The organism is Paraburkholderia sp. BR10923 (assembly GCF_040948765.1).
Lineage (GTDB): Bacteria > Pseudomonadota > Gammaproteobacteria > Burkholderiales > Burkholderiaceae > Paraburkholderia > Paraburkholderia youngii.
Map to the genome: position 1 here is coordinate 112,735 of NZ_JBFPKO010000001.1, position 115,343 is coordinate 228,077.

Sequence of the window (115,343 nt, forward strand, 5' to 3'; positions counted from 1 at the left end):
CAGCCAGCGGATGCCGGAATGCGCGCGGGAACGCGCGAAAAAATACGGCGGCAAACAACGGCAACGGAACAACGGACTGTCTGGAGTGAACGCGGCCCGCCTGTCGAGGCGGCTGCGCATCTGCTGCGACGCTGCGGCGTTTAAGGTCGCAGCGGTCGTGGCGGACGGGCTGACGGTCGTGGGACCATGCGAGGGAGCGCGCGATGCACTGCGAACATGTGGCGCCTCCCTGAGATGGTTCAAGATGGAGAAACCGGACAGAGCCGGACCGGGCGAATGCCCGTCTGCCGAATATAGCAACAGTGCGGGGTGCTCGCCAACCTACGGAACGACGTGGTTCTGCAGCCAGTGAAATCTCGTGCTGCGCACGAGCCGGCAAATAGAAAAAGGGCTTACGCATTGCTGCGTAAGCCCTTTTGTCTTCGGTGATCGACACACCAAGAATCTGGTGGGTAGTACTGGGATCGAACCAGTGACCCCTGCCGTGTGAAGGCAGTGCTCTACCGCTGAGCTAACCACCCGAAGAGATTGAGATTATGTCAGGGAACTTGGGGTTCGTCTAGTCTTTTTTAAGCAGTTTGCTCATCAGTTGCTGGCGCGGGTTCAAGGCGCCATACGCTCGCACCCTTGATCGCCTTGTCGAGATCGTCGAGCACGGCTTCGTGCGCGGCGCGTTCGTCGTCGCTCGCGGCGATCACGACCAGTTCCAGCGATTCGAGCGCTACACGCGGCGTATCTGTAGCGTCGCCGGTCTGCGCTTCGCCGAGCATGTCGATGACGAGGCTTTCCTGGCCCCGCGTCATCGCCAGATAGACCTCGGCGAGCAATTCCGAGTCGAGCAGCGCGCCGTGCAGCGTACGGTGCGCATTGCTGATGCCGAAGCGGTCGCACAGCGCATCGAGCGAATTACGCTTGCCGGGGAACATCTGCTTGGCTTGCGCGAGCGTGTCGATGATCTCGCCGCAGTGCGTGCTCACCGGCGGCAGACCGAGCAGCGCGAACTCGGCGTCGAGAAAGCCGATGTCGAATGGCGCGTTGTGGATGATCAGGTCCGCACCCTGGATGAAGTCGCGGAACTGGTCGATGATCTCCGCGAACTTCGGCTTGTCGCTCAGAAATTCCGTCGTGAGGCCGTGCACCGCGAGCGCGCCCGGATCGCTGTCGCGCTCTGGGTTGATATAGAAGTGCAGGTTGTTGCCGGTCAGTCGGCGGTTCACTAGCTCGACGCAACCGAGTTCGAGAATCCGGTCGCCGCCGCGGGCGTTCAGGCCGGTAGTTTCGGTGTCGAGGATCAGTTGACGCATGTCGGATTAGCCTGCTTCGAAAAAAGTGCAGTAAAAAAGCGAAGAGGGCGGCGCGCGTCGTTGGCCGCTGCGCGCACGCTCCTTACATCTCGGCGAGCGACGCCACGCCGCGATTGGCCAACTGATCGGCGCGCTCGTTCTCCGGGTGGCCGTTGTGGCCGCGCACCCAGCGCCATTCGACTTCGTGCTGCGCGACGAGCGCATCGAGCCGCTTCCATAGATCGGCGTTCTTGACCGGCTGCTTCGCCGCGGTGACCCAGCCTTTCTTCTTCCAGCCGTGAATCCACTCGCTGATGCCTTTCTGCACGTACTGCGAGTCGGTGTGCACGATCGCCTTGCAAGGGCGCTTCAACGCCTCGAGCGCGGAAATCACGCCCATCAGCTCCATGCGATTGTTGGTCGTGTTGGCCTCGCCGCCGAACAGTTCTTTTTCCTGGTTGCCGAAGCGCAGCAACGCGCCCCAGCCGCCAGGGCCGGGATTGCCCTTGCAGGCGCCGTCGGTATAGATGTCGATGTGGTCCGGTGTCATTCGGTGTGGTTACGTGTGTTCGGGGTGGCGGCGGGCGCGAGGCCTGCCGCGAGCACGGGCTTTTTCACTTTGAGCGGCCCGACGAGACGCATGCCGCGCACGCGCTTGATCGCCTTGATCATGTAGGTTGCGCCGAAAATCGGCCACCAGCGGTCGCCAGCGGCTTCCATGAAGCCGTAGCGCGCGAGCCATTGATCACTCGCGAGCGGCGGACGATAGCAGCCGAAGCGCCCGCGTTCAAGATCGAAGCCGAGCAGCTTGATCCAGTCCTTCAGACGCGTGAACGCGATCAGGTCGACGGCCGAAGGCACGAACGGGCGGCCTGTCATCTTGCCGATCGATTGCCGTACGCCCCACAGCGACAACGAGTTGAAGCCGAGGATGATCAGTTGGCCTTCGGGCACCAGCACGCGTTCGGCTTCGCGCAGCAGCCGATGCGGGTCGCTGGTGAATTCGAGCGTGTGCGGCATTACGAGCAGGTCGACGCTTTGCGCTTCGAACGGCAGATCGAGCAGGTCGCACCAGACCGCGCTGCGGCCGGCCGGCGCGTGCAGCCCCGACGCGCCTGGCGCGGCGTTGACGGGATTGTCGCCGCCAGGGTTGCCCGCGCCGCCGATGCCGCCGGCGCTGCCACGACGTGCCGCCGGCGGATACGTGTACGGCGCGCTCGCGCCGCTCGCCGCGTCGAGCACGAGGCCGCGGCACGGCATCCGGTTTTCGCGCAGCGCGTCGAGCTGCGGCAGGCCGAGTTGCAGCGCATGATAGCCGAACACGTCCGACACCACGCGATCGAGCTGGGTTTGCTCCCAGTCGAGCACGTAGCGGCCTGGCGGCGAATCGGTCCAGGCGGGCCAGTCTATAATCGCTCGGTCAGTCATATTAAAAATGCGTCGCCTATGAATGCGCTCGAGTACGTGCCGGTCCCGGCGTTTGAAGACAATTACATTTGGGTCATTGCCGACGGACACCATGCGGTCGTCGTCGATCCGGGCGAAGCCGCCCCTGTGCGCGCCTGTCTGGCCCAACGAGGCTGGCGGCTGAGCGCTATTTTACTCACGCACCATCATCAAGACCACGTCGGCGGGGTGGCCGACCTGCTGAACGGCCAGGACGTGCCTGTCTACGGCCCCGCCGGCGAAGCGATCGCGCACCTTACGCATCGTCTCAAAAGCGGTGATCCCGTGACGATCGCGGCACCCGCACTCGAATTCAGCGTGCTCGACGTGCCCGGTCACACCAGCGGACACATTGCCTATTTCCAGGCGGCCGATACGCGCGGCACGCCGCACGTGTTTTGCGGCGACACACTGTTCGCGTGCGGTTGCGGGCGCCTTTTCGAAGGCACGCCGCAGCAGATGCTGAATTCGCTCGATGCGCTCGCCGCGCTGCCCGGCGCAACCGAAGTGCATTGCGCGCACGAATATACGCTGTCGAACATCCGCTTCGCGCTCGCTTGCGAGCCGCACAACGCGGAACTGCAGGCGTGGCGCGACAAGGCGAACGAACTGCGCTCCCGCCACCAGCCGACGCTGCCGACCACGATCGCGCACGAGCGCGCGGTCAATCCGTTCCTGCGCGCAGACGAGCCGGCGATCCAGTCGAACCTCGAAGCACAATTGCACGAAACGGTCTCTGACAGGCTGAAGGCCTTCACCTTGATGCGCGAATGGAAGAACCGCTTCCGTTGATCCGGAGCGCATTCGGCAGTTCTTCACGCGATGAATCGGAAAAATTCGCCAAGCCCCAGATTTGGTTGATTTTTTTCTTGATTTTCCAATTGACGGAAACGTTGACGTTTCGTACTATCGGCTGCAAATTCCAGCCCTTGTGGAAACCGAGACGTTCATGCGATTTATCTTAAGCGCGTTATTGGTCCTGACACTCGCCGCGTGCGCGAGTCAGGGACCGACGACGAATACCGCCAATAACCCCGCCAGCCAGCAAGCCGTAGCCGACGCACTTCGCAAGAACGCCACCGCTAAAGAAACCATCAATGTCGACCAGGGCTCGGTCAATCAGTTGACGAGCCAGGACGCCGATCTGTGGGGCCGCATTCGCCGTGGCTTCCAGATGCCCGATCTGCAGAGCGACCTCGTCGACATGCAGCTCAACTGGTATCTGCAACGCCCCGATTACGTGCAGCGCATGACCGAGCGCTCGCAGAAATATCTCTATCACATCGTTGAGGAACTCGAGTCGCGCCATATGCCGACCGAGCTCGCGCTGCTGCCATTCATCGAGTCCGCGTATAGCCCGCAGGCTTTGTCGGTCGCCAAGGCGGCGGGCATGTGGCAATTCATGCCGGGCACGGGCCGTACCTACAACCTGAAGCAGAACATGTGGCAGGACGAGCGCCGCGACGTGCTCGCGTCGACCAGTGCCGCGCTCGACTACCTGTCGAAGCTGCACGATATGTTCGGCGACTGGCAGCTCGCGCTCGCCGCGTACAACTGGGGTGAGGGCAACGTGCAGCGCGCGATCGCGCGCAACGAGGCGGCGGGTCTGCCGACCGACTACCTGAGCCTGCGTATGCCGAACGAAACGCGCAACTACGTGCCGAAGCTGCAGGCGGTCAAGAACCTCGTGATGAACCCGCAGGTGTACGGGCTGGCGCTGCCGGCGATTCCGAACCACCCGTACTTCGTGACGGTCACGACCTCGCACGATATCGACGTCGACGTCGCCGCGCGGCTTGCCAACATGTCGACCGACGAGTTCCGCTCGCTGAACCCGTCGTTCAGGAAGCCGGTGATTCTCGGCGCGACGCAGCCGCAGATTCTGTTGCCTTTCGACAACGCGTCCGCGTTCGAGCGCAATCTGAAAACGTACTCGGGCTCGCTGTCGTCCTGGACCACCTACACCGTCGACGCACGGGCGACACCTGCGGCGATCGCACAGAAGATCGGCGTCGACGCAGACACGCTGATGGAAGTGAACAAGATTCCGGTCGGCATGCGCCTGAAGCCAGGCTCGACGATCGTCGTGCCGCGCGGCTCGGACGACGACGAGGACATCAGCGCCGACATCGCCGAAAGCGCGGTGCTCGCGATGGAACCCGACGTGCCCGACACGCGGAAGATGCTGATCCGCGTGCGCCGCAATCAGTCGATGGCCGCCATCGCGCTGCGCTACGGCGTGTCGGTCGGTCAGCTGAAGGCATGGAACAAGACACATCGCGATCAGGTTTCGCGCGGCCAGGTGGTCGTGCTGCATGTGCCGGTCGGCAAGCCGGTACCGAGCGAGCCGGGGCCGGAAAAGATCGCCGCCGATGTGCAAGGCGGCAGTGTGCAGAAGATTGGCGTCCATGCCGCAGACGCACGCGGCGATTCGCGCTACGATAAGAAGAAAGGGCGCGGCCACTCTGCCATCGTCAAGGTCTCCCAGCCGGGCGGCAAGGGTGACAAACCGGCGGCGCCTGCCAGCAAGGGCAAGGTCGAGAAGGTGTCGGCCTCGGTGCCCGGCAATGCGTCGAAGGCCGCGGCTGAGAGCCGCCCGAAGACCGTGGCCAACGCGAAGAAGAAGGGTAAATAGACCAATAGCGGCTCTCACGGTAGTGACCACATGCGTTGCGGGGGCAGCGCATGGATTGCGCTCCGATCACGCACCGTGTTCATCCAACGCCGTCACCTCAGGGTGACGGCGTTTTTCATTGCGCGGACGGTTCCTGCGGGTTTGCCGTATTTACTTTATTGTTCGTGCTTCGGCCGCGTTGGCCGCGGGACGCCGTTCTGTCCCGATCCGTCGGAACCTCGGGCAAGGTTCTTGAGGTCCATTTCCAGGTTTTCTTCCGGATTTATGTCGTCGACCCAACTGCGCGTCTTTCTGCTTTTTTCCGCCGGCTACTTCGTCTCTTACGTGTTTCGAGGCGTCAATCTTGGTTTCGCGCCGTTCATCACGCGCGATCTCGGTCTGTCAGCCGCCGATCTGGGTGTGCTGACGAGTCTGTATTTCCTCGGCTTCGCGGGCGCGCAGATCCCCGCTGGCGTGCTGCTCGACCACTTCGGCGCGCGTCGCGTGACGGCCGTCACGCTGCTCTTCGCCGCGCTCGGCATCTGGGTGTTCGGCGCGGCGCACAGTCTCGGCATGATGATGGTCGGGCGGCTGCTGATCGGCGTCGGCGTCTCGGTATGCCTCGGCGCCGCGTTCAAGGCGCTCGCGCAGCATTTTCCGGTCTCGCGTTTGCCATTGATGAACGGGCTCGTGATGGCGATCGGCGGTTTCGGCGGCGTGATGGTCGGTTCGCCGCTCACGTGGGTGCTCGGCTTCTCCAGTTGGCGCTCGGTCTGCGTCGGGCTCGGGGTGCTGACGGTGGTGGTCGCGCTCGCGCAATGGACGCTCGCGCCGGACGCGCGCGACACGCATCGCCAGACGAGCCTCGTTGCGCAGTTCAAGGGCACGTGGCATATCCTGCGCAGCGCGGCATTCTGGAAAATCGCGTCGTTCTCGGTCGTTACGCAGGGCGTTTTCTACGCGATGCAGTCGTTGTGGGTCGGAGCATGGCTGCGCGACGTACAAGGCTTCGAACCGCACGAGGCGGCGGCGCTCGTGTCGATTCTCGGCTTCGCGATGATGGCGGGGTGCGTCGGTTTCGGCGCGGCGGCGCGTAGTCTCGAGCGGCGCGGTCTCTCGTTGTACGCGTTCTGCGGCATCGGCATGGCGTTATACGTGCTGACGCAGATGCTGATCATGTTCAATGCGCCATTGCCGGCGAGCCTGTTGTGGGCCGCGTACGGAATCTTCGGTGGCACTGGCATTCTGAGCTACGCGGTGATGGCGCGACATTTCCCGCCGCAGATGATCGGCCGGGTCAACACGACGCTGACGCTGATTATTTTTCTGCTGATCTTCGGTTTTCAGATCGGCGTTGGCGCGGTGCTTTCTCACTGGCCGGCGAGCGGCGGGCACTATCCGGCGGTCGCGCATCTGAGCGCGTGGGAAATCCTTGTCGCGCTGCAGGTGCTGAGCGCAATCTGGTACGCATTGCCGGGACGGCAGCTTGCCGGGTCCGGCGAAATGCGCGCGGAGCAGGAAGCCTGAACGGCCGCGCGGCACGCCGCCCCAAGTCCGCGTCCTATCTCAGATTTGGAAGGAAGGGCGGTTTCAGGCTATAATTTCAAGGTTTGAGCTTATCAACCCGCACCCTAGCGCCTACCTCCCCCATACCGTTCATCCGCCGCGCGCCATTGGCGTAGCAAGAAGGGCCCCGCACCCAGCCGAAGTCGTCCACACAATGGGACTCATCGCGCCCCTTGCATCGTTACCGGCAGCTCGCGAGCGAGTCTGCGCGCGCATCCAGAATGTGTTCCGCTGCGGCTCGAAATCGGATAGACAGGTGGCAACAGGGTGTTCCCCCAAGGAGTCTCCCGTGTTGCCGTCATTTTCTCCCGCTCTTCTCGCGCTCGCCGACGGCACGGTCTTTCGTGGTTATTCGATCGGGGCCCCCGGGCACACCATCGGTGAAGTCGTGTTCAACACCGCCATCACCGGCTATCAGGAAATCCTGACTGACCCGAGCTACGCGCGCCAGATCGTGACCCTCACGTACCCGCATATCGGCAACGTCGGCGTGAACGCCGAAGACGTCGAAGCGACGAAAGTCCATGCCGCCGGCCTGATCATCCGTGATCTGCCGGTTCTCGCGTCGAACTTCCGCATGGAGCGTACGCTCCCGCAATATCTGCAGGACGAAGGCGTGGTCGCCATCGCCGGCATCGACACCCGCAAGCTGACCCGCCTGCTGCGCGACAAGGGCGCGCAAAACGGTGCGATCCTCGCTGGGTCCGACGACGAAGCCAAGGCCATCGAACTCGCGCGCTCGTTCCCGGGCCTCGCCGGCATGGACCTCGCGAAGGTCGTGTCGACCGGGCAAACCTACGAGTGGACCAAAACCGAATGGCGCTTGGGCACGGGCTACGGCGAGCAGAAGGCGCCGAAGTACCGCGTGGTCGCATTCGATTACGGCGTCAAGCAGAACATCCTGCGTATGCTGGCCGAGCGCGGCTGCCATGTCACCGTGCTGCCGGCGCAAGCGAGCGCCGCCGACGCGCTCGCGCTCAACCCGGACGGCGTGTTCCTGTCGAACGGCCCCGGCGACCCGGAGCCGTGCGACTACGCGATCGCGGCGACGAAGGAGTTCATCGAGCGCGGCATTCCGACCTTTGGCATTTGCCTTGGCCACCAGATCATGGGCCTCGCGGTCGGCGCAAAGACGATGAAGATGAAGACTGGCCACCACGGCGCGAATCACCCAGTCAAGGATCTCGAAGACGGCCGCGTGGTGATCACGTCGCAGAACCACGGCTTCGCGGTCGATGCCGACACACTGCCCGCCAACGCGCGCGTGACCCACGTATCGTTGTTCGACGGCACGCTGCAGGGCTTTGCGCTGACCGACAAGCCGGCGTTTTGCTTCCAGGGCCACCCGGAAGCGTCGCCCGGTCCGAACGACATCGCGTATCTGTTCGATCGCTTCACCGCGTTGATGGACGCGCAGAAGAGCGGCAAGAGCGCAGCGGCTTGAAGCACTAAAGGCCGGCCGCAAAGCCAGCCCGAGACGGAAACGAAAGCGGCTCGCGGCGGCCGCGGCGCCCCGCGGCACGATGCGGCGGGCGCGCCGCAAACAGCGCGCGCAACGTGAAAACGGCGCGCGCCGACGGAAAGAATTCAGGAATACATTAGCGAGAGCGTTATGCCCAAGCGGACAGACATCAAGAGCATCCTCATCATCGGCGCGGGTCCGATCATCATCGGCCAGGCGTGCGAGTTCGATTACTCGGGCGCGCAGGCATGCAAGGCGCTGCGTGAGGAAGGCTACAAGGTCATTCTCGTCAACAGCAATCCGGCGACGATCATGACCGACCCGAACACGGCCGACGTGACCTACATCGAGCCGATCACGTGGGAAGTGGTCGAGCGCATCATCGCGAAGGAGCGCCCGGACGCGATCCTGCCGACGATGGGCGGCCAGACCGCGCTGAACTGCGCGCTCGATCTGCACGCGCACGGCGTGCTGGCGAAGTACGACGTCGAGCTGATCGGCGCGTCGCCGGAAGCGATCGACAAGGCGGAAGACCGCCAGAAGTTCAAGGACGCGATGACCAAAATCGGCCTCGGTTCGGCCAAGTCGGGCACCGCGCACTCGATGGAAGAAGCACTCGCAGTGCAGGCGAAGATCGCCGCGGAAACCGGCAGCGGCGGCTACCCGGTCGTGATCCGTCCGTCGTTCACGCTGGGCGGTTCGGGCGGCGGCATCGCGTACAACCGCGACGAGTTCGAAGAGATCTGCAAGCGCGGTCTCGACCTGTCGCCGACGCGCGAGCTGCTGATCGAAGAGTCGTTGCTCGGCTGGAAAGAGTATGAGATGGAAGTGGTCCGCGACAAGGCGGATAACTGCATCATCGTCTGCTCGATCGAAAACCTCGACCCGATGGGCATCCATACCGGCGACTCGATCACGGTCGCGCCGGCGCAGACGCTGACGGACAAGGAATATCAGATCCTGCGTAACGCGTCGCTCGCGGTGCTGCGCGAAATCGGCGTCGACACGGGCGGCTCGAACGTGCAGTTCTCGATCAATCCGAAAGACGGCCGGATGATCGTGATCGAAATGAATCCGCGCGTGTCGCGTTCGTCGGCACTGGCGTCGAAGGCAACCGGCTTCCCGATCGCGAAGGTCGCGGCCAAGCTCGCGGTCGGCTACACGCTCGATGAACTGAAGAACGAAATCACCGGCGGGCAGACCCCGGCGTCGTTCGAACCGACGATCGACTACGTCGTCACGAAGATCCCGCGTTTCGCGTTCGAAAAATTCCGCGAAGCCGATTCGCGCCTGACCACGCAGATGAAGTCGGTCGGCGAAGTGATGGCGATCGGCCGCACATTCCAGGAGTCGTTCCAGAAAGCGCTTCGCGGCCTCGAAGTCGGCGTCGACGGTCTCGACGAAAAGACCGCCGATCGCGACGAGATCATCCGCCAGATCGGCGAAGCCGGTCCGGATCGCATCTGGTATGTCGGCGATGCATTCCGCGTCGGCATGAGCGCGCAAGAGATCTTCGAAGAGACCGCGATCGATCCGTGGTTCCTCGCGCAGATCGAACAGATCGTGCTGAAGGAAAAGGCGCTGGCGGGCCGTACGCTCGCGAGCCTCACGAAGGAAGAGTTGAAGTATCTGAAGCAGAGCGGCTTCTCGGATCGGCGTCTCGCCAAGCTGCTCGGCGCGAAGCCGGCGGACGTGCGCGCGCGTCGTATCGAGTTGAACGTGCGTCCGGTGTACAAGCGCGTCGACACGTGCGCCGCCGAGTTCGCAACGAAAACCGCGTATATGTACTCGACCTACGAGGAAGAGTGCGAAGCGAATCCGACGAACAACAAGAAGATCATGGTGCTGGGCGGCGGCCCGAACCGGATCGGCCAGGGCATCGAGTTCGACTACTGCTGCGTGCATGCCGCGCTCGCGATGCGCGAGGACGGCTATGAAACGATCATGGTCAACTGCAACCCGGAAACCGTGTCGACCGACTACGACACGTCCGACCGTCTGTACTTCGAATCGCTGACGCTCGAAGACGTGCTCGAAATCGTCGACAAGGAAAAGCCGGTCGGCGTGATCGTGCAGTACGGTGGCCAGACGCCGTTGAAGCTCGCGCTCGATCTCGAAGCGAACGGCGTGCCGATCATCGGTACGTCGCCGGACATGATCGACGCGGCCGAAGACCGCGAGCGTTTCCAGAAGCTGCTGCAAGACCTCGGCCTGCGTCAGCCGCCGAACCGTACCGCGCGCACCGAAGACGAAGCGCTGAAGCTCGCTGACGAAATCGGCTATCCGCTCGTCGTGCGTCCGTCGTACGTGCTGGGCGGCCGCGCGATGGAAATCGTCCACGAGCCGCGCGACCTCGAACGCTATATGCGTGAGGCCGTCAAGGTATCGAACGATTCGCCGGTGCTGCTCGACCGCTTCCTGAACGACGCGATCGAATGCGACGTGGATTGCATTTCCGATGGCGACGCCGTGTTCATCGGCGGCGTGATGGAGCACATCGAACAGGCGGGCGTGCACTCGGGCGACTCGGCCTGCTCGCTGCCGCCGTATTCGCTGTCGAAGGAGACGGTTGCCGAATTGAAGCGCCAAACGGCCGCGATGGCGAAGGCGCTGAATGTGGTCGGCCTGATGAACGTGCAGTTCGCGATCCAGCAGGTGCCTTCCAAAACAAATGCGGCTGATGGCGCGAAGGACGACATCATCTACGTGCTCGAAGTGAACCCGCGCGCGTCGCGCACGGTCCCGTACGTGTCGAAGGCGACCAGCCTGCCGCTCGCGAAGATCGCGGCGCGCGCGATGGTCGGCCAGAAGCTCGCCGCGCAAGGCGTGACGAAGGAAGTCGAGCCGCCGTACTTCAGCGTGAAGGAAGCGGTGTTCCCGTTCGTCAAGTTCCCGACGGTCGACCCGGTGCTCGGACCTGAAATGCGTTCGACCGGCGAAGTGATGGGTGTCGGACAGACGTTCGGCGAGGCGCTGTTCAAGTCGCAGCTCGCGGCGGGTTCGCGTCTGCCGGAGTCGGGCACGGTGCTGCTGACCGTGATGGACGCCGACAAGCCGAAGGCGGTCGAAGTCGCGCGCATGCTGCACGAGCTCGGCTACCCGATCGTCGCGACCAAGGGCACGGCTGCCGCGATCGAAGCGGCCGGCGTGCCGGTCAAGGTCGTCAACAAGGTAAAAGACGGCCGTCCGCACATCGTCGATATGATCAAGAACGGCGAGATCGCTCTCGTCTTCACGACCGTCGACGAAACGCGCGCGGCGATCGCCGATTCGCGTTCGATTCGCATGAGCGCGCAGGCGAACAAGGTCACCTACTACACGACGATGTCGGGCGCACGCGCGGCGGTGGAGGGTCTTCGTTATCTGAAGAACCTGGAAGTCTATGATTTACAAGGACTCCACGCTCGCCTAAACTAAGGCTTCGATACCTGTCCAAGATGTAAGTGCCGCGGTTAAGCGGCGTTCCGCAGGTGCTGTGGCCCGGGTCTGTCCATGGGCGGCGGCTTTCGCGGAATGCACTTAACCGCGGTGATTTTTTTTATGGCCGTTTTTTGCCTCCAGAGTTGTTTATGAGCACTATTCCATTGACGAAGCGCGGAGCAGACATGCTGCGCGATGAATTGCAGCGCTTGAAATCGGTCGAGCGTCCGGCCGTGATCAACTCGATCGCGGAAGCGCGCGCCCAGGGCGACCTGTCGGAAAACGCGGAATACGACGCTGCGAAGGAAAAGCAGGGCTTCATCGAAGGCCGCATCGCCGAAATCGAGTCGAAGCTCGCGGGCGCGCAGGTGATCGATCCGGCGCAAGTGGAAGCGGACGGCCGCGTGGTGTTCGGCGCGACGCTCGAGCTCGAAGACCTCGAGTCGGGCGCGTCGGTCAAATATCAGATCGTCGGTGACGACGAAGCGGACATCGACCACGGCCTGATCTCGATCAGCTCGCCGATCGCGCGTGCGCTGATCGGCAAATCGGAAGGCGACGTCGCGTCGGTGCAGGCACCGGGCGGCATTCGCGAATACGAAATCATCGCGGTCAGCTACATCTGAGGATGGCGCCGCTGTCTCTGATGCCGCATCGTTTATTCCGCCTGTTGACGGTGGTGTGGGTCGGTAGCCTGTTGACTATCGGCTACGCGGTTGCGCCCGTGCTGTTCACGTCGCTCGACCGCATGACGGCGGGTGCCATTGCCGCGCAGCTGTTTCGGATTCAGGGAGTGATTGGCGTCGTGTGCGGTATTTTGCTGCTCGGTCTTGCCAATCTGCTCGTGCGGCGCGGTAGTGGCGTGTATCGCCGCCTGCGCTGGCTGCTCGCCGGTATGCTCGTATGCGTGCTAGTTGGCTATTTCGCGTTGCAGCCGTTCATGAACGCGATGCGCGTCGCGGCGCTCGAGGCGGGCGCAGACGTCGGACATTCCGTTTATGCGACGCGCTTCGGCATCCTGCATGGCGTGTCGAGTCTGTTCTATCTGATCGAGAGCCTGCTAGGTGCTGCGCTCGTGTGGCTGCTGCCGGTGCATGTCGGTAGCGCGGCCGACGAAAAGGGCGCGCGCGGAGTCGCGGGAAAGGTGGCGGGCTGAGGCTCGCGGGTGGCTGGTGGTGTGACGCGGCGCTATGTTCCCCGGTCGATGCCGAACCGATGCCCGCGATGAACTTCATGTTGCGACGAATCGTCGCTATTCCGGCGGCCAGCTACGGTTCATTGGCGCCGTTTCGGGCCTTGCGCCCAAGCCCGCCAACGCGCGGTGCGGACCCGGTCCGCACCTTCGCCGCGTGTGCTCTTACTTCGACTGATGCGAACGCTTCGCGCTGGTTTGACGCTTCTTCGCGCGCTTGATGTTGCCGCCCTGCGTCACGCGTTCATTGCCGCGCACCAGCACCGCTTTCGCTCGCGGCTTGCGCATCGGCACGTCGGTCGGCTTCACCACTTTGACGATGCGCGGTGCGCGGCCCTTGGCCGGCCGGGCTTCTTCAGCTGCCGCTTCACGGGCGCTCGGCAACGCGCCGCGCTTCGCTTTTGCCGCCGGTTGTGCCGATTCTGGCTTCCAGATCACGAGCAACTTGCCGATATGCTGAATCGGTGCCGCGTTCAGCGTGTCGCAGATCTCTTCGTAGATGGCGATGCGCTCCTCGCGCTCATCACCGAACACGCGGATTTTGATCAGTTGATGCGCTGCGAGGTGCACCCTGATTTCGGCGAGTACAGCATCGGTCAAGCCTTCGGCCCCGACGAGCACGACCGGTTTGAGCGCATGTGCCTGGGAGCGCAACTCGGCGCGTTGGTCGGAAGAGACTTTGAGGGCTGGCATGGAAAGTGGAAGACTCGACTAAAATGGCGGCTCCTGCACTTTCGTCCGATCGCCGAGCGATTCGGGCGGGTTGATTCAGCAGGATGCGCGTCAGAACAACAGAATCGCGGATGGCCGCCAGTCTGGCGGTGGCCGCGCGAATTAACCGCGTATTATCCCCTAAAGCGCGACTTGACGCAGCAATAGTTCAATCTTTAATGGCAAAAAACAAGTTCAATACCGCGTGGCTGCACGACCACATCAACGATCCGTACGTCAAAATGGCGCAGCGGGAAGGTTATCGTGCCCGCGCGGCCTACAAGCTCAAGGAAATCGACGAACAGGACAAGCTGATCCGCCCCGGACAGGTGATCGTCGATCTCGGTTCCTCGCCGGGCAGCTGGAGTCAGTACGCGCGTAACAAGCTGGCCGGCGGCTCGCAGCGCAACGCGGAACGCGAAGGTGGCATCGACGGCACGATCATCGCTTTGGACATTCTGCCGATGGAGCCGGTAGCCGACGTGCACTTCATCCAGGGGGATTTCCGCGAAGACTCGGTGCTGGTCCAGCTGGAAGAGTTGGTCGGCGCGCGCCAGGTAGACCTTGTAATTTCGGATATGGCACCCAACCTGTCCGGTGTGGCGATCGCGGACGCGGCGCGGATCGAGCATTTATGCGATCTCGCGCTCGAATTCGCACAAAATCACCTGAAGCCCGATGGTGCCCTTTTAGTCAAATGCTTTCACGGCAGCGGATATAGTCAGATTGTCGAAAAGTTCAAGCGCCAATTCAAGGTGGTGGCAGCCCGCAAGCCGAAGGCGTCGCGGGATAAATCGTCAGAAACATTTATTTTGGGTAAGCATTTGAAGCGTCTCGCGTAGGGATGCGGCGAGCCGGTTCCATTTCTGCCAATAACTAGCCCGATGCGTCGGAGACCGGCGTCAAGCTGGCCCGCTACCCTATTTCCGTGGTAGTGAAACGCTATGGCAGGGGTCTGCGGACTGGATTAGAATGCTTTCGTGGTGCCGCAAGGCAAATGTAGGCGCCCGTCTAAGTGAAGGAGTGGTGCTTTGAACAACAATATGTTTTCGAAAGCAGCAGTGTGGCTGGTGATCGCACTGGTGCTGTTTACGGTGTTCAAGCAGTTCGACAAGCCCCGTGTCCAGGAAGGCGTTTCCTATTCGCAGTTCATGGACGACGCGAAGAACGGCAAAGTCAAGAACGTCATTGTCCAGGGGCGGAACCTCACGGTCACTCCAGCAGACGGCCAGAAGTACCAGATCGTGTCGCCCGGCGACATCTGGATGGTCGGCGATCTGATGAAGTATGGTGTACAGGTGAGCGGCAAGGCTGACGACGAACCCAATGCACTGATGTCCGTGTTGTATTACCTCGGGCCGACGATCCTGATCATCGGTTTCTGGTTCTACATGATGCGACAGATGCAGGGGGGCGGCAAAGGCGGGGCCTTCTCGTTTGGCAAGTCGCGCGCGCGGCTGATCGACGAGAACAACAACGCAATCAATTTCACCGACGTTGCCGGTTGCGACGAAGCCAAGGAAGAAGTGTCGGAGCTCGTCGACTTTTTGCGCGATCCGCAGAAATTCCAGAAGCTCGGTGGTCGTATTCCGCGCGGCGTGCTGCTCGTTGGCCCGCCGGGAACCGGTAAGACGCTGCTCGCACGCGCGATCGCCGGCGAGGCGAAGGTGCCGTTCTTCAGCATTTCGGGTTCGGATTTCGTGGAAATGTTCGTCGGCGTCGGCGCGGCTCGCGTGCGCGACATGTTCGAGCAGGCCAAGAAGCACGCGCCGTGTATCGTGTTCATCGACGAAATCGACGCGGTCGGCCGTCATCGCGGCGCCGGCATGGGCGGCGGTAACGACGAGCGCGAACAGACGCTGAACCAGATGCTCGTCGAAATGGACGGCTTCGAGGCGAACTCGGGTGTCATCGTGATCGCTGCGACGAACCGTTCGGATGTACTCGACAAGGCGCTGTTGCGTCCGGGCCGTTTCGACCGCCAGGTGTACGTCGGTCTGCCCGATATCCGCGGCCGCGAGCACATCATGAAGGTGCACCTGCGCAAGGTACCGATTTCGAACGACGTCGATGCGGCAGTGATCGCGCGCGGCACGCCGGGTTTCTCGGGCGCCGATCTCGCGAACCTCGTCAACGAAGCAGCGCTGTTCGCGGCGCGCCGTGGCAAGCGCATCGTCGAAATGACCGATTTCGAGGACGCGAAGGACAAGATCTTCATGGGTCCGGAGCGCAAGTCGGCCGTGATCCGCGAAGAATCGAAGCGTGCGACCGCGTATCACGAATCGGGTCACGCGGTGATCGCGAAGCTGTTGCCGAAGGCCGATCCGGTGCACAAGGTCACGATCATTCCGCGCGGCCGTGCGCTGGGCGTCACGTGGCAGTTGCCGGAGCATGATAACGAAACGTACTCGAAGGACTATCTGCTCGACCGTCTTGCCATTCTGTTCGGTGGTCGCGTCGCGGAAGAGCTGTTCCTGAACCTCATCAGCACCGGCGCCTCGGACGACTTCAACAAGGCGACCCAGACGGCTCGCGCAATGGTTGCCCGCTTCGGTATGACAGATGCGCTCGGACCGATGGTCTATGTCGACGACGAAAACGACGCTTCGCCGTTCGGCCGCGGCTTCACGCGGACCATTTCGGAGGCGACGCAGCAGAAGGTCGATGCGGAAATCCGTCGTGTGCTGGACGAGCAGTACAATCTCGCGCGGCGCCTGCTGGAAGAGAACCGCGACAAGGTCGAAGCGATGACCGCCGCATTGATGGAGTGGGAGACGATCGACGCCGATCAGATCAACGACATCATGGCCGGCCGTCCGCCGCGTTCGCCGAAGAGTTCGCCGCCGTCGGCAAGCGACGCCTCGTCGGGCGGTAGCGCGGGCACCGAAGTCAAGCCGGGCAGCGCAACCGCGCCGGCCTGATAGGTAGCCAGTAGAAAGTGCGGGCCGGTGTGCTACACACCGGCCCGTTTTGCATTGATCCGTTCAAAGTGAAGCATTGTTACGTGTCGAAAGTCGATTGTTCTTCCGTACCCCTTCCAGAGCCGCTGCAGTGCGGCCGCTTCAAGCTGACGTTTGAACGCCCGTTGGTCATGGGCATTCTGAACGTCACTCCCGATTCCTTCTCCGATGGCGGCTTGTACGCGATGCGCGGCGATGCGCTGCGCCATGCCGAGCGCATGATGCTCGAGGGCGCGGACATTATCGATATCGGCGGGGAATCGACGCGTCCTGGCGCGCCGCCGGTGCCGCTCGACGAAGAACTGGAGCGCGTGATACCCCTCGTCGAGCAGCTGCGTGGCGCGAATGTGCCGTTGTCGGTCGATACATACAAGCCGGAAGTGATGCGCGACGCGTTGAACGCGGGCGCCGACCTGATCAACGACGTCTGGGGCTTCCGCATGCCCGGCGCGATCGACGCGGTGCGCGACAGCGACTGCGGCCTTTGTGTAATGCATATGTTAGGTGAGCCGCAGACCATGCAGCGCGGCGAGCCGCACTATGCCGACGTTGTCAGCGAAGTGCGCCAGTTCCTCGAGGAGCGTGTCGCGACTTTGCAGCAGGCGGGGATTGCGCGCGAGCGAATCAGCGTCGATCCGGGTTTCGGCTTCGGCAAGATCGTCGTCGAGCACAACTACGCGTTGCTTGCGCATCTGCGCGACACGGCGCCGCGCGCCGCGTCGCCATATCCGATCCTTGCGGGCATGTCGCGCAAATCGATGGTTGGCGCGGTGACAGGGCGGCCGGCGCCGGAGCGCGTGGCCGGCAGCATCGCCGCAGCGGTGTGCGCGGCCGAGCGGGGCGCCGCGATTCTGCGCGTACACGACGTCGCGCAAACAGTCGATGCATTGAAAGTATGGGCAACCCTGCGCGACGCTGCCAAGCAGAGCCGCGCGCACGGTTGAGCCCGCAGCCAGATACAGGGAGAACAAATATGGCACGTCGTTACTTCGGAACGGACGGCATTCGAGGCAAGGTCGGGGAAGGCCCGATCACGCCGGAATTCGTGTTGCGGCTCGGCTACGCGGCCGGCAAGGTGCTCGCGGGCGCCGATCAATGGGCGAAGACAGGCGCTCGCCCGACCGTGCTGATCGGCAAGGACACGCGCGTCTCGGGCTACATGCTCGAAGCCGCGCTCGAATCGGGCTTTTCGGCGGCCGGCGTCGACGTGATGCTGGCCGGCCCGATGCCGACTCCCGGCATCGCCTATCTGACGCGCGCGCTGCGGCTTGCCGCGGGCGTCGTGATCAGCGCGTCGCATAACCCGTACTACGACAACGGTATCAAGTTCTTCTCGGCCGACGGCAACAAGTTGCCGGACGACGTCGAGGCGCAGATCGAGGAGCAGCTCGAGCTGCCGCTCGCTTGCGCGGCTTCCGAGCAGTTGGGCAAGGCGCGTCGTCTCGACGACGCGGCCGGCCGCTACATCGAGTTCTGCAAGAGCACCTTCCCGGCCGCGTACGACCTGCGCGGCATGAAGCTCGTCGTCGATTGCGCGCATGGCGCCGCGTACGACGTCGCGCCGCACGTGTTCCATGAGCTCGGCGCGGAAGTGATCCCGATCGGCGTCTCGCCGAACGGCTTCAATATCAACGACGGCGTCGGCGCGACCGCGCCGGATGCGCTGGTGCGCGCGGTGCGCGCGAACCACGCGGACCTCGGTATCGCGCTCGATGGCGACGCCGACCGTTTGCAGGTAGTCGACGAGTCCGGCCGCCTGTTCAACGGCGACGAGCTGCTGTACGTGCTGGTCAAAGACCGTATCGCGACCGCCGGCCACGTGGAAGGCGCGGTCGGCACACTGATGACCAACATGGCCGTGGAGGTCGCGCTGCAGAGAGCCGGCGTCAAGTTCGTGCGCGCCGCGGTCGGCGACCGCTATGTGCTCGAACAGCTTCGCGAACACGGCTGGCAGCTCGGCGCCGAAGGTTCGGGCCACATTCTGTCGCTCGATCGCCATTCGACCGGCGACGGCATCGTGTCCGCTCTGCTCGTGCTGGCGGCGATGCAGCGCAGCGGCAAGTCGCTCGCGGATCTGCTCGACGGCGTCACGCTGTTCCCGCAGAAGCTGATCAACGTGCGCATGAAGCCCGGCGCGGACTGGAAGGGCAGCGATACGATTCGTAGCGCGATCAAGGTGGCCGAAGGCGCGCTCGACGGGCGCGGTCGCGTCCTGATCCGCGCGTCGGGCACCGAGCCGGTACTGCGCGTGATGGTAGAGGCGCAGAACGTCGCGGACGCGCTCGAGCATTCGGAAGCGATTGCGCAAGCCGTGCGGGTAGCAACGGCCTGATCTGTTCCCCAACAGGCGGCGGGCGGCGGCGACCGCTTGCGGCCTGACGGTCGCTCTGAGAGCTTCGGCGACCCGCGTGCCATGACCTTCGTCGCCGGCTTCACCCCAATAAATCCCCACGCTCCAGCCGCCAAAAGGTCGGTGCATCCCGCACCAAAATGTCTCTCCGCACCGAGCGCAAACGTTCGCGCCCCGTCTTTTTCGTCTAACTTGAAAAATGCAATGCAACGAGCATCGCAATCGCGGCAATTCGCCGGCTCCCGAACCTTTCATTGGGTAATGTGACTGTCACATCTGATTCACGATCAGTCACGTTTTTGTCATAAAGAGACCCTAAGCTTCGCGGTGTTCGAGTTTCCCGCTCACACCACACGCTCACACTCCATTGGAGGTCTCATGAAATTGATGCATACCGTGTTCGCTGGCGTCGCTGGCGCGCTTTTCGCAATCGCAGCGCAAGCCGCAGACATCACCGGCGCGGGCAGCACGTTCGCGGCACCGATTTACACGAAGTGGGCCGACGCTTATCAGAAGACCGGCGGCGGCAAGGTTAACTACCAGGGCATCGGGTCGTCGGGCGGCATCAAGCAGATCGAGGCGAAGACCGTCGATTTCGCTGGTTCGGACGCTCCGCTGAAGGACGACGAACTCGCGAAGCAAGGCCTGTTCCAATTCCCGACGGTGGTCGGCGGCGTGGTGCCGGCAGTCAACGTGCCGGGCGTGAAGCCGGGCGAACTGGTGCTGTCGGGTGAAGTGCTCGGCGACATCTATCTCGGCAAGATCAAAAAGTGGAATGACCCGGCAATCGTCGCGCTGAACGCGAAGGTCAAGCTGCCGGATCTGGACATCGCCGTGGTGCGCCGCGCCGACGGTTCGGGCACCAGCTTCATCTGGACGAACTACCTGTCGAAGGTCAACCCGGAATGGAAGACGAAGGTCGGTGAAGGTGCGACGGTCAACTGGCCGACCGGCACGGGCGGCAAGGGTAACGACGGCGTCGCGGCATTCGTGCAGCGTCTGCCGGGTTCGATCGGCTACGTCGAATGGGCCTACGCCAAGCAGAACCACATGAACTACGTCGCGATGAAGAACGAAGCTGGCGCAGTGGTTCAGCCGCAGACGGACACGTTCAAGGCAGCGGCTGCTGGCGCTGACTGGTCGAAGTCGTTCTACCAGATCCTGACGAACGAGCCGGGCAAGAACGCATGGCCGATCGTCGGCGCGACGTTCGTGCTGCTGCACACGACGCAGGAAAAGGCACCGCAAGGCGCGGAAACGCTGAAGTTCTTCGACTGGGCGTTCAAGAACGGCGGTCAGGCTGCGAACGATCTGGACTACATCTCGCTGCCGGAATCGGTCGTGTCGGAAATCCGCACGCAGTGGAAGCAGAAGGTCAAGGATTCGGCAGGCAAGACGCTCGCCGAGTAACAGGCGTAAGCTGGCGCGGTATGTCTGAATCGCGCCTCGTAGCACCCCGGCCGTCCTCGTACGAGGACGGCCTGTGACTTTCACGCGGCACGCGCCGCATGCATCACCGCCCGCCCGACAAGTGTCGTCCGGCAACTGGAAACAGGTCCCTCAGGCTCTCATGTCCGATATTCATTTAGCGTCCGGCACGAGCCGGGCCACTCCGCCTGGCAGCGCGTCGCAGCAAAAAGCGCCTGGCCGCTCCGGCGATGTGATCTTCGGCGGCCTCGCACGCCTTTCCGCGATCGTCACGCTGCTGCTGCTCGGCGGCATCATCGTGTCGCTGATCATCGCCTCGATGCCGTCGATTCGCGAGTTCGGTCTCGCGTTCCTGTGGACGGCGGTGTGGGATCCACCCAGCAAGCAATTCGGCGCGCTCGTGCCGATCTACGGCACTCTCGCGACGTCGATCATCGCTCTCATCATCGCGGTGCCCGTCAGCTTCGGCATCGCGCTGTTTCTGACCGAACTGTCGCCCGCGTGGCTGCGTCGGCCGCTCGGCATCGCGATCGAACTGCTCGCCGCGATTCCGTCGATCGTGTACGGCATGTGGGGCCTGCTCGTGTTCGCGCCGATCTTCGCGGTGTGGTTCCAGAAGCCTCTCGGCGCGGTGCTCGGCGGCATTCCGATCGTCGGTGCGCTGTTCTCGGGTCCGCCGATCGGCATCGGCATTCTGTGCGCGGGCGTGATCCTTGCGATCATGATCATCCCGTACATCGCGGCGGTCATGCGCGACGTGTTCGAAGTGACGCCGGTGCTGCTGAAGGAATCGGCCTACGGTATCGGCTGCACGACGTGGGAAGTGATCTGGAAGATCGTACTGCCGTACACCAAGACCGGTGTGATCGGCGGCATCATGCTGGGCCTCGGCCGCGCGCTGGGTGAGACGATGGCGGTCACCTTCGTGATCGGCAACACCAATCTGCTCGACAATATTTCGCTGTTTTCGCCGGGCAACAGCATCACGTCGGCGCTCGCCAACGAGTTCGCGGAAGCGGACCCGGGCCTGCACACGTCGGCGCTGATGGAACTCGGCCTGATCCTGTTCGTGATTACATTCATCGTGCTGGCGATTTCGAAAATCATGCTGCTGCGTCTCGAGAAAGGGGAGGGCGCGAAATGAGCGGGCCGTCCCTGAATATGCCGGGTCTGAAGGACCCCGCGACGCTCGAAGCGATGCGCGTGCGTCTGCAAGGGCGCCGTCGGATGACCAACGCGATCGCGCTGACGCTGTCGCTCGCGGCGATGGCGTTCGGCCTGCTGTGGCTCGTGTGGATTCTCTATACGACGCTGCATCTCGGGATCGGCGGTTTGTCGGTCGAGCTCTTCACGCAGTCGACGCCGCCGCCGAACACCGATGGCGGCGGTCTTGCGAATGCGATCGTCGGCAGCCTGTTGCTGGTCGCGCTCGCGACCTTCGTCGGCACGCCGATCGGCATCATGGCGGGCGTCTATCTCGCCGAATACGGCCAGAAGGGCTGGCTTGCGAACCTCACGCGCTTCATCAACGACATCCTGCTGTCGGCGCCGTCGATCGTCATCGGTCTGTTCGTCTACGCGCTCGTCGTCGCGAAGATGGGCCACTTCAGCGGCTGGGCCGGCGTGCTCGCGCTGGCGCTTCTGCAGATTCCGATCGTGATCCGCACGACCGAAAACATGCTGAAGCTCGTGCCGAATGCGATGCGGGAAGCCGCGTTCGCGCTCGGCACTCCGAAGTGGAAGATGGTGCTGTCGATCACGCTGAAGGCGTCGATCGCGGGCATCGTTACCGGTGTGCTGCTCGCCATCGCGCGGATTGCCGGCGAAACCGCGCCGCTGCTTTTTACCGCGCTGTCGAACCAGTTCTTCTCGGTCGATATGGGCCAGCCGGTCGCGAACCTGCCGGTCACGATCTACAAGTTTGCGATGAGCCCGTTCGCGCAATGGCAATCGCTCGCGTGGGCCGGCGTCTTCCTGATCACGCTCGCGGTGCTGGGACTGAATATCCTCGCGCGCACGATCTTCTCGAACAAGTAAGGGCGGAGTGAATCCGATGAACATGGCAGAAACCCAACTCAATCCGGTCGGGCACGCAACCGCGCCCGCGGGCTCCGACCCCGAACACAGCGCTCACGCGCAAACGCCGTCGCGTCCGAAGATCGAAGTCAAGGATCTCAACTTCTTCTACGGCAAGTACCACGCGCTGAAGAACATCAATCTGCAGATTCCCGAAGGCAAGGTGACCGCGTTCATCGGCCCGTCGGGCTGCGGCAAGTCCACGCTGCTGCGAACCTTCAACAAGATGTACGCGCTGTATCCGGAGCAGCGCGCGGAAGGCGAGATCGTGATGGACGGTGAAAACCTGCTGACTACGCGCCAGGATATTTCGCTGCTGCGCGCGCGCATCGGCATGGTGTTCCAGAAGCCGACGCCGTTCCCGATGTCGATCTACGACAACATCGCTTTCGGTGTGAAGATGTTCGAGAAGCTGTCGCGCTCGGAAATGGACGACCGCGTCGAATGGGCGCTGACCAAGGCGGCGCTGTGGAACGAAGTGAAGGACAAGCTCGGCCAGAGCGGCTACGGTCTGTCGGGCGGCCAGCAGCAGCGTCTGTGTATCGCGCGCGGTATCGCGATCCGCCCCGAAGTGCTGCTGCTCGACGAGCCGTGCTCGGCGCTCGACCCGATTTCGACGGGCCGTATCGAAGAACTGATCGCCGAACTGAAGAGCGACTACACGGTCGTGATCGTCACGCACAACATGCAGCAGGCGGCCCGCTGTTCGGACTACACTGCCTATATGTACCTCGGTGAACTGATCGAATTCGGCGACACAGAAAAAATCTTCATCAAGCCGGTCCGCAAGGAAACCGAGGACTACATCACCGGCCGCTTCGGCTGATCCGCCGGGCAATACAACGGAGTACGACATGTCCGATAAACATCTGTCCAGCCAGTTCGACGCCGACCTGAACCTCGTTTCGTCGAAAGTGCTCGAAATGGGCGGCCTCGTCGAATCGCAGATCGTCAACGCGATGCAGGCGCTCAACGAATTCGACCTCGGTATGTGCGAGCAGGTCATCGCCGCCGAAGACCGTCTGAACAAGATGGAAGTCGAGATCGACGAGGAGTGCAGCAACATCATCGCGCGCCGTCAGCCGGCCGCGCGCGATCTGCGCCTGCTGATCGCGATCTCGAAGACCATCACGAACCTCGAGCGCGCCGGCGACGAGGCCGAGAAGATCGCGAAACGCACCAGGCGTCTGATGGAAGACGGCGCCTCGCGCACCATCAACATCGCCGAGATCAAGCTGTCCGGCGAGATGGCCGTGTCGATCCTGCGCCGCGCGCTCGACGCGTTCGCGCGTCTGGACACGGTCGCGGCCGCGCAGATCGTGCGCGACGACAAGGCGATCGATGAGGAATTCCGCGCGTTCGTGCGCAAGCTGATTTCGTATATGACCGAAGATCCGCGTTCGATCTCGGTGGGCCTCGACTTCCTGTTCATCGCCAAGGCGATCGAGCGGATCGGCGACCACGCGAAGAACATCGCCGAATTCATCATCTACATCGTCAAGGGCACCGACGTGCGGCACCAGTCGCGCGACGCGCTCGAACGCGAAGCGCTCAGCTAATCCAGAGATAAGGAACAGAGGTGCCGATGCCCAGCAGCATTCTCGTCATTGAAGATGAGCCCGCCATTTCCGAATTGATTTCGGTCAATCTTCAACACGCCGGACACTGCCCGATTCGCGCGTACAACGCGGAGCAGGCGCACAACCTGATCAGCGACGTGCTGCCCGATCTCGTGCTGCTCGACTGGATGTTGCCGGGCAAATCGGGCATTTCGTTCGCGCGCGATCTGCGCAACAACGAGCGCACGAAGCATATCCCGATCATCATGCTGACCGCGCGCGGCGACGAGCAGGACAAGGTGCTCGGTCTCGAGATCGGCGCCGACGACTACGTGACGAAGCCGTTCTCGCCGAAGGAACTGATGGCGCGCATCAAGGCGGTGCTGCGCCGCCGCGCGCCGCAGCTAACCGAAGACGTGGTCGCGATCAACGGCCTGAAGCTCGATCCGGCCACGCACCGCGTCGCGGCGCATGCGGAAGGCAGCGAGATCAAGCTCGATCTCGGCCCGACCGAATTCCGTCTGCTGCACTTCTTCATGACTCACCCGGAGCGCGTGCACAGCCGCACGCAACTGCTCGACCAGGTGTGGGGCGATCACGTGTTCGTCGAAGAGCGTACCGTCGACGTGCATATCAAGCGTCTGCGTGCGGCACTCAAGCCGGCCGGGTGCGATGCTATGATTGAAACGGTACGCGGCAGCGGCTACCGGCTGGCGAAGAGCGCCTGACAGCCGTCGTCGGCGGCGCACTGCACTGCGTAGCTGTTGAGCCGCCGCACCTCCTTCCTGCGCTGTATTTTCTCTTCGATCGCTAGACCATGAACATCATCTGGGCGCGCTCCATCGTGTCCGTCGTGCTGCTTGCTGTTCTGTGCGCGGTGGTCGGCGCACTGGTGAACGTCAAGGCAGGGCTCGCTCTCGCCATCGTCATGCTGCTCGCACAGAGCGTCTTCAGTACCTTCCATAAGCAGCGTCTGTGGCGTCTGCTCGATGCGCCGGTGTACGGCGAAGTGCCGAGCGCCCCCGGCATCTGGGGCGAAATCTACTACCGTCTGCACAAGCTCGCGAAGCGCTGGCACGCCCAGGTGCGCCAGGTCGAGCAGCAGCATTCGCGTTTCATCCAGGCGATCCAGGCGTCGCCGAATGGCGTCGCGATGCTCGACGATCACGATCAGATCGAATGGTGCAACGCGATTTCCGAAAGCCACTTCGGGCTCGATGCGAAGCGCGATCTGCGCCAGCACATCACGCATCTGGTGCGCCATCCGGATTTCGTGCGCTATCTGAATTCGCATCGGTACGAGGAAATGCTGATCATGCGCGGCATGGGCGACAAGCGCCAGAACGTGCTGTCGGTGCAGGTGTTTCCGTATGGCGACAATCGCAAACTGGTGCTGTCGCAGGACATCACCGAACTCGAGCGCACCGATGCGATGCGGCGTGACTTCGTCGCCAACGTGTCGCACGAACTGAAAACGCCGCTTACCGTGCTGTCCGGTTTTCTCGAGACGATGCGCGAGCTGCCGTTGGGCGAGGCCGAGCGCGCGCGCTATCTCGACCTGATGGAGCAGCAGGCGTCGCGCATGCGTCATATCGTCAGCGATCTGCTGGTGCTCGCGACGCTCGAAGGTGACAACAAGCCGCCGAGCGATCAGATGATCGACATGCAGGCAGTATTGCGGCATCTGCGCGACGACGCGCAGAGCCTGTCCGGCGATCATCACAAGATCGTCTTCGAAGCCGACGAAGCGTTGACGGTAACCGGCGTCGAAACCGAGATTCTCAGCGCGTTCGGCAACCTGGTGACGAACGCGATCCGCTATACGCCGGACGGCGGCTCGATCAAAGTCACCTGGCGTGCGCAGGGTGGCCATGCGGTGTTCTCGGTCATCGATAGCGGCCTCGGCATTCCGGCCGCCGATATTCCACGACTCACCGAGCGCTTCTATCGCGTCGATCGCAGCCGTTCGCGCGACACGGGCGGCACCGGGCTCGGTCTCGCGATCGTCAAGCACGTATTGCAACGGCACGATGCGCAACTCGAAGTGAAGAGCGAAGAAGGGCGCGGCAGCACGTTCACGGTGCGTTTTCCGGTGTATCGGACCGCGCGCTGCCAAACCGCGCAGGTTTGAGTGCGGCAGCCGTCCGACTGGTCGATCCAGCAAAAAACCGCCTGAAACAGGCGGTTTTTTTATGCGCGCGGATTGTCAGGTGCCCGCCGTCGCGGCGAGCACCCGCGACGCGGGCGACTACGAACAGAACTTGCCGAGCAGGCTCATCTGCGCATTGCGCGACGCCTTGCCCGGCCGGCGCCGGCGATAGTGACCATCGCTTTGCATCAACCAGGCCGACTGGTTGTCGCCGAGAAACGCCGATAGCCCTTCCGCGATCACGCGCCGTTTCAGCCGCCGGTTGCTGACCGGGAATGCGACTTCGACGCGCCGGAACAGATTGCGATCCATCCAGTCGGCGCTCGACAGATAGACCTGCTCCTTGCCGCCGTCGTAGAAGTAGTAGATGCGATGATGTTCGAGAAAGCGCCCGACGATCGAGCGCACCGTGATGTTCTCGGAGAGTCCTTGCACGCCCGGCTGCAGCGAGCACACGCCGCGCACGATCAGATCGATCTTCACGCCGGCCTGCGCTGCTTCATACAGCTCGGCGATCACCGTCGGCTCGAGCAGTGCGTTCATCTTCGCGACGATGCGCGCCTTCCTGCCCGCCCGTGCGTGCTCGGCTTCCTTGCGGATCGCTTCGACGAGCTTCGGGTGCAGCGTGAACGGCGACTGCCACAATTCGTGCAGCTTCAGCTCGCCGCCGATGCCGGTCAGCTGTTGGAATACATGGTGCACGTCCTCGCAGATCTTCTGATCGGCGGTCATCAGACCGAAGTCGGTATAGAGGCGCGCGGTGCGCGGGTGATAGTTGCCGGTGCCGAGGTGCGCGTAGCGCTTCAGGGTCGACTTGCCGCCCGCCAATACGCGTCGCACGATCAGCATCATTTTCGCGTGGCACTTGTGGCCGACCACGCCGTAGACCACGTGCGCGCCGACCGCTTCGAGCTGCGAGGCCCAGTTGATGTTGGTTTCTTCGTCGAAGCGCGCGAGCAGCTCGACGACCACCGTGACTTCCTTGCCGTTGCGCGCGGCCTGCATCAGCGCGTCCATCAGCGGCGAGTCGGTGCCGGTGCGATAGATGGTCTGCTTGATCGCGACCACGTTCGGGTCCTTGGCCGCCTGCAGCAGCAGCTCGAGCACCGGCTGGAAGCTCTCGTACGGATGATGCAGCAGCACGTCGCCCTGATCGATCACGTCGAACATGCTCGTGCTGTTGGCGATCTGCGTCGGCGTCGACGGAATATGCGGTACGAACTTCAGATCCGGCCGGTCGACCATCTCGGGCAGCTGCATCAGCCGCACCAGATTGACGGGGCCGTTCACGTAGTAGCAGTCCTTGTTCGACAGACCGCTTTCGTCGAGCAGGCGCCGCACCACGTGCGCGGGCGTGTCCGCCGACACTTCGAGCCGCACCGCATTGCCCAGATGCCGCGCCGGCAGTTCGCCCTGCAACGCGACGCGCAGATTGGTGATTTCGTCTTCGTCGACGAACAGTTCGCTATTGCGGGTGATGCGAAACTGATTGCAGCTGCGCACGACGAGGTTTGGAAACAGTTCGCCGACGAAGCGTTGCAACAGCGAGCTCAGCAGCACGAAGCCGTGCGGATAGCCCGACAGTTCCTGCGGCATGCGCACGAGCCGCGGCAGCGCCCGCGGCGCCTGCACGATGCCCATCATCGCCTGGCGGCCGAATGCATCCTTGCCTTCGAGTTCGACGACGAAGTTCAGGCTCTTGTTCAGCACGCGCGGAAACGGATGGGCGGGATCGAGACCGATCGGCGTCAACACCGGCAGCAGTTCGTCGACGAAGTAGTTGCGCGCCCATTCGGTCTGCGCGTCGCTCCATGCTTCGGTGCCGTGGAAATAAATACCTTCCTCCTCGAGCGCGGTGAGCACCGTGTCGTGCAGCATCGTGTACTGGCGATGCACGAGCTTCTGCGCACGCTCGACCACGAGGTCGTACACGTGTTGCAGCGACATGCCGTCCGGCGACAATGCGCCGGGATTGTCGCGCATCTGTTCCTGAAGGCCGGCCATGCGGACTTCGAAGAATTCGTCGAGATTGCTACTGGTGATGCAGATAAACCGGAGACGTTCGAGCAGGGGGACGGCGGGATCGGCGGCTTGCGCCAACACGCGCTCGTTGAAACCCAGAATGCCCAGCTCGCGATTCAATAAGGGATAGCGGACGGACATCGGTGGCGAGATTGGAATGTCTGAAATGGCGACGGAAAGACGCTCGGAAATTCTCACGATTTGGTGACGTCCTGATGACATCGGCGATGTTTTAAACATTTTATGCCGCAATCGTCGGCTGTCGTCAATATGACGCGTTACCTATGCGACGATACCGAACTCCCTGCGCCGCGAGGTGACACCGTGAAGGCTGCTACGCTTAGAATGGCGTCTTTGAACAGTGCGGCCGGCCGCGACGCGCACCATGCGTCGAAGGGGCCGGGCAGGCGCGTGGCGCTGCCAGCGTCCGCCGCCACGCCCGCGGCCGCAGCCGCCGCGCTCGCGCGCATGGAGTACGCTTACCCGATGGTCACTATCCCTCATCTCCTCGCCGCCGTGGATCTCGGTTCGAACAGCTTCCGGCTCATCGTGGGCCGGGTCGAGGAAACCGACGCGGGCAGCCAGATCTATCAGGTCGACGCCTTGCGCGAGCCGGTGCGGCTCGCGGCCGGGCTATCGAGCGACAAAATGCTCGATCGCGCCTCGCAGGTGCGTGGCTGGGATGCGCTGAAGCGCTTCGGCGAGCGTCTGCGCGATTTTCACCCCGACCACGTGCGCGCGGTCGCGACCAATACGCTGCGCATCGCGAAGAATGCGGGCGAGTTTCTCGGCGAAGCGCAGGCGGCGCTCGGTTTTCCGATCGAAGTGATCGCGGGGCGGGAGGAAGCGCGCCTGATTTATGCAGGCGCCGCGCACTCGGTGCCGGCGAGCGCGGGCAAGCGGCTCGTCGTCGATATCGGCGGCGGTTCGACGGAATTCATCATCGGCTCGCACTACACGCCGATCAAGATGGAGAGCCTGTATATCGGCTGCGTGAGCCATAGCCGTACGTTTTTTCCGGCCGGCAACGTCGACGAATACACGATGCGTCAGGCCGAGCTCGCCGCGCGCCGCGAAATCCAGATCATTTCCGCCGAATACAAGAAGACCGGCTGGGAGCAGGCGATCGGCTCGTCGGGCACCGCCCGCGCGCTCGCCGAGCTGGTCGAGGCGAACAATTTCAACGATGCCGGCGTCACGCACGGCATTTCGCGCGGCGGCCTCGAGCGGCTCAAGCGCGCGCTGATCAAGGCCGAAAACGTCAACCGGCTGAAACTGATCGCACTGAAGAGCGACCGCGTGCCGGTGCTCGCGGGCGGCCTGTCGATCATGATCGCGGTGTTCGACGAACTGGGCGTCGACTATGTCGACACCACCGACGGCGCGCTGCGTCTCGGCGTCATGTACGACCTGCTCGGCCGTTCGCAGCACGAGGACATGCGTACGGTGACGGTCGGGGGCTTCATGCGCCGCTATGGCGTCGATCGTGCGCAGGCCGGGCGTATCAGCGATCTGTCGACGAGCCTCTACGACCAGTTCATCGAACCGGACGAAGAACGCCGCGCGGAAAACCGCATGTTCATCGGCTGGGCGGCGTCGCTGCACGAAATCGGGCTGTCGATCTCGCATAGCGCTTATCACAAGCATTCGGCGTATATCGCAAGCAACGCCGACATGCCGGGCTTTTCGCGCACCGATCAGGCGCGGCTCGCCGCGCTCGTGCTCGGCCACGCGGGCAAGCTCGGCAAGCTGTCGCAGACGCGCGACGTCGAATGGCCGCTGCTGTTCTGCCTGCGGCTCGCAGCGTTGCTGTGCCGTCGACGCGCGGACGTCGGCCTGCCGGGTATCACGGTTGCTCAGGCGAACGGCGGTTACGAGGTGCGTTTGCCGAACGAGTGGGTCGCCAACAATCCGTTGACGGACTACAGCCTGATCCAGGAAGCAGCGGAGTGGGAGAAAGTCGGGATTCCGTATCGCGTGGTTTATACGGACGATTGACGCGGCGCCGATCGGCGCACGCTTCGATTCGCAGCGTGCGCGTGCACAAAAAAGCCCTGCAAATGCAGGGCTTTTTCGCTTCTCAGGTGATGCAGCTTATCGCGGCAACGCATCGCCGAGGAAGTGTCGCGCGTAGCGGGCGTTGATATCGGACAGGCGGAACAGCGTCAGGAAGTCCGCGGTATTGAAGTCGGGGTCCCACGCCGGTGCGCCGCAAATCTTCGCGCCGAGTCGCAAGTAGCCCTTCACGAGCGGCGGCGGCGCGACGGCGGCGCCGGTCTGCAGGTCGTCGACCGGCAGCGGCGTATGCGGGAACGCGCGATATTCGGGCGCGGTCAGCGCGTTCTCGCGCAGCGAGCAATACAGGTTCGCCGCATAGTGGCCGCCGTCGGCCATCGCGACGCTCGCGCAGCCGAGCATCGTCTCGTAGCCGTTGTGCTTCATGTACGCGCCGAGCCCTGCCCACAGCGACATGATCACCGAGCCGCTGCGATAGTCGGGATGCACGCACGAGCGGCCGACCTCGACCATCTTCGCGCGCAGATGCGTGAGACGCGACACGTCGAACTCGCTTTCCGCATACAGACGGCCGATGCGCGCGGCCTGATGCGGCGGCAACGCGCGATACGTGCCGACTACTTTCAACGTGTCGAGATCGCGTACCAGCAAATGATCGCAGTACGAATCGAAGGCATCGACGTCGAGGCCGGCGGGGCCGCTCAAGCGCGCGCCCATTTCGTCGGCGAAGACGCGATAGCGTAGACGCTGCGCTTCACGCAGCTCTTCGTCGGTACGCGCCCACGACACTTGCAGGCGATGCTGCGCGGTAACCGTTTCCTCGGCGCGCGGCAGACGGCGCGGTTCGAAAAGCGAGGCGAAGGGCAGGGTGGGCGTCGGCAGTTCTCGCATTGGCTGTCCTGGTCGAAAAGAGGGAGGATTTCTTTTTTCGCCAATGTAGTAACGCGCGGTGACGCTCGCATGGCAAAGCTGTGACGATTGGATGACTGCCCGTAAGCCCTCGCGTGTGTGCCTGTCAAGTCGGACGCGTCGCGCGACGCGTGCGCTCAGATCAGATCGGGACTGATGGCGGCGCGCAACACTGCCTCCTCTTCGCCGTGGCGCTCGCGGCTCTCGATCCACCAGATGCCCGCTTTTTTCAGCGGCCAGCTCGCGCGGCTGTCGCCGAGCAGTTGCGCGGCGACGTGGCCGAGCGTCGGTTGATGGCCGACGATCACCACGGTCTGCGCGATGCCGCCGGGCCAGCCGGCCGCTTCGAGGACATCGTTCGCGCTCGCGTTCGGCGCGAGTTCGCGCACGACGCGATACTGGTCGCTCAACGTCTCGGCGGTCTGGATCGTGCGCACCGCGGGGCTCGCGAGGACGACCGCGTCCTCGGGTAGGCGGGCGCGCAGCCATTTCGCGGCGTTTTGCGCCTGCTTGCGGCCGCGCGTGGTGAGCGCGCGCGCGAGATCGCTCGCGGCGACATCTTCTGCTTCGGCATGACGCCAGAGGATCAGGTCCATGGGAGTCTCCTTTTGAGCGGCTTGGGATGGCGTTGCGGCGGGTCTGCGCGGCTTGGCAACGAGGTGCGTGCGCAAGCACTGTCGCATGCACGGGTGATGGTTTGCAAGGCGAGTGCCTGATGGATCGGCTGTCGGTGACCCGCACGAACAGGACGCCCGGCAAAGCGCCGCCGCCGACGCGAAGCGCGAGGCGGTACCTGAACGAAGGTTCTAAAAGGCACTTTCCAAGACCGAAATGAGCCTGAGCGAACTCGCTCTGTTTCGTCCAACTTGATGATCATCCGGTTATGATCCGTCACCCTCAGGCATTCGCTGTTAAGCGGCGCACGATTCAGATCGTATCGGGTTCGATATCGGGCGGAAACGCGTCCTTCGACACTCCGTTCAGGCTCATGTGCCGGTGGACAACGCTTTTGTCTGTCTCATCGAAAGCTGAAGAGATTTTGGGCGGTCGCCCATGTACGGACTGCCTGTCGCACGGTAATTATCTGACTGCTGTCAACTCCGGCAGCGACTTCAGATGGACCAACGACACACCTATGTCCCTGTCCGTATTTGAGATGCACTCCGTGGAGCTGTTCTGCCAGCGGCCATCGGGTGCCTGTTATGTCATCTGTGACGAGTGGCACTATAAAGCGTGCCTTGGCAAGGCAGCAGACCGTCAGAAGGCCAGGGCGGAGACCCGGGAATTTCTTGAGATTGCCGAACTCAATCACAGCAAGTGGGAGCAGGACCGGAAGCTTGTCAGGAATCTCCTTGACAGTCACTGGCTGTTTTTTCATAACGTGCGGGACCGTAACCCTGACACCGATGGCTGGTGGGTCATCCTTGCTCTTCTCGAAGAGGTTCGCCGGGGCAAACTGCTTGCCATTCGAGGTCCGCGTAATAGCCTGTTTCCGTCACCCTACAGCAGTACGCCGTTAAGGGATCCCATAGCGAGGACCGGCAGTCACCCGGACGGCGAACCCATTCTGTCCGTCCAGTATGATCCGGCCACCCGGCAAGCCCGGCTGAACGCTGCGCGCGCAGCCAGAGCGGGCAATAGAGTCGCATCAACGCTGCTTGGCGATGCGCGGCCGGTCGACTATCAGCCAGAGGCCCTCAGCGACGATACAGAAGAACTCGCGGCGAGCACGAACAATCCGAACTACGCGGCGAAAATGCTGGGATATGACCGCGACACGTTTGGCGACATGATTCATGCGATGAAATATGATCTGAAGCTGCGAGGCGATGACAATGTCATTTGGCACGATAGTGGGGACGTTGAATTTAGAAAAAACATCATCGCAATATGCACGACTATGCAAACTGATCTTCATACGATGAACGTACATCAACTCGCACATGCATCATTTTCGATAGCCGGGGATGATTTGGATCCCGATGTTTGGACCAGATATTTCGGCGTTTCGCCGGACACGGCGATAGTCAAGGGGAAGCGGTTTTTGACGCCGTCGGGGCGATTGAGTAGCGTGCCGGGGCGTACTGGCGTATGGGGGGTGAGAAGCAAAGCCGCCGTTCATAGCGACTCGCTGGAACCGCACCTCCGCTACCTTATTGATCGCCTGAATTTGCCGCGAGATGACCTGCGCCAGCTACTCGCAGACAAGGGCGCACAGATGCGTTTCTTCTGTTATTGGGACAACGAGAGGGGCGACCGCGTGCCTGATGTGCCCGACGATATTCGCACCATGATGGAAGCCATGGGCGGCACCGTTGAGATTGATGAATATCGATAGAGCCTCGCTAGCAGATTTTAGGCGAGGGATCGCGACGAAGGCCGATTCGCGTTGGTCGAATTTGCCTACACAGCGCCTGGACGGACCCAGAAAGCAAAAAGCCCAGCCGGTTAAGGCTGGGCTAAGTGCTTGATTCCAATGGTCGGAGCGAAAGGATTCGAACCTTCGACCCTCTGATCCCAAATCAGATGCGCTACCAGGCTGCGCTACGCTCCGACGAATCCGAGAGTATAGGGGGTACGGACAGGAGCGTCAATGCCTTGGCTTGCGCTTGCTCGGCGGTGAGCTATATACGCCCCATCAACAGCAGAATGATCACGACGATCAGGACGACGCCGACGAGCCCAGTCGGTCGATAGCCCCAGCCACTGCTATACGGCCAGCTTGGCAATGCGCCGATCAACAGCAGGATGAGCACGATTAGCAGGATGGTTCCGACGGTCATGGCGTTCTCCTTTTCGAAGGGCCGCGAAATCGCTGGCCGCATCGTCACGCTGGTTTGGCGCATTGCGCGCCGCGACAATCGACGCGCGTATCGCGCGCCTGTTGTTGGATCGGAACCCGCAAGGCATGTGCCAATCACCGATGAAGATCAATGCGGCGAGGCCTTGGACGAAGGTGAAAAAAGGAGGGAGCGGCGCGCGTAGCGTCACCGTTTGCTGTAGGTATGTCCAAGGAATTGACAAGGGATTGCGCACGTGCAGCGGACGACGACGCGCGCGGCGCATGCATGCGCCGCAACGCCGGTCATCGCATCACCGAGCGGACGCGCAACTGAGGCACTGCGATGTGCCGGTGCCCCGGTTAGAGGGACTCGATCCGAGTTCGAAGATCACCCGCGTCAATGCCGTGGACGCCTCCAATGCGGCATATGCAGATGCTGATGCGTCCAGTGATGCAGCATGCCCTCGCCGTCGTGTTCTCGCCGGTAGGCCCGCGATTCGAAAATCGACAACGCCACCAGCACGATCAGGCCTATGGCGAGCCCGACCAGGCCCGCGATCGATTCACCGTCCATGGCAGTCTCCCGGTAGGTTCAGCCATGAACCCATAGTAGCGCAGGTCTGGCGAAATCTCACGAAATGGAACGACCGCGGCACGAGCCGGCGTGATGGCGTCGCGGAACGCGCTTTGCGGGTAGACTCTCGGCGCGCCGGCGGACGTCCGCCATCCTATTTGTCCCGGAGAAGATTGCAAAATGACCCGCGTTCTGACTGTTGCCTTGCTGTTGTGCGCCGGCGTCGCCGGCTGTGCGGACAATCCGTCCGCGCATCGCGGCAGCCCGCCACATGATCCCGCCGACTACCACGGCGTGCCCACCGACGATCGGCCGCCCGCGATGGTGCCCGCGCCCGTCGCACAGTGAGCGCTCGTCGAAGTGAAAACGATCGGGAAAGGGCGGGGCGGGAAAAGCGAAGCGGCGGCGCGGGCACGCCGGCACTTCTGACCCGTGCCGACTGTTCGCGCGGAGAGCACGGGCTGAAAACATTCTAGGACGCGCTCGTTATGCGATACGTATGCGCTTGTTTCAAGCCGTAACGTTCCGTCGTCCGCCGAACAGCCAACGGAGCGCGGCGCACCGCGCTACTACGCCGCCGCGATCCCTCGCGACACGCCCGGCAGGTAACGCGCGAGCGTCGCGCCGCGCGTGGCCATGAAGATCAGCAGCGCGATCCACAGCCCGTGATTGCCGTGCCACGCGAGCAATGCCCACGATGCCGCCACGAACACCACGAGCGACACCACCATCGCCATCATCAGTTCGCGCGTGCGCGTCGCGCCGATGAACACGCCGTCGAGCAGGAAGCCCCACACCGAAATGACCGGCGACAGCGCCGCCCACGGCAGATAGGTTTCGGCCGCGGCGCGCACGGCGGCCTGATCGGTGAGCCGCTCGATGATCCATGCGCCCGCGCCCCAGTACACGAACGAGAAGCCGATCGCGCCGAGCGCCGACCATAGCGCGGTGACCTTGACCGCCTGCGCGAACGCGTGACGATCGCGCGCGCCGATCGCCGCGCCTACCAGCGCCTCGGCCGCATGCGCGAAACCGTCGAGCCCGTACGCCATGAAGGTCTGGAAATTGAGCAGCAATGCGTTCGCGGCGAGCGTCGCGTCGCCTTGCCGCGCACCGAGATGCGCAAACCAGCCGAACGACGACAGCAGGCACAGCGTGCGCACGAAAATGTCGCGATTCAGCACGACGAGCCGCTTCAGCGCGGCGGCGTCGAACAAGGCGGCGCGATTCAGCGCGGGCAGGCCGCGCGGCCTGCCGTGCCATAGCAGCGCGAGGCCGAGCACGAAGCCGAGCGCGTCGGCAGTCGCGGTAGCCGCGCCGATGCCAGCGACGCCCCAATGAAACGCGTACACGTACAGCAGCACCGCGACGATGTTCACGCTGTTGATGAACACCTGCGACAGCAACGCGAGCCGCACCCGCTGCGTGCCGAGCAGCCAGCCCAGCACCACGTAGTTGCCGAGCGCGAGCGGCGCGGCCCAGATCCGCGCGTGGCAATAAACCTGCGCGTGCCGCTGCACGGCGTCGCTGCCGCCGATCGCTCGCAGCGCGTAGTCGATCAGCGGTTGCTGCACGAGCAGCACCAGCCCGCCGATCGCAGCCGCCATCAGCAGCGCGCGCACGACGCTGTTGCGCAGCTCGTCGCCGTGGCCCGCGCCGTGCGCCTGCGCGACGAGGCCGGTGGTGCCCATGCGCAGGAAGCCGAAGCCCCAGAACACGAAGTTGAAGAAGAGGCCGCCGAGCGCGACGCCGCCGAGGTACGAGGCACTGTCCAGATGACCAGCGACGGCGGTATCGACCGCGCCGAGGATCGGCTGCGTCAGATTCGCGAGGACGATCGGGAACGCGAGCGCGAGCACCCGGCGATGCCAGCGCACCGGCAGCGCAGGCGCGCTGGCCGAATGCGCGGCGGTTTCGGAAGGCTGGGCGGGGGGCATGCCGGCGTCGGGGCTCCCGGCGTCGGGCGTCCCGGCATCGGACGTCCTCGCGTCGCTCAAGAGCGCTCCTGTACGCACACCCACGGCGAGACGACGACCGCCCACAGCTCGGGGTCGCGCGCGGCGAAATCGGCGGCCGTCTCCGACTGCACGCGCTCGACGAGGCCGGAAGACAACCATTGGGCGACCTGGGTGGTGTCGTCGTTGGCGATCGCTTCGGCGACGCTCACGAGATCAAGGTCGCGCGCGACGTGCAGCAGGATGCCGCGCGCAAAGAAACGTTCGAGTTCGCTCCAGCCGATCTTGGCGGTTTCGCCGAGCAGCTTCGCGTACAGGGGGCTTTGGGGGGCGTCGTTGGAAGTCATCGTAGGCGGGGTCGGACGGGGCCGTCACTATAAACCATTGGCGCAGACCGCCGGGCCGCGTGGCGGGCTTGCGCAACGCGCCGAGCGGGTCTTTTAATGCATCGCCGGACTGAGTCGGATTCTGAACCTGGATGCCGGCGGATTCAACGACGACGGCGCACGAGCCTTGCCGCCAATCAGCGTCCGATTAATCGTCCGAATATTCAAAACTTGAAACGCGAGTTTGAATGCGGTTTCAGGATTGCGGGTGGAATTGTTGATGTTAAAACTTTCGCTATTGCGAATTTGTTGTGAGGAAATATCGAGGATTATTCGAAAGTGTTGGCGCGACTAATCGATGCGTTACGTGCGTTTCCGCACCAAGTTTATATTCGCAAGCGAAAACGGTTTATTGGCGAACGAGTTAGTCTTATTCGGACAGATGTCTTTCCTCTGCCGTTTTGTCGGGATTTTCTTTGATCGGCCAGGAGCATTGACTGGTGCGAGCCTCGGGGAATCTAGTTTGAATGACCTGGCGGGTTGCGTATCCGGGCTGCGGCGCATTTAGCCGGTCGCATTTCGACATTTCCGATTCACGGATTGCGTAATCCGTACGCCGTGTAACATTGACCGCAAAATTATTGGATTGCGCTTGTAAATGCAGATTGTTAGATTTCGTTCTGGCGCATGGTGAACCGGTCCTTTGCCGATATGCGCCGAACCCCCGTTAGCCCGGCTTCGTGCCGGGCTTTTTTTTTGAACGGATTTACGCGGGTGTTTAACCACTGCGGCGATCTTCACCGCGAATACACACACACGGCCGATGATGGACGATTATTTTTTGCGGCGCGAGGCTCATCACCGGGGTGATCATCTTTGTCGGAGTATGGATGATCGCGCTCGCGTTGCTGCTGCGTTTCGCCGCTCGCATCGATCCGCGCTCGGGACACCGGCGACGCCGCTAAGCGGTGACGCTATCGCGCTGGGCGGCCGCGCGCACCGCACGGTGTGCCTCCTTTACTGCTTGCAGCGAATGACCATCGAACGGTTTTTCACATTCGCGCCGAAAATCCCGCCGATCGTGCCGCCGGACGTCGCGCCGTTGTCGACGTCTTTCGACACCACGTCGTACCCGTAGTTGCCGCAGGTTTCGCCCGCGCGCTTGTAGCACTCGGCCCAGCTCGTGCTCGCGTCGCTGCCGCTGCAGTTGATCGCGAACCCCGTGTCGCCGCTCGGCAGATAGGTCATCGTGGTCGTGGTCGAGCAGCCGCCGAGGCCGCCGAGCGTCAGGAGGCCGAGACTGATCGTTGCGGCCGTCGCGACGCGCGCCAATGGGCTTTTCATTTCAGATTCCTTGCAAATAACGGAAGGGCGTGGCGCGCAGCCACGCCGCTTCGAATTGAGCGTTTATAGCACGGCGGGTTCCCGCGCCTGCCGCCGCCTAGCGCGGCGGCAGTTCCTTGGACGGATCGATCGAGCGACCCTGGTAGCGCAGCTCGAAATGCAGCATCACGCGATCGGTATCGGTGTCACCCATTTCGGCGATTTTCTGGCCGCGCTTGACCGATTCGCCTTCCTTCACGAACAGCGCGCGGTTATGCGCGTAAGCGGTCAGGTAGTCGGCGTTGTGCTTGAGGATCAAAAGATTGCCGTAGCCGCGCAGACCGTTGCCCGCATAGACCACGGTGCCGGGCGCCGCCGCGACGATCGGTGTGCCGGCCGCCGCGGAAATATCGATGCCCTTCGAGTTGCCGCCGTCGAAACGGCGGAATACGGTGCCGTCGGCCGGCCAGACCAGCGAAATCGGCGCGGGCGCGGTGGCCGGCGCAGTGTCCGCCGGCGCGGGCCGCGGCGCGGCCGACGCGCTCGCGCTGCCGCTGTTGCTGCTACCACCACCGCCGCCGCTACGGATTGCGCCGCTCGTCGACGCCGTTCCGCTCGGTGGCGCGACACGCAGCACCTGGCCGACCTCGATGTTGTCCGGATTGGTCAGGTTGTTCCAGCGCGCGATGTTTTGCACCGACTGCCGGTTGCCGCGCGCGATTTTCGACAGCGTGTCGCCCCGTTCGACCCGGTAGTAGCCGGGCGCCACTGGCGCCGACCCGCACGCGGCGAGCAGCGCGAACAACGCCGCGCAACCGAGTCGTTTGATTCTTGTCGTTTCCAGCATTGGACCTCGCAAAGCGCTGCCGCGCGCCGATCCCGATCACGCGGCACAGACAGACAAAGCGTTCGATTCTAACGGTTTTGTGTTGCGCCCCCCGGCGAGGGGGCGAGGGGGCGGGCGGCCGCTTCGAGCGGCTCGCCGCCGCCGTCGGCGTATCAGCCGGACTTCTCGACGCTAATGCGCAGGGCCGCCGTCTCGGTTTGTCCCGGCTCGAGCCAGCGCAAACCGCGGCCGTTATGGATCGCATCCGGCAGCCCGAGCCACGGCTCCACGCAGTAGAAGTCCGACTGCGGCGTTTCAGTCCACGTCGTGACCGAGTACCAGGGCACCGAGCCAGGCCGCTGCAGATCGATCGTAATCACGCGATTGATGCCCGGCGCTTCGACCCGCACCGGTCGATCGGGCGTGCCGCTCAGGCAATGGAAGCGGTCGTAGATGCGGTCTTCGTCGAGCGTGTAGCTCGCTTCGCCAGGCTCGGCTGGGCTGATCGAGCCATCCCCGAGCTGGCGGCAGCGTTCAGTGCGCGGCAGCTCGATCGTCGTCTGCGCGCGCTGCGTGTGCGGCAGCGTGAAGTAGAAGTGATGGCCGGCGTAGTAAGGCAGGCGCGTGTGGCCGGTGTTGGCGGTGGTCAGCGTCACGTCGAGCGTGCGCGGATCGATCAGCTCGTAAGCGGCCTCGAAGCGAAAGCCGAACGGATAGACGGCGCGGGTCGCTTTGCTGTCGGTCAGAACCATGCGCAGGCCGGCGCCGTGCACGTCGGCGTGGGGCTCGAACGGCAGGTCGCGCGCGAAACCGTGCATCGGCATCTCGCGCACGGTGCCATGCGCGTCACGCCAATAGCCGATCTTGCCGTCGACGAAGTGACGGCCGAGAAACGGAAACAGCAGCGGATTGCCGCCGCGAATCCGCGCGGGCACGCTCCAGTCGGCGTGCTCGGGCCAGTGGATCACCTCTTCGCCGTCGATCGTCCACGACAGCAGGCGGCCGCCGGCTTGCGGCGAAAAGCGGAGCACGGAGGCGTCCTGGGCGATCTCGAGAATGTCCTGTTCCGGGGAGAGGGGCATGGTCAGTAGGTAGCCAGATAGAGGTTGAGGGTCGTGCAAAGCGGTCGGCCGCGTCGGCCGACGCGATCCGCATTGAAGCGGCGTTTTGCGCCACTCGCCGCGACTGCGTCACCCGTGGTGAAACCGCGATTTTGCGCTGCTTTGCGCTACGGGGAAACCCTTCCCGGGAAATTGCGGGTGTCGGAAAAGGGCGAATCCTATTGATAATCCGTCTGAGCGTCCGGTCCATCCGACTCCCGGGCGAATCGGCTCAGGAGGCATCATGGATCTCGCAATGGCAATGGCCGTTTCTCTGTTCGGCATATTCACGGCTAGCACGTACTACTTCTTCCACTCGCTCAAGCGCTGATCCCGCTCCGTTCATTCCTCTGCGTTCGCAGTACGCGCGCGACGAATCCGCTGCTCGCTTCCTTGCCCTCGCGTAACAACCGTGTCGAGTTGTGACGCGGCGCGTCAATATCTATCCGAATGTAGCCTAACCGCTTGGCGCTGACTGTGCAGCCAGGCATAATCGGTGCGCTTTTTGACGCGCCGGCTTTCCTTTTGTGCGGCGCAGTTCCCCGACATTTTCCTTACAAGGACCGCCGCGTGAACCTGTCGTTTCTGATTTTTCTGAGCGTGCTGCAAGGCGTGACCGAACTGTTTCCGGTGAGCAGCCTTGGCCACACGCTGCTCGTGCCCGCCCTGTTCGACATGCACATCGACAAGCATGCGCCGCAGTTGCTGCCGTTCCTCGTCGCCCTGCATCTGGGCACCGCGTTCGCGCTGCTGTGGTACTTCCGCGCGCGCTGGTACGCGCTGGTGCGCGGTTTCTTCGCGTCGCTCGGTGGCCGCCGCAACGACGACGGTCACATGATGTGGGCGCTGATCATCGGTACGATTCCGGCGGGTCTCGTCGGTCTCGTGCTGGAAAAGCGCCTCGAGGCGATTTTTCACGATCTGCGAATCGTCGCGTTTGCGTTGATCGTAAACGGCGTGCTGCTGTGGTTCGGCGATCGCCTGCAACGCGCGCGCGCGCATCGGGCGCCGGAAAAGCTGACGTTCCGCCAGGCGTTCTTCGTCGGCCTCGCGCAGATCGGCGCGCTGATTCCGGGCTTCTCGCGCAGCGGCCTGACGATGATCGCCGGCAATGCGGCCGGCCTCACCACCGAGAAAGCCGCCGAGTTTTCGTTTTTGCTCGGCACGCCGATCATTTTCGCGGCTGGCGTACTCGAACTGCCAAAGCTGCTCCACGCGCCCAGTCAGCTCGCCGACGCGGCGCTCGGCGGCGTGCTGACCGCGATCGCCGCGTACCTGAGCGTGCGTTTCCTGATGCGCTACTTCGAGGGCCGCGGGCGTCTCGCGTCGTTCGGTTTGTACTGCGCGATCGCGGGAATCGTGTTCCTCGGCTGGTTCATGCTGCATCCGCAGCCGGTCTGAGGGCGGCGGGCGATCGGTTATAATCCCGGCCCGGTTGCTTGCAGGTCAGTTAAAATTTTAGTTTGCGCGAAATGGGGCGGCTCGCGGCGAGTGCCGGTTTCATGCGAATAGCGATCCATACGGCAGTAGCTCAGCTGGATAGAGCATCGGCCTTCTAAGCCGAGGGTCGGGGGTTCGAGCCCCTCCTGCCGTACCAGAATCATCGAAGGGTTACAGGCCTCGCGCCTGTAACCCTTTTTGTCTTTTTGCTGTCTTTTCGCACCTCGCGCGGATCCTTGAACGCGACGCCGAGCTGCTTCGGGTGTTTCCCGACTCAGGAAATCGCGCGCGACGCCGTTAGTTCGACAGAACCGTTTGACGCGCCGCGATGGAGGAATCAGCGTGAACCGACTAAGCCTCGACACCAAACTCTGGCTCGCGCTGCTGATCACGTGGCTCGGCCTGCTCGGCCTGCTCGGCCTCGGCGGCTGGGCCGCGTGGCAGTCGCGCGCGACGATGCTCGCTGAGCGCAAGTCGGCGGTGCAGAACGTCGTCGAGAGCGCGTACGGCATCGTCGCCGACTACGCGCAGCGCGCCGACCAACACGAGCTGACGCCCGATGAGGCGCGCCAGCAGGCGCTCGTCCGCCTGTCCACGATGCGCTACCCCGGCAGCGGCTACATGATCGTGACGACCGCGACGCCGGTCGTGATCATGCATCCAGTGCTCGCCGATTTGCGCAACAAGGACGTGTCGCACTACGCGGACACCGACGGCAAGCTGCTGTTCGTCGAGATGGTCAAGGTGGCGCAGGCGCAGGGGCACGGCTTCGTCGATTACATGGGACGCCTTGCCGGCCACAACGAGCACGTGCCGAAGATCAGCTTCGTCAAGCGCTTTGCCGCGTGGGACTGGTATCTGATTTCGGGCGTCTACGTGAACGACATCGACGTGGCGTTCCGCGCCGACCTGCTGCGCTATCTGCTGCCGATCCTCATGATCGGCAGCGTCAGCACCATCGCGCTCGTACTGATCATCCGCAACGTCAAGCGCAGTCTCGGCGGCGAGCCCGCCTACGCGGCGAGCGTCGCGGAGACGATCGCCGACGGCGATCTATCGTGCCCCGTCACACTGGCCGGCAACGATCAGGAAAGCATGCTGTTCGCGATGCAGCGCATGCAAAGCCGCCTCGCCGACGCGATCAGGCGTATTCGCGGCGGCACCGAAACGATCACGGTCGCGGCGGAAGAAATCGCCGCGGGCAATCTCGATCTGTCGGCACGCACGGAACAGCAGGCGTCGTCGCTCGGCGAAACGGCCGCGAGCATGGAGCAACTGACGGCGACCGTCAAGCAGAACGCCGACAACGCGCTGCAGGCCAACCGCATGGCGCACTCCGCGTCGCAGCTCGCGGGCGAGGGCGGCGAGGCCGTGCAGCACGTCGTCGCGAATATGCAGAGCATCGCGGCGAGTTCGGCGCGCGTCGTCGATATCATCGGCGTGATCGAGAGCATCGCGTTTCAGACCAACATCCTCGCGCTGAACGCGGCCGTCGAAGCCGCGCGCGCCGGTGAGGAGGGTCGCGGCTTCGCGGTCGTCGCGGGCGAGGTGCGCAATCTCGCGCGCCGCAGCGCCGACGCGGCCAAGGAGATCAAGACGCTGATCGAGGATTCGGTCGCGCGCGTCGGCAGCGGCAAGGCGCTCGTCGAGAAAGCGGGCGGCACGATGGATTCGCTCGTCGATGCGGTGAAGCGCGTGACCGACATCATCAGCGAGATTTCCGCCGCGTCGGACGAGCAGAGCCGCGGCATCGAGCAGGTCAATCTCGCGATCGCGCAGATGGACGAGACCACGCAGCAGAACGCGGCGATGGTCGAGCAGGCGGCGGCCGCCGCGCAGTCGATGCAGGAGCAGGCGCAGATGCTGCGCGACGTCGTCAGCACGTTCCGCCTGCAGGGGGCGGCCGCCGCGCGTTGATGGCCGCGTCGATGGCGCGCTGCCTGCAGAAGTGCGCATGCTATGCTTTTGAGGTCAGGATCAAAAGCCCAAAAACCGCGTGCGCCCGTGCGCGCCGTGCGCACTTCAAGGAGAGTCCCACATGTCGACGCGAACCCGTGTGCTGTTCCGCCTTGGTGCCGCAGGCCTGCTGCTCGGCGCGGCGATCGGCGCGCAAGGGGCGAACCTGGCCTTTCTGAACGACACGCCGATCACCTACATGAAGCAGCGCGACAACGACTCGATCAAGCGCGCGGTCATGAGCGCGCTCAATGACAGAAAGGACGGCGACAGCTTTACGTGGGTCAACGACGGCACCGGCAATAGCGTGAAGATCGACGCGACCATCACGATGGATAGCACCTCGACCGACGGCGGCCGCACTTGCCGCATCCTCGGCGTCGTACTCAATGCGAAAGGGCAATCGATGAACCTGCGTCCGAACTTCTGCAAGGTAGGCGGCGCCTGGCAACTGCAGAAGCGATGAGCCCGCGAATCGTCTCATGCGGGATCGTGCTGCTCGATCCCGACGGGCGCGTGCTGCTCGCGCACGCCACCGAAACGACGCACTGGGATATTCCGAAAGGGCAGGGCGAGGACGGCGAGGCGCCGCACGTCACCGCGCTGCGCGAGATGGTCGAGGAGACCGGCATCGCGCTCGAGGCTGGCCGCCTGAAGGATCTCGGCCTGTTCGTCTATCGGCGCGACAAGGACCTGCATCTGTTCGCGGCGCGCGCGAGTGCCGGCGAACTCGATCTGAGCACGTGCACCTGCACGTCGCTATTTCCGCGCCGCTCGGACGGCACGCTGATCCCGGAAATGGACGACTACCGCTGGGCGTCGATCGAAGAGGTCCCGCACTATGCGAGCCGTAGTCTGACGCGGCTCTTCGAGACGACGCTGTCGCTCGCGGAACTGCACCGGTCGCTATAGAGGGCGCGCGCCGCGTTCAATCGAGCGCGTGGTCGTTAGGATGCGCGAACAACGCGCGATTCTGCTCCGACAGCGGGAAATTGACATTGATGCCGCGCGGCGGAATCGGCTGCGTGAACCACTGCCGGTACAGACGCTCCGCGTCGCCGGACGTCTGCGAGCGCACGATCACGCGATTCACGAGCGCGCGGAACGGCTCGTCGCCCTTGCGGAACATGCACGCATACACCTCGTAGCCGAGCGGCGTACCCGTCACGATGAAATCGTCGGGATGCGGGTCGGTCGCCTTGAAACCGTAGACGATCGGCTCGTCCATCACGAACGCCACTGCGCGGCCGTCCTTCATCGCGTTGAAGGCTTCCTGATGGTCGCGCACGCTCATGATGCGCATGTTCAGCTGCTTCTCGGTGTTGAGGCTGCGCAGCAGGCGCTCGTCGGACGTGCCCGCGGTCGTCACGACCGGCTTGCCGGCCAGATCGGGGAAGTCGGTGATGCCGCTGTTCTTGCGCGTGATCATGCGCACTGCGTACTGGAAAAAGCTGTCCGAAAACGCGGCGACGTTTTCGCGCTCGACCGTGTGCGTGGTCGAGCCGCATTCGAGATCGATCTGATTGTTCAGCAGCATCGGCGTGCGGTTCGACGAAGTCACCGTGATTTCGTGAACCCGCAACTGCGCGATGCCGAGCGTCTTCCTGATTTCATCGACGATCTGCATCGCGATCGCCTGCGAGTAGCCGACCGTGCGCTTGCCGTCGAAGTACGAGAACGGGATCGATGCCTCGCGCACGCCGAGCACGACGACGCCGTCGTCGTGGATCTTTCTCAGCGTGCCGGTCAGTTCATCCGCGCGTGCGGGGCCGGCGAACGCGAACACGCCGCAGGCGGCCAGCGCAAGCAGCACGCGGTGCATGCCGCGCACGAGATGCGGCATGCCTGAGCCGCGCCGGGCCCGTCCGCCCCGAACCATACCTTCAGACCCTTCCCCGCAGCGGCCTGCAACCTTCATCGGGCCTCCCGGACCGGCGCGCCCAGGCGAGCGCGCTGTGATATCGATCTAACATCCTGCAACCCGGATGGCCCGGCAGCGCCGGGCCGTCGCTGACGCGAGCTTAGGCCGGCTTGCCCCAACTGTCGCGCAGACTGACGATGCGGTTGAATACGGGCTTACCCGGCTTCGAATCGACGCGATCGGCAACGAAGTAGCCGTGCCGCTCGAACTGGTAGCGCTGCTCCGGCAGCGCGTGGCGCGCGCCGGTTTCGAGGTAGGCCTGGACCACGCGCTTCGAGTCCGGATTCAGCGCTTCGAGGAAATCGCGCCCGCCGGCGTCCGGTTGCGGTTCCTTGAAGAGCCGGTCGTAGATGCGCACTTCGGCCGGGCACGCGGCCGCCGCGCTGACCCAGTGGATGTTGCCCTTGACCTTGTAATTGTTCGCGCCTTCGGTGCCCGATTTGCTGTCCGGGAAGTAGTTGCAGTGCACCGCGACGATATTGCCGTTCTCGTCCTTGTCCGCGTGCGTGCATTCGATCACGTAGCCGTAGCGGAGGCGCACCTTGTTGCCCGGGAACAGGCGGAAGTAGCCCTTCGGCGGCGTTTCCGTGAAATCCTCGCGCTCGATCCACAGCTCGCGAGAAATCGGAAACTCGCGCACGCCCTGTTCCGGATGATGCGGATGCACCGGTGCGTGGCACGGCTCGGTGAGGCGTTCGGGGAAATTGTCGATGATCAGCTTGACCGGATCGAGCACGGCGGCGATGCGCGGCGCCTTCTCGTCGAGATCGTCGCGCAGCGCGCCTTCAAAGACGCTCATGTCGATCCACGAGTCGACCTTGGTCACGCCGATGCGCTCGCAGAACAGCTGGATCGATTCGGGCGTGAAACCGCGCCGGCGCACGCCGACGATGGTCGGCATGCGCGGGTCGTCCCAGCCTTCCACATGGCCTTCGTTGACGAGTTGCAGCAGCTTGCGCTTGCTGGTGATCGCATAGGTCAGGTTCAGGCGCGAAAACTCGATTTGCTGCGGCAACGGACGCTTGAAGATGCCGGCTTCGGCGAGCTCGTTCAGGATCCAGTCGTACAGCGGGCGGTGATCTTCGAATTCGAGCGTGCACAGCGAATGCGTGATGTTTTCGAGCGCGTCCGAGATGCAGTGCGTGTAGTCGTACATCGGGTACACGCACCAGGTGTCGCCGGTACGGTAGTGATGCGCGAAGCGGATGCGATAGATGACCGGGTCGCGCATGTTGAAGTTCGGCGACGACATGTCGATCTTCGCGCGCAGCACGTGCTCGCCTTCCTTGAACTCGCCCGCCTTCATGCGGCGGAACAGGTCGAGGTTTTCCTCGACCGAACGCTCGCGGAAACGCGACGGCGTGCCGACTTCGGTGGCCGAGCCGCGGTTCGCGCGCATTTCCTCGGCCGACTGACTATCCACGTACGCCTTGCCGCGCTGGATCAGCAGCTCGGCGAACTCGTACAGCTTGTCGTAGTAGTCGCTCGCGTAGTACAGATGCTCGGTGCGGTCCTTTTCCCATTCGAAGCCGAGCCAGCGCACCGAGTCGATGATCGACTCGACGTACTCGACGCTTTCCTTCTCCGGATTGGTGTCGTCGAAGCGCAGATGGCACACGCCGCCGTAGCTGCGCGCGACGCCGAAGTTCAGGCAGATGCTCTTCGCGTGACCGATGTGCAGATAGCCGTTCGGCTCCGGCGGGAAGCGCGTTTCGACGCGCTGGCTCCATTTGCCGGTGCGGTTGTCGTCGTCGATGATGTTGCGGATGAAATTGGATGCCGCGGGCGCGTCGTTGCGGTCAGCGTCTTTGCGTTCGGTATTCATGCGAGAAGGTGAGAGTCCGTGGGGGCGCGTGATGCACCCGCTTAGCCGTCAATTCTACCTGACGAGCCCGCTCGCGGCAGGCGCTTGCGGCGTGCAGCCAACGGTGGGGCGGGTCTGGCGCGGATGCCGCAGTCACCGGAGCAGGCACGCGGTGCTGTAACAGGAGGTAAAACGGGTTGGCGACGCGCGGCGCGCCGACTTAGGATGCGCTGCTGCGCGCGGCCCGCGCACCCGCGCTGGGCCTTCGCGCGGGGCAGGCTGCCTGAGCTGTCCACGCTGTTCTTCGTCGCTTGCACGAGGCTCCTCTGCTCGTGCGCCATGCTCGCCTCGTTGCCGGAGTTCTCTCGGATGTCTATCCCGATGCACGGCGCGTTTCGCGCGCCTTTCGCCCGCGCTTTGGCTAGCGCCCGATTTTCTTGCCGTACTCGTCGCGTGCTCGCTTCGGCGTGGTTTGCCGCGCTGGCCGTGAACGTGGCCGCGCCGCTGTCCGCCGCCGCGAAAACACCGCCGCCGAAGCCGGCGCTCGATGGGTCGGCCGTCGCCGCGCCGGACGGCTACAGCGCCGACACCGCGCAGCAGATCTTCGCCGAAGGCGGCAACGCGGTCGATGCCGCGGTCGCGATGGCCTTCACGCTCGCCGTCACGAGGCCCGATGCGGGCAACCTCGGCGGCGGCGGTTTCATGACGCTGCTGGTCGACGGCAAGCCGTATTTTCTCGATTATCGCGAGCGCGCGCCGCAGCAGGCGAACCGCGACATGTACCTCGACGACAAGGGCAACGTGGTGCCTGGCATGAGCACGGTCGGTCATCGCGCGGCGGCCGTGCCGGGCACTGTCGATGGTATGTGGCAAGCGCAGCGGCGCTTCGGCAAGCTCAAATGGAAGCAGGTGGTCGCGCCCGCGATCCATTACGCGACCGACGGCTTCCAGGTCGGCCCGCGCCTGCAGCAGCGACGCGACGCGGCCGCGAAAAGTTTCGCCGGCAAGACCAATTTCGACGCCTATTTCGGCAACCTGAAAGCGGGCGCGACGCTGCGCCAGCCGGAACTCGCGCAGACGCTTGGGCGAATCGCGAGCGACGGCGGCCGCGAGTTTTACGAGGGCCGCACCGCTCAAATGATCGCCGCGCAGATGTACGGCCACGGCCTGATCACGAGCCAGGATCTGAGCCAGTACAAGGCACTCTGGCGCGAGCCGCTCGCGGCCGACTGGCACGGCTACCGCGTGATCACCGCGCCACCGCCGAGCTCGGGCGGCGTCGGGCTGATCCAGTTGCTGAAAATGCGGGCCGCTCTGCAGCCGGCGTTCGACGGTCTCGCGTTGAATTCGGCGCCGTACATCCATCTGATCGCGCAGATCGAGGATCGGGTATTCGCTGACCGGCAACGCTATATCGGCGACCCGGACGCATCGCCGGTACCGGTCGCGAAGCTGATCGACGACGCCTACCTCGCGCAGCGCGCGGCCGAAGTCAAAACCGGCGAAGCGCCCGGAGCGGCCCCGGAGAAGCCCGGCGTCGACGGCGCCGCGGCGACGGAGAAGGCGCAAACCACGCATTTCTCGGTGGTCGACAAGTGGGGCAACGCTGTGTCGAACAGCTACACGCTGAACGGCGATTTCGGCTCGGGCGTCGTGGTGGACGGCGGCGGGTTCCTGCTGAACGATGCGATGGACGATTTCCTGATCAAGCCGGCCGGCGCCGGGGCGACGGGCGCGTCGGGCGCGTCGGGCGCGGCCTCGGCATCCGGCGCCGCCGATGCCGATGCCGAGCCGAACATGATCGCGCCGGGCCGCCGCCCGATTTCGTCGATGACGCCCACGCTGCTGCTGAAGGACGGCAAGATCGCGCTGGCGATCGGCACGCCCGGCGGCTCGCGCATCCTGACGACGATCTTCCAGGTGATGACGAATCTGTCCGACTTCGAGATGTCGCCGATGGACGCGCTCGCCGCAATGCGTTTCCATCATCAGCTGCTGCCGCAAAAGACCATCTACTTCGAGCCGTACCATGCCGCGCCGGATGAGCTCGCCACGCAATTGAAGGAGCTCGGCTATACGGTCGAGCAGCAGCCGTTCAACGGCGACGTGCAGATGATCCGCGTGAACGGCGCGACGCCCGAGCCAGCGAGCGATCCCCGTGGTGCCGGCGTGGCACGCGTGATACGGTAGACGCCCCGCCGCGCTATCCCGCGAGCGGGCCATAAGCCGAACACGGGGAAGCACGATGACCGAACAACAACCAACCAAACTAGTACTGCCGGGCTATCTGGACTCCGGCCCAGGCCACTGGCAAACGCGCTGGCAAGCGCTCGATCCCGCGTTCGTCCGCGTGCGGATGCCGGACTGGGACAACCCTTCGCGCGACGCCTGGTGCCGCACGCTGGCCGCCACGCTCGATTCCCTGGACGCGCCGGTCGTGATCGCCGCTCACAGTCTCGGCTGTCTGACCACGGCGTTCTGGGCCTCGCAGTACGCGAGCGCGGCGCAACTCGCGAAAGTGGCCGGCGCGCTGCTGGTCGCCGTGCCCGATCCGGCCGAAGCGCATTTCCCGCGGGACGCGACCGGCTTTGCGCCGGTGCCGCTCGAGCGTCTGCCGTTTGCGACGATCGTCGTGGCGAGCAGCGACGATCCGTATGGCGGCGTGCCGTTTTCACAAACCTGCGCGAGCGCGTGGGGCAGCCGCTGGATCGGCATCGGCGCGCGCGGCCACATCAACGCCGATAGCGGCCTCGGCGATTGGGACGAGGGGCGGAGCTGGCTGGCTTCGCTAACGCGTGTGCGCTGAGTCTCGCCGCCTCGTCGATCAGATCACCGCTTTTCGCTTCAACTCCGCAATCGTCTGCGCGTCGTATCCGAGCAGGTCGCGCAGCACGCGCTCGGTATGCTCGCCGAGCAGCGGCGGATGGCTCAGCGCCTGCGGCGGCGTGCCGGTCATGTTGATCGGATTGCGCACGAGCTTGACCGTGCCGCCCGACGGATGCGGCAGAGCCACCTGCAGACCGCGCGCGACCACCTGCTCGTTGTCGAACACTTCGTCGAGGTCATTGATCGGCCCGCACGGCACGCCGGCCGCTTCGAGCGCCGCGATCCATTGCTGCTTGCCCTGCAAGCGGACCATGTCCGCGAGCATCGGCACGAGCAGTTCGCGGTTGCGCACGCGCGCGGGGTTGGTCGCGAAACGGTCGTCGTCGGCGAGTTCAGGGCGGCCGCCCACCTCGACGAACTTGCGGAACTGTCCGTCATTGCCGACCGCGACGATGATCCAGCCATCGCTCGTCTGGAAGGTCTGGTAGGGCACGATGTTCGGATGCGCGTTGCCCCAGCGTACCGGCGGCTGGCCGCTCGCGAGGTAGTTCGAGTTCATGTTGGCGAGCATCGCGACCTGCACGTCGAGTAGCGCCATGTCGATGTACTGGCCTTCGCCCGTGCGGTCGCGGTGCGTGAGCGCGGTCAGCACGGCGATCGTCGAGTACATGCCGGTCATCAGGTCGGCGATCGCGACGCCGGCCTTCTGCGGGCCGCCGCCCGGCTGGCCGTCGCGCTCACCGGTAATGCTCATGAAGCCGCCGATGCCCTGCACAATGAAGTCATAACCGGCGCGTTGCGCATACGGCCCGGTTTGCCCGAAGCCCGTGACCGAGCAGTAGATCAGGTCGGGCTTCACCGCTTTGAGCGATTCGTAGTCGAGGCCGTATTTCTTCAACTGGCCGACCTTGTAGTTTTCGAGCACGACGTCGCTTTGCGCGGCCAGTTCGCGCACGATCCTCTGGCCCTCGGGCGACGCGATGTCGAGCGTGACCGAGCGCTTGTTGCGGTTCGCCGCGAGATAGTAGGCGGCTTCGCGCGTGTCCGCGCCGTCCGGCGTCCGCAGATACGGCGGCCCCCAGTGGCGCGTGTCGTCGCCGACCTCGGGGCGTTCGATCTTGATGACGTCGGCGCCGAAATCGGCGAGGGTCTGCGCGCACCACGGACCGGCGAGCACGCGGGTGAGATCCAGCACGCGGATGTGACTGAGAGCGCCCATGTTCCTGAATGTCTCCTGATGGTTGCCGGCCGCGCGGCGAGCCGCCATGCGCCATTTCGCGCGAAGTTTCGTGGAAGTCATCTTAAGCGATTCCCGCTCGCGGGCGCAGTCAGCCGAACGTCATAGCGCCGTTCGGACGATCGGACACGCGAGTGTCGCAGCGGGCGCATGCCGTGCTGGCCGGATGGCCAGCACGCCGGCGCGCAGTGCCGCGCACGCGTGCCGATCCCGTATAATCAGTCGTTTAAAGAAACAGACAGTTGGCGCATCCCATCGACCGCCAGTCTTCGTCAGGAACCGTCAGGACCGTCCCCCGCACGCTATGAAAGCCGCTGATATCCGCGAGAAATTCCTCAAGTTCTTCGAATCGAAGGGCCATACGATCGTCCGTTCGTCGAGCCTCGTGCCCGGCAACGACCCGACGCTGCTCTTCACCAATTCGGGGATGGTGCAGTTCAAAGATGTGTTCCTCGGCGCGGAATCGCGTCCGTATTCGCGCGCCACGACCGCGCAGCGCAGCGTGCGCGCCGGCGGCAAGCACAACGATCTCGAGAACGTCGGCTACACCGCCCGTCACCATACGTTCTTCGAGATGCTCGGCAACTTCTCGTTCGGCGACTACTTCAAGCGCGACGCGATCCACTACGCGTGGGAACTGCTGACCGAAGTCTACAAGCTGCCGAAAGACAAGCTGTGGGTCACCGTCTACCAGGAAGACGACGAAGCGCACGACATCTGGGCGAAGGAAGTGGGCGTGCCGGTCGAGCGCATCATCCGCATCGGCGACAACAAGGGCGCGCGCTACGCGTCGGATAACTTCTGGCAGATGGCCGACACCGGCCCGTGCGGCCCGTGCTCGGAAATCTTCTACGACCACGGCCCGGACGTGTGGGGTGGCCCGCCGGGATCGCCCGAGGAAGACGGCGACCGCTACATCGAAATCTGGAACCTCGTGTTCATGCAGTTCAACCGCGACGCGCAGGGCAACATGACGCCGCTGCCGAAGCAATGCGTGGACACCGGCATGGGCCTCGAGCGTATCGCCGCAGTGCTGCAGCACGTGCACAGCAACTACGAGATCGACCTGTTCCAGGCGCTCATCCAGGCCGCCGGCCGCGAAACCGGCGTGACCGATCTGACCAACAACTCGCTGAAGGTGATCGCCGATCACATCCGCGCGTGCTCGTTCCTGATCGTCGACGGCGTGATTCCGGGCAACGAAGGCCGCGGCTACGTGCTGCGCCGCATCGTGCGCCGCGCGATCCGCCACGGCTACAAGCTCGGCAAGAAGGGTTCGTTCTTCCATCGCCTCGTCGCCGACTTGGTCGCGCAGATGGGCGAAGCCTATCCGGAACTGGCGCAGGCCGAGCAGCGCGTGACCGACGTGCTGCGTCAGGAAGAAGAGCGCTTCTTCGAGACGATCGAGCACGGCATGTCGATTCTCGAAGCCGCCTTGGCCGATCTCGACGCCAAGGGTGGCAAGACGCTCGACGGCGAACTCGCGTTCAAGCTGCACGACACCTACGGCTTCCCGCTCGACCTGACCGCGGACGTGTGCCGCGAGCGCGAAGTGACGGTCGACGAAGCCGCATTCGACGATGCGATGGCGCGTCAGCGCGAGCAGGCGCGCGCGGCGGGCAAATTCAAGATGGCCCAGGGCCTCGAATACTCGGGCGCGAAGACCACGTTCCACGGCTACGAAGAAATCGTCTTCGACGACGCGAAGGTCGTCGCGCTGTATGTGGACGGCGCGTCGGTGCAGCAGGTGCAAGCCGGTCAGCCGGCGGTCGTCGTACTCGATCACACGCCGTTCTACGCGGAGTCGGGCGGCCAGGTCGGCGACCAGGGCGTGCTCGCGAATGCCAGCACGCGCTTTGCCGTTGCCGATACGCTGAAGGTGCAGGCCGACGTGGTCGGCCATCACGGCACGCTCGAGCAGGGCACGCTGAAGGTTGGCGACGTCGTCAAGGCGGAAATCGACGCGGTGCGCCGCGCTCGCACGGCGCGCAACCACTCGGCCACGCACCTGATGCACAAGGCGCTGCGCGAGGTGCTCGGTTCGCACGTGCAGCAGAAGGGCTCGCTCGTCGACGCCGACAAGACCCGCTTCGACTTCGCGCACAACGCGCCGATGACGGACGAACAGATCCGCCGCGTCGAGGAAATCGTCAACGCGGAAGTGCTGGCGAACGCGCCCGGTATCGTGCGTTTGATGTCGTACGACGATGCGGTGAAGGGCGGCGCCATGGCACTGTTCGGCGAAAAGTACGGCGACGAAGTGCGCGTGCTCGACCTCGGTTTCTCGCGTGAGCTGTGCGGCGGTACGCACGTGAATCGCTCGGGCGACATCGGCTTCTTCAAGATCGTGATGGAAGGCGGCGTCGCGGCCGGTATCCGTCGCGTCGAAGCGATCACCGGTGATAACGCGGTGCGCTACGTGCAGGAGCTCGAAGCGCGCGTCAACGCGGCAGCGGCCGTGCTGAAGGCGCAACCGGCGGAACTCACGCAGCGCATCGGCCAGGTGCAGGACCAGGTAAAGGCGCTCGAGAAGGAACTGAGCGCGCTGAAGTCGAAGATGGCGTCGAGCCAGGGCGACGAACTCGCCGGCCAGGCGATCGAAGTGGGCGGCGTGCATGTGCTCGCGGCAACGCTCGAAGGCGCGGACGTGAAGACGCTGCGCGAAACGGTCGACAAGCTCAAGGACAAGCTGAAGAGCGCGGCGATCGTGCTCGCGTCGGTCGAAGGCGGCAAGGTCAGCCTGATCGCCGGTGTGACCGCCGACGCCAGCAGGAAGGTCAAGGCGGGCGAACTGGTCAACTTCGTGGCCCAGCAGGTGGGCGGCAAGGGCGGTGGCCGTCCGGATATGGCGCAGGCTGGCGGTACGGAACCGGCCAACCTGCCGGCGGCGCTCGCAGGCGTCAAGAGCTGGGTCGAAGGACAGCTTTGAATCTGATGGTCGGTTGAGTCCGGCTCGACGTGAAGTCGAGCCGGGTTCGACAAAGGGGCCACGCGGCGCGCCAGCAGGATCGGCGCGTTGCGTGGCCCCTTTTTTGCCGAAGCCGTTCGGCTTGCGTCGAACCGGCTTGCCGGCGCGGCGGATTCAACGATCAGACCGCATTCGTATCCACGGGCGCCGTCGCATCCCCGTCGGCCGTCCCTTCCTGCGACGCGACCAGCGCGCGCCGCAACGCATTGAGCGCCGACGAAAAATGCCCGCGTCGCCACACCAGCAGCGTGTCAATGATGCCGATATCGGGCAACTCGTGCACCGCGATATTGCTCGTGTCGGGCTGCAGATCGAGCACCGAGCGCGGTGCGACCGCGACGCCCGCGCCGGCCGCCACGCACGCGACGATCGCGTGATACGAGCCGAGCTCCAGCACGCGCTCCGGCCGCACCCCGTGCTCCAGATACCACTTCTCGATATACGCGCGATAAGCGCAGCCGCGCTCGAACGCGATCAGCGTCGATAGCGCGATGTCGCGCACTTCGCGGATCGGCCGATGGCCGCGCGGCGTCAGCATCACGAGTTCCTCGCGGAAGATCGGCACGGTCTCGAACACATCGCCGAGCGTCGCGGGGTCGAGCGGCGTCGCGACCAGCGCCGCATCGACCTCGAATTCGCGCACGCGCTCGATCAGCCTGCCGGTCGTGCCGGTCTCCAGCTCCAGTTCGACGGCCGGCCATTGCTGGTGATATTGCGCGAGCAGGGCCGGCAGACGCGTCGCCGCAACGCTTTCCATCGTGCCGAGGCGCAGACGCCCGCTCGGGCGATCCTCGCGCACCGCGTGACGCGCCTCGTCGGCGAGCGCGAGCAGCCGTTCGGCGTAGGGCAGCAGGGTCTCGCCGGCCGGCGTCAGCACGAGCCGGCGGCCGTCGCGGATGAACAGCTCGGTGCCGAGCTGCTCCTCGAGTTGCTTGATGCGCGTGGTCACGTTCGATTGCACGCGATTGAGCTTTGCCGCGGCGCGCGTCACGCCGTTTTCGCGTACGACCGCGCGAAAAATGGTCAGAGCGGCCAGATCCATGATTCTCTCCCGGCGATGAATGACATCCTAATTATTCATTTTTGGTGATTGAAAGGTCAAGCTAATATGGATTCACTCCATCGCTGCTCGACCGTCCGATCATGAACGACCTTGTTTCCCACGCGTACTCGCGCTTCAACGAACCGCACGCGGGCCGGCGCGCGGCGCTCGCCTGCATGGCCGCGCTGGCCGTCGCGCTCGGGATCGGGCGCTTTGCTTTTACGCCGCTGTTGCCGCTGATGCTGCACGGCGCCGCGCTCGGCCAGCCGCACCTCGATATCCAGCATGGCGGCTGGCTCGCGTCGTTCAATTACGCCGGCTATTTCGTCGGCGCAATGACGTGCGCGGCGCTGCGGGCCGAGCCCGCGCGCATGGTACGCGTCGGACTCGCCGCGACCGTGCTGCTGACGCTCGCGATGGGCGTCACCGGCCAGTTCTGGGTGTGGGCGCTGGTGCGCTTCGTCGCCGGCGCGGTCAGCGCGTGGACCTTCGTGTTCGCGTCGCAGTGGGGCTTGCGGCGGCTCGCCGAACTCGGCGCAAATGAGTGGAGCGGGGTCATCTACACCGGGCCGGGCGTGGGCATCGTCGGGACCGGCCTGCTGGTCAGCGTCGCGGGCGGCTATGGCGCGGTGGTCGGATGGATCGGCTTTGCGTTGATCGGCGCGGTGCTGACCGTGCTGGTGTGGCCGGTGTTCGGGGAGACGCGGCGCGTGGGGGCGGCGAAGCCTGCCGTTGCGAACTCCTCCACCGCAAAATCCGCCGCCGGATCACGCGCTGGCGCAAACCCGCCGCCCCGTACGGCCGGCGTTCGGACGAGTCGCGCCGACGCGTTCTGGCTGGTGCTGCTCTACGGCATCCCGGGCTTCGGCTACATCATCACCGCGACCTTTCTGCCGGTCATCGCGCGCCACGCGTTGCCGGGCTCGGCATGGCCGGACCTGTTCTGGCCGATGTGCGGTGCCGCGCTGATCGTCGGCGCGTTGCTCGCCGCGCGTTTGCCCTTGCATTGGGACAACCGCACGCTGCTCGCGGGATCGTATGTGCTGCAGGCAATCGGCATCGCGTTGGGCATCGTGTGGCCGACGGCGGGCGGTTTTTCGCTCGGCAGCATCCTGATCGGCCTGCCGTTTACCGCGATCACGCTATTCGCGATGCGCGAGGCGCGGCGGCTGCGCGGCGACGACGCGGCCGGGCTGATGGGTTATGCGACGGCGGCCTACGGCATCGGACAGATCGCGGGTCCGTTGGTGGCCGCGCCGATTGCCGCCCACACCGGATCGTTTTCGCTGGCGCTGTGGCTCGCCGCGGGCGCGTTGCTGGCGGGGGCGGCAGGGCTGATCGCGGTGATGCGCGTGCCGCGCGGACCGCGCCGGGGTCGCATGCCGGATTGCGGTTGCAACTAGCACCGAAAACAAATCTCGCACGAGCGCACTAAAATGACCGCTTTCCGTCATTCCCTCGCGCCTGTCGCCGGGCGCGTCGCTCGACCATGCAACATTTCGCGTCCGACAACTATGCCGGCATCTGTCCCGAAGCGCTCGACGCGCTGATCGCCGCCAACAACAGCGGGCACGAACCGGCCTACGGCGACGACTCCTGGACCAACCAGGTCTGCGACCGTCTGCGCGACCTGTTTCAGACCGATTGCGAAGTCTTCTTCGTGTTCAACGGCACGGCGGCCAATTCGCTCGCGCTCGCGTCGTTGTGCCAGTCGTATCACTCGGTGATCTGCCACGACCTGGCACACATCGAGACCGACGAATGCGGCGGTCCTGAGTTCTTTTCAGGTGGCTCGAAACTGCTGACGGCGCCGGGCATCGGCGGCAAGCTCACGCCCGATGCGATCGAGTCCATCGTCACGCGGCGCGCCGATATTCACTATCCGAAGCCGAAGGTCGTCACGCTGACGCAGTCGACCGAGGTCGGCACCGTCTACACCGTCGAGGAAGTGCGCGCGATCGCGGCGATCGCGAAGCGCCGTCATCTGAAGGTGCACATGGACGGCGCGCGTTTCGCGAATGCGGTCGCCGCGCTCGACGTGCATCCGTCGGAAATCACGTGGCGCGCGGGCGTCGACGTGCTGTGCTTCGGTGGCACCAAGAACGGTCTTCCAGTTGGCGAGGCGGTGGTGTTCTTCGACCGCGCGCTCGCCGACGATTTCGCTTATCGCCTGAAGCAGGCGGGGCAGCTCGCATCGAAGATGGGCTTCATCTCCGCGCCGTGGCTCGGCCTGCTCGACAACGACGTGTGGTTGCGCAATGCGCGTCACGCGAACGCGATGGCGCGTTTGCTGGAGACGCGGTTGCAGGAAATCCCGGGCGTGAGCATCATGTTTCCGAGTGAATCGAACGCGGTGTTCGCGCAGTTGCCGCCGCATGCCGCGAAGACGATGCGCGCGCGTGGCTGGAAGTTCTACGAGTTCATCGGCGCGGGCGGTTGCCGGCTGATGTGCGCGTGGGACACGCAGCCCGAAACGGTCGAGCGTTTCGCCGCCGACGTGCGCGACTTGTGCGTCGCGTGATCGCGGACGCGTGATGTTGCCGGAACCTGAGCGAGCACCGGCGCCTCGACGCACCAGTCGGCACACACGCAAAGCCACTCCACTACGACCCGCCACAAAACACGAAACAACGAGACGTCCCCCGCCATGACCGAGTACCGATTCTGTCCCCGCTGCGCGAAGCCTCTGACCGAACGCACCGACCCCGAGCACGACGGTGGCCGCGTCCGTCAGATCTGTCCCGACACCGAGTGCGGCTACGTTCATTGGAACAATCCGCTGCCGGTCGTCGCCGCGATCGTCGAGTACGAGGGCAAGATTCTGCTTGCGCGCAATGCCGCGTGGCCCGAGGGCAGGTTCGCGCTGATCACCGGCTTCCTTGAAAACGGCGAGACACCGGAGCAGGGCATCGCGCGCGAAGTGATGGAGGAGACCTCGCTGCATACGGAGTCGGTCGAGCTGATCGGCGTGTACGAATTCATCCGCAAGAACGAGCTGATCATCGCGTATCACGTGAAGGCGCATGGGACGATCGCGCTGTCGCCCGAACTGCTCGAATACCGGCTCGTCGAGCCCGCGAAGCTGCGACCCTGGCGCGCGGGCACGGGGCAAGCGCTCGGCGAATGGATGCGGCGGCGCAATTTGCCGTTCGAATTCGTCGAGCGTCCGGGGCTGTGAAGCGCTGCGCCCACTGAGCCGCAACTTTGGCCAGCACACAGACAACGCAGAGAACATAGAGACAGCCCACAGCACAGCCATCGACGCATCACCGAATCGTTCATCCACGTCAATCAGCGGTCAACGAGCGCACGCTCAGGGAGAAGCAACGGCATGGCCTACATCTACTACCTGACCCATATTCATCTGGGCTACGACGCACTGTCGCAACTGTCGTCCGAGTGCGCGCGCATCGGCATCGAGCGGCCTCTGGTGATCAGCGACAAGGGCGTCGTCGCGGCCGGCATCGCGCGGCAGGCACTCGACGCGCTGAAGCTCGGCGATGTGCCGCTGTTCGACGACACGCCGTCGAATCCGACCGAGGAAAAGGTGCTCGCGGCCGCCCAGGTGTATCGCGACGAGCGCTGCGACGGGCTGATCGCGGTGGGCGGCGGTTCGTCGATCGATCTCGCGAAGGGCGTCGCGATCGCGGCCACGCATCCGGGGCCGCTCACGCAGTACGCGACGATCGAAGGCGGCAGCGCGAAGATCACTGACGCCGTCGCGCCGCTGATCGCGATTCCGACCACGGCCGGCACCGGCAGCGAAGTCGCGCGCGGCGCGATCGTGATCCTGAACGACGGCCGCAAGCTCGGGTTTCATTCGTGGAGTCTGCTGCCGAAATCGGCGCTGTGCGATCCGGGTCTCACGCTCGGCCTGCCGCCGGGGCTCACCGCGGCGACCGGCATGGACGCGATCGCGCATTGCATCGAGACTTTCCTCGCGCCGGCCTTCAATCCGCCCGCCGACGGCATCGCGCTCGACGGTCTCGAACGCGCGTGGCACAGCATCGAGCGCGCGTGCGCGGACGGCAGCGATCGCGAAGCGCGCCTGAACATGATGAGCGCGTCGATGCAGGGCGCGATGGCGTTCCAGAAGGGCCTCGGCTGTGTGCATTCGCTGTCGCATCCGCTGGGCGGTTTGAAGGTGAACGGCCGCACGTCGCTGCATCACGGCACGCTGAACGCGGTCGTACTGCCCGCGGTGCTGCGCTTCAACGAGCGCGCGCCGAGCGTGGTGGCCGAGCGTCGCTATGCGCGCATGCGTCGCGTGATGGGGGTGCCCGAGCATGCGGATCTCGCGCAGGCGCTGTTCGACATGACCGCGCGACTCGGCCTGCCGACCGGCCTCAGGCAGATGGGCGTCGACGAAAGCATGTTCGACAAGGTCGTGCAGGGCGCGCTGCTCGATCATTGCCATCGCACGAATCCGCGCGAGGCGAGTGCCGACGACTATCGCCGCATGCTGACCGAGTCTTTGTGACCGAGCCCTGCCTCCTCGCATCCACCAACCGCCACGTCCGATGAACAAACCCGCCCCCGCCGGCCGCGCCGCGTATCCGCACTTCCTGCCGATCACCACGCGCTGGATGGACAACGACGTCTACGGCCACGTGAACAACGTCATCTACTACAGCTATTTCGACACCGTCGTGAACGAGTATCTGATCCGCGCGGGCGTGCTCGATTTCGAGCACGGCGCGACGATCGGGCTCGTCGTCGAGACGCAGTGCAACTACTTCGCGCCGCTCGTGTTTCCCGATCGCGTCGACGCGGGCTTGCGCGTCGCGCGGCTCGGCACGTCGAGCGTGCGCTACGAGGTGGGACTGTTCCGCGACGGCGACGCCGCGCCCGCCGCGCAGGGGCATTTCGTGCACGTCTACGTGGATCGCGCGACGCGCCGGCCGGTGAACCTGCCCGCAGAACTGCGCGCGGCGCTCGAACCTTTGTGCGTCGCTGGGCCGGCGGACTAGACGCGTGCAGTCGTTCATCATCACTCTGCTCAACGGCCTGAGCTACGGGCTGTTGCTGTTCATGCTGTCGGCCGGACTCACGCTGATCTTCAGCATGCTCGGCGTGCTCAACTTCGCGCATGCGAGCTTCTACATGCTCGGCGCGTACGTCGGCTTTTCGGTGGCGGCACGCGCCGGCTTCTGGAGCGCGCTGGTAGTCGCACCGCTCGTCGTCGGTCTGCTCGGCGCGGCGCTCGAGCGCTGGCTGCTGCGGCGCGTGCGCGGGCACGGTCATCTGCCCGAGCTGCTGCTGACGTTCGGCGCCGCGTATCTGCTCGGCGAACTCGTCAAGCTCGGCTGGGGACTCAGTCCGTTGTCGGCGAGGATTCCGGCTGCGCTCGACGGTCCGCTGTTCTCGCTGTACGGCGCGGTTTTCACGCGCTATCGCGCGTTCATGATGGCGGTGTCGCTCGCGATGCTCGCGGCGCTCGTCGCCATGCTGCGGGTGTCGAAGACGGGCTTGATCGTGCGCGCGGCGCTCACGCATGCGCAGGCCGTCGAAGCGCTCGGCCACAACGTGCCGCGCGTGTTCACCGGCGTGTTCGCCGCCGGCACCGCGCTCGCCGCGCTGGCTGGCGTGATCGGCGCGCCGCTGTTCGTAATCGAGCCGGCGATGGCGGAGTCGCTCGGCTCGATCGTGTTCGTCGTGGTCGTGATCGGCGGGCTCGGGTCGCTGAGCGGGGCGCTGGTCGCGTCGCTGCTGGTGGGGTGCTTGCAGACGCTGGCGGTCGCGAGCGATCTGTCGTTGGGCGACGCGGTGTCGCTCGTCGGCGCGGTGCTGCCGCCCGCGTGGGACGCGCTGACGCTCGCGCAAGTCGCGCCGCTGCTGCCGTACCTGCTGCTCGTCGCGGTACTGGCGACGAGGCCGCGCGGGCTGTTCGGACGGCGTGACGATCATGCGTAAGCGGAGTGGGTCGTCAGATGCGGTGGAAGGGGGGGTGCCGCCTCGCAGGCCCGGCCGCGCGCTCGCGCCTTGGCTCGGGCTCGTCGCCTTTCTGGCCGTGCCACCTTTCATCTGGCCGCACAGCTGGCTGCTCGCCTACCTTGCGCAAAGCGCGACGATGATCGTGTTCGCGCTGTCGTACAACCTGCTGCTCGGCGAGACCGGGCTGCTGTCGTTCGGACATGCCGCCTATGCGGGGCTCGGCGCGCTGGTCGCCGCGCGCGTGTTCAACGCGACCGGCGTGCCGCTCGTGCTGCTGCCGTTGGTCGGCGGCATCGGCGGCGCGCTGTGCGGTGTGCTGTTCGGCTTAATCGCGACGCGCCGTGCCGGCACTGCGTTCGCGATGATCACGCTCGGTCTCGGCGAGCTCGTCGTCGCGGCCGCATGGACGCTGCCGGGCTGGTTCGGCGGCGAGGCGGGCGTCGCGATCGATCGCGCGAGCGGGCCGCTCCTCGGCGGCTGGAGCTTCGGTCCGGCGCGCGCGGCCTATGCGCTGATCGCGCTGTGGTGCGTCGTCGCGAGTGTCGCGATGTTTGCGCTCTCGCGCACGCCGTTCATGCGGCTCGCGAACGCGGTGCGCGACAACCCGGCGCGCGCGGCGGCGATCGGCTGCTATCCGCGCCGGGTTCGCTATCGCGTGGTCGTGCTGTCGGCGTTTTTCGCGGGCATCGCGGGGACGCTCGGGCTGATCAATATCGAACTCGTGTCGACCGAGAGCGTCGGCATGATGCGCTCGGGCACCGTGCTGATCGCGACTGTGATCGGCGGCACGGCGGCGTTCTTCGGGCCGGTCGCGGGAGCGATCGTGCTGACGTTTTTCAGCGTGGCGGTCGCGAGTGTCACGCGGGCGTGGTTGTTCTATCTCGGGCTGTTCTTTGTCGTCGTCGTGATGGCCGCGCCGGACGGGCTTGCTGGCTTTGCGTCGCGGCAGGTGGCGCGGATTGCGGCCTATGGCTGGCGAGGTTGCCGGGCCGCCTATCTGTGGAGTGCGGCGGCGGGGCTGCTGTGGCTCGCGGCCATCGTGATCGCGGTGCAGTGGGCCTATGCGGCGCAGTTCGGGGCGGACGAGGGCGCGGCGTTTAGCGCATTGTTCGGCGCCGGTGCGGGTACTGAGGTCACCGTCGCACCGACGCTGTCGCCGCTTCCTCTGGCGCTGACACTCGTTGCGCTCGCTGCCCTGGCTACGTTGTCCACACGCCATGCGCTGCGCGCGCATGCACGCGTCACCGCGCACGCACGCGCGGCACGATCCTCCGGAGCGGCACGATGATCCCCGCACTCGCGCTCTACGGCATCGAAAAGCGTTTCGGCGCGACACCGATCCTGCGCGGCGTCGATCTCGCCATCGAACCCGGCGAGCGGCACGCGCTGATCGGCCCGAACGGCGCGGGCAAATCGACGCTGTTCAACCTGATCGGCGGCGGCGCGCGGCCGAGCGCGGGGCGTATCCATCTGTTCGGCGCGGACATCACGCGGCTCGCGCCGGCCGCGATCGCGCGCCGCGGCCTCGCGCGCAGCTTCCAGAGCACCAGCGTGTTCGCGCGGCTGTCCGTGTTCGACAACCTGCGCTGCGCGGCGCAGCTTGCCGAGCGCGATCGTACGCGCTGGTGGCAGCGTCTGAGCGGCGCCGCCGCGATCGATGCGCGCGCTGCCGCGGTGCTCGACGCGGTCGGCCTCGGCCCGCGCCGCGACGTCGCGGCCGGCACGCTCAGCTACGCGGAGCAGCGCGCGCTCGACCTCGGCATCGCGCTCGCGGGCGGCGCGCACACGCTGCTGCTCGACGAACCGACGGCGGGCATGAACCGCGCCGAGGCGGCCCGTGCGATCGAGCTGATCCGCGACACCACCGCGGGCCGCACGCTGCTGATGGTCGAGCACGACATGGACGCGGTGTTCGCGATCGCCGATCGGATTTCGGTGCTGGTGCAGGGGCGCATCATCGCGAGCGGGTCGCCGCCCGCGATTCGCGCGGACGCGGCGGTGCGGGCCGCGTATCTGGGTGAGCGCTTCGATGCCGGCTCAGGCGCTCGGGCCGGTGATGAACCGGACGACGGGGCAGGCCGGTGAGCGCGCTGCTCGACATTCGGGACCTGAACGCGTGGTACGGCGCGAGCGAGGCGTTGCACGGCGCCACGCTGAGCATCGAGCCCGGCGAAGTGGTCGCACTGGTCGGCCGCAACGGCTCGGGCCGCTCGACGCTCGCACGCGCGATCATGGGCCTCGTGCGCTGCGAGGGCGAACTGCGCTTCGCGGGGCGCTCGCTCGCGGGTCTGCGAACGTTCGAGATCGCGCGGCTCGGGCTCGGCTACGTGGCCGAGCATCGCGATGTGTTCGCCGCGTTGAGTGTCCATGAAAACCTGCTGCTCGGCATTGCGCCAGTTGCCGCATCGCGTGCGCGCGGGCGCGCGCCGCGCTTCACGCTCGACGACGCGTATGCGCTGTTCCCGGTGCTCGCCGAGCGCAAGCGCACGCGTGCCGGCGCGCTGTCGGGCGGCGAGCAACAGATGCTCGCGCTCGCGCGGGCTCTGCTCGGAGACCCCGATCTGCTGCTGATCGACGAGCCCGGCGAAGGGCTCGCGAATCTCGTGATGCGGCAGGTCGCGGATTGTCTGCGCGCGTTGCGCGAACGGAGTGTCGCGATCCTGTTGATCGAGCAGCGGCTCGTGATCGCGCAGGACATCGCGAGCCGAGTCGCGGTGATGGGGCATGGCGAGATTGTGTTCGACGGCGCGCTTGCGTCGTTTTTGTCGCGTGACGATGTGATGCGGGAGTGGCTCGGAGTGGGCTGATGCGGGACTTTTCGAGCGCGGACTAGCTGATGGCGGAACTTGCATCCGCAGGAATGCGCCCATGTTGGGCGCACCAAATAAAAAAGGAGTCTTGCCAGGAACGGCAAGACTCCTTCCACACACTCGCTCAACAACTATTCGACTGACCGGTCTGCTGCTTTTTGCGTTACATGGCTATCAGAACTCGTAGCCAACCTGCGCACGTACACCCGCATCGCCAGCTGAAGTGACCGACATCGCAGCGTTGACGAGCCACTTATTATTTCTCGAGCGATACGTGGCGCCTACCGCTGCTGCGCTACCACCCTTATAAGTCGCGCCTCCCGCCGCGACGATCGTTTTGCCCGGACCCGACGGCGTCATGTTCGGCATTGCCATTGCCGCTGCGATGCCTGCATAAGCGTTCTTCGCGACGTCGTTGATTGCCTGGTTGGTGGCGTTGATACGCTGATCGGTGTAGTTGTTGGCCTGCTGCACGCCCTGCGCAACCGAGCTGTTCATCTGACCGACATTGACCGCGTCCGTGTCCGCCGTACCCGCTGCAACGTTGGTGATCTGACGCTGCTGCGTGGCCGAACCCACCGACACCGAGTTGTCGCGGTCCGTAACCGAACCCTGACCCAACGCCACCGAGTTCGCATTGGCGGCCTGCGAGCCCGTGCCAATCGCCGTCGAGTTGACGCCGCTTGCCGCTGCGTTGGCGCCGACTGCCGTCGCGTTGTCGCCCGAGGCTGCCGCGCCCGCTCCAGCCACCGTGCTGCCCGCACCGGTACCCGGCGCTGCTGCGTTGACCACCGCGTCGTTGCCGCCGCCCGAAGACGAACCATTCGAGGCATCAGAATTCGAACTGCCCGGCTGGACGTTGGACAGCTGGCTGCCCAGATTCCACACCTGCCCGTTAAGATCCGTCACCTGATCCTGCAACGCCGACAACTGGCCGAAGTTCACCGCGTCGTACTGGCTCGTGCCGTTGGCCACGTTGGTCAGGATCACCGGACCCGTGCTCTGGCCTCCACCCAGCGTCACGGCACCGAGGTTCACCGAGCCGTCAGCGCGACGGTCGTACTGCACCGCGGCCGACAACTGGGTGCCGACATCGCCCACCTGAGTCTGCAGCTTCGTGATGTCCTCCGTGTTCTGCGTCGTGCGACCGTCGAGGTTCGTGACGGCATCGCCCACGCTGTGCACCGTCGTGCCCCCTACGCTGTAGCTCGGTGCGCTGAGCGTACCGTCTGCGTTCACGGTCGCGCCGCCGCCCAGTGCCCGGGCCGTGCTCGATGCCGCGCCGTACAGCTGGCTGCCATTGATCGCATCCACGCTCGATGCGTTCACTGCGCCATTCGCCACGCCCGTCACCGTGCGGTTACCCGCCGCGCCCGCCACGTTCACCACCGTGCCGTCCATGTCCTTCGCTACCGTGATGTCGCGCGTGTTCGCGTCCTGCTGTACCAGACCCACCGTACCTTCGGACAACTGATTCTGCACGCTCGCGATGCTGGTCGTGTTCTGTGCGATGTCCTCCGTGTTCTGCGTCGTGCGAACGTCGAGGTTGGTGACGGCTTCGCCCACGCTGTACACCGTCGAGCCACCCACGCTGAACTTCGGCGCGCTGATCGAGCCATCCGCAAGCACGATCGAACCACCACCCAGTGCTTTGGCCGTGCTCCACGCCGTGCCGTACAGCTGGCCACCGTTCACCGCGTCCGCGCTCGATGCCCGCACTGCGCCTGCAGCCACCCCCGTCACCGTACGGTTGCCCGCGGTGCCCGCCACGTTCATCACCGTGCCGTCCATGTCCTTCGCCACCGTGATGGCACGGGTGCTCGCATCCTGCTGCACCAGACCGGCCGAGCCATTCAACAGGCTCGTGATCTGCGACGTGTTCTGCGTGGTGCGGCCATCGAGGTTGATGATCGCATCGCCGACGTTGTCGACCGCCGTACCACCCACGTTGTAGGCAGGCGCCGCGATGGAACCATCTGCATTGACCGCTGCACCGCCACCGAGCGCCGTGCTCACGTTCCTGAGCTGCGACACGACGACCGCGTCCGAGTCTTGCGTGCCGGCCGCCACATTCGTGATCTGCCGCATGGCCCCTGCGTTGCCAACCGACACCACATCCGCGCGATCGGCGACCGAGTACGCGCCCAACGCCACGGAATTATCCGCATTCGCGGCCGCCAACGTGCCGATGGCTGTCGACATGTAATTCGTCGCGTCCGCTTCGTAACCAAGCGCCATGCTCCAGTCGCCAGCGGCGTTCGCGTATTGGCCGATTGCATTGCTGCCACTTCCGGAAGCCATCGAGTGCCAGCCAATAGCATTCGAAGCCTCCCCGGACGCGGTCGCCTGAATGCCAATCGCAGTTGCATTCAGCGCGTCCGCAAGGCTAGCCCCGCCGACCGCTGTTGTCCCCTGCGCCGATGCAGTCGCCCCGGCACCCACCGCGACGGAGTCCGGGGCTGTGGCAGACGCGGAATCCGTGTCCGTTCCGGTGTAGGTCCCGTTGGTCGCCTCAACCGGTGTGCCGATCACGGCTGATGCGGCGGTACCCGACACTCCTGCAAGCACAACCGCAGTGGCGATCGCTCCGGCCACAGTCCGTGACTTGCTTCGCTTACCGCGCGCCGACATATTCTCGGAAGCTGCCACCCACGATCCGAGCGCTTCATTCCAGATGCTGATGTAGGACTTGTTCATGATGTGATTCCTATCGGAGTTCGACATAACGGTAGGTCTGCGAAGTAATCGAAGATTGTCGTCGCCCTTATCTGGCCTTCTAATATCAGCTATGGAAACAGGGGCAATAACGTGCTAGCAGGCTTGAGCCAACAGAAACAACCTGCAATGCCCGGATCAACCTGAAGCGTCTTCCGCGTCTTCTGCTAAATCTCTGAAACTGAGTTCAGTTTAGATTTTTGAGATAGAAACAAAATAAGCCGAGTCTGAGATGAGGGGTTGGTATGTCGACAGAACTGCTTGTTAATGCGGGGAAGCGCGCGACGTCGGATATTCCGTCGGCACGACGGCCAAAAGGGGCATTGCGTTTGATTGAGCAAAGAATCCCGGCAGACGCTTCAGCCCGCCCGAAGCCCCCCGAATAGCCACTCCTGAAAGCTTTACAGCTTGGGGCAGATCCGCGCGCGATCTGAGCAGGGTTCAGCGTGTAGCCGTTTACCTTCAACCCATCGAGTCCCAACGGTGCGACGAGTGTCCCGGTTTACAGATCGCGTTGAGCGAGCAGCAGGCTCTCAAGACAGAGGCAGCGGGTGGCCGAGATCGCGAAAGCGTTCGGCATGCGGCCGCTGTTCGCCGGCCACAAGGACCGCGACGGACTCGGGCCGCTCGTGCGCGCGCTCGATGATGCGCTGATCAGCGGGATACGCTTCGACGTGCTGTCAGGCGAGCCGCCCGCGGCCGACAATCCATTGATGCGGATCGCCGGGCGGCCGAATGTGATCGTGACGCCGCATGTGGCCTGGGCTTCGGATGAGGCGCAGCGAAGCCTCGCGGATCAGCTGATGGGCAATATCGAACGCTTCGTGCGCGGTGAACCCGCCAACCTGGCGGTGTGACGGGCAGGGCCCTGACGGGCCCGCCGCGTCGAGGCCGACCGCGTCGAGTCACGAATGGTCAAGCATCCTTATTGATGATCCACTCGTGTGCCGGATCATTATGGAAATGCCAGACCCGCTGGCTGCCCGCCATCACGTTCAGATAATACGAGTCGTAGCCATACGGCACGATGACCGGGTGATAGCCGCGCGGCACCATCACGACGTCGTGATCCTCGACGGCCATCGATTCGTCGATGTCGCGCGAGTCGGTGTAGACGCGCTGAAATGCGAAGCCTTGCGGCGGATCGAGCCGGTGGTAATAGGTTTCTTCGAGCGAGCTTTCGTGCGGAATGTTGTCGGTGTCGTGCTTGTGCGGCGGATAGCTCGACGCGTGACCGCCCGGCGTTCTCACTTCGACCACCAGCAACGACTCGGCCGGTTCGGTCTGCGGAAGAATGTCGCACACGTAGCGCGTATTCAGCGACTTGCCGCGCGTCGAGCGCTTCATCGACGCCGGCTCGATCAGCCGCGCCGGATACTCGCCCTTGGCCGGCGCGCTCGCGACACCAATTTCCGCGTCGCGGTTCGCGCGCACCGTCGCGCGCACGTTCGGCGGCAGATACACCGCGTACGGCGCCGCGTCTTCGAACACGCTGTCGCGCGAACCGAGCGAACTCCACGTCGTATCCGGCGTTTCGATATCGACCGCGCCGCTCAGCACGACGATGCACGTTTCGCGCGCCGGCTCGAACACGTACACGAGCTCTTTCGCGCCGACCCGGTACGCGGCGAATCCTACATAGCGCCAGCAGGCCGACTGCGGCGTGACGCGCGCGATCGTCTGGCCTTCGCGCTCTGCCTTTACCAATAAGCTCATGCTGCCTCCTTGCCGAGCGGCGCATCGACGAGCGCCCGCAAAGTTCCGTACCCCTTCTGCGCATAATCGAACGACGGCGCGACCACTGGGTCCTGCTCCGCCTCGACGACGAGCCAGCCGCAATAACCATGCCGCTTCAGCCGGTCGATCAGCGCCGGAAAATTGACCGCGCCGTCGCCGGGCACCGTGAACGCGCCGGCGATCACCGCATCGAGAAAACTCCAGTTGCGATTGCGCGCGAGCTTCATCACGGCGGGGCGCACGTCCTTGCAGTGCACGTGACAAACGCGCGCGATGTGCTTGTCGAGCACGGCCACCGGATCGCCGCCCGCGAACGTGATGTGCCCGGCGTCGAACAGCAGGCCGACCGCGTCGCTGGTGCGCGCCATCAACTGATCGACGTCGGCTGGCGTTTCTACATACGCGCCCATGTGATGATGATAGGCGAGCCGAACGCCACGGCTCAGCGTATAGCGTGCGAATTCATCGACGCGTGCCGCGTAATCGGCCCATTGCGCGTCGCTGAAAAAGCGCGGCCGTTGATACAGCGGGCGCGGCGCGCCCTGGATCGAATCGGCGACTTCGCCATACACCATCACGGTCGCGCCGTTTTGCGCGAGCAATTCCAGATGCGGGCCGACCGCGTCGATTTCTTCCGCGACGCCGCGTTTGGCCAATTGTCCCGAGTACCAGCCGGACACGAGCGCGAGGTCGTATTGCGCGAGCAGCGTTTTCAGCGCTTGCGGCTCGCGGGGAAACTTGTTGCCGAGCTCGAAGCCCTGATAGCCGATCTGGCGACCCTCGGTCAGCGCGACTTCGAGCGGCGTCTCGCCGCCGAGCGACGGCAGGTCGTCGTTCATCCACGATAGCGGATTGATGCCGATGCGTACGTCGAAAGCAGTCATGCCGAAGTCCCCATGGTTCTCAGTCTTGATCGGCGCCCTGTGGCGGCGAAGGCGGTGCGGATGGCGCCGCGCGCGCCGCGAGTTGCGCGTCGTACTTCGCGCGGGCGTCGCGCACTTCGGTGCGTGTCGATACTTCGGGCACCGCGACTTCCCACCACCAGCCGCCGTCTTCGGTGGTGCGAGCCGGGTCGGTGTCGATGCTGATCACGTACGTGCCCTTGGCCGCCCGTGCGCGTTGCAGCGCCGCTTCGAGTTCGGCGAGATTGCGCGCATGTTCGGCTTGCGCGCCGAGCGCGCGCGCATGCGCAGCGAAGTCGACGCGCGGCACGCCTTCCGGGCCGTGCGCGCAATCGTCGAGCAGATTGTTGAACGGTGCGCCGCCGCAAGCCTGTTGCAGCCGGTTGATGCAGCCGAAGCCGCGATTGTCGAGCACGACGACGATTAGCTTCTTGCCGAGCATCACCGAGCTCGCGATCTCGCTGTTCATCATCAGATAGCTGCCGTCGCCGAGAATCACGATCACCTCGCGCTCGGGCCGCGCCAGCTTCACCCCGAGGCCGCCCGCGATCTCATAGCCCATGCACGAGTAGCCATATTCGACGTGATACGCGCCGGGCCGGCCCGCGCGCCACAGTTTGTGCAGCTCGGCGGGCAGCGTGCCGGCCGCGCAGACGACGATGTCGTCCGCCGGCGAGCGCGCGCTCGAACGCTGCACCGCGCCGATCACGTCGCCCTCGTAGGGCAGCACCGCGTCGCGTTGCGGTGCATGCGTGAGCGTTTGCACGGTGTCGCGCCAACTGGCCGCGAGCTTGTGCGCGCGCGCGGTCCACGCGCGCTCGGCGTGCCAGCCTTGCAGCGGCCCGGCGAGCGCATCGAGCGCGAGCTTCACATCGGCTTCGACGACGAAGCCGCGATGCTTGAGCGCGTCGAAGCCATTCGCGTTGATCGCGATCACGTCGGCTTGCGTGAACAGCGTATTCGAGCCGGTCGTGAAGTCCTGCAGCCGCGTGCCGAGCGCGAGCACGCAGTCGGCGTCATGCGCGAGCGCATTGGCGGCGGGCGACCCGGTCACGCCGAGCGCGCCCGCATTCAGCGGATCGTTCCACGCGAGCGAGCTTTTGCCGGCCTGCGTTTCCGCGACGGGCGCGCCATGCGCGCTCGCGAAGCGGTGCAGCGTATCGGCCGCACGGCTGTACAGCACGCCGCCGCCCGCGACGATCAGTGGCCGCTTTGCGTGCCGCAAGCGCGCGCACGCGGCGTCGAGATCGTCGCTACGCGGCGCGGGTGCATGAATACGCACGACGCGCGGCGTGAAAAAGTCCTCCGGAAAGTCCCATGCCTGCGCCTGCACGTCCTGCGGCAACGCTAGCGTGACGGGGCCGCATAACGCGGCATCGGTCAGCACGCGGATCGCGCGCGGCAGCGCGCTCAGCAATTGCGCGGGCTGCACGATGCGATCGAAGTAGCGCGATAGCGGCTTGAACGCGTCGTTCGCGGATACGCCGCCGTCGTTGAAATCCTCGAGTTGCTGCAGTACCGGATCGGGCGCACGCGACACGAAGATGTCGCCGGGCAGCAGCAGCACCGGCAGACGGTTCACGTGCGCGAGCGCGGCCGCGGTCAGCAGATTGGTCGCACCGGGGCCGATCGACGTCGTCACGGCCATCATGCGGCGGCGAAAGTGCGCCTTCGCATAAGCGATCGCACTGTGCGCCATCGCCTGCTCGTTGTGCGCCCGGAACGTGGGCAGCGCGTCGCGATGCTGATACAGCGCCTCGCCGATGCCCGCGACGTTGCCGTGGCCGAAGATCGCGAACACGCCGCCGAACAGCGGTTCGACGCTGGTGCCGTCTTCGCTGGCGACGCGTTGCGCGGCCAGATAGCGCACCAGCGCCTGTGCCATCGTCAGGCGAATCGTGCCGCCGGTGCGGACGGGCGCTTGCGGCGCGCCGCTGGTGGATGGAGTGTCGTCATGCATGATGCGCTCGTTCATGCGGCCTGCTCCTGATGAGCGTGATGAGGTGTGCCATGCGCCGTCGGTTCGCCGCGCGCGCTGCGCCACGCGGCGATCAGCGTTTCGAACGTGTGGCGCACGCGCGCGATCAGTTCGTCATCGCCGATTTCGCCGGCGAGCCACGCATGGCTCGGTTCGTGAAAGATCGTGCGGCCGACCGTGAAGCCGCGGCACGTCGCCGCTTGTGCGGCCGCACGAAAGCCTTCGCTCAACTGCTCGACCGCCGCCGACAAGCCGAGCAGCACGACGCCGCGGCAATACGGATCGCGCTCGGCGATCAGCGCATCGATGGCCTGCCATTGCGCGGCGTTCATCGGTTCGAGCTTCCACCACTCGGGGTAGATGCCGAGGTTGTACAGGCGCTTCAACGCGCGATACACGATGTCCGGCCCCTGCGGCAGCGACGCATGCTTCGGCGGAATCACTTCGAGCAGCAGTTCGTGGCCGCTGGCCTGGGTCGCGTCATACAGCGCGCGCAGTTGCGCCTCCTGTTCGAGCCGCTGCTCGATCGGCTCATCGGGATGAAACTGCACGAGGCATTTGACGATGTGCTCCTGCGGCCACGCGACCAGCGTGGTGCCGATCGAGCGGCCATGATCGAACACCAGCGGCACGGAGCCGGGCAACTCGACCGGACGGCCGATCCACCAGCCGCGGCCGGTTGCGGCATTCAGCGCGTCCTGACCATAGCGGTCGTCGATCAATACGCCGATGCGTCCCTGCAGGTTCAATGCGCGCTCGGTCTGCGCGACCGCTTCGACGAACAAGCCCTTCAACGAGGCAATCCGCACTTCGTCGGCGCCGGTCTGCTGCGCGAGTTCGAAGAACGGGTTGCGATGATCGAATGCGAAGCCGAGCACTTCGCGCCACGCTTTACGCGCCGGCGAAACGCGATGCAGTCTGGCGAGCTTCGCATCGCGATCGGGCCGGCGCATGCGCTGCGGATCGGCCTTCGCTTCGCGCAGGAAGTAGTCGAGCTCGGCCGGGGTCGGCATCGCGGGGGCGCAGCCGTGGCGTGATACGACCAGCGCGCCGCTCGCATTCGCGGCGCGCGCGCAGGCCTCGAGCGGCTGATCGCGCAGCCAGCCTGAGAGGAAGCCGGAAGCGAATGCGTCGCCTGCGCCGAGCACGTTCAGCACTTCGACTTCGACGCCGCCATGAATCGGCGCAGCGTCGAGCGATGCAGGCACCTCGCCGTCGATGATCTGACAGCCGAGCGGCCCGCGCTTCAGCACCAGCGTGGCCGGCGTCACGGCGCGCACGATCGCGAGCGCATCGCGCAGGTCGGTCTTGCCGCCGGCGATGCGAAACTCTTCCTCGGTGCCGATCACCAGATCGAACAGCGGCAGAATCCGCTGCAAATGCGCGCTGACGCCTTCGCTCGCGACGAAACGCGTCTCGCCGTCGGCCTTGCCCGTGAGCCCCCACAGCACCGGGCGGTAGTCGATGTCGAGCACGGTGCGCACGTCGTTGCGGCGCGCGTATTCGAGCGCGCGGCGGCTCGTGCGATCGACCTGTGCGGTGGAAAAGTGCGTGCCGGTGATCAGCAGCGCTTTCGACGACGCAATGAACGCCTCGTCGAAATCGGCCTCGTCGACCGCCATGTCCGCGCAGTTCTCGCGGTAGAAGATCAGCGGGAACGTGTCGCGGTCCTTCAGGCCGAGCAGCACGAGCGCGGTCAGCCGTTCGTGATCGATGCGCACGTGGCTCACGTCGCAGCCTTCCTTCGCGAGCGTTTCGGTCAGGAAGCGTCCCATGTGATCGTTGCCGACGCGCGCCAGCATGGCTGCGTCAAGCCCGAGCCGCGCGCAGCCGAACGCGATGTTCGCCGACGAGCCGCCGAGATACTTCGCGAAGCTCGACACGTCTTCGAGCCGCGCGCCGACCTGCTGCGCGTACAGATCGACGGCCAGCCGGCCGAGGCACACGATGTCGCGGGCGCGCCCCGGCGCGAACCGGCTGCCCGCTGCGTTAGCGCTGGAGGTGCTGGAGTGAGCCATGAATAGTCCTGAGTAACAGTGCGCGGTGAGTGCGCGGTAGCCGGCCTGGCGAAACCCGTCGAGGCCGGTCGCACCGCGCGAATCGGTCAGATCGTCGCGCCTTCGAGTTCGCCGATCATCTTCTGCATCTCGGCGCCGCCGGCCATCATGTCGAGCACTTCGTCCTTGCTGATCGTCTGTTTGGTGAACGTGCCGAGCGAGCGGCCGCGATTGAGCAGCGTGAACGAATCGCCGATCGGGTACGCGTGATGCACGTTGTGGGTGATGAAGATCACCGAGATGCCTTTGGCGCGCGCCTTATGGATCAGCTTCAGCACGTTGAAGCTCTGCTTGACGCCGAGCGCGGCCGTCGGTTCGTCGAGAATCAGCACGCGCGCGCCGAAGTGAATCGCACGCGCGATGGCCAGGCATTGACGCTCGCCGCCCGACATCGTGCCGATCGGCTGATGTGGGTCGCGCACGTTGATGCCCATTTCGGCGAGCTTGTCGCGCGCGGTGGTGGCGCAGGTTTCGAGGTCCATCACGTTCAGAAAGCCGAACAGCTTTTTCTGCGGTTCGCGGCCCATGAAGAAATTGCGCGCGACCGACAGCAGCGGCACCAGCGCGAGATCCTGATAGACGGTTGCGATGCCGAGATCGAGCGCGTCTTTCGGCGACGTGAAATGCACCGGTTTGCCGTCCACCCGGTAGGTGCCTTTGCTCGGCTGATACACGCCCGCGAGCGTCTTGATCAGCGTCGATTTGCCGGCGCCGTTGTCGCCGAGCAGGCAATGCACTTCACCGCGTTTGAGCCGCAGCGTGATGTCGTTCAGCGCGATGATGTTGCCGAAATAACGGCTGACGTTTTCGAGCGACAGGATGATGTCGTCCGGGTTCTGTTCGGGGGTGCTCATCGTGAACCTCCGTCTAGCGCGATGCCGCGACGCGGCCGCGCACGTAGTGGTTGAACAGCACGGCGAACAGCAGCATCACGCCGAGGAACACGCGGAACCAGTCGGAATCGACGTTGGTATAGGTGATGCCGATCTGCACGACGCCGAAGATCAGCGCGCCGAAGCAGGCGCCGACCACCGAGCCGTAGCCGCCCGTCAGCAGCGTGCCGCCGATCACCGCGGCGATGATCGCCTCGAACTCCGCCTGCAAACCACGGTCCGCCGCGGCCGAACCGATATCGCACACCTGCAGCACCGCATACAGGGCCGAGCAGAACGCGGTCAGTACGAACAGCGAGATCTTCACGCGACGCACCGGCACGCCGACGTTCTTGGCCGCGTTGGCATCGCCGCCGACCGCGAAAATCCAGTTGCCGAAGCGCGTTTTAGCGAGCGTGAACGCGCAGACCACGGCAAGCACGAACCACCACAGCAGCACCTTGGGAATGCCCGGCACGAGCGGCGCGCCGTTGTCGAGCATCTTCACGAGACCGAGGTGGCCAAGCCATACGAACAGACCTCGGAACGCGACGCCCTGGAAGAACGTGTGCGCGAACCAGTCCTGACGCGCGACGTCGCCGACACCGGAGATGATCGTGCGATCGGCGAACATCACCGACAGCGCGAGCGTCAGACCGCGCAGAATGAACAGGAACGCGAGCGTGACGATGAACGACGGCAGGCGCGTACGCATCACCAGATAGCCGTTGAGCGCGCCGAGCAACATCGAGCCGACGAACGCGAACACGATCGCGAGCCAGATCGGCCAGTGGAAGTACATGGTCGGCAACGCGACCATCATGCCGGCAAAACCGATCATCGAGCCGATCGACAGATCGAACTCGCCGGCGATCATCAGCAGGCATGCGCCGACCGAGATCAGACCGAGATAGGCGGCGACCTGCGACCAGTTCATCACGCCGTCGAGGTTGAACATCCCCGAGTTGCCGGCGGCCAGGCCGAACACGATGAACACCATCACGGTGCCGGCGAGCGCCGCGAATTCCGGTCGGCCGAGCAGATGGCGGAACCAGGATTCCTCGCGCACACGTTCGTCGACGGCAGTGGCTTGCGAGGCGGTCGTCGCGCCAGACTGTGGCGGGTCCTGCGGATCGGACGGCGGTTGCTTGCGGTGATGGGGATGAAACAGGTCGGCGACACCCATTGAAGCTCTCCTTGATACGCCCGCGACCGGCGAGTCGGCGCAATGCCGTGGGCGTTTGCGAATCCGCCGGGCGGCGTAACCGCTGGGCGGAATAACCGCTGGGCGGCATATCCGCTGAGCGGGCGAGTGCCGGCAAGACGCAATGCGTCCCGCCGGTCACTGCTTTTTCAACCTAGCCGCCGGCGCGGCGGTTTGATCGCGCGATGCGATGCGTGCTCGCGCGTTCAGCGGTACTGACCCGCGTACTTCAGCACCTTGTCGACATTTTCTTTGGTGATGAAGCCCGGACCCGAGCCGATATTGCGCGGCCCGTACGACGGTGCGAGCCCATAGGTTGCGAGACGCTCCTTGAATTTCGGATTCGCCTGCAGGACCTCGCGGATCTTCACGGGATCGGTGGTGTTGTTCTTCTTCGCGATCGCCAGCACGGCGACCGGGATATAGCCCTGCAAGTACGGTTGCTGGTCGATCGCGAACTGGATCGTGCCGTCCTGGATGCCCTTTGCGATGTCGCTATCGAAGTCGAAGGTCGCGAACCAGATCTTGCCGGCGACGCCCATCTGCTGCAGCGCCTTCAAGGTCGGGTCGGCCGATAGCGGACCGAGCGTCAGCACCGCCTGGGTATCCGGATGATTGCGCAGGAACGCGCTGACTTTCGACTGCACGCCGGTCGGGTCCTGGCCCACGTCGAGCGTCGAGGTCTTGAAGTTGGCACCGATCGCTTCGGCGAAACCGCGGCAGCGTTCGAACGAGGCCGGGTTCGTCGCGTAGTGGTTCACGCACAGGAACGACTTGATGCCGGCGGCTTTGGCCTTTTCGCCGGCGGCTTTGCCGGCCGCGAACTCGGGCTGGCCGACGTGCATGATCGCGCCGAGCTTCGCGCTTTGCTCCTCGGTGCCCGAATTGATCGTGACGAGCGGAATGTGTTTCTCGGTGACCTTCCCGATCGAACTTTTCAGCACGTCGAAATCGGCGATCGATACGATCACGCCGTCGTAATTGCGCGCGGCCGCCTGTTCGACGAGACGCGCCATGTCGGCGATGTCGCCGTTCGGCGGGTTGCGGTAGTCGGTCTGAACGTTGAAGTCTTCGTCGGCCTGCTTGATCGCGTTCTTGATCGTGTTCCACCACGAGTCCGAATCCGGCGCGTGGCTGATCAGCACGAAGTGAGCGTCCGCCGCGCGGGCGGCCGAGGCCGCGCCGAATCCCGTCGCCAACGTCAACGCCGTCACCAGAATCCTGAGCGTTGCCTTGCCTCTGCAAAGTCTCATTGTCTCCACCTTTCTCGGTCTGTCGTTCGTTATTGAGGGAGCGCCTGGCGGGTGGCTTGCCATTCCGATGACCCACACAACGAGGTCGAAGCGCCATCGCTCACGACCAAGAGTAGGTCATCTTCCGAGGCCTTGCAAAGAAAATTTCATGACAAATAAAAATGGAAAATACGTTCCATTTGACGGGGCGGCCGCCTATACTCGGCAACGTCGGATGCATGTTGCGGCGGGCCGCGGGCGCGTCTGTCGCATTGCAGGAAACCCCGAGAGGCAGTCATGGCGGAACAGATCACCGAAGAAGCGTTGCCGAGCGTCGACGAATTGATGCAGCGCATCGCGGATATCTACGAGTCGCTGCCGCGGCAGTTGAAGAGCGTGGCGACGTATATCGAGCAGCATCGCTCGAGCGTGATGATGGATCGCACCAGCGATATCGCCGCGAGTTGCGGCGTGCACCCGTCGGCGGTCGTGCGCTTTGCGCAGCGGTTCGGCTTTTCCGGGTTTTCGGATCTGCAGGCGGTGTTTCGTCAGGCGTATACGGGGCAGGGCGTGTCGTCGTCGAGCTATCAGCAGCGCATCCGCAAGCTGATCGACGAGAAGCCCGGCACGCTGTCGGGCGGCGCGGTCGCGCGCGAGTTCATCGCCGCGTCGCGCGGCGGCCTCGAAGAACTCGAAGCGGGTCTCGACGACAAGCAGTTCGACGCCGCCGTGAAGATGCTGCAGCAGGCCGACAACATCTACGTGATCGGCGTGCGGCGCTCGTTTCCGGTCGCGAGTTATATCGTCTATGCGTTGCAGCACACGCACAAGCGCGTGCATCTGGTGTCCGGCTTCGGCGGCATGTATCGCGAGCAGATTCGCAGTGTCAGGAAGGGCGACGTGGTGATTGCGATCAGCTTTGCGCCGTACGGCAAGGAGACGCAGTACTGTCTGCGCGTCGCGCATCATCATCAGGCGAAGACGCTCGTCATCACGGATAGCCAGCTATCGCCGCTCGCGCGCTACGCGAGCACGCAACTCTACGTGAAAGAGGGCAGCGCGTTCGCGTTCCGCTCGCTGACCAGCACGATCTGCCTGTGCCAGGCGCTCTTCATCGCGCTCGCGTACAAGCTCGAACTGAACGTTGAAGAATCCAACGACACTGGAGGCTACGATGACTGACGCGGTAAGCACGATCGACGTCGCGGTATTCGGCGCGGGACGCATCGGCAAGATCCATGCGGCGAATCTCGCGCGGCAGCCCGGCGTGCGGCTCAAATACGTGGTCGACGTGAATCGCGAAGCGGCCGCCGCGCTCGCCTCGCAGCATGGCGCGCAGGTCGCGGATATCGACGGCGCGATCGGCGACGCTTCGATTGGCGCGACCGTGATCTGTTCGAGCACCGACACGCATGCGGACCTGATCGTCAAATCAGCCGCGCAGAACAAGCACGTGTTCTGCGAGAAGCCGGTCGATCTCACGCTGGAGCGCGCGCGGATGTGCGCAGAAGCCGTGGCGCGCGCGGGCGTGGTGTGCATGATCGGGTTTCAGCGGCGCTTCGATCCGACGTTTGCCGCATTGAAAGCGCGCCTCGACGCGGGCGAGATCGGCACACCCGAGATGCTCGTCGTGACGAGCCGCGATCCCGGCGCGCCGCCGGTCGACTACATCCGGCGCTCCGGCGGCATCTTCAAGGACATGCTGATTCACGACTTCGACATCTGCCGCTGGATTCTCGACGACGAAGCCGACACGCTGCACGCCACCGGCAGTTGCCTCACCGACCCCGCGATCGCCGACGCGGGCGACATCGATTCGACCGCGGTGACGATCCGCACGAAGCGCGGCCGCCTGTGCCAGATCAACACCACGCGGCGCGCCGCGTACGGCTACGACCAGCGCTTCGAAGTGCTCGGCAGCACCGGCATGCTGCAAGCGGGCAACATACGGCCGACCGAAGTCACCGCGTACTCGGAAACGAAGGTATCCACCGACGTGCCCGAGGCGTTCTTTCTCGAACGCTATCGCGCGGCGTACGCGCTCGAAATCGCGCATTTCTTCGACGCGGTCACGCACGGCAAGCCGGTGCGCACGACCGTCGCCGATGGCCTGAAAGCGCTCGAACTCGCGGAAGCCGCGACGCGTTCATGGCGCGAGGGCCGCGCGGTCAAACTCGGCGAGGCCGCGTGATGAAGCCCGCCACGGAGCGCTTGCGGATCGGCGTGGTGGGCCTTGGGCGGCTTGGCAAGCGGCATGCGGAGAATCTCGCGTATCGCGTGCCGGGTGCGACGCTCGCGGCCGCGTGCAGTCCGCTCGAAGAGGAACTCGCGTGGGCGCGCGATGCGCTACCCGAGCCGCGTCTTTACGCCGATTACGCGGACCTGCTCGCCGATCCGCAGCTCGACGCGGTATGGCTCGTTACACCGTCGTCGCTGCACGCGCAGCAGATCGTCGACGCATTGCGCGCCGGCAAGCACGTGTTCTGCGAAAAGCCGCTGTCGCTCGATGTCGCCGAATGCGAGCGCGTGCTGGCCGAAGCGGCGCGCTATCCGCATCTGCAAGCGACGATCGGCTTCATGCGCCGCTTCGATCCGAGCTACCGCGACGCGTTCGATAAAATCGCCGCCGGCCAGATCGGCCGGCCGTTCCTCGTGCGTTCGCAGACCACCGATAAAAACGACAACGACGGTTTCTTCGTGCGCTTCGCGGCCACCTCGGGCGGCATCTTTCTCGACTGCACGGTGCACGACATCGACGTCGCCCGCTGGCTGCTCGGCAAGCCGCGGGCGACGCGCGTGTTCGCGGCGGGCACGATCGCGCTGCACGAGGGTCTGCGCGAATTCGGCGACGTCGACAACGGCGTTGCGATCTGCGAATTCGAGGGCGGCAAGCTCGCGATGTTCTACGCGTCGCGCACGCAGGCGCACGGCAACGATACGCATAGCGAAGTGATCGGCACCGCGGGCGCATTGACGATCGGCCGCAATCCGCGCGCGAACCGCGTCGAGATCTATGACGCGACCGGCATCCGCAACGAATGCACGCCCAACTTTTTCGACCGCTTCGAGGACGCGTTTCTGCACGAGGCACGCGCGTTCGTCGCATCGGTGCAAAAAGGGCCGGGGAACGGTGATGCGGCACGGAGTGGCGCGACGCTCGCCGATGCGCTCGAAGCGACGCGTATCGGCGTCGCGCTGCGCGAGTCGCTGCAAAGCGGCGGGGCGGTGACGCTGTAGCGGTGTGCTGCCCGGCGCCGCCGCGCCGCCTGCTGTAGAATTTGACCCTCTGTCCGGCGTCGTCAGCGACGCCTCGTCCCGAAGGTCATCGTCGATGCAAATTCAGATTCACAAGGAAGTCGATGCGCGCGGGCTCATGTGCCCGCTGCCCATCCTGCGCGCCAAAAAAGCGCTCGCCGACATGGAAAGCGGCCAGATTCTCAAGGTGCTCGCCACCGATCCGGGCTCGCAGCGCGATTTCGCCGCGTTCGCGAAGCAGACCGGCAACGAGATCGTCGAAAGCTCGGCGCACGACAAGGTATTTACGTTTCTGATGCGGCGCCGCTGAGCGGCATCCGGTAAAACAGTCCGTCCGATGTAAAAAAGAAAAAAGGCGCCGTCCCCATTATTCGGAGTACAGCGCCTTCTTCGTTTCAGCCTGACCTTGGCGTCAGCCTTCGAGCACCGGCGAGCGGGTACGCAGATACTCTTCGAAATCCGAGGCCACTTCCGGGTGACGCAGCGCGAACTCGACGGTCGCCTTCAGGTAGCCGAGCTTGCTGCCGCAGTCGAAACGCGTGCCGTGATACTTGTACGCGAGCACCTGTTCATCGGCGAGCAGCGACTGGATCGCGTCCGTCAGTTGCAATTCACCGCCCGCGCCCGGTTTGATCGAGCGCAGGTGATCGAAGATGCGCGGCTTCAGCACATATCGGCCGACCACGCCGAGGTTCGACGGTGCCACGCTCGGCTCCGGCTTTTCGATGATGCCCGACATCTTGATGATCGAATCTTCCCATTCTTTGCCATCGACGATGCCGTACGACTTCGTGTCTTGCGGCGGGATCTCTTCGACGCCGATCACCGAGCTGTGATAGTGATCGAACACCTCGATCATCTGCGTCATCACGGGCGGCGTGCCGTACAACAGGTCGTCCGCGAGAATCACGGCAAACGGGTTGTCGCCGACCAGCTTCTCCGCGCACAGCACCGCGTGGCCGAGGCCCAGCGCTTCGGCCTGGCGCACGTAGAAGCAGTCGACGTGGCTCGGCTTGATGCTACGCACGAGTTCGAGCAGCTTGTCCTTGCCGCGTGCTTCGAGTTCGGCCTCTATCTCATAGGACTTGTCGAAATGGTCTTCGATCGCGCGCTTGCTGCGGCCCGTGACGAAGATCATTTCGGTGATGCCGGCCGCCATGGCCTCTTCGACCGCGTACTGAATCAGCGGCTTGTCGACGATCGGCAACATCTCCTTCGGGCTAGCCTTCGTGGCGGGGAGGAACCGGGTGCCAAGACCTGCTACCGGAAAAACCGCCTTCGTAACTTTTAGCATGTGAATACCCTGAGTCCTCTGGTTAAATCCTTGCCCGCCGTTGAGGACGGCGGGCGCGTCGATCAGGCCGGCAAGCGAGCCAGTTGGGCTTTCAGCTTGCCGACGGTGGCTTCGAAATCGGCCAGCCGCTTCTGCTCCTGTTCCACGACCGCCGCCGGCGCCTTCGCGACGAACGCCTGATTTTGCAGCTTACCGTTGCATTTCACGATTTCGGCGCTCAACCGCGTGATCTCCTTCGACAGACGTTCGCGTTCGACCGCCGCATCGATTTCGACCTTCAAAACGAGCTTGTCCGTTCCTACGATAGCAATTGGCGCGCCATCCGCCTGAGCATCGAGCGCGGCCTCGTCGGCGATGATCTGCACCTCGGACAGACGCGCAAGCGCCTGAGCATAAGGCGCGAACGTACGAAGACGCTCCGCGTTGCCGGTGGCGAGCAACGGCACCTTCACCGCTGGCGACAAATTCATTTCGCCGCGCAGATTCCGGCATGCATCGATCACCGCTTTGAGGTCGCTCGCCCACTGCTCGGCGTCTTCATCGAGCTTCGAAGGCTCCGCGATGGGGTACTGCTGCACCATGATGGACGCCTCGCCCTCGGCCTTGCCTTCCGGGTAGCGTCCCGCGAGCGGCGCCACTTTCTGCCACAGCGCTTCGGTGATGAACGGGATCACCGGATGCGCGAGGCGCAGCACCGTTTCGAGCACACGCAAAAGCGTGCGACGCGTGGCACGCTGCTGGTTCGGCTGCCCCGTCTGGATCTGCACCTTGGCGAGCTCGACGTACCAGTCACAATATTCGTCCCAGACGAACTTGTATATGGCGTTGGCCACATTATCAAAACGATAGTCCGAAAAGCCCTTGGCGACTTCCGCTTCGACGCGCTGAAGCTGCGACACGATCCAGCGGTCGGCCTGCGAGAAATGCAACTGGCCTTCTGGCCCGCATTCGCCACATTGCGCCGGTTGGCCGAAACCGCAGTCATGGCCTTCGCAGTTCATCAGCACGAAGCGGGTGGCGTTCCACAGCTTGTTGCAGAAGTTGCGATAGCCTTCGCAGCGCGCAAGGTCGAAATTAACGTTGCGGCCGAGCGTGGCCATCGACGCCATCGTGAAGCGCAGCGCGTCGGTGCCGAACGCCGGAATGCCGTCCGGAAACTCCTTGCGGGTCTTCTTCTCGATCGACGCGGCCTGCTTCGGATTCATCAGGCCGGTGGTGCGTTTAGCGACGAGCGCGTCGAGGTCGATGCCATCGACGATGTCGATCGGGTCGAGCGTGTTGCCCTTGCTCTTCGACATCTTCTGGCCTTCGGCGTCGCGCACGAGGCCGTGCACGTAGACCGTGTCGAACGGCACTTTGCCCGTGAAGTGCGTGGTCATCATGACCATGCGCGCGACCCAGAAGAAGATGATGTCGAAGCCGGTGACGAGCACCGACGATGGCATGAAGTGCTTCAGTTCTTCCGTTTCGTTCGGCCAGCCGAGCGACGAGAACGGCACCAGAGCCGACGAGAACCACGTGTCGAGCACGTCTTCGTCGCGCTTCAACGCGCCCGAGTAACCGGCAGCGGTGGCCTTCGCGCGCGCATCTTCTTCGGTCTTCGCGACGAATACTTCGCCGTTCTCGCCGTACCACGCCGGAATCTGATGCCCCCACCACAGCTGACGCGAGATGCACCAGTCCTGGATGTTTTCGAGCCACTGGTAGTACGTGGTGGTCCAGTTCTCCGGCACGAATTTGATCTGGCCGTTGCGCACGACGTCGAGCGCGGTCTCGGCGATCGACTTGCCCGGATTGAACGTACCTTCGGGCGCCGGCTTGCTCATCGCGACGAACCACTGGTCGGTCAGCATCGGCTCGATCACCACGCCGGTGCGGTCGCCGCGCGGCACCATCAGCTTGTGCGGCTTGACCGATTCGAGCGCGCCGAGCGCTTCGAGATCGGTGACCACCAGCTTGCGGGCTTCGAAACGGTCGAGGCCGCGGTATTTTTCGGGCGCGTTGTCGTTGATTCTCGCGTCGAGCGTGAGGATTTCGATCTGCGGCAGCTTGTGGCGAAGGCCGACCTGGTAGTCGTTGAAATCGTGCGCGGGCGTGACCTTGACGACGCCGGTGCCGAATTCGCGGTCGACGTAATCGTCGGCGATGATCGGCACTTCGCGGTTCGACAGCGGCAGCGTGACGGTCTTGCCGATGAGGTGCGCGTAGCGCTCGTCTTCCGGGTGCACCATCACGGCGGTATCGCCGAGCATGGTTTCCGGACGGGTGGTGGCGACGGTCAGATGGCCCGAGCCGTCGGTCAGCGGATAGTGGATGTGCCACAGGTGGCCGTTTTCTTCCTCGCTGACCACTTCGAGGTCGGATACGGCGGTGAGCAGCACAGGATCCCAGTTCACGAGGCGCTTGCCGCGATAAATCAGGCCCTGTTCATACAGACGCACGAACACGTCGCGCACGGCGGCCGACATCTTGTCGTCCATCGTGAAGTATTCGCGCGACCAGTCGATCGACGCACCGAGACGACGCACCTGATTCGTGATGGTCGAGCCGGACTGCTGCTTCCACTCCCACACGCGTTCGACGAATTTTTCACGGCCGAGGTCGTGGCGCGACACGCCTTGTGCGTCGAGCTGACGTTCGACGACGATCTGCGTGGCGATGCCCGCGTGGTCGGTACCCGGCACCCACAGCGTGTTTTCGCCGAGCATGCGGTGATAGCGGGTGAGACCGTCCATGATGGTCTGGTTGAACGCGTGGCCCATGTGCAGCGTGCCCGTGACGTTCGGCGGCGGCAGCTGGATCGAGAAATCCTTGCGGTTCGCGTCGAAGGAGGGCGCGGCGTAGGCGCGCTTTTCCCATTCAGGGCCCCAGTGGGCTTCGATGGTGTGGGGTTCGAAGCTTTTTGCAAGCGTCGAGGTCGGGTCGCTCGGGGTGTCGCTCATGTTTCTGGTTAAAAGGCTGGATTTTGGAGGCGGAGAATGGTTGATTATAGCTGGCGAGCACTTTTTGCCTGCTGGCGGGTTGGTTTGTCGTTGTTCTGGCTTCTTTGGCCTTTCCTTGTTGTGTTATCGGTCTATTAGCGTTGCCCCTGTGCGGGGCGGCACCTACTTTCTTTGCTGCTGCAAAGAAAGTAGGCAAAGAAGACAGCTCAAACCGCTAACTCTTAAGCGGGTCCCTCGGTCCGCGTGAGGTAGTGGTGCATCTGGAATCCGTGCTCCCGCACATTCCGCGTTCGTGACAAGGCAGTCATCCTTCCGGCGGCGCTGCGCGCGCCGAATCCCCGCTCCAAAACCACTGGTTGTTCCGGCGCATCGCCGAGGCGCAGCCGAGGGCTCCCCGCTGCGCGGGCAAGCCCGCCGGTTCCCCAGGCACACCCGTCCGCGATGCACGAAGTGCGGAGTGGGATGAATGACGGCTTTGTCACTGCCGTCGAATGGGCGGGGGCACGGATTCCAGATGCACCACTACCCCTGCCAAGCCAGGGGACCCGCTTATGAGCTGGCGGTTTGAGCTGTCTTCTTTGCCTACTTTCTTTGCAGCAGCAAAGTAATGGGCGTATTCTCTGAGTTGAGTTGATCGGGTATGAATCGGCTAAGGTCCTGATTTCACAAGGGTTTGATACAATTTCTCCGCTCAACTTCGTCCAACCCAGTTCAACTCCGCGCAAAAATGCACAGGGGTAAGGACAGGGGTGAGGACCGGCTACCCGGAGAACGCCCGATGCCCGTAACCCGAAAACTCACTGCCGCCGCTGTCAAGGCGGCCACACCCAACGCACCCGCCCAACCCGGAGGCAGGCCGCGCGCCCGCTATCTGGGCGACGGCCAGAACCTGTATTTGCAGATCGCGCCGTCCGGCAGCAAGTCGTGGATTTTTAGATACAGCCGCAATGGCCGCGAGCGCGACGCCGGGCTGGGAAGTGCCGACGTGATCACGCTCGCGATGGCCCGCACCCGCGCACTGGAGATGCGGCAGATGCTCGCCAGCGGCACCGATCCCCTGAGTGCGAAGCGCACCGCCCGGCGCGAAGCGAAGCGTGCCAGTCAGACCCGCATGAGTTTCAACGTGGCCGCTGAACAGGCGCTGGCGGATCGAAAGCTGAAAACCGAGAAGCAGCGCAGGGAATGGGCCAGCACCTTCGGGCGCTACGTCTCGCCCGTCATCGGTCGCCTCGACATGCACGAGGTTCACCCCGAGGATATCGCGACCCTGCTGCGCCCGATCTGGCAAACGAAATATCCGACCGCGCGTGTCGTGCTTGACCGCGTCGCCGCCGTCTTCGACTGGTGGACGCAGCACACCGGTGCCGACACGGCCAGTCCCGCCAGCACCGAAGCCGTGACGCGACTGCTGCCGAAGGTGGAGCACGCGCGCACGAACCGGGCCGCGATTGCGTGGCAGCACATGCCTGACGCCCTGCGCCGGATTCAGGGGCTCGACGGCGTCGCGGCGCGCGCGGTTGAATTCCTCGCGCATACCGGCGTGCGTGAACAGGTCGCGCGGCTGGTGACGTGGCGCGAACTCGATCTCGAATCGGCCCGCTGGCTGATCCCGGCCGAACGGATGAAGCTGCCCGTGGACTTCGATGTGCCCCTGAGCACCCCCGTGCTCGATCTGCTGCGTGCCCTGCCGGGCTACCACGGTGGCAACCCCGACCCGGACGCATTCGTGTTTGCCTCGCCGCGCGGTCGCGCCTACGGCAATTCGCAACTCAATGATGTGCTGCGCGATGCGGGGTATGCAATGGGTGAAGCGAGCCTGCACGGTTTGCGCAGTGCAGTGCGATCATGGATCGGCGATACGCTGCCCGAAGTGCCGGTGCATGTGGCCGAAGCCGTGATCCAGCATGAGAAGCGCTCGCAGGTCAGGCGCAGTTATGAGCGCAGCACTTTCTACGCGCTGCGTCAGCCGGTCATGGAGGCATGGTCGCGCTACCTCGAAGGCGGCGAGACGACCGTGCTGCCGCTGGACCGCGCCCGCGCGAAGCGGAGCGCCGCATGAGCGGCGGTGCGTATGACGACCGCCTTGCAACGTTGCGCGCGCAACTGGCCGGGGCGCTCGAAGCCGAAGGCAATCCGTTGCATGCGCGTGACCTGAGCGAGGACACCCGGAAACTTGCGCGATCGCTATTCGCATGGCGCACGATCGAAGCATTCACGCGCAACCCTGCGCCGACCATTGACGACATTGCCGACTTCATTGCGGCGCAGGTCGATGCGGCGGAACTCATGCCCAGCAGCACCACGACCGCCGCCGACGTGAAGCGCCGTAGCCTGTGCCGCGAAGTGCAGGAACTGCGACGCGATACCGGCATGGCGCGCGAAGAGGCATGGTCAGAAATCGCGCGCCGCCACGTAGACGATAAGGGCTGCGGCTTTGAATCGGTCAAGAAAGCGTACTACGCCTACCGATGGGAATTTCTCGCCCTGTTCGAAGATCCGCGCAACCTGTAAAACTGCGCACCGTCGTTTTACCACCTCTAGCCGCCACCTTGTAAAAACAGCGTGGCGGTTTTTCTATTCACAGTCGCGCATTAACGCGCTCAAATTGCTCTAAACACAACCCGGAGCAGATCATGAGCGAGCAGACCGAACAAACCCGGCGCGGCCCGGGCCGTCCCCGCAAGCTGCGCCCCGCCGAAGTTGCACCCGTTGCCAGTCCGGTCGTGGCACCGGCTGACCCACTCGCCCCAGTCGTCACGGATCGCGCGGGCGCGGGGAAGATCGTTCACAAGTCGCCCTCGACCATCAAGCGGCTGGAAAAGAGCGACCCCGATTGGCCGAAGCCTTTTTCGGTGGGTGCGTACGAGGTCAATTACCTGATCGCAGACATTCACGCCTACGTGCTGAAGAAGGCGCGTGCCTGACGGGAGGCCGCCATGAACGACGAACTCAGGGCATGGCTGAACGCGGTGAACCTGCACGGCACGCTCCCTCTCGACTGGCTACGCGCGGGACCGTGGCTCGATGAACTCGACGCCCGGGACCGGGAACTGCAGCAGTTGCGCGACGAGCGCGACGAACGTGACGTTCCGGGTGCGACATGAGTCCGGCCGAGCGCGCGAGGAGCGCGCTGTTCTCCTTCCCACCGGGCGGTTCGCACGACGAAACGATCCGGCTCGGCGCATCGTTCCTGCATGCCGGTGGCGAACTCGCCGACTGGCGCGGGCAGGACCCCGATGACAAGGGCGAGAAGTACAACCGCAGCCAGTGGAAAACGTATGACGGGCTGGACGTTGGGCCGGGACTGCTGTTCTACCTCGCGCGGCAGGAAAACGACTGGCACGACCCGGACCCCGACCCGCCCCCGCAACGGACGAACGGTGCCGGAACCCCACACCGGGAAGTTCACGACGACGCGCACAGGATCACGACAGAGGACGACACTGGCGAGCGCGCTATCGACCTCTGGCTCGACGGCCAGCCCGCGTACGATCACCCGTATGTCATCACCAAGGGTCTGCGCGAAGCGTGTGACGCCGACCGGCTGCGTGTCGCGGCGCACGATCCCGGCTGCCTGCTCGTGCCGATCCGCGCGCTGTCCGATACCGCTCCGGTCGTCGCGGTGCAGCGTATCTTCACCGATGGTTCGAAGCGCACGCTCGGCAGGCTCACGCCGTTCCCGGGTTGCTGCTACATGATCGGCGACCTGCGCGACAGCGTGACCGTGATCGCCTGCGAAGGCATGGCAACGGGTGAGGCAATTCACTGGGCGGTGCCGGATGCGGTCATTGCGGTGACGATCGGGGTGGGCCGCGAGCGCGAGGTCATGACGGAAATCCGCGAGCGGTATCCGGCGAGCACGCGCGTGATCGTCGCCGACCGTGGCCGGCACGCGTGCGACGCCGATGCGAAGCATCCTGCGAATCACATCGAGATCATGACCGCCCATGCCGCACAGACGACGCGCTCGGCATGGGTCGAAATGCCCGCCAGCGAGCGCGAGGGTTTCGACGGCTGGGACTACGCGACCGAATACGGCCCTGACGCGCTGGCGGTCTGGATCGCAGACGGCGGACGGCACGAATATGTGCCGCACTACCAGTTGCTCGACGGCCCGACCGTATCGTCCCAGCCGATCATTCCCGACATCGTGCGCGGCGTCGTTCCCGCCCGCGCGCTGCTCGCGATCTGGGGCACGTCAGGCGTCGCCAAGTCTTTTCTCACGATGGAACTGGCCGCGTGTCTGGAAGAGTGCCGACCGTTTTTCGGGCATACGGTGTTCACCCGTGTGCCGGTGGTGGTGCTGTCACTCGAAGGCAATAACGGCCTGCCGCGCCGCTATCGCGCATGGGAGAACCATCACGGTCGGCCGGTGCCGTGGCGCACGATCACGCACCAGTCCTTCTCCCTGCTCGACCCGCACGACCTCGATGACCTGACCGAAGCGATCGGGCAGACTGGCGAGCCGGTCGGGCTGCTCGTGATCGACCCGCTTGCACTCTGTACGGTCGGACTCGAGGAAAACAGTTCGGCCGAGATGGGCAGGGCCGTGGCCGCACTGCACACGCTGCGCGATCGCACCGGCTGGACGATCTGCGTTATCCACCATACGGGCAAGGTGCAGACGAACGGCATGCGCGGGAGCAGCACCCTGCCATTCCTGCTCGATGCACATATCGAAGTGACCTACGACCGTGATACCGGCCTGCGGCACTGGATCATCGGCAAGCAGAAGGAGGCCGACGATACCGGTCGCCACGCGTTCCGGCTTGTGCCGGTCGAGATTGGCAACGACCCGGACGGACAGGCACTCTGCTCGGGCGTGATCGAGTGCGCCGACGTGGAAGAACGCGGACGCGAACCGGCAAGGAAACCGCTGGGCAAACCGAAGGCCGCGAATCAGGCGCTCGCCTATGACGTGATCGGCAAACTGCTCGCCGCTGGCGGGAGTCCCGGGGCTGGCGACGGATGCCCACCCGACCGACCCTGCGTACTGCTCGATACCGCAGCGCGCGCCGTCGCCGCGAAGTTTTTCCAGTACGACGAGCGGCGGCGCTACAGCGTGGCGAAAACGGTCATCAGCGCCATGCAGACAAAATATTACGCATGCGATGGCAACTGGCTGTGGCGCAGGCCGGACGGGGATTAGCGGGCGAGACAAAAACGGTGTTTTGTTTGTTTTGTCCGGTTTTGTTGTCTGTGTCTCCCGTTGGACAAAAAGACAAGACAAAAACACCCCTTCTATAGAAGGGGGTGTTTTTGTGTCTTGTTTTTTGTCCGACTCACGGGAGGCACAACCGGAAGTGGTTTCTGCCAGCGGAGAAGGAAATGGCCGAAGCGAAGTCCGGCCCCGGCGACTGGGTCACGCGTAATGCGCAGCCCGCACCGTGCGATCGCGGCCGACCGGTGGCGATGGATTACGCCCGCGCGCTGTCGGCGCTCGCCGCGATCCCCGGCGATGACCCGGACTGGCGGCTGATCCTCGCATCGTGGGCGGCCGAATTCGACCGCGCTGGCGAACGTGACGCACGGGCGTGGTTCACGGGCTGTCCGGCGGCCGGTGTCACGTTCGCCGACGCCTACCGGGCGACGCCCGACGCGCGCATCGCGTTCGTGATGGTGCGTGCGGCGCGACATGGCTGGCTCGATCCGCTGCCCGCAGCGGTGAAGTCGCGCGAGATGCGGGCGAAGCTGCGCGCGAAGTTCGAAGCGAAGGCGGCGCGGCTCGCGCAGCGGGAGCGCAGGACGCGCGAGCGCAGCGAGGCGAAGGCAGCACGTGAAGCGGCTCGGGCCGCGAAGCGTGCCGCAGGGAGGCAGGCAGCATGATCGACGGACTGCTCGGTGGGGTACTTGTGAAAGACCCGGAGACCCGCGCCGCGAAGAACGGCAGCACGTATGTGCTCGCCACGCTGCGGGTTCCGATGGGAGGCGACGCCGTGATCTTCGCGCGGATCATGGCGTTCTCGCACGTGAAGGACGAACTGCAAGCACTCGCGAAGGGCGACCCGGTGAGTGTGACCGGCGCGCTCGAAATCGGGACGTGGAAGACCGACACCGGCGAGGTGCGGCCGTCGCTGTCGGTGATCGCGCATGCGATCGTGAGCCCCTATCACGTGAAGCGTCGCCGCGCCGAAGTCGCCAGTGCGCAGCAGGGCGCGGCCGGGCGCAGGACGGAGCGCGCGAACGGCGCACCCGCAACCACATCGCGCAGTGCAGCGCCGATGCCCGACGACGCGCTCGATGATCTGTGATCGTGGACGCGGCCGACGAGATCGAGATCACGCTGCGCCGCTGGTGTGCCGATCACGGCATCGCGATCGCGCCCGACGACTCGATCGCGGAGCGTGATGCCACGCGGCTGCTCGGCTACCGCTCCGTCTCCCGCCTCGCGCGCCGCGTCGATCAGGGTCTGCCGGTGCCGCGCTTCTACATGCGCACCAACCACAGGCGATACCGCATCCGCGATGTCGTGGCGTGGCTCGAAGGCGAAATGTAAAACGGGCACTTTCGTGTATCGCCTTTTCTCACGCACGGCGCGATGCTTCAGGCAACATCGACATCGACATCGAGATCGAGATCGAGATTGACATCGGAGGTGACCGTGGCCTACGAACTGACCCGCGCAGCCCGCGCGATTGCACTCGCCGGTGATGTGCGGAGCGCGCGGGGTCTTGCGATCGGCAACTATGGCATCGGCGCGCCGAGCGCGGACTGGTTGCGACGCGCGCAGGACGTGCTTGACACACAGGGCAGCATCACCGATGCCAACGGAGAGCCCGTACCGTTCGCCAGGGGAGGGGATTTCGTCGCGCTGGTCGATCGCCGCTCGATCATCTCGCGCATGTCCGACGCCGTGGGCGGCGGCTTCAGGGCGGTGGTGCCCTACCGGCCGCTGCTGCTCCAGACCGATGGCGCCGTGGCGCACTGGACCGCCGAAGCAAAGATCAAGATCACGTCCGCCGACGCCGCGTTCCGGGCCGACTACATCCCCGTGCGCAAGATCACGGGCATGACGATCGCCACGCAGGAATTCATGCGCAAGATCGACGAGGCCAGCGACGCGATCCTGCAACGCGATCTGAGCCGGGCGGTTGCCGACCGCCTGTCCGCCACGTTCGCGGGCAACACCGCGCCCGATGACGATCAGCCCGGTGGCATTTTCCACCACATCGAGCCACTGGCTTCGACCGGCAGTCTCGAAGGCGACATCGCACTGTTGATCGACAACTTTCCCGGCGATCTGGGCACCTCCTGCCTCGTCACGACGCCGGCAATTGCCGCACGGTTCAATCTGGCCGGTCACGATCAGGTCGGCGCACAGGGCGGCTATGTCGCGGGCATCGCGACCGCAACCAGTGACGCCGTTGCAGATGGCGTGCTCGGCATCGTCGATCTCGCACGTGTGCTGATGTATGACGGTCCCGTGGTGCCCGCGACATCGCAGCAGGGCATCGTCACCGTCGAGGATGAGCAGGGCGAGGCGTCGGTCCTGTCGCTGTGGCAAGCCAATCTCGCTGCCGTGCGTGTCGAGAAGTTCTGCTACTGGCGGCTCGCGGACCCGCGTTGCGCGCGGTGGATCAGCGACGCGGGGGCAGGCACGGGCGACGTGCGGAAGGCGAAGCAGTCGCGCGCGGGAGCATGATCATGCGACTGTTTTTCCGGCGCGACCCCGGCGGCGATGACGACGGCGACCCGCGCCGCCGTGTCGTGTCCGAGCGTGAGGTCGATGCGCTGGTGTCAAAGATCGCGGATGCGCTCTGGCCGCTGGTCTGCGAGATCGACCGCGAACGTGCTGCGGCGGGTCTGCCGCCTGTCACGCTGGCCGAACTCGAAGCAGTCTTCTACGGGGACGACACACCATGACCGTGAAGACCACCCCCGCGACACTCACATGGATGAATCCCGACCTCGTACTGGGCAGGCTGATCGACGTTGACCCGCGGATCGAACTGACCGGGGCCGAACAGCACAGCGCGGGCTTCCAGAAAATCCTCCGGGCGATCGACCGCGCGACGCGCGGGCCGGATGTGCATGTCACGGGAATGGCATTTCTCGATGCGGACGGCCAGCGACGGATGATCGTGGAAACGGACAGCGGCTTTGGGTTCGTCCTTCCCCCGCGCAGGCATCCACGCTGAACGAAGACCGGATGATCCCGGGGCACGTGGCGGGATCTCAAATATCCACGTGCATCCGCGAGTGTCTTGACTGCCGTGCGGCGTTCCTATGCGCTGCACGGCTTTCTGTTGCGCCATCGGCCGGTACGGGTCCAGAATCGTTGCGCGGGCACCCTGTCGGAGCGGCGATCATGGATGTCAGTAGTGTAGTCATAGGTCGTTGTGTCGATGACGTGCTGAGCGGTCGGCTGCACTGGGTGCCGCGACCGGTCGAGCGCGAACTGAATCCCGCACCGCTGCCCGCCATGACGCCCGAGGCACGCCGCCAGCACGACGCCGAACGCAAGCGTCGCCAGCGCGCCCGTCGCAGCGGGAAGCCGACATGACCACCGACCGGCGCGAATCGACCCGAAACGGTCCTTCGATGTATCTTGATGCCAACGGCTTGTCTCGAATATACCTCGGCCATTGGTTCGGGCAGACGTTACTGGGGAGAGCTAGGCGGGCGGGCAATAGTTTGGAAACCGAGAGTTACGGGACGACACGACTGCTGTTCCGCAGTGACTAACGGAAAAAGCGCACGTAAAGTGCGCTTCTCTTTTTGTCTCTCGACTCAGTGTTCAGCCTGCTGTTGCGTGAGGTATTTGTCGAGCGCGTCCATTGTTCCGCCCCAACCTTGAGACATGCTGGCGTGCGACGCGTCGAAGATGGCTTCCTCGGCTTCGCTGGCGTCCAGCGCGCGCCACTCAAGGCGCATCAACGTGCCGTTCTCGATTTCACTTAGCGTGGTTGTCGAGAGCGTATAGAGTGGCCATTGCTCCGACATAGGATGTCGTGTCACACCGCCGTCGGCATCACTAAACTGCACGACGACGACGATGCGCTCGGGGGGCGTCAATTCGCGGAACGTCCATTTGCCCCACATCGCCGGAGCCTCGGGTGCGCTGCGCGGCTTCATCGCGTAGTGAAAGACGCCACCGACACGCGCATCCACTGTGCAGTGGGGCATTTCCATCCCTGGCGGGCTCATCCACTTGCTCAGATGCTCAGCTTCAGTCAGTGCGGCGTATACGAGTTCGCGCGGCGCGGCGAAGCGACGCTCGATGACGAAGGGAGCGGACAGTTTGTCAGTCATGGTTGCGAGTCTTCCTGGTTCGAGTTGAGGAAACTTTGGACGTGTTTTTCGGTTTAGCCTTTCCGTGGCCGTCCTTGGCAGGTTTCTGTTGCAGCTGCTGCAGATAGCTGTCGAGCTGGTCAAGTCGCTGCTCCCACAGGGCGCGGTACTGCAGTGCCCAGTCGGCCGCCTGTTTGAGCGGCTCAGGCGCGATTCGACAAGGACGAAACTGGCGGTCGCGCCCTTGAGTGATGAGGCCGGCCCGTGCGAGAACCCGGAGGTGCTTGCTGATGGCCGGCGCACTCAGCTCGAAGGGCCCCGCCAAATCGCCAACCGTCGCCTCGCCTTGCGCCAGCCGGGCGAGGATGGCGCGTCGCGTCGGGTCAGCCAGCGCGGCAAACGTGACGCTGAGGGAGTCCGCTTCCAATTATTTTTCCAATTGGTTAATTAGCCGATTGGTTAATCATGTTGCAAACCAGGTCCGCTTGTCAAGCGACGGCGCGAGAATGCGCAACTGGCCCGCTCCCGATCGAGGTCGGCACGGTCCCGATGACTCTTATCGGTTGCGCAGCCGACATCGGGGTGTCCCAGCGTGTGTACCGACCAACGCTCGCTTATGGCCGATTCCTGCCCGGTCAACATCGGTTGCCGTTGGCGTGCGGGCTCGACCCCCGGTCATGAATATGCGCTCCAACGAAGAAAGGTATTGCGGGTATTTTCAGGAACCCGGATTCCTTTTCCCGACCACCCCCACCGGTCGTGCCCCCGCGCCCGCTCCCACTGCGATGACTGATCCTTGCTGATGCCGTAACTGGCGAGCGTCGCGGATTTCAAAGTCGATTCAGACGACTTTGATCGACGATCACCGCCGCGCGTTTCGCGCGTGCCGTCCAGCGCCATCTCCCTGACCAGCACACCCGCGCGACGATCTCGATCTCGATGCGCGCGCAACCAGCGATCAGGCAGCGCCCGGATTGACCCGTGAGACCTGCGAGAACGGCCGCTGACGGGCTCGCGCCGCTTCGCCCGTGTGTTCGTGCTCGCGCACGCTGCGAGCGGCGCAGACGAATTTTAAAAAATTCGGCCGTTCTGGGGCTCAGGGTAATTTATGACAGGGGTAGTGACAGGGGTCAGGCCGGGGGAATTTCCGTGAAAACCCCGTCTGACAAGGAGTTCAGCGGGATGCATCGCTTCGCAGCAGCAAAGAAAGTAGGTGCCGCCCCGCACAGGGGCAACGCCAATAGACCGACAAGCCAGCAAGGAAAGGCCAAAGAAGCCAGAACAACGACAAAAAAGCGCCGCCCCCGCCGGGGCATATAATGTCCCCCGAACTGCGCTCCGCGAAAAAAATGCCTGACCTCCTCTCCAATCTAAACCCCGAACAACACGCCGCCGTAACGCTCCCGAATGAGCCCGCCCTGATCCTGGCGGGCGCCGGCAGCGGCAAAACCCGCGTCCTGATCACCCGCATCGCGTGGCTGATCCAGCAAGGCCTCGCGTCCCCCGCGACCGTCCTCGCGGTGACCTTCACCAACAAAGCCGCCCGCGAAATGATGGCGCGCCTCTCGGCGCTCTTGCCGATCGACACGCGCGGCATGTGGATCGGCACGTTCCACGGCCTGTGCAACCGGATGCTGCGCGCGCATCACCGCGACGCCGGGCTGCCCGCCACGTTCCAGATTCTCGACACCGCGGACCAGCTGTCGGCGATCAAGCGTCTGATGAAGGGCCTCAACATCGACGACGAAAAGTACCCGGCGAAAAATCTCCAGTACTTCATCAACAACGCGAAAGAGCAGGGCCTGCGCCCCAAAGACGTCGACGCCACCGACAACTTCAACCGCAAGTTCGTCGAGCTCTACGAAGCCTACGATCAGCAATGCCAGCGCGAAGGCGTGGTCGACTTTCCCGAACTGCTGCTGCGCTGCTACGAGTTGCTCGCGCACAATCCGCCGCTGCGCGCGCATTACCAGGCGCGCTTCAGGCACATCCTGGTGGACGAGTTTCAGGACACCAACAAGCTGCAATACGCGTGGCTCAAGCTGCTCGCGGGTCAGCACAACGCGATCTTCGCGGTCGGTGACGACGACCAGTCGATCTACGCGTTCCGCGGCGCGAACGTCGGCAACATGCGCGACTTCGAGCACGAGTTCAACGTGCGCAATCTGATTAAACTCGAACAGAACTACCGCTCGCACGGCCATATTCTCGATGCCGCGAATCAGCTGATCGCGAACAACTCGCGCCGCCTCGGCAAGAATCTGCGCACCGACGCGGGCCACGGCGAACCGGTGCGCGTCTACGAATCGGCGACAGATTCGCAGGAGGCCGGCTGGATCGTCGAAGAGATCCGCGCGCTGATCAACACCGGCCTGTCGCGCAGCGAAATCGCCGTGCTCTACCGCAGCAACGCGCAGTCGCGCACGATCGAGCACACGCTCGTCAATGCGGGCATCGCGTACCGCGTGTACGGCGGCCTGCGCTTTTTCGAGCGTCAGGAAGTCAAGCACGCGCTCGCGTACCTTCGCCTGATCGACAACCCGAACGATGACACCGCGTTCGGCCGCGTCGTCAATTTCCCGACCCGCGGCATCGGCGCGCGTTCGATCGAACAGCTCGCCGACGCGGCGCGTCTGTACAACTGCTCGATGGCCGCGGCGATTCCGTACGTCGCGGGCAAGGCGGGCTCGAGCCTCGCCGCGTTCGCGAACCTGGTCGGCAAGATGCGCGCCGACACGCAGCAGATGAGCCTGCCGGAGACCGTCGAGTACGTGGTCCGCGCGAGCGGCCTCGCCGACTTCTATCAGAACGAGCGCGAAGGCCAGGAGCGGCTCGAGAACTTGCAGGAACTCGTCAACGCGGCCGCCGCATTCGTCAGCGAGGAAGGCTACGGGCTCGATACGCCCGCGCGCTCAATCCCGCTGCGCCCAGGCGCCAGCGCCGCGCCCGAACTCGCGGTCGCGACAGACGATCCGAACACGGTGGTCCTCGACGCCCCGGGCATCGCCGATCCGGCGCAAAACCCCGACACGATGACGCCGCTCGCGGGCTTCCTGTCCCACGCGTCGCTCGAAGCGGGCGACAACCAGGCGCAGGCCGGCCAGGAAGCGGTGCAGCTGATGACGGTGCACGCGGCAAAGGGGCTCGAATTCACCGCGGTGTTCATCACCGGTCTCGAAGAAGGGCTGTTCCCGCACGAGAACAGCGCGATGGAGGCGGACGGCCTCGAAGAAGAGCGGCGTCTCATGTATGTCGCGATCACGCGCGCGAAGGAGCGGCTCTATCTGTCGTTCGCGCAGAGCCGGATGCTGCACGGTCAGACCCGCTACAACATCCGCTCGCGTTTCTTCGACGAATTGCCGCAGGAAACGCTGAAGTGGCTCACGCCGAAGGTCGAGGCGGGCTCGCGCTGGGGCGGTCGCTCGGACAACGCCGGCTACGGGCGCGACTGGTTTGCACGGCCGGGCTATGGCGGCGGTTCGGCGGCGGCGGTGACCTCGGCGCCGGCACCCGCCTTCGCGAACGAGCAGCGCGCGGCCGAAACGGGCTTTCGCGTCGGCCAGCAGGTGTTCCACACGAAGTTCGGCGAAGGCACGATCACCGCGCTCGAAGGCAACGGCACCGACGCGAAAGCGCAGGTCCGTTTCAAGCGGCATGGCGAAAAGTGGCTGGCGCTGGCGGTAGCTAAATTGCAGGCGGTCGAATGAGCAAGCCCTTGAACGTCAGCCACGGTGCACGGCGTCCCCTCGGCATTCTGGCCGCGTTGCCGCAGGAACTCGGCGACCTGATCGAAGCGATGCGCGCCGAGTCCGGCGTGCGCACGGTCAAGTACGGCCAGCGTGACTACCACGTCGGCACCGTGCACGGCACGCCGTGTGTCGTCACGCTCGCGCGCGTCGGCAAGGTCGCGGCGGCCGCGACGGTCAGCGCGCTGATTCACGCGTTCGATGTCGAAGCCGTTGTGTTTACCGGTGTCGCGGGTGGGGTCGGCGTCGATGTGCATGTCGGCGATATCGTCGTCGCGAGCACGCTGATGCAGCACGATGTCGACGCGTCGCCGCTGTTTCCGCGCTTCGAGGTGCCGCTGCTCGGCATGTCGCGCTTTGCCGCCGATGCGGCGCTCGCCGATCGTCTCACGCTCGCATGCGAACAGTTCGTCGCCGAAGAGGGCGCGGCATGCGCGGCCCGGTTCGGCACGCGCGAGCCGCGCGTGCATCGCGGCTTGATCGTCAGCGGCGATCAGTTCGTCGCGAGCGCGGCGGCCGTCGCTGCTTTGCGCCACGCGCTGCCCGACGCGCTCGCGGTCGAGATGGAGGGCGCGGCGATCGCGCAAGTCTGCTACGAGTACGGCGTGCTGTGCGCGGTCGTGCGCACGATCTCCGATACCGCCGACGACCACGCGCCCGGATCGTTCATGTCGTTCCTGACCGGCATCGCGGGCACGTATTCGAACGCGATCCTCGCGCGCTTTCTGGGCACGCGCCACGCCGCGGGCTGAGCGCCCGCTGGTTTATTTCTTCGCGCCGTCGCCGAGCGCGTCGCGCACCTGCTGTAGCGCGGCCGGATCTTCGATCGTTGGCAGATCGCCCGGCTCGCGTCCCTCGGCGAGCGCCGCGATAGCGCGGCGCAACAGCTTGCCGGAACGCGTCTTCGGCAGCATCGATACCATCACCACGCGTGCGGGCCGCGCAATCGAACCGAGCTGGCGGTCGACCGTCATCGTCAGCTCGGCCGCCAGCCGCGCGCGCTCACTCGGGTCGCCTTCACTTTGCGCGCCGCGCAGCACGACGAAGGCCATCGCCGCTTGACCCTTGACCGGATCGGTCACGCCGACCACCGCGACTTCCGCGACGGCCGCGTGGCTCGACAGCGCCTCCTCGATCTCGCGCGTGCCGAGCCGATGGCCCGCGACGTTGATCACATCGTCGGTGCGGCCGAGGATCGTCACGTAGCCGTCCTCGTCCTGCACGCCCCAGTCGAACGTCGAATAGACCTGCTGGTTCGGCACGCTCGACCAGTAGGTGCCGACGAAGCGCTTGTCGTCGCCCCACACCGTCGACATGCAGCCCGGCGGCAGCGGATAGTCGAGCGTCAGCACGCCTTTCTCGCCGGGCGCACAGGGCTCGCCGGTCAACTCGTCTCGCACGGTCAGGCTATAGCCGACCGACGGCACGCCCGGCGAGCCGAGCTTGGTCGGCAGTACCTCGATGCCACGCGGAATCGCGAGCATCGGCCAGCCGGTTTCGGTCTGCCAGTAGTTGTCTATCACCGGCTTGTTCAGCGCGGTCGAGATCCATTCGGCGGTCGGTTCGTCGAGCGGTTCGCCGGCGAGAAACAGCGTGCGCAGGCTCGACAGATCGGCTGCCTTCATCAGCGCCGGGTCCTGCTTCTTCAGCACGCGTATCGCGGTCGGCGCGGTGAACATCAGGTTGATCTTGTGCTGTTCGACGAGGCGCCACCAGATGCCGCCGTCCGGGCGAATCGGCGTGCCTTCGTACATCACCGTGGTGAGCCCCGCGATCAGCGGCGCGTACACGATGTAGCTGTGGCCGACCACCCAGCCGACGTCGGACGCGGTGAACATCGTGTCGCCGGCCTTTCCCTCGAAGATGTATTCCATCGATGCCGCGAGCGCGACCGCATAGCCGCCGACATCACGCTGCACGCCCTTCGGCTTGCCGGTCGTGCCCGACGTGTATAGCACGTAGGATGGCTCGTTCGATTCGAGCCATTCGCACGGGACGTGGGCGTCGAAGAACTGTTCGCGCAGCGGCTCGTAGGCGACGAGGTAGGGCGCATTGAGGCGCTCGGGCGCGAGCTGCCGGTCGATCAGCAGCACGTGCGGCGTCTTGTGCTTCGCGCGCGAGAGCGCTTCGTCGACGAGCGGCGTGTAGTCGACCACTTTGCCGCCGCGCGCGCCGGCGTCGGCGGTCACGATCAGCACCGGCTTGGCGTCGTCGATACGCGCGGCGAGGTTCGGCGCCGCGAAGCCGCCGAACACGACCGAGTGGATCGCGCCGAGCCGCGCGCATGCGAGCATTGCGAACAGCGCCTCGGGGATCATCGGCAGATAGATCAGCACGACGTCGCCGCGCTTCACGCCGAGCGAACGCATGACCGCGGCCATGCGGTTGATTTCGGCGTACAGCTCGGCGTAAGTGTACTGGCGCTCGATGCCGGTTTCGGTCGATACGTAGACCAGCGCGTTTTGCTGTGCGCGCTCGGCCAGATGGCGGTCGACCGCGTTATGACAGAGGTTCGTGCGGCCGCCGACGAACCAGCGCGCAAATGGCGGCTTCGAGCGGTCGAGCACGGTGCCGAATGGCGTGTGCCAGTGAATGCGCTGGGCTTCTTCGCGCCAGAAGGCTTCGGGGTGTTCGATCGAGCGGCGGTGGAAATCGCGGTAGCGGGTCATCGGCGGCGATCCTCGTGCGGCGGGAGTGGACGGGGGTATGAAACGGCCGTGCAATTTGCGCGCCCGGCGCGGCGCGGGTTATCCGCACAAGCATAGCTACGGGCGGGAGGGTGAGCAAGCTGGTTCGCCGCAAGGGCGAAGAGCAACAGGAAAAAATCGTTGTTCCTCAGATTCATCCGTCGCCCATATCCAGGTTTCTCGATGCCAGGTAGGGTGGAGACGGCCAACGTGGCACATCGCTTTTACCCAAACATGGAGGTTTGCTTGCCCAATCGATACGCTTCCGAGCGTGGTAGTCCGCGCGTTCCGGCCTGCGCGAGGTCTCAGGTGTTTCTACGCTTTGATGGTCGTTTTTTGACCATGAGTGGTCAGGTTTCCCGCAACTATGCGGCAGTGTCCGGCAGAACGGATAGCAGGGGCAAATTCGATTATTCGTCGATGCGTCAGCGCGAAGAGGGTGTGGGTCCGATTCCGCCCGGTCAATACTGAATTGATCCTTCGCAGATGTGGGAGAACCATTGGTACAACCTTGCTCCGCGTGCCGCATGGGGCGATCATCGGATCACGATTCATGTCTATCCGGGAAGTCAGACATTTGGACGCGGAGGGTTCTTTATTCACGGTGGCACGCATGCGGGGAGCGCGGGTTGTATCAACCTGCATGCTGGGATGGAAACTTTCGTGCGCGACCTGAAGGAGGCGGCGACGCCGTCGCCGGATTGCTACATTCCACTAACGGTCAGGTACTGACATGCGGAAAACCAGATTTGTCCGTGTTTTCGCTGGCGTAGTTTTACTTGCCATTGCCATTGCCATTGCCATTGCCATTGCCATTGGCGTTGCTGTCGTCGCGTTCAACGTGGTCAACCTTAACGAAGCGTATGGAAACGGCGAGCCCTACTATTCGCGTACGACGAACATGGACAAGTGGACTGATCCTTTGCCAGTGCTGAGCGTCGTCGACGGTGTTGCGGTTGTCGTAGTTGCCGTGGGCTTTTTTACGTGGAGACGGATGCGGGTCTAAGGCGCGGGTGGTGTTCTTTGCGGTGTTGGCCTTTGCTTGCTGGCTTGTCGGTCTATTAGCGTTGCCCCTGTGCGGGGCATTTGCATGCATCGTATAGCTGGTCTATAACAGCGCATATCGTTATAAATCAATGACTTAACGATGTATAGCAACGCGATGCAGCGTAGTTCAGCGTATCGCGTTTTCCCCACGGATTCCCCACGACGACCGTCGTGGGGCGACATCTTGACAGGGGCACACGATGAAAAGGACCAACCTCAGCCGCGAACTGCTCGACTCGATCCGCAAGGCGGGCCCGGACGGCAGGCATCGCGAAATCGCCGACCTTCAGAAGGGGTTCGGCGTACGGATCACGCCGAACGGCGCAATCAGCTTCTACTACCGCTACACCGGCGCAAACGGCAAGCACCGTCGGTACACCATCGGCGCCTATCCGGGCATGACGGTCTCCGATGCCCGCCGGCGCGCGCTGGAACTGACGCAGGAAGTCGAACATTCGAACGATTCGGCGACCGAGCTGCTGCGCAAGCGCGAACGCGCGCACCGCACCGAACAGGCCGCGAAGATCGTCCCGACGATCGGCGAATTCATCGACGACCATTATGCCAGGCGGCTGCGCGCGACCGTCAGGACCGCAGAGCGGACCATCGTCGAACTGCGCAAGCTCGGCGAAACCTTCCCCGGCGTGATGAACCGGATCAGCGTCGGGCAAATCCTGGACTGGGTCTACGGGGAACTGGAGAGGGAGGTCGGCGAGGATCGCACCATTCGCCCGGCTACCGTCAGGCGCAGGCTGACCGCGCTGCGCGGCTTGTTCACGCACGCCGTCAGGCTGGAGTTCATCGGGGCGAACCCGGTTGCCCAGGTGATGAACGACCACCCGGCGCTGTTCGATGAAGGCGAAGGTCGCGACCAGTGGCTGCGGGCCGACATGGAAGTCCGACTTCGCGCGGCGCTCGATGCGCGTGAGGCGCGGATGCGCGCAAGTCACCCACAGATCGACGCGGACCCGCGCTACGACGTGGTGTATGGTCCCGATGCGGTCTATGTGGACCACGTCAAGCCTGCGGTACTGGTCGCGCTCGGTACCGGCCTGCGTCGCGCCGAACAGATGCAGCTTCAATGGCCCGACATCGACTTCGACAACGAGCGCATCCGGGTCCGCAAGGCGACCAGCAAGGGCGACCGCACGCGTTACGTGCCGATGTGTGATGAGATCATCGAGGCACTGAAGGCGTGGAAGGCGCAGACCTGCTGCGGCCCTGTGCAGCCGATTCTGGTCTTCGGTAACGCGCTCGGCGAAGTGCGTCGCGAAGTCAAACCGTACCGGCATGTGCTTGCCGAGGCGAAGATCGACGGTTTCACCTGGCACGATCTGCGGCACAGCTTCGCGACGCGACTCGCGCAGCACGGCGTGCCGATTGAGCGCATCAGCAAATGGCTGGGACACAGGAACATCCAGCAGACGATGCGCTACGCGCACCATTGCCCGGACCAGCAGCGCGACCACATCCGCGCGCTGGACCGCGCGAGTGCGGCTGCGACGCTTTCCGTACAGGTAGCCGCGTAAGCAGATAGCACGAATTTTCCTCAAACCGGCCCCTGCAATGCAGGGGCATTTTTTTCGCCCCGATTCTGATTGAAACGGATTGCATCGGGTTGAGTTCATCTGAAGCATCCATGTCCCTGGGGAATGGCGCAACAAACAGGAAGGACGTTCCTCGCTCGTTCAGGCGCGTTGCGCGCCTGACGGCTACGCTACGCGCATCGACACGGCCATACGTCGCAGGAGCGCTCTCATGTCCACCTCGATTCGCACCACTGCCCGCACGCCGGAACTCGATGCAATGTCGATTCCCGAGTTCTGTTCGCGTTACTCGATCAGCGAGACCTTCTATCGTGTCCTGCGCCGCAAGGGCCTGGGGCCGCGCGAACTGCGGCTGTCGCGCCGTCGCGTGCTGATTACCGTCAGGTCGGCCCGCGAGTGGGAAAACTCGTTTGACGAGCGGAAAGCTGCCGCCGATGCGGTTGCGGCTCACGATATGACCGCCTAGCGGGCTTGCGCGAACCTGTCGCCAGGGTAGGTCGCAGCTGACCTGCTCGCCCGCCTCGTCGCGAACCCGGCCTGACTGAGGGCGGATGCAGCCTCGAAGTATCATTCCAGATCATCGCGTAGCCGTGCCCCTGTTGTATTGCGGTCGTACAGGCGAACGGTCCCAGATCAGACGAGTGCGATTGACCAATCGTTGCCGGTTTTTTCCGTCCCGCCGCGATCTGGCTACGCCGATGCGTACTGATGCGGCATGACGGTTGCCCTGTCCGTCGCGGCCGCGAGGCACACAGGGCCATGTCGCGGATCAACCGATGAACAGGTTCAAGAAGTGGTACTCAGTGAGCGAGGCCGCCGCATTGCTGCGTCAGGTCTTCGAAGAGGCGGTCACCGAGCGGGACGTGCTGGACCGGATCAACGCGGGCGAGCTGGGCGCATGGCTGGATGCCACCGGCTGCTATGCGGTGGAGGTTGCCCCCGGATGCGTCTACTATCCGGACCCGGCGCGCAATCCGCTCTTTCCGTGCGTGCAAAACCCTCAGGGCGAACAGCTCGCAGCACTGCGACGCGGGAGCGAGGATCTGTTTGAGGTCAAGGACACCGTCGAGGTGCTGACCGGTCACTACCGGCTCGCAGACCTGCCAAGGGACGACGTGCTGTACTTTGACGGCCCGGAGAAGGCGTCAATCCATTTCGCTCACGGCTTTCTTGTCCGTGCGGACGACGGCAAAACAACCCTCAAGATCGTGCGACGGCTGCCGGCCGCCAGGCCCGATTCCCGGAACGCTTGCGATTTTTTCGCGGACATCAAGACACCCGCGTCGAGCGCCGATCTGCGAATTGCCGCTGAAGACCTTCTCGCGATCATCAGTTCGCCTCAACCCGCTGAGCAGACCGGTACGCGGGAGCGGGAGACGCTGCTCAGGCAACTCGGCGCGCTCGCCTTGCTCCTGTCGGCAAAAGCCAGTCTCTACAGGCGCGGCGACAGGCCGAACGCCAGACAGATCGCTGCCGCCGTTGCCGACATGGCCGACGCGCTGCCCGACGCTGACAGACATGGGCTAAGTTCCGCCAATATCCGCAAGAACATCAGCGAGGGCGTTTCGCTGCTCGAACGTGGGGAAACTGGCTAGCTGGCAACGGGATTGGCTAGCTGGCCAATCACAGCGGCATCCAGCAATACGATTTGTATCGCCCAGTGCTTTTTCCAGTCAGTGCGGCGCGATACCTGTCAGGGTCGATCGTATCGCGCCGTTCGGGAGCGATACACCATGCCAGAAGCCACTTTCCGCGACGTGCTGCGAAACTTCGATGCCTTGCCCGATGCCGCATGGGTCGATGTCAATGTGGTGGCCGCGCTATACGGCTGTTCGGTCCCAACCGCCTGGCGGCGTTCGAGGCTCGGCGCGATCCCCAGACCCCGCAAGTTCTACGGCTCGACGCGCTGGCACGTCGGGACACTCAGGATTGCCCTGTCGCCTGTGATTGCCTCAGACGCATGCGCGGGCGGTGATAGTCACGCCGCAAGCGCATCCGTTCCGCCGCAGGGAGGCAGATCATGATCCGTCATCCCTGTCAGGAGATGAGCGTGCGAGTCACCGCTGGCCGGTATGCGGGAGCTGTCGGCAAGATCGTTCGCCTGTTGCCCAGTCACGGCGAACATGGTTTCGCGGAGGTCGAGATGAAGTTTCCCGACTCGCGAAAGACGTTCACGGATCTGCTGCCGTGCCACTACCTGTCCTATCCCGGCGATCACGGTCTGGACCGGGTAGGAGGCATGGGATGAACGTCGCAAATGAAAGCGCTCGGGTGGCACCGGGCGCGGATACTGCATCGGGTGGAAAGCCGAACGCACCAGACGGCGCGTGTCCACAGAATATGTCGCGGGGCGCAAGGCTGCAAGCACTCTCTGCACTTGAAGCTGAAGCGGCCCGGCTTGACGCTGCAGCCGCTCATTTTCTCGGCAATGACCGCGCACCACGTGCCATTAGGCGTGCGAAGGATGCACGGATCGCGGCGCCGTTCGACTCGATGCCCCCGCATCTGGCTGGCGAGATCGCCGCGTCAGTTGACCTGAACGAGGACGCCCTTGCTGTTGTCTTTGCGAGTGCCTATGAGAACCGCCTGCTCTATGACGTCCGGCACGGGGCATGGTACTCGTGGGAGGACACGCACTGGCGGCAGGATGAGGGGGCACGCGTGACACGGCAGATGATTCGCAGGCAACTGCGCAAGCTGTGCCGTGACGCACCGCCGCGCTGGCTGTCTGTGCGCGTGGTGGATGCGATAGAGAAGCTGGCCCGCACTGATCCGCGCCTGTGTCCCGCTGGGCCATTCGACTGTAATCCGTGGATCATAGGTACGCCTGCGGGGGTGGTCGATCTGCGTGATGGCGCGAAGAGGAAGGCACAACCGGGCGACATGATCAGCCGGCTTGTCGCGACCGTTCCGGCATTCGACACGACCTGTCCGCACTGGCTCGCCTTTCTCGATGTCTGCACGCAGGGCGACACGGATATGGTGGCGTTCCTGCAGCTGCTGTGTGGATATGCACTTACCGGCTCGACGCGCCACGAACTGGTGTTCATGCTGTATGGACCTGGCGCGAACGGCAAGTCAACATTCCTACGCGTTCTGCGTGAAGTCCTAGGTGATTACTTCATCGCGCTGCCCGTTGAAACCTTTCTGCAATCGACGACCGACCAGCATCCGGCCGGACTGGCGCGGCTGGAGGGTGCACGGCTTGCCGCATGCTCGGAACTGCCGGATAACCGCGCGTGGAACTCCCAACGCGTGAAGGACATTGCGTCCGGTGAACTGATCGCCGCACGCTACATGCACCAGAATTTTTTCGAGTTCCGTCCAGTATGCAAGCTGCTGTTTGTGGGTAACCACAAGCCGCGCCTGAGGCAGGTCGATGAAGCCGAACGGCGGCGGTTCCGGCTTATTCCCTTCGTGCATTGCGTGCCTGAACATGCGCGCGACGTTGACCTTGAGGGAAAGCTTCGAGCTGAATATCCGGCGATCTGCGCGTGGATGATCGACGGCGCAATGCGGCTTCATGCGCACGGATTCGGCGCGATGCCGGGCGCGGTGACGGAAGCGAGCAACGATTACTTCGCGGAATCCGACACGATGGCTGCATGGTCCGTAGAACGGCTGGTATTCGACGCCGCCCTGTCGGCACAGTCCAGTGAGCTCTACGCGGACTATCGCCGCTGGTTCGAGGACAACGGGCAGGACGGACGCCCTGTGTCGCAGAGCGACTTCAAGGCCCGGCTGACCCTCGGATACGGAGCGCGTTACGAGCATACGCGGAGCGGACGTTTCTATCGCGGCGTCGGGCTGCGACGTCATGCAGCCAGGATACATGACTGAATCCGTGACACCGATGCCGCCGGTGACGGCCTTTTCCATATATCAGCGCTACGCGCGCGCGTAAGGAAAATATATAGAAATGGGTGTCACCGGCGGCATCGGTGTCACACGAACAACGGGATTTTTTGACTGCAAGGTATGCATGCCTTGAACCGTTATCTGACTCATCGAGCGAAGCGCTCTGCCAGTAAGACCGGTCTGAGTATCACTTCGTTATCCCTGGCATCTGCCATAAACTGGAACTGCGATCCACAAGGAGAGCGCACCATGAGCACCATCACCGATAGCAGCAACATCCCCGCGACGCTGGAGAGCGGCAACCTCGAATCATTCAGCCAGCTGCGTGTCCTGGTGGAGCGCAAGGCACGCATGGTTGAGGCAATTGATGCGTTGCCCGGACAGGTCAAGGAAGCGCGCGACGCGGCCGTTGCCGCTCGCGAGGCAGTCACAGCCGCCGACGTGGCGTTTATCGGCCGTGCCGACAAACCGTCGCAGGACGACGAGCAGCAGCACGCGACCTCAAGCGCTGAACTGGCGCGTCGCGCGCTGGAATGCGACGAGGAAGCGAGACGTCTCGAAGCCCGCCTTGCTGCGCTGGAACCAGCGATCCTGCAAATCGATAACGAAATCGAGGCCGGAATCCAGCGGGTCAAGCAGGACGCCGCCGTGATGACCTGGAAGGTCGGCGAGAAGTACCTGCCTGAGCTCGACAGGGTTGCTCTTCTGCTGCGGCCTGTGATGGCGCGTTTCGCAGCACTCGCCGAGGTCTGCCCTGACAGCGGGATTGGTCATCTCTCCACCTGCTACATCCCAGTCACGCATCATACGCCTCGTTATCTTGGTTTCGGCGAAACGAGCGTTGCACCCAACCGGCTGCAACTTGACAACGCGACGAAGGCGGCGGCGCGTGCAGAGGTCGCCCCGGCAGTAAAAGGAATACGTGACGCTCTCGTGCTGGCGGCAACGCACAAGCGCTACGTGCCGGTGAGCGAGCGGCCCAAGCCCTATGTCCGCAAGGGCGAGGTGGTGTATGAGAGCAGACCGCCGCAGGATGCTTCCGAAAGGTACTACCGGTGATGAACGCATCGACTTTTGTTCTCGCAACGGGGCTGTTCAACACCCCGCTTGCCGTTGCGCCGCGGCGGATCGAAGGGATCGCCGCGACGCTTTTTGCTGCCCGGACGGACTGCGGGACCGTACAGTCAGATTGCACGCCTGTGGGGGGCAATCGCGCCAACACCGAAACTGGCATCCTGGACGATACGCGACCGTACACCGTCATTGCGGGCGTTGCGATCATTCCGGTCTACGGTCTGCTCGTGCAGAAGTCGGGCTCGCTCTGGCCTTATCTGGACACGGTCGGCTATGTGACCGGATACGATGGTTTGCGCGCATGTATCGGCGCGGCACTGGCGGATAGAGCGGTACGCGCCATTGTGCTGGACGCAAATAGCGACGGCGGCCAGCTAGCCGGAATGCTGGACCTCTCGGACGCGATATACAGAGCGCGCGGACGAAAGCCGTTATGGGCGATTCTCGGCGAGTCGGCATGCTCGGCCGCATATGCTCTCGCGTCGGCGTGTGATCGCGTTATCGTTCCGCGCACAGGCGACACGGGCGGAATCGGAGTGATCGTCGCGCACACGGATTTCTCGAAAGCGCTCGACCGGTCTGGGGTTGCCGTGACACTGATCGCATCCGGCGCGCGCAAGGCTGACGGCAATGAATTCAAGCCACTGTCGCGGGAGGCGTACCGGCGCATCAAGGCCGACATAGACACGCTGGGCGAACTGTTCATCCGTACCGTCGCGCGCAATCGCGGTCTGGCTGTGTCGAAGGTACACGCGACGCAAGGCGCAACGTATCTCGGCGGCGCGGGGAAGGTGGTCGGCTTTGCCGATGCTGTCATGTCACCGGATGCGGCGTTTGCGCGTCTGCTCGACAGGCTCGACCGGCCCGTCGATCAGCCAGGCCAGCAAAGGACACCAACAGGAGGTTCGGGGCGTCGTGCATCCCGGAAGTCGTGGTCACGGGCGGAATACAGGGCCGAAATTGCTCGCGCATTCCGTTGAGGAGCCCCGTGTCCCCGCCCATATCCAGTATTTCCTGTCCGGCCTGAAATCGGGCGGAGGTAGTTGATCTGGCGAATGTGAACCGCGTTTTCGGGGGCGAACTCGCTCGGGCCATCGGGAGCAAGTGATGACGCTCTCAGACGGCGGACGAACCTTTGGTGCGCTCTTGCATTGTGGGCGGGTGCAACTTCTCCCACGCATCGTCTGGCATCGTTCCTTCCTGAAACCAGTACGCATTCTGTGAGTCGCGGCACACTACGAAGTGCTCCTTGCAGTGATACCGATGCCGCCGGTTGAAGTCATCGACCAGTTCCATTGGCGTATCTATGTAGCCTGTCCATCCCTGCCAGTTGAGACAGAGGCATTGCTGCGGTGATATTGGCATGGTCACTTCTATCGTCTTGATCCCAAGGCCCGGGCTGCGATAGAAGGGAGGGAGCTTATAGGCCTCGGGGTCAAACCATGTGCAGGGAGCATCAGACGTTATAAACCCCATAGGGTCGTCAGTGCAAAATATCGCTGCGTCCATTTTCTGAAGCACAGGTACCGTGATACGCAATGTGGGACCGATCATGTGTTGTAGCGGCTTGGTGGCAAGTTGTCTCACTTGCTCGTGCGTCAGCGAAGAATAAGGTGCGGAAGGCGGTTCTAGTGCCTGGGCGATTCGCGCTTGTTCTTCCGGGCTCGCTCTCGCCATGCTTTCTGCAAGATCATCGGTGACCTTCAGGACATGTCCCCATTGCGCCGCATGATGGTCACGGGAAGCAGTCGTTCGTATCTGCGCAGCTGCGACAAACATGCACAGGTAGATGTGCTCTTCGGGAGTTAGCTCGCGGCGAAAGTTGAATTTACTGTTGCGCATCCGCACGAAGCGGTCTTCGATGGTCGATAACGTTGCCTCGATACGTAGATCACGATTGCCATCAGCGTCTTCGATTGTGTATAGGTCTGTCTCCGTGAACAACTTATGCGGAGCACGGCGAACACGGCTGGAGCCATCGCGCTCGAATACCCATACGAATGGTTCGTGATTTGGTGGGCGGTCAGGATCGCACCAAGCCTTCATGTACGAGGCAGGCACGTAGTGCTGCTTCTTGTGACTTTTTCCCAACTCAGGCCTCGCTCGCGTAGTTTTCATCGAGTGTCAGTGGACCGCTCGGATTCTGGCACATTTTCAAGGCTGACTTTTCTGTGACGCCATTCAATGGGATCTGGCCGCAGTCAAAAGGTACTTCTCCCCCCTCGAAAACCGAGGGTACTTGCGCGGCACGTTCTTTCTGTAGCTACGGCTTTCGAAAAGTCTTTGCACCATGACGCAGTATTGGTCGGGCACTCTTCAATGGAAACTGTGTCAACTGCAAAGCACGCTGCAAACCCCTGTTTGCAGCCCGGGGGCGATGTCGGGAAGCCGTCTGTGTTCCGGGAAGTGAGCGGCGATGAAGGTAGCGCTGGCGCGGTCGATGCGTCGTGCCTTGCCGTTCGACGACACAGTATCCCGATAACACCATAGTTCAGCACGCGTTTATAATTGGATCGCCGTCAAGACAGCGACGGCTCAGGCGTGGAAACCTGAAAAATCTGAAGACCGGTACGCCTGCTCCTGCAGGCCGTACCCTTGCCTCTGCACGTCCATTGTCAATGGGTGGGCCTTGGCAGGGAGGCGTTCGCGCCTGCCGGTTGCTGGTCTTCGGAGCCGGTTTTCCACCCCTGCCAATGTGCCCGCCCACCCACCTTGATGCGTGGGTCCGGGTGATACTTCACCGTACCGGGACCGCGTATGTCCAAATCAATCAAACCCCAGCCTTCCTCTTCCCGCCCACCTGTCGATGCGCTGCTGTATGAACGTCTCGCACTGGCCGCTTTCCATCTTTGCGAACGGCAAGGGCAGCAACTTGAATACCTCGTCACACTTGCGACTTCAATAATCAGGAATCCTTCCGTAACCACACAGGAGAGACACGAACAGCGCAGGCTGCTGGAAGTCCTGGTCCATATCGGCGAAGACTACCGGCGCATCAATGACTGTGATCACGAACTGTTCACCGCTCTGGCGCTCGACGCGAAGGGCCTGCCGAACCGGCGACTCACGCGCCGTGATGCGGCAGACCTTCTCGATGACGCGGCACAGAATGCAGGCGACAGTCTGGCGGTTTTGAGCGCTTTCCCGACGAAGCACTAACGGGTTGATCCCTGACGGCAAAGGCGGCTCGATGCCGCCTCTCCGCCTGCGGCACAGTAAAACCGGTAGTGATCCTGACGGATATTCGCACTGTCATACATCAAGAAAAGCGTCCATCAGACATATCCGATTTTCGAAAAATCTGTTGTCATCGCGATTAATTGACATTGTCTGACAGACCTGAAAGGCGTTTTGGCATACCTTCGGAAGATTGCTAAAAAAGCGTCACGCAAAATGAATAAGAACATGTTCAGGCTGTTATTCAGCCGCTCCCGGGGCATGCTCGTTGCCGTTGCAGAAACCGCCATTGCCCACGGCCGGGCCGGTGACGGCGGAACCCGCACGCCTCGCACTCCTGTTTTTATCACGCAGTTCGCGATGCGCCACGTGGCCTTTGCCGTGCTGGTACTCGCCGGATTCGCTCCCACTCTGTCGGATGCACAGATCGTCCCCTCTGGCGCGAACGCGCCGAACGTGATCAGTACGGCGAACGGATTACCACAGGTGAACGTGAACCGACCCTCGGGGAGTGGTGGCGTATCGCTGAATACCTATTCGCAATTTGACGTCTCGCGTTCAGGCGCGATTCTGAACAATTCACCCGTGATAACGGGCACGCAGCAGGCCGGGCAGATCAACGGCAACCCGAACTTCGGGGCGAACCAGGCTGCGCGCATCATCGTGAACCAGGTCAACAGCAGCGCGGCGAGCCAGATCAACGGCATGCTCGAAGTTGCAGGGCAACGTGCAGAGGTGGTGATCGCCAACGGTTCCGGCATTTCGGTGAACGGCGGCGGCTTCCTGAATACCTCGCGCGCCATTCTGACGACCGGTACGCCGAACTTCGCACCCGATGGTTCGCTCACCGGTTTCAATGTGACGCGTGGCAACATCACCGTGCAGGGAGCGGGACTCGACGGCTCGACGGTGGATCAGGTTGACCTGCTGGCCCGAGCGGTGCAGGTCAATGCGGAGATATACGCCGGAAAGAGCCTGAATGTTATCACCGGTGCAAACCAGATCGGTCACGACTCACTGGCGTTCACGCCGATCGCGGGCGACGGACCCGCACCGGCCGTCTCGATTGACGTGAGCCAGCTGGGCGGCATGTACAGCGGGCGTATTTTTCTGGCGAGCAACGAGTACGGTGTAGGTGTTTCGAACCAGGGCGTAATCGCCGCGCAGGCGGGCGACCTGACGCTGCAATCGAACGGCCTGCTGTCCCTCACCGGCAAGACCAGCGCGAGCGGTAATCTTGCCGCCACCGCTGCCGATATCCAGAACAGCGGCACGACCTACGCGCAGCAAAGCGCGACGCTTTCGGCCAGCGGTACGGTCACGAACAGCGGCCTGGTGGCCGCACAGCAGAATACGTCCCTGAGCGCTGGCTCGGTGAGTTCCACCGGCACGCTCGCGGCGGGCGTGAACGGTGATGGTTCGCTCGCGCAGAGCGGCGACCTGAACGTGAGCGCATCCGGCGCTGTCACCTCAACCGGCCGCAATGTGGCAGGCGGCAATGCGAGCGTAAGTGGCGCGGCGGTCAATCTCGCGGGCGCGACCAGTTCGGCGAATGGCGCGCTTTCACTCGCTGCGAACAGCGGTGACCTGAACCTGTCGGGCGCGACCACGACGGCGGGCGGCGCGCTCGACGCTCGCGCGGCAGGCACACTCACGAACGACAACGGTGCAATGTCATCGGGCGGCGCGCAGACCATCACGGCGGGCGCACTCTCGAACCGCAACGGCCAGATCGTTTCGGGTGGTCCGCTGACGGCTAACGTGACAGGTGCTGTGTCGAACGCAGGCGGCACGATGCAGGCGGCGGGAGCGCTAACGGCGAACGCAGGCAGCCTCGACAATACGGCAGGACACATCGCCTCACTCAATGGCGATGGCCTGAGCGTCTTCACGACGGGCCTGCTGAACAACGGCGCGGGCGGCACCATCGGCGGCAACGGGAGCGTGACCGCGCAGGCCGGGCAGCTTGCCAACGCGGGCTCGATCACGGCAGTGCAGTCGCTGATTGCCCGCGCCGTGCAGACGCTATTCAACGGCGGCATCCTGGCCGCCAACGGCAACACGACCGTCTCGGCGGGCACGGTGCTGACCAGTTCCGGCACGATCGCAGCCGGCCAGCTGGCGAGCGCAAGCGCCATGACAATCGACAATAGCGCGGGCGCGATCAGCGCGAACCAGATTGCGCTGCACGGAACGAATCTCATCAACCACGGCGGCACGATCACGCAGACTGGAACCGGCGCGACGACGCTCGACGTGACCGGTACGCTCGACAACTCGGCAGGCGGCACACTCCAGACCAACAGCACGGACCTGACGCTTGCACCGGCCGCGCTCGACAACGACGGCGGCACGATTACGCATGCGGGTACCGGCAAGCTGACGATTGCGCCGGGTAACGGTACCGGGTCAATCTCGAACGTTCACGGAACGATCATCACTGCCGGTCAGATCGCGGCGCAGGCCGGGAGCCTGAACAACGCGACGGGCGTGTTCGCCGCGCAGGGCAATATCGCGGCGAGCATCGCAGGCAATATCAACAATACGCAGGGCGCGATGCGCTCGCTCACGTCCCTCTCGCTCGCCAGTGGCGGCGCGCTGACGAATACGAACGGACAGATCCAGTCGGGTACGGGCGCGGTGGGCGATGCGAGCACGCTCGGCGTTCAGGCTGCGTCGATCGACAATACAAACGGTCTCATCAGCAACCTCGGCACGGGCGATGCGACCGTGCAGGGTGGCAGCCAGATCGTCAACAGTGGCGGTGTCATGACGGGTAACGGTAATGTGGCCGTCGACACGTCATCGCTCTCCAATACCCAGGGCGGTCAACTGAGCGGAGCGAGCGTCGCGGTTCAGGCCGATACCGTCGACAACAGCGGCGGCAGGATCGGTACCTTCTCGGGTTCGACCGGCGACGTTGCCATTACGACGACCGGCGCAATCGCGAACACGAACGGCCAGATTGGCGCGACGCATGATCTGTCCGTGAATGCCGCGACGCTGACGGGCGGTGGTACCTACAGCGCGGCCCATGACGTGGCAGTGAGCGTTCAGGGCGATTTCGCGCCCACGCCCGATGTGCAGTTCAACGCCGGTCATGACCTGTCCTTCACCCTGCCGGGCACGTTCAGCAATCGCGCGCTGGTTGAGGCGACGAACAACCTGAACGTCAACGCCGCCGATGTTCAGAACAGCGGCGTCATGATGGCGGGCGGTACGCTCGCGACGCATTCGAACACGCTGGAGAATACGGGCGTGATGGTCGGCGGTAGCGTCTCGCTGAACGCCACGCAATCGATCACGAACGTCGGACCAACCGCGCTGATCGGCGCGACGGACAGTAACGGCACGCTCGAACTGCTTGCGCCCGATATCGAGAACCGCGACGACACCACGACGACCGATACGCAGGCGACGACCGCGATATACGGTCTTGGCAAGGTGGTGCTGGCGGGTGGAAAGAATGCGGACGGCAGTTACACCAGCGCGAACCTGATCCGCAACCAGTCGGCGCTGATCGAGTCGGCCGGCGACATGGAACTGCACGCCGCTCAGGTGACGAACACGCGCACGACGATGACCACGACGGGTCTTAACCAGTCGGTCGATCCGGCCCTGCTCGCGCAGCTCGGCATCATCCTGTCGGGCTGCACGGCGGTCGACATGGCCGCCTGCTCCGGTCAGGACATAGGCTGGGCCATCTCCCAGCCGGATAACCCGGCATTCCTGACCATGATTGGCGGTGTGTACACGATCCCGCCGCACGGCGGCCAGTGGAATAGCGGCTACCAGTACACGACCTATACGGGCGTGGCGCTCGCGAACCTGATTGCGGGCATCAGTCCGCAGGCGCAAATCATGGCGGGCGGCAATCTGGACGCGTCGAAGGTTGGCCTGTTCCAGAACTACTGGAGCGCGGTCGCGGCAGTGGGCAATATTGCCGCGCCTGTCACGCTCGACCAGAACAGCTGGCAGGGCCAGAGCGCGCCGGAAGTGCAGGTCACGTACTCAGGCTACTACCACTACAACAACTACGACAACACCGAACACAACTGGACGCTACCGTTTGGCGATGCGCCGTTTGTTGGTTCCAATCCGGGCGGCTACCAGGCGGCACCCTCGGATGTCCGCTATTGCGCGCTGCCGAGCTACGAATCGACGTTTGTCGCGGGCAGCACGCTTTCCGGCACGGGCATGAACATCGATAACACGACGGGTCACGCCGGGATGCCTTCGCCCGGTCTTGTGCCCGGCCAGTCGCTGGGCGGCGTGACTGTTGGCGGAGTCAGCGGCGGCGGCCTGGTCAATTCGGTCATCGCCAGTGCGACGGCGCAGAACGTGCTGCAAAACCTCTCGATTCCCCAGGGCGGACTGTTCAGCCGCGCGAGCGCACCGGGCGCAACCTACCTGATCGAGACCAACCCGGCGTTCACGAACCAGAAGTCATTCATATCGAGCGACTACTACCTGCAACAGCTTGGCCTGAACCCACAGACGACGGAAAAGCGCCTGGGCGACGGATTCTACGAACAGCAACTGGTCCGGAACCAGATTACGTCGCTCACTGGCAAGGCGGTACTCGGCCCGTACACCGCCCTTCAGTCGATGTATCAGGCGATGCTCGACGCGGGCGCGTCGCTGTCGAAGTCGCTCGATCTGCCGCTCGGCATGAGCCTGTCGGCTGAACAGGTGGCAGCGCTCACGAGTAACGTCATCATCATGCAGACCGAGACCGTCAACGGGCAGCAGGTACTCGTGCCGGTCGTCTATCTCGCGAAGGCCAGCCAGCAGGACATGA

At 64.2% G+C, this 115,343-nt stretch carries 97 protein-coding genes, 3 tRNA genes and 1 pseudogene (1 of these 101 running past the window's edge); 67 read left to right on the forward strand and 34 right to left on the reverse strand.

The window, feature by feature from the left end; all coding sequences use genetic code 11:
* Positions 1–446 precede the first annotated feature (446 nt).
* From AB3X94_RS00565 to AB3X94_RS00580, 4 genes are all read right to left on the reverse strand, one after another.
* Positions 447–521: transfer RNA gene (locus AB3X94_RS00565), tRNA-Val, on the reverse strand.
* A gap of 48 nt (positions 522–569) precedes the next feature.
* Complete coding sequence (gene dnaQ / locus AB3X94_RS00570; RefSeq protein WP_368610556.1) at positions 570–1,304, reverse strand: DNA polymerase III subunit epsilon; 735 nt, start codon at positions 1,302–1,304, stop codon at positions 570–572.
* 82 nt (positions 1,305–1,386) lie between these two features.
* Positions 1,387–1,833, reverse strand: a complete 447-nt coding sequence (rnhA, locus tag AB3X94_RS00575; RefSeq protein WP_176105530.1) for a ribonuclease HI — start codon at positions 1,831–1,833, stop codon at positions 1,387–1,389.
* Positions 1,830–2,711, reverse strand: a complete 882-nt coding sequence (locus AB3X94_RS00580; RefSeq protein WP_368610557.1) for a class I SAM-dependent methyltransferase — start codon at positions 2,709–2,711, stop codon at positions 1,830–1,832. Before AB3X94_RS00580 ends, rnhA begins: the two co-directional genes overlap by 4 nt.
* Before the next feature lie 18 nt (positions 2,712–2,729).
* Here AB3X94_RS00580 and gloB point away from each other — a divergent pair, with 18 nt between their 5' ends.
* The 7 genes from gloB (at position 2,730) to AB3X94_RS00615 (ending at position 12,947) form a co-directional block, all read left to right on the forward strand.
* Positions 2,730–3,521 (forward strand): hydroxyacylglutathione hydrolase, encoded by a 792-nt coding sequence (gene gloB / locus AB3X94_RS00585; protein WP_368610558.1) that lies wholly within the window; start codon positions 2,730–2,732, stop codon positions 3,519–3,521.
* Positions 3,522–3,678: 157 nt separating this feature from the next.
* Positions 3,679–5,364 carry a transglycosylase SLT domain-containing protein gene (locus tag AB3X94_RS00590; RefSeq protein ID WP_176105533.1) on the forward strand — a complete coding sequence of 562 codons (1,686 nt, stop codon included), beginning with the start codon at positions 3,679–3,681 and terminating at the stop codon, positions 5,362–5,364.
* Between the two features lie 264 nt (positions 5,365–5,628).
* Positions 5,629–6,870, forward strand: coding sequence for a nitrate/nitrite transporter (locus AB3X94_RS00595; protein WP_176105534.1), 1,242 nt, complete (start codon positions 5,629–5,631; stop codon positions 6,868–6,870).
* 328 nt (positions 6,871–7,198) lie between these two features.
* Positions 7,199–8,353 (forward strand): glutamine-hydrolyzing carbamoyl-phosphate synthase small subunit, encoded by a 1,155-nt coding sequence (gene carA, locus AB3X94_RS00600; RefSeq protein ID WP_176105535.1) that lies wholly within the window; start codon positions 7,199–7,201, stop codon positions 8,351–8,353.
* A 168-nt stretch (positions 8,354–8,521) separates the two neighbouring features.
* Entirely contained in the window at positions 8,522–11,788 is a 3,267-nt protein-coding gene (gene carB, locus AB3X94_RS00605) for a carbamoyl-phosphate synthase large subunit (protein ID WP_176105536.1), read from the forward strand.
* Positions 11,789–11,940: 152 nt separating this feature from the next.
* Positions 11,941–12,417 (forward strand): transcription elongation factor GreA, encoded by a 477-nt coding sequence (greA, locus tag AB3X94_RS00610; RefSeq protein WP_176105537.1) that lies wholly within the window; start codon positions 11,941–11,943, stop codon positions 12,415–12,417.
* Positions 12,418–12,437: 20 nt separating this feature from the next.
* On the forward strand, positions 12,438–12,947 hold the full coding sequence (locus AB3X94_RS00615) for a DUF4149 domain-containing protein (RefSeq protein ID WP_368610559.1): 510 nt from the start codon (positions 12,438–12,440) through the stop codon (positions 12,945–12,947).
* Positions 12,948–13,148: 201 nt separating this feature from the next.
* Here AB3X94_RS00615 and AB3X94_RS00620 read toward each other — a convergent pair whose 3' ends face one another.
* Positions 13,149–13,676: a YhbY family RNA-binding protein gene (locus tag AB3X94_RS00620; protein ID WP_176105539.1), complete on the reverse strand. Its 528-nt coding sequence runs from the start codon at positions 13,674–13,676 to the stop codon at positions 13,149–13,151.
* A 197-nt stretch (positions 13,677–13,873) separates the two neighbouring features.
* On the opposite strand from AB3X94_RS00620, the gene AB3X94_RS00625 reads away from it, so the two are divergent.
* From AB3X94_RS00625 to phoR, 11 genes are all read left to right on the forward strand, one after another.
* The gene (locus AB3X94_RS00625; RefSeq protein ID WP_176124230.1) at positions 13,874–14,536 is read left to right on the forward strand and encodes an RlmE family RNA methyltransferase; all 663 of its coding nucleotides are present in this window, start codon (positions 13,874–13,876) and stop codon (positions 14,534–14,536) included.
* Between the two features lie 189 nt (positions 14,537–14,725).
* The gene (gene ftsH, locus AB3X94_RS00630) at positions 14,726–16,615 is read left to right on the forward strand and encodes an ATP-dependent zinc metalloprotease FtsH (RefSeq protein WP_013090008.1); all 1,890 of its coding nucleotides are present in this window, start codon (positions 14,726–14,728) and stop codon (positions 16,613–16,615) included.
* Between the two features lie 83 nt (positions 16,616–16,698).
* Positions 16,699–17,598, forward strand: a complete 900-nt coding sequence (gene folP, locus AB3X94_RS00635; protein ID WP_309235006.1) for a dihydropteroate synthase — start codon at positions 16,699–16,701, stop codon at positions 17,596–17,598.
* 29 nt (positions 17,599–17,627) lie between these two features.
* Positions 17,628–18,986 carry a phosphoglucosamine mutase gene (glmM, locus tag AB3X94_RS00640; protein WP_176105540.1) on the forward strand — a complete coding sequence of 453 codons (1,359 nt, stop codon included), beginning with the start codon at positions 17,628–17,630 and terminating at the stop codon, positions 18,984–18,986.
* Between the two features lie 396 nt (positions 18,987–19,382).
* Positions 19,383–20,414 (forward strand): phosphate ABC transporter substrate-binding protein PstS, encoded by a 1,032-nt coding sequence (pstS, locus tag AB3X94_RS00645; RefSeq protein WP_368610560.1) that lies wholly within the window; start codon positions 19,383–19,385, stop codon positions 20,412–20,414.
* A gap of 160 nt (positions 20,415–20,574) precedes the next feature.
* On the forward strand, positions 20,575–21,576 hold the full coding sequence (gene pstC / locus AB3X94_RS00650; RefSeq protein WP_176105542.1) for a phosphate ABC transporter permease PstC: 1,002 nt from the start codon (positions 20,575–20,577) through the stop codon (positions 21,574–21,576).
* Positions 21,573–22,469, forward strand: coding sequence for a phosphate ABC transporter permease PstA (pstA, locus tag AB3X94_RS00655; RefSeq protein ID WP_176105543.1), 897 nt, complete (start codon positions 21,573–21,575; stop codon positions 22,467–22,469). Before pstC ends, pstA begins: the two co-directional genes overlap by 4 nt.
* Before the next feature lie 16 nt (positions 22,470–22,485).
* Positions 22,486–23,334, forward strand: a complete 849-nt coding sequence (gene pstB / locus AB3X94_RS00660; protein ID WP_018433457.1) for a phosphate ABC transporter ATP-binding protein PstB — start codon at positions 22,486–22,488, stop codon at positions 23,332–23,334.
* A gap of 28 nt (positions 23,335–23,362) precedes the next feature.
* A complete protein-coding gene (gene phoU, locus AB3X94_RS00665; protein WP_176105544.1) occupies positions 23,363–24,067 on the forward strand; it encodes a phosphate signaling complex protein PhoU in 705 nt (234 codons plus the stop codon).
* A 26-nt stretch (positions 24,068–24,093) separates the two neighbouring features.
* Positions 24,094–24,795: a phosphate regulon transcriptional regulator PhoB gene (gene phoB / locus AB3X94_RS00670; protein ID WP_008922879.1), complete on the forward strand. Its 702-nt coding sequence runs from the start codon at positions 24,094–24,096 to the stop codon at positions 24,793–24,795.
* Between the two features lie 89 nt (positions 24,796–24,884).
* A complete protein-coding gene (gene phoR / locus AB3X94_RS00675) occupies positions 24,885–26,198 on the forward strand; it encodes a phosphate regulon sensor histidine kinase PhoR (RefSeq protein WP_368610561.1) in 1,314 nt (437 codons plus the stop codon).
* 117 nt (positions 26,199–26,315) lie between these two features.
* Here the strand turns inward: phoR and ppk1 are convergent, their stop codons facing one another.
* Complete coding sequence (ppk1, locus tag AB3X94_RS00680) at positions 26,316–28,379, reverse strand: polyphosphate kinase 1 (protein ID WP_368610562.1); 2,064 nt, start codon at positions 28,377–28,379, stop codon at positions 26,316–26,318.
* Positions 28,380–28,583: 204 nt separating this feature from the next.
* On the opposite strand from ppk1, the gene ppx reads away from it, so the two are divergent.
* On the forward strand, positions 28,584–30,236 hold the full coding sequence (ppx, locus tag AB3X94_RS00685) for an exopolyphosphatase (protein WP_176105546.1): 1,653 nt from the start codon (positions 28,584–28,586) through the stop codon (positions 30,234–30,236).
* Between the two features lie 96 nt (positions 30,237–30,332).
* On the opposite strand, the gene AB3X94_RS00690 is transcribed toward ppx, so the two are convergent.
* Together AB3X94_RS00690 and AB3X94_RS00695 are read right to left on the reverse strand one after the other, a co-directional pair.
* On the reverse strand, positions 30,333–31,145 hold the full coding sequence (locus tag AB3X94_RS00690) for a GNAT family N-acetyltransferase (RefSeq protein WP_368610563.1): 813 nt from the start codon (positions 31,143–31,145) through the stop codon (positions 30,333–30,335).
* Between the two features lie 155 nt (positions 31,146–31,300).
* On the reverse strand, positions 31,301–31,759 hold the full coding sequence (locus AB3X94_RS00695; RefSeq protein WP_176105547.1) for a histidine phosphatase family protein: 459 nt from the start codon (positions 31,757–31,759) through the stop codon (positions 31,301–31,303).
* A gap of 1,325 nt (positions 31,760–33,084) precedes the next feature.
* Between AB3X94_RS00695 and AB3X94_RS00700 the strand changes: the two genes are divergently transcribed.
* Entirely contained in the window at positions 33,085–33,501 is a 417-nt protein-coding gene (locus tag AB3X94_RS00700; protein WP_176105548.1) for a DUF4279 domain-containing protein, read from the forward strand.
* Between the two features lie 139 nt (positions 33,502–33,640).
* Here AB3X94_RS00700 and AB3X94_RS00705 read toward each other — a convergent pair.
* The 3 genes from AB3X94_RS00705 to AB3X94_RS00715 all read right to left on the reverse strand — a co-directional run bounded on the left by AB3X94_RS00705 (position 33,641) and on the right by AB3X94_RS00715 (position 34,519).
* A tRNA-Pro gene (locus AB3X94_RS00705) sits at positions 33,641–33,717 on the reverse strand.
* 70 nt (positions 33,718–33,787) lie between these two features.
* On the reverse strand, positions 33,788–33,946 hold the full coding sequence (locus AB3X94_RS00710) for a DUF3309 family protein (protein ID WP_176105549.1): 159 nt from the start codon (positions 33,944–33,946) through the stop codon (positions 33,788–33,790).
* Positions 33,947–34,342: 396 nt separating this feature from the next.
* Positions 34,343–34,519 (reverse strand): hypothetical protein, encoded by a 177-nt coding sequence (locus tag AB3X94_RS00715; RefSeq protein ID WP_176105550.1) that lies wholly within the window; start codon positions 34,517–34,519, stop codon positions 34,343–34,345.
* A 180-nt stretch (positions 34,520–34,699) separates the two neighbouring features.
* Between AB3X94_RS00715 and AB3X94_RS00720 the strand changes: the two genes are divergently transcribed.
* On the forward strand, positions 34,700–34,867 hold the full coding sequence (locus tag AB3X94_RS00720) for a hypothetical protein (RefSeq protein ID WP_368590595.1): 168 nt from the start codon (positions 34,700–34,702) through the stop codon (positions 34,865–34,867).
* A 221-nt stretch (positions 34,868–35,088) separates the two neighbouring features.
* Here AB3X94_RS00720 and AB3X94_RS00725 read toward each other — a convergent pair whose 3' ends face one another.
* From AB3X94_RS00725 to AB3X94_RS00745, 5 genes are all read right to left on the reverse strand, one after another.
* Positions 35,089–36,456: an MATE family efflux transporter gene (locus AB3X94_RS00725; RefSeq protein ID WP_368610775.1), complete on the reverse strand. Its 1,368-nt coding sequence runs from the start codon at positions 36,454–36,456 to the stop codon at positions 35,089–35,091.
* A gap of 56 nt (positions 36,457–36,512) precedes the next feature.
* The gene (locus tag AB3X94_RS00730) at positions 36,513–36,821 is read right to left on the reverse strand and encodes a DUF2288 domain-containing protein (protein WP_013089991.1); all 309 of its coding nucleotides are present in this window, start codon (positions 36,819–36,821) and stop codon (positions 36,513–36,515) included.
* 996 nt (positions 36,822–37,817) lie between these two features.
* The gene (locus AB3X94_RS00735; protein ID WP_018433468.1) at positions 37,818–38,144 is read right to left on the reverse strand and encodes a hypothetical protein; all 327 of its coding nucleotides are present in this window, start codon (positions 38,142–38,144) and stop codon (positions 37,818–37,820) included.
* Positions 38,145–38,241: 97 nt separating this feature from the next.
* Entirely contained in the window at positions 38,242–38,970 is a 729-nt protein-coding gene (locus tag AB3X94_RS00740; protein ID WP_368610564.1) for a peptidoglycan DD-metalloendopeptidase family protein, read from the reverse strand.
* A 152-nt stretch (positions 38,971–39,122) separates the two neighbouring features.
* Positions 39,123–40,031 (reverse strand): aldose epimerase, encoded by a 909-nt coding sequence (locus tag AB3X94_RS00745; RefSeq protein WP_368610565.1) that lies wholly within the window; start codon positions 40,029–40,031, stop codon positions 39,123–39,125.
* A gap of 588 nt (positions 40,032–40,619) precedes the next feature.
* Here AB3X94_RS00745 and AB3X94_RS00750 point away from each other — a divergent pair.
* The 5 genes from AB3X94_RS00750 (at position 40,620) to AB3X94_RS00770 (ending at position 44,357) form a co-directional block, all read left to right on the forward strand.
* Entirely contained in the window at positions 40,620–41,450 is an 831-nt protein-coding gene (locus AB3X94_RS00750; RefSeq protein ID WP_176105554.1) for an undecaprenyl-diphosphate phosphatase, read from the forward strand.
* A gap of 119 nt (positions 41,451–41,569) precedes the next feature.
* A tRNA-Arg gene (locus AB3X94_RS00755) sits at positions 41,570–41,646 on the forward strand.
* Between the two features lie 185 nt (positions 41,647–41,831).
* Positions 41,832–43,406, forward strand: coding sequence for a methyl-accepting chemotaxis protein (locus AB3X94_RS00760; protein ID WP_368610566.1), 1,575 nt, complete (start codon positions 41,832–41,834; stop codon positions 43,404–43,406).
* Positions 43,407–43,527: 121 nt separating this feature from the next.
* A complete protein-coding gene (locus AB3X94_RS00765) occupies positions 43,528–43,911 on the forward strand; it encodes a hypothetical protein (protein ID WP_176107970.1) in 384 nt (127 codons plus the stop codon).
* A complete protein-coding gene (locus tag AB3X94_RS00770; RefSeq protein ID WP_013089984.1) occupies positions 43,908–44,357 on the forward strand; it encodes an NUDIX hydrolase in 450 nt (149 codons plus the stop codon). Before AB3X94_RS00765 ends, AB3X94_RS00770 begins: the two co-directional genes overlap by 4 nt.
* Before the next feature lie 16 nt (positions 44,358–44,373).
* On the opposite strand, the gene AB3X94_RS00775 is transcribed toward AB3X94_RS00770, so the two are convergent.
* Together AB3X94_RS00775 and AB3X94_RS00780 are read right to left on the reverse strand one after the other, a co-directional pair.
* Positions 44,374–45,267 (reverse strand): transporter substrate-binding domain-containing protein, encoded by an 894-nt coding sequence (locus AB3X94_RS00775; RefSeq protein ID WP_368610776.1) that lies wholly within the window; start codon positions 45,265–45,267, stop codon positions 44,374–44,376.
* A gap of 199 nt (positions 45,268–45,466) precedes the next feature.
* The gene (locus AB3X94_RS00780) at positions 45,467–47,191 is read right to left on the reverse strand and encodes a glutamine--tRNA ligase/YqeY domain fusion protein (RefSeq protein ID WP_018433476.1); all 1,725 of its coding nucleotides are present in this window, start codon (positions 47,189–47,191) and stop codon (positions 45,467–45,469) included.
* Between the two features lie 348 nt (positions 47,192–47,539).
* On the opposite strand from AB3X94_RS00780, the gene ggt reads away from it, so the two are divergent.
* Both ggt and AB3X94_RS00790 read left to right on the forward strand, forming a co-directional pair.
* Positions 47,540–49,360, forward strand: coding sequence for a gamma-glutamyltransferase (gene ggt, locus AB3X94_RS00785; protein ID WP_368610567.1), 1,821 nt, complete (start codon positions 47,540–47,542; stop codon positions 49,358–49,360).
* Positions 49,361–49,415: 55 nt separating this feature from the next.
* Positions 49,416–49,976: an RBBP9/YdeN family alpha/beta hydrolase gene (locus tag AB3X94_RS00790; RefSeq protein WP_368610568.1), complete on the forward strand. Its 561-nt coding sequence runs from the start codon at positions 49,416–49,418 to the stop codon at positions 49,974–49,976.
* Positions 49,977–49,994: 18 nt separating this feature from the next.
* Here the strand turns inward: AB3X94_RS00790 and AB3X94_RS00795 are convergent, their stop codons facing one another.
* The gene (locus AB3X94_RS00795) at positions 49,995–51,215 is read right to left on the reverse strand and encodes a CaiB/BaiF CoA transferase family protein (protein ID WP_368610777.1); all 1,221 of its coding nucleotides are present in this window, start codon (positions 51,213–51,215) and stop codon (positions 49,995–49,997) included.
* A gap of 322 nt (positions 51,216–51,537) precedes the next feature.
* Here AB3X94_RS00795 and alaS point away from each other — a divergent pair, with 322 nt between their 5' ends.
* Positions 51,538–54,162 carry an alanine--tRNA ligase gene (alaS, locus tag AB3X94_RS00800; RefSeq protein ID WP_176107977.1) on the forward strand — a complete coding sequence of 875 codons (2,625 nt, stop codon included), beginning with the start codon at positions 51,538–51,540 and terminating at the stop codon, positions 54,160–54,162.
* 160 nt (positions 54,163–54,322) lie between these two features.
* On the opposite strand, the gene AB3X94_RS00805 is transcribed toward alaS, so the two are convergent.
* Positions 54,323–55,243: a LysR family transcriptional regulator gene (locus AB3X94_RS00805; protein WP_176107979.1), complete on the reverse strand. Its 921-nt coding sequence runs from the start codon at positions 55,241–55,243 to the stop codon at positions 54,323–54,325.
* A gap of 101 nt (positions 55,244–55,344) precedes the next feature.
* Between AB3X94_RS00805 and AB3X94_RS00810 the strand changes: the two genes are divergently transcribed.
* The 9 genes from AB3X94_RS00810 (at position 55,345) to AB3X94_RS00850 (ending at position 63,984) form a co-directional block, all read left to right on the forward strand.
* Positions 55,345–56,646, forward strand: a complete 1,302-nt coding sequence (locus tag AB3X94_RS00810; RefSeq protein ID WP_368610569.1) for a YbfB/YjiJ family MFS transporter — start codon at positions 55,345–55,347, stop codon at positions 56,644–56,646.
* A gap of 86 nt (positions 56,647–56,732) precedes the next feature.
* Positions 56,733–57,764 carry a low specificity L-threonine aldolase gene (locus AB3X94_RS00815; protein ID WP_368610570.1) on the forward strand — a complete coding sequence of 344 codons (1,032 nt, stop codon included), beginning with the start codon at positions 56,733–56,735 and terminating at the stop codon, positions 57,762–57,764.
* Positions 57,765–57,890: 126 nt separating this feature from the next.
* The gene (locus AB3X94_RS00820; RefSeq protein WP_176107984.1) at positions 57,891–58,421 is read left to right on the forward strand and encodes an NUDIX domain-containing protein; all 531 of its coding nucleotides are present in this window, start codon (positions 57,891–57,893) and stop codon (positions 58,419–58,421) included.
* Positions 58,422–58,574: 153 nt separating this feature from the next.
* Complete coding sequence (locus AB3X94_RS00825) at positions 58,575–59,723, forward strand: iron-containing alcohol dehydrogenase (RefSeq protein WP_176107986.1); 1,149 nt, start codon at positions 58,575–58,577, stop codon at positions 59,721–59,723.
* A 40-nt stretch (positions 59,724–59,763) separates the two neighbouring features.
* Complete coding sequence (locus tag AB3X94_RS00830) at positions 59,764–60,213, forward strand: thioesterase family protein (RefSeq protein ID WP_176107987.1); 450 nt, start codon at positions 59,764–59,766, stop codon at positions 60,211–60,213.
* Positions 60,214–60,217: 4 nt separating this feature from the next.
* The gene (locus AB3X94_RS00835) at positions 60,218–61,156 is read left to right on the forward strand and encodes a branched-chain amino acid ABC transporter permease (protein WP_368610571.1); all 939 of its coding nucleotides are present in this window, start codon (positions 60,218–60,220) and stop codon (positions 61,154–61,156) included.
* A 22-nt stretch (positions 61,157–61,178) separates the two neighbouring features.
* Entirely contained in the window at positions 61,179–62,465 is a 1,287-nt protein-coding gene (locus AB3X94_RS00840) for a branched-chain amino acid ABC transporter permease (RefSeq protein WP_368610778.1), read from the forward strand.
* Positions 62,462–63,262, forward strand: coding sequence for an ABC transporter ATP-binding protein (locus AB3X94_RS00845; protein ID WP_368610572.1), 801 nt, complete (start codon positions 62,462–62,464; stop codon positions 63,260–63,262). The genes AB3X94_RS00840 and AB3X94_RS00845 overlap by 4 nt, the downstream gene beginning before the upstream one ends.
* Entirely contained in the window at positions 63,259–63,984 is a 726-nt protein-coding gene (locus tag AB3X94_RS00850) for an ABC transporter ATP-binding protein (protein ID WP_368610573.1), read from the forward strand. Before AB3X94_RS00845 ends, AB3X94_RS00850 begins: the two co-directional genes overlap by 4 nt.
* 177 nt (positions 63,985–64,161) lie before the next feature.
* Here AB3X94_RS00850 and AB3X94_RS00855 read toward each other — a convergent pair whose 3' ends face one another.
* On the reverse strand, positions 64,162–66,711 hold the full coding sequence (locus tag AB3X94_RS00855) for a YadA-like family protein (protein ID WP_368610574.1): 2,550 nt from the start codon (positions 66,709–66,711) through the stop codon (positions 64,162–64,164).
* 536 nt (positions 66,712–67,247) lie between these two features.
* On the opposite strand from AB3X94_RS00855, the pseudogene AB3X94_RS00860 reads away from it, so the two are divergent.
* A pseudogene (locus AB3X94_RS00860) lies at positions 67,248–67,559 on the forward strand (NAD(P)-dependent oxidoreductase); the annotation flags it as partial.
* Between the two features lie 58 nt (positions 67,560–67,617).
* Here AB3X94_RS00860 and iolB read toward each other — a convergent pair.
* From iolB to AB3X94_RS00895, 7 genes are all read right to left on the reverse strand, one after another.
* Positions 67,618–68,418, reverse strand: coding sequence for a 5-deoxy-glucuronate isomerase (gene iolB / locus AB3X94_RS00865; protein WP_176107996.1), 801 nt, complete (start codon positions 68,416–68,418; stop codon positions 67,618–67,620).
* Positions 68,415–69,323 carry a myo-inosose-2 dehydratase gene (gene iolE / locus AB3X94_RS00870; protein ID WP_176107998.1) on the reverse strand — a complete coding sequence of 303 codons (909 nt, stop codon included), beginning with the start codon at positions 69,321–69,323 and terminating at the stop codon, positions 68,415–68,417. Before iolE ends, iolB begins: the two co-directional genes overlap by 4 nt.
* Positions 69,324–69,342: 19 nt before the next feature.
* Positions 69,343–71,316, reverse strand: coding sequence for a 3D-(3,5/4)-trihydroxycyclohexane-1,2-dione acylhydrolase (decyclizing) (gene iolD / locus AB3X94_RS00875; protein ID WP_368610575.1), 1,974 nt, complete (start codon positions 71,314–71,316; stop codon positions 69,343–69,345).
* A complete protein-coding gene (gene iolC / locus AB3X94_RS00880; RefSeq protein ID WP_368610576.1) occupies positions 71,313–73,337 on the reverse strand; it encodes a 5-dehydro-2-deoxygluconokinase in 2,025 nt (674 codons plus the stop codon). The genes iolD and iolC overlap by 4 nt, the downstream gene beginning before the upstream one ends.
* 86 nt (positions 73,338–73,423) lie before the next feature.
* Positions 73,424–74,230, reverse strand: coding sequence for an ATP-binding cassette domain-containing protein (locus AB3X94_RS00885; protein WP_176108003.1), 807 nt, complete (start codon positions 74,228–74,230; stop codon positions 73,424–73,426).
* Between the two features lie 13 nt (positions 74,231–74,243).
* Complete coding sequence (locus AB3X94_RS00890) at positions 74,244–75,434, reverse strand: ABC transporter permease (RefSeq protein ID WP_368595283.1); 1,191 nt, start codon at positions 75,432–75,434, stop codon at positions 74,244–74,246.
* Positions 75,435–75,658: 224 nt separating this feature from the next.
* On the reverse strand, positions 75,659–76,705 hold the full coding sequence (locus AB3X94_RS00895) for a sugar ABC transporter substrate-binding protein (RefSeq protein WP_026228647.1): 1,047 nt from the start codon (positions 76,703–76,705) through the stop codon (positions 75,659–75,661).
* A 276-nt stretch (positions 76,706–76,981) separates the two neighbouring features.
* On the opposite strand from AB3X94_RS00895, the gene AB3X94_RS00900 reads away from it, so the two are divergent.
* The 4 genes from AB3X94_RS00900 (at position 76,982) to AB3X94_RS00915 (ending at position 80,249) form a co-directional block, all read left to right on the forward strand.
* Positions 76,982–77,866, forward strand: coding sequence for a MurR/RpiR family transcriptional regulator (locus AB3X94_RS00900; RefSeq protein ID WP_176108007.1), 885 nt, complete (start codon positions 76,982–76,984; stop codon positions 77,864–77,866).
* Positions 77,859–78,875: an inositol 2-dehydrogenase gene (gene iolG, locus AB3X94_RS00905; RefSeq protein WP_368590621.1), complete on the forward strand. Its 1,017-nt coding sequence runs from the start codon at positions 77,859–77,861 to the stop codon at positions 78,873–78,875. The genes AB3X94_RS00900 and iolG overlap by 8 nt, the downstream gene beginning before the upstream one ends.
* Entirely contained in the window at positions 78,875–79,921 is a 1,047-nt protein-coding gene (locus AB3X94_RS00910) for a Gfo/Idh/MocA family oxidoreductase (RefSeq protein ID WP_368610577.1), read from the forward strand. Before iolG ends, AB3X94_RS00910 begins: the two co-directional genes overlap by 1 nt.
* Before the next feature lie 100 nt (positions 79,922–80,021).
* A complete protein-coding gene (locus tag AB3X94_RS00915) occupies positions 80,022–80,249 on the forward strand; it encodes a sulfurtransferase TusA family protein (protein WP_026225937.1) in 228 nt (75 codons plus the stop codon).
* 102 nt (positions 80,250–80,351) lie between these two features.
* Here the strand turns inward: AB3X94_RS00915 and galU are convergent, their stop codons facing one another.
* Together galU and AB3X94_RS00925 are read right to left on the reverse strand one after the other, a co-directional pair.
* Entirely contained in the window at positions 80,352–81,233 is an 882-nt protein-coding gene (galU, locus tag AB3X94_RS00920; protein ID WP_176108012.1) for a UTP--glucose-1-phosphate uridylyltransferase GalU, read from the reverse strand.
* A gap of 62 nt (positions 81,234–81,295) precedes the next feature.
* Positions 81,296–84,175, reverse strand: a complete 2,880-nt coding sequence (locus AB3X94_RS00925; protein WP_176108020.1) for a valine--tRNA ligase — start codon at positions 84,173–84,175, stop codon at positions 81,296–81,298.
* Between the two features lie 778 nt (positions 84,176–84,953).
* Between AB3X94_RS00925 and AB3X94_RS00930 the strand changes: the two genes are divergently transcribed.
* The 12 genes from AB3X94_RS00930 to AB3X94_RS00985 all read left to right on the forward strand — a co-directional run bounded on the left by AB3X94_RS00930 (position 84,954) and on the right by AB3X94_RS00985 (position 92,678).
* A complete protein-coding gene (locus AB3X94_RS00930; RefSeq protein WP_368610578.1) occupies positions 84,954–86,234 on the forward strand; it encodes a tyrosine-type recombinase/integrase in 1,281 nt (426 codons plus the stop codon).
* Positions 86,231–86,686, forward strand: a complete 456-nt coding sequence (locus AB3X94_RS00935) for a hypothetical protein (RefSeq protein WP_368610579.1) — start codon at positions 86,231–86,233, stop codon at positions 86,684–86,686. The genes AB3X94_RS00930 and AB3X94_RS00935 overlap by 4 nt, the downstream gene beginning before the upstream one ends.
* Positions 86,687–86,808: 122 nt before the next feature.
* Positions 86,809–87,099, forward strand: a complete 291-nt coding sequence (locus AB3X94_RS00940) for a hypothetical protein (protein WP_368610580.1) — start codon at positions 86,809–86,811, stop codon at positions 87,097–87,099.
* A 12-nt stretch (positions 87,100–87,111) separates the two neighbouring features.
* Positions 87,112–87,279, forward strand: coding sequence for a hypothetical protein (locus AB3X94_RS00945; protein WP_368610581.1), 168 nt, complete (start codon positions 87,112–87,114; stop codon positions 87,277–87,279).
* Positions 87,276–89,324, forward strand: a complete 2,049-nt coding sequence (locus tag AB3X94_RS00950) for an AAA family ATPase (RefSeq protein WP_368610582.1) — start codon at positions 87,276–87,278, stop codon at positions 89,322–89,324. The genes AB3X94_RS00945 and AB3X94_RS00950 overlap by 4 nt, the downstream gene beginning before the upstream one ends.
* 179 nt (positions 89,325–89,503) lie before the next feature.
* Positions 89,504–90,001, forward strand: a complete 498-nt coding sequence (locus tag AB3X94_RS00955; RefSeq protein ID WP_368610583.1) for a hypothetical protein — start codon at positions 89,504–89,506, stop codon at positions 89,999–90,001.
* Positions 89,998–90,426 carry a single-stranded DNA-binding protein gene (locus AB3X94_RS00960; protein ID WP_368610584.1) on the forward strand — a complete coding sequence of 143 codons (429 nt, stop codon included), beginning with the start codon at positions 89,998–90,000 and terminating at the stop codon, positions 90,424–90,426. Before AB3X94_RS00955 ends, AB3X94_RS00960 begins: the two co-directional genes overlap by 4 nt.
* 2 nt (positions 90,427–90,428) lie before the next feature.
* On the forward strand, positions 90,429–90,671 hold the full coding sequence (locus AB3X94_RS00965) for a hypothetical protein (RefSeq protein WP_368610585.1): 243 nt from the start codon (positions 90,429–90,431) through the stop codon (positions 90,669–90,671).
* Between the two features lie 105 nt (positions 90,672–90,776).
* Positions 90,777–91,817 carry a phage major capsid protein gene (locus AB3X94_RS00970; RefSeq protein ID WP_368610586.1) on the forward strand — a complete coding sequence of 347 codons (1,041 nt, stop codon included), beginning with the start codon at positions 90,777–90,779 and terminating at the stop codon, positions 91,815–91,817.
* A 2-nt stretch (positions 91,818–91,819) separates the two neighbouring features.
* A complete protein-coding gene (locus AB3X94_RS00975; RefSeq protein WP_368610587.1) occupies positions 91,820–92,038 on the forward strand; it encodes a hypothetical protein in 219 nt (72 codons plus the stop codon).
* Positions 92,035–92,313, forward strand: coding sequence for a hypothetical protein (locus AB3X94_RS00980; RefSeq protein WP_368610588.1), 279 nt, complete (start codon positions 92,035–92,037; stop codon positions 92,311–92,313). Before AB3X94_RS00975 ends, AB3X94_RS00980 begins: the two co-directional genes overlap by 4 nt.
* Positions 92,314–92,483: 170 nt before the next feature.
* Positions 92,484–92,678: a hypothetical protein gene (locus tag AB3X94_RS00985; protein WP_368610589.1), complete on the forward strand. Its 195-nt coding sequence runs from the start codon at positions 92,484–92,486 to the stop codon at positions 92,676–92,678.
* Positions 92,679–92,905: 227 nt separating this feature from the next.
* On the opposite strand, the gene AB3X94_RS00990 is transcribed toward AB3X94_RS00985, so the two are convergent.
* Positions 92,906–93,427 carry an SRPBCC domain-containing protein gene (locus AB3X94_RS00990; RefSeq protein ID WP_368610590.1) on the reverse strand — a complete coding sequence of 174 codons (522 nt, stop codon included), beginning with the start codon at positions 93,425–93,427 and terminating at the stop codon, positions 92,906–92,908.
* On the reverse strand, positions 93,420–93,833 hold the full coding sequence (locus tag AB3X94_RS00995) for an ArsR/SmtB family transcription factor (protein ID WP_368610591.1): 414 nt from the start codon (positions 93,831–93,833) through the stop codon (positions 93,420–93,422). The genes AB3X94_RS00990 and AB3X94_RS00995 overlap by 8 nt, the downstream gene beginning before the upstream one ends.
* Before the next feature lie 922 nt (positions 93,834–94,755).
* On the opposite strand from AB3X94_RS00995, the gene AB3X94_RS01000 reads away from it, so the two are divergent.
* Positions 94,756–97,113 carry a UvrD-helicase domain-containing protein gene (locus AB3X94_RS01000; RefSeq protein ID WP_176108054.1) on the forward strand — a complete coding sequence of 786 codons (2,358 nt, stop codon included), beginning with the start codon at positions 94,756–94,758 and terminating at the stop codon, positions 97,111–97,113.
* On the forward strand, positions 97,110–97,904 hold the full coding sequence (locus AB3X94_RS01005; protein WP_368610592.1) for a 5'-methylthioadenosine/adenosylhomocysteine nucleosidase: 795 nt from the start codon (positions 97,110–97,112) through the stop codon (positions 97,902–97,904). The genes AB3X94_RS01000 and AB3X94_RS01005 overlap by 4 nt, the downstream gene beginning before the upstream one ends.
* Before the next feature lie 12 nt (positions 97,905–97,916).
* On the opposite strand, the gene AB3X94_RS01010 is transcribed toward AB3X94_RS01005, so the two are convergent.
* Entirely contained in the window at positions 97,917–99,821 is a 1,905-nt protein-coding gene (locus AB3X94_RS01010) for a propionate--CoA ligase (protein ID WP_368610593.1), read from the reverse strand.
* Between the two features lie 751 nt (positions 99,822–100,572).
* On the opposite strand from AB3X94_RS01010, the gene AB3X94_RS01015 reads away from it, so the two are divergent.
* From AB3X94_RS01015 to AB3X94_RS01050, 8 genes are all read left to right on the forward strand, one after another.
* Entirely contained in the window at positions 100,573–100,845 is a 273-nt protein-coding gene (locus tag AB3X94_RS01015) for a hypothetical protein (protein ID WP_368610594.1), read from the forward strand.
* Positions 100,846–101,086: 241 nt separating this feature from the next.
* Entirely contained in the window at positions 101,087–102,415 is a 1,329-nt protein-coding gene (locus tag AB3X94_RS01020) for a tyrosine-type recombinase/integrase (protein ID WP_368610595.1), read from the forward strand.
* A gap of 229 nt (positions 102,416–102,644) precedes the next feature.
* Positions 102,645–102,899 carry a hypothetical protein gene (locus tag AB3X94_RS01025; protein ID WP_368610596.1) on the forward strand — a complete coding sequence of 85 codons (255 nt, stop codon included), beginning with the start codon at positions 102,645–102,647 and terminating at the stop codon, positions 102,897–102,899.
* A 310-nt stretch (positions 102,900–103,209) separates the two neighbouring features.
* Complete coding sequence (locus AB3X94_RS01030; RefSeq protein ID WP_368610597.1) at positions 103,210–104,028, forward strand: hypothetical protein; 819 nt, start codon at positions 103,210–103,212, stop codon at positions 104,026–104,028.
* 455 nt (positions 104,029–104,483) lie between these two features.
* The gene (locus tag AB3X94_RS01035; RefSeq protein WP_368610598.1) at positions 104,484–104,681 is read left to right on the forward strand and encodes a hypothetical protein; all 198 of its coding nucleotides are present in this window, start codon (positions 104,484–104,486) and stop codon (positions 104,679–104,681) included.
* Positions 104,678–106,273: a phage/plasmid primase, P4 family gene (locus tag AB3X94_RS01040; protein WP_368610599.1), complete on the forward strand. Its 1,596-nt coding sequence runs from the start codon at positions 104,678–104,680 to the stop codon at positions 106,271–106,273. Before AB3X94_RS01035 ends, AB3X94_RS01040 begins: the two co-directional genes overlap by 4 nt.
* Before the next feature lie 267 nt (positions 106,274–106,540).
* Entirely contained in the window at positions 106,541–107,350 is an 810-nt protein-coding gene (locus AB3X94_RS01045) for a hypothetical protein (protein ID WP_368610600.1), read from the forward strand.
* Positions 107,350–108,345, forward strand: coding sequence for a S49 family peptidase (locus AB3X94_RS01050; RefSeq protein ID WP_368610601.1), 996 nt, complete (start codon positions 107,350–107,352; stop codon positions 108,343–108,345). The genes AB3X94_RS01045 and AB3X94_RS01050 overlap by 1 nt, the downstream gene beginning before the upstream one ends.
* A 136-nt stretch (positions 108,346–108,481) precedes the next feature.
* Here the strand turns inward: AB3X94_RS01050 and AB3X94_RS01055 are convergent, their stop codons facing one another.
* Positions 108,482–109,426 (reverse strand): DUF4238 domain-containing protein, encoded by a 945-nt coding sequence (locus tag AB3X94_RS01055; RefSeq protein ID WP_368610602.1) that lies wholly within the window; start codon positions 109,424–109,426, stop codon positions 108,482–108,484.
* A 696-nt stretch (positions 109,427–110,122) separates the two neighbouring features.
* Between AB3X94_RS01055 and AB3X94_RS01060 the strand changes: the two genes are divergently transcribed.
* The gene (locus AB3X94_RS01060) at positions 110,123–110,524 is read left to right on the forward strand and encodes a hypothetical protein (RefSeq protein ID WP_368610603.1); all 402 of its coding nucleotides are present in this window, start codon (positions 110,123–110,125) and stop codon (positions 110,522–110,524) included.
* Positions 110,525–110,758: 234 nt separating this feature from the next.
* On the forward strand, positions 110,759–115,343 hold the 5' portion of the coding sequence (locus AB3X94_RS01065) for a hemagglutinin repeat-containing protein (RefSeq protein WP_368610604.1). 3,641 nt of this gene lie beyond the right edge of the window; only the first 4,585 of its 8,226 coding nucleotides appear in the window; it begins with the start codon at positions 110,759–110,761; the stop codon falls past the right edge of the window.

Coding starts and splice junctions, on each gene's coding strand:
- AB3X94_RS00740 (WP_368610564.1), bottom strand. CDS start 38,970: ATGCTGGAAACGACAAGAATCAAACGACTCGGTTGCGCGGCGTTGTTC.
- AB3X94_RS00955 (WP_368610583.1), top strand. CDS start 89,504: ATGGCCGAAGCGAAGTCCGGCCCCGGCGACTGGGTCACGCGTAATGCG.
- phoR (WP_368610561.1), top strand. CDS start 24,885: ATGAACATCATCTGGGCGCGCTCCATCGTGTCCGTCGTGCTGCTTGCT.
- phoB (WP_008922879.1), top strand. CDS start 24,094: ATGCCCAGCAGCATTCTCGTCATTGAAGATGAGCCCGCCATTTCCGAA.
- ppx (WP_176105546.1), top strand. CDS start 28,584: ATGGCGTCTTTGAACAGTGCGGCCGGCCGCGACGCGCACCATGCGTCG.
- AB3X94_RS00710 (WP_176105549.1), bottom strand. CDS start 33,946: ATGACCGTCGGAACCATCCTGCTAATCGTGCTCATCCTGCTGTTGATC.
- AB3X94_RS00725 (WP_368610775.1), bottom strand. CDS start 36,456: ATGCCCCCCGCCCAGCCTTCCGAAACCGCCGCGCATTCGGCCAGCGCG.
- AB3X94_RS00730 (WP_013089991.1), bottom strand. CDS start 36,821: ATGACTTCCAACGACGCCCCCCAAAGCCCCCTGTACGCGAAGCTGCTC.
- AB3X94_RS00805 (WP_176107979.1), bottom strand. CDS start 55,243: ATGGATCTGGCCGCTCTGACCATTTTTCGCGCGGTCGTACGCGAAAAC.
- AB3X94_RS00780 (WP_018433476.1), bottom strand. CDS start 47,191: ATGAATACCGAACGCAAAGACGCTGACCGCAACGACGCGCCCGCGGCA.
- ppk1 (WP_368610562.1), bottom strand. CDS start 28,379: ATGTCCGTCCGCTATCCCTTATTGAATCGCGAGCTGGGCATTCTGGGT.
- iolG (WP_368590621.1), top strand. CDS start 77,859: ATGACTGACGCGGTAAGCACGATCGACGTCGCGGTATTCGGCGCGGGA.
- AB3X94_RS00615 (WP_368610559.1), top strand. CDS start 12,438: ATGCCGCATCGTTTATTCCGCCTGTTGACGGTGGTGTGGGTCGGTAGC.
- galU (WP_176108012.1), bottom strand. CDS start 81,233: ATGCTAAAAGTTACGAAGGCGGTTTTTCCGGTAGCAGGTCTTGGCACC.
- dnaQ (WP_368610556.1), bottom strand. CDS start 1,304: ATGCGTCAACTGATCCTCGACACCGAAACTACCGGCCTGAACGCCCGC.
- pstB (WP_018433457.1), top strand. CDS start 22,486: ATGAACATGGCAGAAACCCAACTCAATCCGGTCGGGCACGCAACCGCG.
- AB3X94_RS00745 (WP_368610565.1), bottom strand. CDS start 40,031: ATGCCCCTCTCCCCGGAACAGGACATTCTCGAGATCGCCCAGGACGCC.
- rnhA (WP_176105530.1), bottom strand. CDS start 1,833: ATGACACCGGACCACATCGACATCTATACCGACGGCGCCTGCAAGGGC.
- AB3X94_RS00845 (WP_368610572.1), top strand. CDS start 62,462: ATGATCCCCGCACTCGCGCTCTACGGCATCGAAAAGCGTTTCGGCGCG.
- AB3X94_RS00790 (WP_368610568.1), top strand. CDS start 49,416: ATGACCGAACAACAACCAACCAAACTAGTACTGCCGGGCTATCTGGAC.
- AB3X94_RS00595 (WP_176105534.1), top strand. CDS start 5,629: ATGTCGTCGACCCAACTGCGCGTCTTTCTGCTTTTTTCCGCCGGCTAC.
- AB3X94_RS00795 (WP_368610777.1), bottom strand. CDS start 51,215: ATGGGCGCTCTCAGTCACATCCGCGTGCTGGATCTCACCCGCGTGCTC.
- AB3X94_RS00830 (WP_176107987.1), top strand. CDS start 59,764: ATGAACAAACCCGCCCCCGCCGGCCGCGCCGCGTATCCGCACTTCCTG.
- AB3X94_RS01020 (WP_368610595.1), top strand. CDS start 101,087: ATGAAAAGGACCAACCTCAGCCGCGAACTGCTCGACTCGATCCGCAAG.
- AB3X94_RS01050 (WP_368610601.1), top strand. CDS start 107,350: ATGAACGCATCGACTTTTGTTCTCGCAACGGGGCTGTTCAACACCCCG.
- AB3X94_RS00715 (WP_176105550.1), bottom strand. CDS start 34,519: ATGGACGGTGAATCGATCGCGGGCCTGGTCGGGCTCGCCATAGGCCTG.
- pstC (WP_176105542.1), top strand. CDS start 20,575: ATGTCCGATATTCATTTAGCGTCCGGCACGAGCCGGGCCACTCCGCCT.
- AB3X94_RS00990 (WP_368610590.1), bottom strand. CDS start 93,427: ATGACTGACAAACTGTCCGCTCCCTTCGTCATCGAGCGTCGCTTCGCC.
- AB3X94_RS01030 (WP_368610597.1), top strand. CDS start 103,210: ATGAACAGGTTCAAGAAGTGGTACTCAGTGAGCGAGGCCGCCGCATTG.
- AB3X94_RS00985 (WP_368610589.1), top strand. CDS start 92,484: ATGGATGTCAGTAGTGTAGTCATAGGTCGTTGTGTCGATGACGTGCTG.
- AB3X94_RS00855 (WP_368610574.1), bottom strand. CDS start 66,711: ATGTCGAACTCCGATAGGAATCACATCATGAACAAGTCCTACATCAGC.
- AB3X94_RS00825 (WP_176107986.1), top strand. CDS start 58,575: ATGGCCTACATCTACTACCTGACCCATATTCATCTGGGCTACGACGCA.
- AB3X94_RS00910 (WP_368610577.1), top strand. CDS start 78,875: ATGAAGCCCGCCACGGAGCGCTTGCGGATCGGCGTGGTGGGCCTTGGG.
- AB3X94_RS01025 (WP_368610596.1), top strand. CDS start 102,645: ATGTCCACCTCGATTCGCACCACTGCCCGCACGCCGGAACTCGATGCA.
- AB3X94_RS01040 (WP_368610599.1), top strand. CDS start 104,678: ATGAACGTCGCAAATGAAAGCGCTCGGGTGGCACCGGGCGCGGATACT.
- AB3X94_RS00580 (WP_368610557.1), bottom strand. CDS start 2,711: ATGACTGACCGAGCGATTATAGACTGGCCCGCCTGGACCGATTCGCCG.
- AB3X94_RS01015 (WP_368610594.1), top strand. CDS start 100,573: ATGCGGAAAACCAGATTTGTCCGTGTTTTCGCTGGCGTAGTTTTACTT.
- iolD (WP_368610575.1), bottom strand. CDS start 71,316: ATGAACGAGCGCATCATGCATGACGACACTCCATCCACCAGCGGCGCG.
- AB3X94_RS00975 (WP_368610587.1), top strand. CDS start 91,820: ATGCGACTGTTTTTCCGGCGCGACCCCGGCGGCGATGACGACGGCGAC.
- AB3X94_RS00770 (WP_013089984.1), top strand. CDS start 43,908: ATGAGCCCGCGAATCGTCTCATGCGGGATCGTGCTGCTCGATCCCGAC.
- AB3X94_RS00815 (WP_368610570.1), top strand. CDS start 56,733: ATGCAACATTTCGCGTCCGACAACTATGCCGGCATCTGTCCCGAAGCG.
- iolC (WP_368610576.1), bottom strand. CDS start 73,337: ATGGCTCACTCCAGCACCTCCAGCGCTAACGCAGCGGGCAGCCGGTTC.
- AB3X94_RS00895 (WP_026228647.1), bottom strand. CDS start 76,705: ATGAGACTTTGCAGAGGCAAGGCAACGCTCAGGATTCTGGTGACGGCG.
- AB3X94_RS00925 (WP_176108020.1), bottom strand. CDS start 84,175: ATGAGCGACACCCCGAGCGACCCGACCTCGACGCTTGCAAAAAGCTTC.
- gloB (WP_368610558.1), top strand. CDS start 2,730: ATGAATGCGCTCGAGTACGTGCCGGTCCCGGCGTTTGAAGACAATTAC.
- phoU (WP_176105544.1), top strand. CDS start 23,363: ATGTCCGATAAACATCTGTCCAGCCAGTTCGACGCCGACCTGAACCTC.
- pstA (WP_176105543.1), top strand. CDS start 21,573: ATGAGCGGGCCGTCCCTGAATATGCCGGGTCTGAAGGACCCCGCGACG.
- AB3X94_RS00700 (WP_176105548.1), top strand. CDS start 33,085: ATGAACGTACATCAACTCGCACATGCATCATTTTCGATAGCCGGGGAT.
- AB3X94_RS00765 (WP_176107970.1), top strand. CDS start 43,528: ATGTCGACGCGAACCCGTGTGCTGTTCCGCCTTGGTGCCGCAGGCCTG.
- AB3X94_RS01005 (WP_368610592.1), top strand. CDS start 97,110: ATGAGCAAGCCCTTGAACGTCAGCCACGGTGCACGGCGTCCCCTCGGC.
- AB3X94_RS00980 (WP_368610588.1), top strand. CDS start 92,035: ATGACCGTGAAGACCACCCCCGCGACACTCACATGGATGAATCCCGAC.
- AB3X94_RS00935 (WP_368610579.1), top strand. CDS start 86,231: ATGAGCGGCGGTGCGTATGACGACCGCCTTGCAACGTTGCGCGCGCAA.
- AB3X94_RS01000 (WP_176108054.1), top strand. CDS start 94,756: ATGCCTGACCTCCTCTCCAATCTAAACCCCGAACAACACGCCGCCGTA.
- AB3X94_RS00625 (WP_176124230.1), top strand. CDS start 13,874: ATGGCAAAAAACAAGTTCAATACCGCGTGGCTGCACGACCACATCAAC.
- ggt (WP_368610567.1), top strand. CDS start 47,540: ATGTCTATCCCGATGCACGGCGCGTTTCGCGCGCCTTTCGCCCGCGCT.
- alaS (WP_176107977.1), top strand. CDS start 51,538: ATGAAAGCCGCTGATATCCGCGAGAAATTCCTCAAGTTCTTCGAATCG.
- AB3X94_RS00900 (WP_176108007.1), top strand. CDS start 76,982: ATGGCGGAACAGATCACCGAAGAAGCGTTGCCGAGCGTCGACGAATTG.
- AB3X94_RS00620 (WP_176105539.1), bottom strand. CDS start 13,676: ATGCCAGCCCTCAAAGTCTCTTCCGACCAACGCGCCGAGTTGCGCTCC.
- AB3X94_RS00930 (WP_368610578.1), top strand. CDS start 84,954: ATGCCCGTAACCCGAAAACTCACTGCCGCCGCTGTCAAGGCGGCCACA.
- carB (WP_176105536.1), top strand. CDS start 8,522: ATGCCCAAGCGGACAGACATCAAGAGCATCCTCATCATCGGCGCGGGT.
- AB3X94_RS00885 (WP_176108003.1), bottom strand. CDS start 74,230: ATGAGCACCCCCGAACAGAACCCGGACGACATCATCCTGTCGCTCGAA.
- iolE (WP_176107998.1), bottom strand. CDS start 69,323: ATGACTGCTTTCGACGTACGCATCGGCATCAATCCGCTATCGTGGATG.
- iolB (WP_176107996.1), bottom strand. CDS start 68,418: ATGAGCTTATTGGTAAAGGCAGAGCGCGAAGGCCAGACGATCGCGCGC.
- AB3X94_RS00945 (WP_368610581.1), top strand. CDS start 87,112: ATGAACGACGAACTCAGGGCATGGCTGAACGCGGTGAACCTGCACGGC.
- AB3X94_RS00950 (WP_368610582.1), top strand. CDS start 87,276: ATGAGTCCGGCCGAGCGCGCGAGGAGCGCGCTGTTCTCCTTCCCACCG.
- AB3X94_RS00810 (WP_368610569.1), top strand. CDS start 55,345: ATGAACGACCTTGTTTCCCACGCGTACTCGCGCTTCAACGAACCGCAC.
- AB3X94_RS00590 (WP_176105533.1), top strand. CDS start 3,679: ATGCGATTTATCTTAAGCGCGTTATTGGTCCTGACACTCGCCGCGTGC.
- AB3X94_RS00960 (WP_368610584.1), top strand. CDS start 89,998: ATGATCGACGGACTGCTCGGTGGGGTACTTGTGAAAGACCCGGAGACC.
- greA (WP_176105537.1), top strand. CDS start 11,941: ATGAGCACTATTCCATTGACGAAGCGCGGAGCAGACATGCTGCGCGAT.
- AB3X94_RS00690 (WP_368610563.1), bottom strand. CDS start 31,145: ATGCGAGAACTGCCGACGCCCACCCTGCCCTTCGCCTCGCTTTTCGAA.
- AB3X94_RS01060 (WP_368610603.1), top strand. CDS start 110,123: ATGTCCAAATCAATCAAACCCCAGCCTTCCTCTTCCCGCCCACCTGTC.
- AB3X94_RS00735 (WP_018433468.1), bottom strand. CDS start 38,144: ATGAAAAGCCCATTGGCGCGCGTCGCGACGGCCGCAACGATCAGTCTC.
- AB3X94_RS00695 (WP_176105547.1), bottom strand. CDS start 31,759: ATGGACCTGATCCTCTGGCGTCATGCCGAAGCAGAAGATGTCGCCGCG.
- AB3X94_RS00820 (WP_176107984.1), top strand. CDS start 57,891: ATGACCGAGTACCGATTCTGTCCCCGCTGCGCGAAGCCTCTGACCGAA.
- AB3X94_RS01045 (WP_368610600.1), top strand. CDS start 106,541: ATGAGCACCATCACCGATAGCAGCAACATCCCCGCGACGCTGGAGAGC.
- AB3X94_RS00775 (WP_368610776.1), bottom strand. CDS start 45,267: ATGCACCGCGTGCTGCTTGCGCTGGCCGCCTGCGGCGTGTTCGCGTTC.
- AB3X94_RS00720 (WP_368590595.1), top strand. CDS start 34,700: ATGACCCGCGTTCTGACTGTTGCCTTGCTGTTGTGCGCCGGCGTCGCC.
- AB3X94_RS01010 (WP_368610593.1), bottom strand. CDS start 99,821: ATGACCCGCTACCGCGATTTCCACCGCCGCTCGATCGAACACCCCGAA.
- AB3X94_RS00890 (WP_368595283.1), bottom strand. CDS start 75,434: ATGGGTGTCGCCGACCTGTTTCATCCCCATCACCGCAAGCAACCGCCG.
- pstS (WP_368610560.1), top strand. CDS start 19,383: ATGAAATTGATGCATACCGTGTTCGCTGGCGTCGCTGGCGCGCTTTTC.
- glmM (WP_176105540.1), top strand. CDS start 17,628: ATGGCACGTCGTTACTTCGGAACGGACGGCATTCGAGGCAAGGTCGGG.
- AB3X94_RS00940 (WP_368610580.1), top strand. CDS start 86,809: ATGAGCGAGCAGACCGAACAAACCCGGCGCGGCCCGGGCCGTCCCCGC.